This is a genomic window from Lactobacillus gallinarum DSM 10532 = JCM 2011 (assembly GCF_001434975.1).
GTDB classification, from domain to species: Bacteria; Bacillota; Bacilli; order Lactobacillales; family Lactobacillaceae; genus Lactobacillus; species Lactobacillus gallinarum.
Genome location: NZ_AZEL01000047.1, coordinates 1 through 82,104, shown reverse-complemented (window position 1 = coordinate 82,104; position 82,104 = coordinate 1). Strand labels below are relative to the sequence as shown.

The window sequence follows — 82,104 nt, the reverse complement described above, 5'->3', positions numbered from 1 at the left end:
AGTCCGTTAGCAACTCGCGGACTCAAAAGGCTTTGGTAATTAGACGACCTCTATCGCTAATAGTTGCGAGATTATTAGTGACAAGTCAAATCCGTATCTAAGCAAGTTGGTGTTCTGGTTAGCACAAGCTAGCGAGCCACTAAGCCCTAGACTTCAGTCTAGGGTAGTTGACTATTAGTTAAAAGTAAATCTTCTATTTATCCTTTTTTACCGAAATGCCTTAAACTATAATTTAGCAATCAAGGTTCTCGCTGAACCTAATTCACAAAATACATGGGAGAGAGATTTTTAATGAAGAAATTAATCTTTTGGGGTGCGATTTTTGCTATGTTTTTGATTGGCGGAGGTGGCGCTGGCGCCTATGTTAGTCACAATAATGCCGTTCAACGCAACAGTCAGAGCAATTCTAATATGAAGTCCAATACTAAGGAGAAAAATAGTAATTCTGCTGATGTAGACGAGAATTCTAATTCAAGTTCAGATACTTCCGGCTCTAGCAGTTCCGACAAGGACAAGAATAAGGATCATCAAGATAAGGACAAACAATCTAGTTCTGCTTCATCTTCATCTAGCGACAAGGATGCCGATGCTCAATCTAGTTCTTCAAGTAGTACCAAACAATCAAGCAGCCAATCTAATCAATCTTCTAGCAGCGCGCAATCATCAAGCACCCAGAGTTCAGATGATTCAGATAATAAGTAATTGCTGCGGGTCTATGAACTTGCTATAATATGTAATGAAAAAGAGGTCGGCAAATAAGCCAACCTCTTAATGTAGAATCGCGTAAGCGGTGCTATCAAATATTGTTACTTATTCAATAACTGCCGGCTCTGCACAGCCAAAGCAGTTATTTTTTTCGTTGATCAAAAAACTTAATCAACTCAACAACTAATGCAATTAGAGTAACGACAAATGTGCCGAATTCTAACATTAGTTGCAACGCATCTGCAACAGACACGAAGGCTTCTCCTTTCTATTAGGAGATGCAAGTATGAGTTAAAATTTACTCATAAGCACCATCCCCTTCCGGGATAGCCACCACTTCAGCTTTTCTACGGCTAAAATTATACTAAATCCAAATATACGTTCACAAGCAAACATTGTTAAAGAAATTTCCTAAAAGCAGTTAAATTTGCTTTTATTTGCAGAAGTCGGTAGAATTATTATTGATTTTGCATCTATTTATTTTCTAAATAAAGGGGTAACAACTTTGACTGAAGAAGAAAAGAACGCTCAAGCACAAGCATATAAAGAAACAGAAGAAGAAAACGACGATCTTAAAGTCGTAATGCCAGAAGCTAATAAGACTACTATGCCTAAGGAAGAATTCAAGGAACAACCTGATTACTTGAAGGTCTTCGCTAACTTCTACATTGCTCAATTTGATGAAGATGACCTTGAAATCATCAACCTTTACGATGAAAATCACAACATGGTTGATATTAACAGTTATCTCTTGAACAACATCCACTTCCCACGTAAGAAGTTGGTTGAACACGTTTTGCAATACCATGATTACAACTTTAAGAACTTACTTGATGTAATGGTTGAAAAGACCGGTGTTAAGCCAGAAGACATGCTTACTTACGAAGCATGGGACAAGTGGTATGAAGAACAACGTGCTAAGATTTCTTCATCACTTTCATAATTTATATTGAAAAAGGCTCTCGATTTGGGAGTCTTTTTTTGTGTTCAAATATATTCAATTGAGAAGGGTGTTCAGTATAACTGACAAAAAGCGCAAATTTTGTCAGTTATATTGAACACTCTGCTTTTTTAAACCCAAAATTAAAACATAATTATTTTACTTGCAATGTGAACTAAAATAGACGAAAATGAATGTATTAAAAGGAAAATGTCATCGTGGCATTTTCTTTTTTTATTAATAGCTACAATTTATTTGTGGGAGATATATAAATGAATACTAAGTCAAAACGTATGAGCGCGGCTGGCTTGCTGATCGCCATTGGTATTGTCTATGGCGATATCGGTACTAGTCCACTTTATGTTATGAAGTCTATTGTCGAAGGCAATGGCGGTATCGGAAATGTTAACCGCGATTTCATCATCGGTTCCATTTCTTTGGTTCTTTGGACCGTGACACTACTAACTACCTTACAAACGGTTTTGATTGCGCTAAAAGCAACCAACCATGGTGAAGGTGGTATTTTTGCTCTGTATACTTTGGTTAGAAAGAGAGCCAAATGGCTGGTATTGCCTGCTTTGATCGGTGGGGCTGCCATCTTAGCCGATGGTACGTTAACTCCAGCCGTAACTGTCACCACCGCGATTGAAGGGTTAAAAGGTCTTCAATTTGGTGGCGATGTTCCTGTTTCTACCCAGGAAATGGTAATCATGATTACCGTAATTATCCTGCTGGTGCTCTTCTCTATTCAAAAGATGGGAACCAGTATCATCGGTAAAGCATTCGGCCCTATCATGTTTATCTGGTTCACCTTCTTAGGCGTCATGGGTGTTATCAACATGGCTGGCGATTGGTCAATCATTCAAGCGATTAACCCAGTTTATGCCATTAAGTTACTCTTCAGCCCTTATAATAAAGCCGGAATCTTTATCTTAGGATCAATCTTCCTGGCTACTACTGGTGCTGAAGCTCTTTACTCTGATGTAGGACACGTTGGTAAAAAGAACATCATCGGTTCATGGCCATTTGTATTTGTTTGCTTGTCACTCAACTACTTTGGTCAAGGTGTTTGGATTTTGAACAATCCAACTTTCCGTCCTGCTGACGGCGGCGTGCTTAATCCATTCTATGAAATGATTCCAATCAACATCAGATTGTTCGCTATCATCTTGGCTACTGTTGCCGCTGTTATTGCTTCACAGGCTTTGATCACCGGATCATTCACTTTGGTCGCTGAAGCCAGTGGACTTAAGTTCTTGCCAAGAATGAATATCGATTATCCATCAACAGAAAAAGGTCAGATCTATATTCCTTCCATCAATAAAGGAATCTGTGTTGCTACTATCGCAATCGTTTTGTACTTCCAAACTTCTGCTCACATGGAAGCAGCCTATGGTCTTTCCATCACGATTTCAATGCTTGCAACTACCATCTTGCTTTATGAATGGTTAGTATTGAAGAAAATTAACCCACTTTGGAACTGGATCTTCTTGATCTTCTTCGGTGTTCTTGACATTATGTTCATGATCTCAAGTTTAACCAAGTTCACCCACGGTGGTTACGTATCACTCTTCATCGCTGGTGTAATCGGCTTCATCATGTATGTTTGGTACTACGGTAACAAGGTTCGTGATAAACGTGAATCTAGAAATGCTTATGTTCGCTTAGACGAATATACCGATATGCTTACCAACTTGAGTCACGATGAGGATTACCCAACTTACGCTACTAACTTGGTTTACATGGCTAACGTTAAGTACAATAAGTTTATTAAACGTGAAATCTTGTACTCTATTTTGGATAAACGTCCAAAGCGTGCTAAGGCTTACTGGTTCGTTACCGTTAATGTAACCAACGAACCATTTACCGCTGAATATGCCGTTAATACCTACGGTACTAAGAACGTAATTAACATTCAGCTATACTTAGGTTTCAAGAAGCAAACTAGTGTGAATGTCTACATTCGTCAAATCGTTCACGATTTAATCGCTGACGGCACAATCGAACCACAACCACAGGAATACACTACTACTCCTGGACGTGATGTCGGTGACTTCTCATTCGTTATCGTTAACGATGTCATCAGTCCTCAAACTCAATTAGTTGGTTATGAAAAATGGTTAGTCGAAGCTCGTGTTCGTTTGCAAAACTTGTCTTCTAACCCTGCTTCATGGTTCGGTTTGGAATACGCAGATACCGTCATTGAACGTGTACCATTAATCTTAGGTAAACCAAATCCATCTTACATTAAGCGGATTAAACCTAAGGATTATTCCACTGCGAAAACAAAATAACTAATAACAACTAAAAAAGCTCCCTGATGGGAGCCTTTTTTAGTGCATAAAATTTATATGGGTATAAGTTATAAAGGCCGCAGTGTAGTAGCAAGCACTGTAGTCATCTTTATTATAGAATTCAATATAAAAAAGGCTACTCTTTAGCCTTGAAAAATAACAAATTAGTAAAAATGACAAAAAAATAACCTTGCTCAGCAAGGTTATTTTATGTTTTATTACCAAATTACAACGCGTTTTTCAGGATCGAGCCACATGCCATCATGCTCAGTTACATCAAATGCCTTGTAGAATTCTTCCTGACATTGTGATTGAACATTGGCACGTTCTGGACCTGGAGCGTGAACATCAACTGATACTTGAGTCTTGATACTCTCTGGTAATTGCTTAGTAGCCCAAACGCGAGCAAAGTTTTCAAACAATTCCTTCATGTTGCCGTTTTCGTCCTTGTTAGCTTCAACAGCAGCGGTCAAACCACCTTGGTCAGCAATATTTTCTGACACAATTTGCTTACCGTTAAGAGTTACTGGACCATACTTAATGCCGTCAAACAAATCAATTTCAGCCTGAGTACGCTTCTTAAATTCAGCGAAGTCCTTTTCAGTCCACCAATTCTTCATATTACCAAATTCATCGAATTGAGCGCCGTTGTTGTCGAAAGCGTGAGAAATTTCATGGGCAATTACGACACCGATACCACCATAGTTCAAACTACGTGATTGCTCCAAGTCGTAGAATGGCTTTTGTAAAATTGCAGCTGGGAAAGTCAAATCGTTTCTTTGTGGATCGTAACATGCGTTAACGAGGTTACCTGGCATAAGCCATACGCTGCGATCAACATCTTGACCTAGTTTTTCCAAATTGTACTTAATTTGTTCTCTACCAAATTGAGCTTCATTAGCATAAAGACTAGCCTCTGGATCAACAGTCAAGCGATCGTAGATTTCTTCGATCTTATCTGGGTAACCAATCTTCAAGATCAAAGCACGCAACTTAACAATTGCCTTATCCTTAGTTGCTTGCGAAAGCCATGAATTTTCGCGGATTCTCTTTTCATAAACGTTAAGCATCTTGTGAATCATGTCAGTGACATCGGCCTTAGCTTCTGCACCGAAGTATGTTTGACCATAGTAAACACCAACTACTTCGCTAAAGTCACTGTTAGCGATGCGGTATGCTTGCTTAACACCGCTTGGAAGTTCAGGTTGACCAGACAAAGCTTGGCTAAATGGGAAGACTGCTTTACGAAATTCTTGTGACAATGAACTAGCTACACCATTAACGAACTTAACTAACATCCAGCCCTTAATTTCTGCGAAGTTATCTTCATTCAAAAGTTCTTCAGCGTGGTCTAAGTAACGAGGCTCAGTATTAATTATACGTTCTGGCTTCTTAGCAAAGAGTTCACCTAAGAAGTAATCCATCTTGAATGACTTGAACTTATCAGCAAAATCAGCGCGAGAAATTGGGTTATAAGCAGCTGGATAATCAGCCCATTCTTCGGCAGACTTAACTACCTTGGCAATTTTAGCATCATATGCCAAAGCCTTTTCTGCATAATCTTCCGCTTCAGACTTGCTAATACCGCTCATTGTTAATAAGTTGATTGATTGCTTCTTCAATACGGCTAACAACTTTTCTGCAGCTGGAGTCTTATAAGTAGTAGTATCTGGCAAAAATGTGCTTGGGCCACCAAATTGCAGTGAATGAATCTTAGTATTCTTCATATCTGCTTCTACTGAGAAATCAAATGGCATAGGAAAACCATTTCTAAAGAAGTCCGCAGCTTTCAAAGTAAAGTCAGCGAAGTTGCGCAAATCTAGGATTTCATGCAGATCTGCTTGAATTGGATCTGCACCATCCGCATTTCTTCTGTCAAAATTCTTAGCAATCTTGTAAAGTGCTACAGCCTTTTCAAAATTAGGCACATTTGGTAAATCTTTTTTACCATCTGCAAAATCCGCAAAATCTTGCATCAATTCTTTTTCAATATTCAAATCAATACCGTCAAAACTACTAGTTCTTGAACGATCTGATGGAATCTTAGCATTCTTTAACCATTCTGAGTTAACGGCTAAGTATAAATTATCTTGTGGACGAGCTGATAAATCTGCTTCGGTAATATCGCCAGCACCGCCGCGTACAGTCATTTTATTATTCAAAGAGAAATCCCCCTTTATTATCAAATTAATATTAAATCACTTTAATTATATCATTTTTATTTAATGCAGTCTGCAGTCTACTTATATAAAGTAAGTTTTTTGGCTAATTTTGCATAAATTGGTATCATCATGACAATCATTAAAGCGATGACGATTGCTGCAACCCAGAAGAAAGGAATATAACCAGCCTGGTCAATAACTAAACCACCAAATAGTGGACCAAAGGCTCGCCCAATACCACTGGCAACCATTGTTGCTCCCTGATATTTGCCCTTACTTGTTTTAGGTGATAAGTCATTCACATAGGCTGGAATAGCTGGGAAGGCAGTTGATTCACCCAATGTCAAAATAAACATTGATAGTGCAAAATGAGCAAAATCTTTTGCAAAGACTAATGTAATAAATGATAGTGAAAACATGCAGATACCAAAAATGATCTGATGGAAAAGATTTTTAAAAATATTAGGAAATCTAGCTAAAATTCCCTGCATAATTACAATCACACTAGCATTTAAAGTCCAAAGCAAACTGTACAAATGGAACGGGATGCCTAGTGAAACCATATAAACGGACAAGTTAGATTCCCAGTTCATGTACATTAACCAAGTAATACCTAAAGTAGTGAAGAAAGCCATCGTCATAATAAAGTTGCGCTTAGGCATAGGAACCGCCTTTTGTGTATCTCCGCTTTGTCCTTTAGCAACTCTTTCCTTATGAAAGGCAATGATTGGTCGATAATTAAATAAAGCATTGATGAAAGCAACAACGAAGAGCAGCGCAGCAATCACAAACAACAATGTAACTGAGTAATCATACAAGTATCCCACGATCAAAGTACCGGTTACCACACCCAGATTTTGGGAGAAATACAGCACATTGAATACGTATCTACCCGGATGATGTCGTAAACTCGTGGCAATCGAATTAATTAGAGTACCGTTCCAGCCGCCTAAAAAGCCAGTGATCGTTAGCCAAATCCAATATTCAGGCCAGCCGTGGAAGATTGCCATCAAGAATAAAACAGCCGCATCAAGGCCTACGCCCCATAAGATCAACGGATACGGGTTGTATTTATCATAAAGGCGTCCGGAGATGATTGACCCCAGAATATTTCCCGCACAGTTACAAAATAAAACGACCCCAACCATAGAAAGGCTGATGTGCAACTGTTTATTTAAATAAACTGAAGTCAGTGGCCAAATAAAACTTGCTCCAATCCAGGTAGCTAGTTCACCTAAAATCAGCCAACGTAATTTGATTTCATCGCTTTGTATTTTTCCATGCGCAAGTTTCATTTAATCATTTCCTTTCTTACTTCATTATTCATTCTTAACCTTAAGTGTAACAAAAAAAGAGTGATCTTGGACAAGACCACTCTTGAAATATGATGGATTAATTATCATTGCTAACTCACCACGGTAATTCCTTACCCTTTGGTTCTCCCCAATCTATCTCATGATCACGAATTCCATCATCTTTCCACCCTGCAAATAATTCGTGATTATCTTTAGGCTTATATTTAAAAAAACGCATTTCTTCTACCAATTTATTTAGCTCTTTCTTGATCATATTATGAAAAAGTATATTCTAATTTAACCTTCTACAACTTTTTCTTTTCGCCTTTTAAATTTTGAATCTTAGTAATATCTTCCGCAACTTCCAAGCATCCCAAATACTTTCCATTTTCATCGCGCACAGCATAATAGCGCAAATACAATGTTCTCCCCATCTTTTTAGGAGTAAACCAATATTCGATTTCATCACGCTTGCCTTCATGAAAAGCTTTAAAAATCTTCTCAATCAACGGCCGACTCTTAGCCGTATGACAGGAGAAAACTGAATTGCCAATCGCATTTTTAGAATGCGGATAAATTGCGGCACCACCGCCAAAATAGGCTACCTTGTCATTTTCATCAATAAAAGTTAAAGCAAATGGCAATAGATCCAAGATTGCATTCAATTGCTCTAAATTAAGCGCACCTTCCTTGAAGTTGATAAAGAATGAACTCAAATTTTTAACATCAACTGGACCTGCACTATTTTTAGGAAGCTGAGGCTGCCAATTCATCGGCTCACGAATCAAAGTATAGCCAATCTGCTTTTCCTCATTTTTGACATTGTACCAATCTTCTTGATTTGCGACTTCATCAATCATCGGAATCATGATCTCTTCTTCCTTAAAGATCATTTCTAAGACTTCGTGGCTGGCTTTTTTGATTACTTGGTCTAACTCATCTATCTTCACCTGATCTTGGTTAGCGACCTTCTGTGCATTCCTAATCAATGCGCGAATATCATCATCCACACCCCACATTACTTCCGGTGGAGCCGTAATGCCATACTTATTCATAAGTGGAAAAAGTGAAGTCTCTTTTCTGCGATAATGCTTATCGATCGCCGCCAGATCCTTCAATTCTTGCCTAATTTTCTTCAAAGTGTCTTTTCCCTGCCCATATTTAGCTAAATCTGGCAAAAGCGCATCCTTAATTAAAGACTTAAGCACCATATTTTCCAACTTGATCGTGTGAACGGGATGTCCAGGAATCGCAAAATCAGGATTTTCTTCATTTTGCTTAATATTGCCCTTGAACACATCCGCATGGACATTACACAAATACTGAATATCTGCTGGATTCAACCCTTGCTTGATCAATTCCCGTTCAGCTGCCGTAATCTCAGCCACGTCCACTTGATCAAACTCTTTTTGAAACATTTCCTTGGCCGTTTTAAAATCACCGTCATTTTGAATATAATGCAAAATCTTTAAAATCGCATCTTGTCTTTTTTTATCAGTCATTGATTACCTTATACCCTTTTTCTTCAAACGCTTTTTTCACCTTCGCCAAATCAATTTTCATGGCTTGAGCTCCAAGCGGAATCGTCATTACTCTACCTACCGTATTAAGCAAACCTGGAATCTTAATTCGAGTAAAACCACAATCATACATAATCTGAACAAAATCCGGATATTTATCCGCCATCTTTTTAATTGGTAAATTAAAGTCGATTATCTTAGCTTCATTTTGAGACTCAGCCTTCTTTTTCTCCTGCATCCCCAGCTGCTCTTTTGCCGCCTCTGACATGCGTTCAGGTGACCACACAGGATACCAAACTAGCCGAATATCACATTTACTAATGCCATCAACCTGCAAAACTGCATTTTGAATGCTATTTTGCAAATAATCAGACAGTGGACAACCCATAATAGTCAAAGTCATCTTGATAGTGGCTTTTTCTTTTTCAATATCAATACTGTAAATCAGGCCCAAATTAACTACATCAACCTGTAATTCTGGATCAATTACCTTAGTCAATGCCGTCATAATTTGATCTACTTGTTTTATATTTTCTTCTTTCATCTTTTTCCTATCTAGCAAAAAAGTCTGGAAATCTTCCAGACTTTATTCTACTTTATCGCTGTAATTTATCCCAGATTACTACCTTGCCTGCCTTCATCGATTTAGGCACATCAATGATGCGCTGATTACTAGAACCTCTGAACTGCAAGGTTAAATCCTTTAAATCATTCATAAAACGACCGTCGACTAAAATATCGATCTTCGAAAGCATTTCTTTTTTATCAGGCGTCTCTTTTTGCAATTCGTCCCAAGTATAACCTGACCAAGACCAAATATCTTTTTTATGACCAAATTCTTTTCTAATACGATTAATAATTCTTAGACAAACATCAGTATTCAGGAAAGGTTCGCCGCCCAACAAGGTTAAGCCTTGCACGTAGGACTGAGACAAATCATTGATAATTCTGTCTTCCAATTCTTGAGTATATGGGAAACCATAATTAAAGTTTTGTGCTGCTAGATTGTAACAACCAGGGCAATCAAACAAACAACCTGAAACATATAGACTACAGCGGACGCCTTCACCATCGACAAAGTTAAAGGGCTTATAATCAGCTACTTTATGCTTAGAATAATCCTTTGATACCCATTCACCCGGCTTAGGGTTCTTAGGCTTACGATGCAATCTTTTTAGCTTTTTTTGATGCTCAATCTGCGGTTTATATTGGTCTGGATCAACAAACATGGTATCGCCACCCATATTAACCTTGATTAAGTTGCTGCGAATGTCAGGCCCTTCTTGTGGATTTTTATCTTTTTCAGGCATTAGTATTCACCATTCTTAACTTCTTCTTCAGTAGCCAAGCTATCTTCCATGCCAAAATCCATATGTTTTACACGGTGAATAATTTCTTCGTGACGGCCGTGAACCATCGGTCTCTTCAATGGGTTACCCAAGTAGCCACAGGTTCTCTTAACACAATCACAAGTTGCAGGATCATGGTTACCGCACTTAGGACATTGGAAGCCTTTAGCCGTAGATTCAAATTCACCGGCAAAACCACACTTGTAGCATTTATCAATTGGTGTGTTGGTTCCGAGATATCCTACCTTGTCGTAAGCCCAATCCCAAACAGCTTCTAGCGCTGCCGGATTTTGCTTCAAGTTAGGATATTCGCAATAATGGATAAAGCCACCAGCTGCATAATATGGATATGGTGCTTCGAAGGTTAACTTTTCAAAAGGTGTTGGGTGTTTTCTGACATCATAGTGGAATGAATTAGTGTAGTATTCCTTGTCTGTAATATCTTTGATTTTGCCAAATTTTTCCGTATCAAGACGGCAGAAACGATCAGTTAAACTTTCACTAGGAGTTGAATATAAACTGTAGTGCCAGTGGTACGGATCTTCTTTTTCCCATTTAGCACACAAGTCGTGCATGCGTTTAACAATTTCAATAGTAAAATCATGCGCTTCTTCATTGTGTTCCCAATCAGGACCGTAGAAGACAGTCCCCACCTCGTACAAACCAATGTAGCCTAATGAAATAGTAGCACGACCATTCTTGAAGAGTTGGTTGACATCATCACCGGGCTTAAGTCGTTTACCAAATACACCATATTGATACATGATTGGAGCATTTTCTGGCTTAGCTTGAATAGCGCGACGACCCTTAAAAGCGAGTGCTTGATGACAGGTCCGCATACGTGTATCAAAGATCTTCCAGAAAAGTTCTTTATCGCCATGACTTTCCATCGCAATTCTAGGCAAGTTCACGGTTACTACACCGAGGTTCATTCTACCTGAGTTTACCTCATGACCGTTTTCATCTTTCCAGCCTTGCAAGAATGAACGACAACCCATCGGTGCCTTGAATGAACCGGTGATTTTTTTAATCGTGTCGTACATCAAGACATCTGGGTACATTCTCTTAGTAGAACATTGAATAGCCAATTCTTTGACATCATAATTAGGATCGCCAGGATGAAGATTCAAACCCTTTTTGATAGTGAACACTAGCTTAGGGAAGATAGCCGTTCTTCTTTCTCTACCTAAACCTTTAATTCGAATTCTCAAAATATCTTTTTGAATTTCTTTTTCAATCCAAGAAGTACCAAGACCAAAGCCTAAAGTTGTAAATGGAGTTTGTCCTTGACTAGAGAACATGGTATTGATTTCATATTCAAGACCTTGCATCGCATCATAGATGTCCTTCTTGGTTTGCTTTCTGGCATATTGCTCTACCTTTTCAGGATCGTCAATAAATTCAGCCGCATCCTTTAAGTGCTTGCGATAATTCTTTTCCGCAAATGGTGCAAGAACTTCATCAGCACGATCAAATGAACAACCACCATACTGACTAGAAGCCACGTTGGTAATAATTTGGGTAACTTGGTGTGTTGCTACGTTGATTGAATTAGGGCTAGTCATATAGGCATTACCGATCTTAAAACCGTTAGTCAACATGTCCTTAAAATCGATTAAGCAGCAGTTAGTCATTGGTGAAAGAGGCGTGTAATCTAAGTCATGCCAGTGAATATCACCGCGCAAGTGAGCTTTAGCAATGTGCTGCGGCATCATAGTCAAACCAACGGTCTTTCCCACCGTACCCGCAGTTAAATCACGCTGAGTGCTGAAAACTTCACTATCTTTGTTGGCATTTTCGTTAACGATCGTAGGATCGCCATGCACCATGCGCTCTAATCTAGCACGAGTATCAGTCTGCTTGAGCCAATTCTTCTCGTCTTGCTTACGATAATCTACGTAAGCTTTTGCCTCATCCAGATAGCCTAATTCATGCAGGCTCTCTTTAAAAGCATGAGCTACATCTTCGGCCTTCACAGTAGCGGTAGTTAATTTAGCTGCAATCTTTTCAATCACAGCATCTGCTTCATCATCCAAGCCGAGACTGTGCAAGACCATTTTTAATTTAAAAATTTCAAATGGATATTTCGCCCCATCACGCTTAATGAAGGTCGTTGGCAAGTTTAATTCAGTTTCTTTTTGATAGTCAAATTCTCTTTTAAGCATAATTATCACTCCAAAATCTCGTATCTAAATCATACCATAGGTACAACATCTTGTATTCTGTTCAAATATAGATGAGTATATCTTGTATTAGACAAAATAGCGTGTTAAAGGGAATAATTCATGCAAAAATAATTTCAAAAAAAGATGAAGCAAATCAAATTGCTTCATCCCTCAAATAATATTAATCTTTATTTATTTTTTAGCTTGAGCTTTTTCAATCAATATTCTGATGATATTCAAGACAAACATCCAAGCAATGTTGTAAATCCAAACCTCACAGATCATCCAAAGCGAAATTCTTGGAACTAACCAGCCAAAGTAGCAAGAACATAATTGTTTGCAGTTGTGCTGGATCACTAACGGCAAACCAGTTTTAGGATCAACTTTCAATTTAGTTAATACTTGCTTCAAATCAGTTTTTTCTAAATCTGATTTTGGAGCTGTTTTATTTGATTTTTCATCCATCAGAATCCCCCTTTTCAAAATACTCTGTTCTGTTCACGTTCATTGTAAGGCCATGACAGACAAAAAAGCCACCGAAACAACTTCGATGGCCTTAATTATCATTATTTATCTAATTTTTCATTTTCTTCTTTAAAGATTTTGCCCTTATTAACTTCGTAATAAGTCTTGTAGCGCTTGTAATAGTTATGGAACATGTACTTCATCAATAGCCAACGCTTAAAGCTCTTGTCCTTATCATAGAAAACAGTAGTGCCATAACGACCTTCACGAATTAATTCATCGGCCTTTTCTTTATATTCATTTTCAAAGGCATATTCATTGAAGATCTTCTTTGGTACACCCAACCATAACTTGTACTTAGATTCAAGTTTGTTACCGTAAACAGTTTCCTTATCCTTCAAGGCATCTTCTACATAATCATCAATGTACCATTTAGCTAAATTGTAGCCATTCAAGGTTACGTAGAAGCTAGAACGACCCTGACGTAAGTTAATTTCAAAGAATTTGAATTCGCCGTCTCTTGGATCGTACTTGATATCAAAGTTAGCCATACCAGTATAGTTCAACTTTTCAAGGAATTGTTGAACCTGTTCATACAACTTTTCATTGTATTCTGGCAAGATAGCCATGTAGTTGCCAATTGACTGTGGCGTTGGATCTTCCAAAAGTGGGTGACCTAAACACATCATCTTCACTTGATGATTCTTATCTACATAAGCATTCAAGGTACGCATGTTAGAGTCATCACCCGGGATAAAGTCTTGCAAAATAAGATCAGCTTTGTATCCGTGAGTATAAATCTTAGTAACGATATCCTTGAATTCATCCTTATCTTGAATGGCAAAAGTCTTCTTACGACCTTCAAATTGACATTTAAGCCATGAAACAGGATCCTCTGGCTTAAGTTCTACAGGGAAATCGAATGGTACGTCTAAATACTTTTCAGACTTATAGTCATCCATGGTAATGATCTTAGTCTTAGGATATGGCAAGCCATATTCTTCAGCAGTCTTGTAGAAGCCTTCCTTTGAAATTAAAACTTCAAGCAAGTCATAATCAATATAAGGAACGATGAAGACTTTACTCAATTCTTCCTTGTGCTTAGCCAAAAGTTCCGCATAACCGTCACCACAAGCGATCAAAATAACTGGTTCTTCGTGACTCTTGTATTCTTCCATCTTCTTGTGCATTACATCCATGAAAGTTGGATCACTACTAAAACCATGATGCAATTCAACATCGACAATGCTGGAGTAGCGCGTTGCGGCAAGTTGAACATCAGCCAAAGCTTTAACCTTGATACCATAGGCTTCATTAAACGAACGAGCCATACCATAAACATTAATGTCACTACCAAGTAAAATTGGTGTAAATTTTTTAGTCATTATCCTAAATTAAACCCCTAAATTATAGTAATTTGCCTTGTGAAATTAATTTTGCAACTTCAGGTTGAACATGTTGGTATTTCTTAACAGTATTTTCGTAATCAACAAAGAACAACTTGTACCAAACAAGGAAGGTGTAGATAGCCCAGATTTGACGTCTGTGTGAGCCGTCCCCTTCGTAGTTGTCATCGAGCAATTTAATGATCTTCTTTTGATCAAAAATATCGTTAACAAATTCTTCTTCAAACAGAGCACGAACTTGCTTGTAAAAACGTGGTTCCTTAAGCCATTGTTTGATTGGCGTTGGGAAACCAAGCTTTGGACGTTTTGCCCATTCATCTGGCAAAACTTTTTCTGAAGCCTTACGCAAAGCATACTTAGTATCGTGACGGTTAACTAAGTACTTAGTTGGAATAGAGTTGGCAAGCTCTGCAATCTTCTTATCAAGATATGGTACACGAACTTCAAGTGAGTGGGCCATTGAGATCTTGTCAGCTTTTTGTTCAATATCATTAAGCATAAAGTGGTGCAAATCAATGTATTGCATTTGCTTAACGTTATCAATATCCTTAACCCTCTTGAAGTCCTTTTGATAAATGCCATTAACGGTCAACTTATTGCGGTAAGTTGGCTGCAAAATACTATTAGCATCCTTAGAAGTAAAGATAGTTGGGTAATCCATATCATAGATGACTGATTGACCTACGTAAAATTCACTTGGCTCAGCTAAATTAGTATACATGTGAACCTTACCTGGGAAGTTAGGCATCTTCTTAATTTTATGAGCTAACTTAACTTGCTTCTTCTTAGGCAATTTCTTTAATTCGCTAGTAAAGACCTTAATGATGTCATTATGAGTATGCATTCCGTAGTTGACATAACCAGCAAACAATTCGTCAGCACCTTCACCAGAAAGAGCAACAGTAACATGCTTACGCGCTAATTTACACAAGTACCAAAGCGGAATGATTGATGGGTTAGCATCAGGTTCATCCATGTGGTATTGCATTTCTGGGAAGTCGCGCATAGCTTCATCAGCGTCTACCTTGTCACTAAAGAAAGTCCAGTGATTGATATCTGCCAAAGCCTTAGCCTTTGAAGCTTCATCGTAAGTTGAATCATCAAAGCTGACTGAGAAAACATCATCTGGGTTAAGCAAAGTAGTTAAGTATGAAGAGTCAACACCTTCAGATAAGAACGCACCAACTTTAACATCAGCGTTTCTGTATAAATCAACAGTTTCTTTCAAGTCATCGTTGATTCTCTTTAAAGTTTCTTCAAAGCTTAAGCTATTTTCCTTATATTCAGCATCCCAGTATTGATGAGTCTTCATTTCACCATCTTTATATTCGAACCAGTGACCAGCTGGGAAGCGGTAAACACCTTTAAAGAAAGTTTCTTCAAGGTCATTATATTGGTTCATTAAATATGGCTTAACGGCTTCAACGTTTAATTCGCGCTTAAACTTTGGAAATTCCAAGAAGCTCTTCAGTTCTGAACCAACAAGCAAGTGACCGTTTTGGTTGCTGTAATACATTGGCTTAATACCAAAGAAATCACGAGCACCATAAAGAGTCTTGTTGTTGTCATCCCAGATAAGGAAAGCAAACATTCCGCGTACACGCTTAAGCAGGCCATCCATGCCCCATTCTTCATATCCATGAAGAAGAACTTCAGTATCTGCCTTAGTTGAAAAAACGTGTCCAGCTTTAATTAATTCTTCTCTAAGTGGCTTAAAGTTGTAAATTTCACCATTAAAAATAATGGCTCTAGTTTTATCTTCATTATAAATTGGTTGACTTCCGCCTCGAAGATCGATAATTGACAATCTTCTAAAGCCAAGTGCAACTTCATCATTAGTGTAATAACCGTCGGAACTAGGTCCACGGTGCTTGATCGTCGCCATCATCTTACCAATGACAGCTTGTTTTTCATTTATTTTTGGATCATAAAATGCGACAATTCCGCACATAGTCAAATTCCCCTAAGTTAATCTCTCTAAAATTATATCTAGTTATTTTTTCACGTTAACTTTCTTATTATAAGCTAAAGACTTGTAATAGCCAAATGGCTTTACCATTCTTTAATCAAATAAAGTAAACGCGTCTTCTTGAAGCTGCACCATAACCAAACGACTGAATCCGATGACGCTTCAAATCAACATTTACAATATAGCCCGCAAATTCATTGTTATGATCAATTTTACGGTTCAAATTCTTATTATATTTAGTCGTTAACGAATGATTTGGTCCCATTAAGGCTGAGCAATTGAATAAAATATATTGAATACCATTAATGCGATATTGATCTTCACGGTGACGATGTCCGCAGAAATAAGCTACAATACGAGCATTTTTCACTTTAGTAAAATCAAAGTGGTTAGATAAACGAAATTCAGCGGGTTCACCATCACTGGCATGCATCCGTCCCTTTTCGCGTTGGTTAAAGGCAACTAATAATTCATGCAAAGAACGTCCATTATATTTCAATGCGTTTGAGCCCTTTCGATTAATTGGATTAGCATGACTCATGAAGATGATCTTCTTATTGGAAGACTTAGTAAGAATTTCAATAATTTCTTCGATCTGATCTTCCCGCACTGCCAGAGTAATTTTAGTATCGTAACGTTTGTGACCTTTATTATCTAAAATATAAGGAAGGTCAGAAGTATTAACAGACACTACCCGAACATCATCAATATCAAAATAAGCTACGCCATGCTGACGAGAAACATAATGGATGCCCTTTTGACGATACATGTCGGGCCACATAATATTTTCAAATTCATTTTCAGGGAACGATGCTTTAAGATCATGATGCTCATCAAATTTATCATTTTCATCGTGATTTCCCTTAATATTTAGATATGGTACTTTATCTGACTTAAATGAATCCTTTAATTTAATAAGTTCACTTTCACCGATTAAACCGGCATCAGAGCCATCAATCCAATCGCCGAGGTGTGCCTTTAAATCAAGCAAGCCAAACTTTTCTAAATAAGCAAACTCTTGCACATGTTGCAAGCCGTTCCAACCGTAGAAATCCACACTATCTTTATCTTTAAAATGAGTATCGGTGATTACTCCGATATTGACTGAATTCTTACCTTCACGAATATGCTTTTTTACTTCGCTTACATAATTATCAAGATAGTCTTCTACCAAGTAGCGACGGCCCGTTTTTTTACTATGAAATGCTCTAAAACGCCCTAATTCATTACTATACTTACGAATATATTCAGGCGCTAGTTCAGTTGTACTTTCGGAGCTAAGTGCCTGACGCAGTATTCCATCCTTATCTTGATAAACGGTTAGCACAAATTTCTTACCATCTGGTGTACCATCTTCTGCATCAACATGATATTCACCAATAGTGGTATATTTTTGCATAGGATCTAGTAACTCGCCATCTTTATCCATGGCTGAACGCTTTCTTGCTCCTACGATCTTATCTACGATCTTATCAACTATTCCTTTAGTATGTTTCAATAGCTTCATTTTTTCGCCCCAAAGACAAAAAAAGCCGGCTCTCGCGACCCGACTCAAATAATTTATGCGTTGTGTGCTAAAGCATAAGCAGCAAGTCCTACTGACAAAACAGCATCTTTAGACAATACTTCTTGTAAATCCTTGGCAGCGATTGCTTGAACTGCGCCAATAACCTTTAAACTGTAAACGATAACTCGATAATCAGTGGCTGGATCATACAAATCATCTTCATATGGATTTTCGTGGTTGTAAGTTAAATTAATTTCATCCTTATCAACATAACCATCAACGTGGTTAGTTAAGATACGGTCATGTAAATCAGTTAACTTATCAGCCATTTTGATCAAAGTTAATTTATGATCGCTTTCTGCTTCGTAGTATTCTTCTTCGGTCATATAAAAGTAATCTTTAATAGGATTATTCAAAACGCCCAAGTTATCAATTACTTTATAGACAGCTTCAGCGTCAAAGTCTTGTTCACCATTCAAAATCTTGTCTTGTGATAAGGCTAAATCATCAGCCAACATCATGGTATCTAATTTTTCCATATGATCCTCCTCAAAATTCACCCCTAATTATAGCAAAAAAAGGGATTAAAGCCTGCATTTCAAACTTAAAAATAAAATTTCTTAGAAAAAAATCCACTTTTTTTGCGTAATAAATATTAGAGAGTAAAAATATTATTTTAAAGGAGAAAATTTCATGAATGAAACTAGAATATTACGCTGCCCTTGGGGCGATGTAAAAGACGAAACAGTGAGAAACTACCATGATCATGAATGGGGCAAATTAAATTTAGATGATCAATATTTATATGAAATGCTGGTACTTGAACTTTTTCAATCAGGGCTCAGTTGGTCCACAATTTTGCACAAACGCGAGAACTTCAGAAAAGCTTTTAAGGAATTCGATGTAGAAAAAGTTGCTCAAATGACCGATTATGACGTAGGCCTGCTGATGCAGGACAAAGGCATCATCCGTAATCACATCAAAATCAATGCCGCAATCAAAAATGCTAAGGCGATCCTAGTAGTTAAGCAAGAATATGGCAGTTTCGCCAAATATTTGCAAAGTTTTATCCCTTCACCAATTGTGCATCATCCCGATACCATTGCCGAAGTTCCTACCACTAACGACATTGCAAAGCAGATTGCCAAGCAAATGAAAAAAGATGGTTTCTTTTTCGTAGGTCCTGTAATTATCTATTCTTACCTCCAAGGAATTGGCTTAATTAATGACCATCTTGAAGATTGTTACTTCAAAAATAATGGATGAAAAAAAGAGAAGACATTTGTCTTCTCTTTTTCATAGGAATTAAAAATTAAACTAACTTCTTTCTGATCCAACCAGAAATCCAGTCAATAATTACAACCATAATGATAATTCCCAGCAAAATGATACCTACACGATCCCATTGACGGTATTGCAAAGCAATGATCAATGGATAACCGATACCACCGGCACCTACCAAACCAAGGATAGATGCGGAACGAATTGAAACATCAAAACGATACAAGGTGTTAGAAATTAAAGCTGGCATCAAGTTAGGCATAGTTGAAAACATGATTACGTGGAACTTAGAACCTCCGGCTGCAATAACAGCTTCGTTTGGCCCTTCTTCCAAGTTTTCAATAGCTTCTGAGAACAACTTGGCAAGCATACCAACTGAGTGGAAACCTAATGCCAAAACACCGGCTGCAGAACCAGGACCCACGGCCTTGATGAACATCAAAGCAAGAACAATTTCAGGGAATGAACGGATAATTGCCAAAACAATTTTACCGATTCTTGAAGTGTACCAATGCTTGTGCTTGGTGTGGGCTGCCCAGAAGGCAAATGGCAATGAAATAATTGCGGAAATGAATGTACCTAAGAAAGCGATACAAATGGTTTGCCACAATTGTGAGATCAAGTCTTCACCTGAGCCATTGTAAACATAGCTCCAGTCAGGATGGAAAATACCTGAGAAGATTGCACCGGCAATTTGACCAGCAGTGGCTTTAATACCACCGAAGTTAATACCAGTACATGACCAAACAATAATTACGATAGTGGCAATTGCAATTAGCCAATGTGCAACTTGTTTCTTACGGTCAACGGGTTTAGCGGGTAATTTTTTCATTGTAGTATCCATTATTTCATTAACGCCTCCCGTGACTTAGATGAAACGTAGTCGATCAAGACAACAACCACGATAATAACGATGATGATCGTACCAGTTTGAGCGTAATTGAAGACCTGCAAAGTTTGTTGCAAGTTCAAACCAATACCACCGGCACCGATATAACCAAGGACTGTTGATGCTCTGACGTTGATTTCAAATGCATATAGAACATATGAAATGAAGTAAGTGATAATTTGTGGCATAACTGCGTAATGGATAATTTGCAATTTGTTTGCACCTACGGCAGTCAAAGCTTCAATTGGACCTGGATCAATTGTTTCGATTGCTTCGTAGAACAACTTAACAACCACACCAAAGGTGAAGACTGCCAAAGCCAAGATACCAGCAACTGGACCGATACCTACGATAGCTACGAAGATCGCACCAAGAAGCAAGTCAGGAATAGTTCTGACGATATTCATAATGACACGAAGTACGCCAGTTACAGCCTTATTCTTAACAATATTACGGGCAATCAATAATGAGTAGATAAATGCGACAACAGATCCAATTACCGTACCCAAGACAGCCATCTTGATGGTTTCAATCAACTTAGGCCAAACAACGTTCAAGTAGCTCCAATCTGGATGAGACATTTGAATAAAGATGTCAGCAAATTGGTTCCAGTTTTCAAACAAGACACTAATGTGCGTGTTAGTAACATTGATTGAAATAAATAGTCCTGCAATCATGATGATTGTCCAAACCAAGTTCATTACTTTGAACTTACGCTTAGGCAATTGATTTACTTGTTCAGGCATTATTCATCCTCCTCGCTGCCGTTACCACCGTTGTAAATATTAGTGAAGACAGACTTAGGAGTATCTTTCATCTTGCCATCGTAAACTACTTGACCAGCACGGATACCGATTACTCTTTCACCAAATTGTTGTGCAAGTTCGATACTGTGCAAGTTAGCAACTACGGTCATGCCGTATTTTTCATTAAGCATCTTCAAGTCATTCATGACTCTCACTGAAGTCTGTGGATCAAGTGATGCAGTTGGTTCATCAGCCAAGATGATCTTTGGATTTTGCATAAGCACACGTGCAATAGCTACACGTTGTTGTTGACCACCTGATAACTCGTCAGCACGTGCATAAACTTTATCGGCCAAATCAACTTGTTGTAAAGCTTCATAAGCCTTTTGTTTATCTTCTTTATCGAATAAGTTAAAAGTAGTCTTCCAAGTTGGGTAGTAAGCTACGCGGCCTACCAAAACATTGCGCAAAACACTAGAACGCTTAACCAAGTTAAAGTTCTGGAAAATCATTCCGATATCGCGACGTAATTTACGCAAATTCTTGCCTTTAGCACTTGTAATTGATTTGCCGTCAATCAAAATATCGCCTGAAGTAATATCATGCAAACGATTGATTGAACGTAGCAAAGTTGACTTACCAGCGCCAGACAAACCAACAACTACTACGAATTCACCTTTATTAATAGTTAAGTTGATGTCCTTTAAACCTACAGTACCATTGTCGTAGATCTTGGAAACATCTTTTAATTGGATCATTGGCTTATCTGCCATTTAATCGTCAAACTCCCTTAATTAAATTTATTATTTCTTAGTTGATTCAACGATCTTGTCGTATTTACGGATAACGTTGAAGTCACTATCTTTTGCGTATGCGTAACCTTCGTGGCTATATACGCTTTCGATAACTTTCTTACCTTCCTTTGACTTACCTACAGCGATGAATGCCTTAGCAAGCTTCTTACGGAATGACTTAGACATACTTGGAATTACTGAGATAGTGTCGTTAGGAATTGGCTTAGTAAAGTAAATTGGAACAACTTGACTCATGATCTTTGGGTTGTCCTTCTTAACGATGTTACGTGCATCTTCAAAGACGAAGGCTGCATCAGTATCGCCGTTTAATACGTTCAAAACAGCTTGGTCGTGACCAGTAACAGTAACTAACTTACAACTCTTAGTTACGTCCAAACCCTTTTGCTTAAGTTCAGCAACTGGGAATACGTATCCAGCTGATGAAGTTGGGTTTTGTACTGAAATTGACTTACCCTTTAAGTCTTTCCAGTTCTTGATCTTTGAACCCTTCTTAACAAGGATTTCTGCACGATAGCTCTTTACTAATTGGTTAGTTGCTTTACCACCTGGTTGCTTAACACCGTAACGTTCAGCTTGCAAAAGCAAATCAGCTGCGCCTTGCTTGTGAGCTAAAACATAACCATCTGGTGGAAGGAAACCTACATCAACTTTCTTTGATTTCATAGCTTCCACAACGGTGTTGTAGTCAGTTGACATAGAAACGTGAACTGGGATACCCAATCTCTTTGAAAGCATCTTTTCAAGAGGCTTTGCACGGGCTTGCAACTTAGTTGCAGCTTGACTTGGTACAAATTGAATAGTTAATGACTTTGGAGTGTAGTTTTCTTTGTTAGATGAACTACTACTCTTGCTTGAACATGCAGTTGCAACTACCGCAACAAGTAATGCAACTACTGCTACCAAGATTCTTCTAAATCTTTTCATATTGTCCTCCATGAACAAAATAGTGATAAAACAAACAACGCCATAAAAAAAGACTTAATTACGGGCGACAAAAACGATCAATAATTAAGCCTGATTAATAGCACAGATATTAGTAAAACGAACAGAAAAAACGTCTCCAAAAGCGGAAGACTTGCCGATAACAATAAATTTATTTACATCCTTAAGCAAAACTCATCCACTCCCTTCAGCAGCTCTACGTTCATTTGTTAAAATAATACCAAAAATATTCGGGTTCTATCAAGCCTTTTTAGGAAACTTTTCATTAAAAAATAGCTAGATGAATTTATGTTCATCTAGCTATTAACACTATTTAATTAGTTCTTCTTCATTGTTGGTTTAACTGGGTTGTTAGCCATATCAGTCTTAACAATCAATACATCAGCTAAAGCATGTTGGTTAACGTATTCAGTAACTGAACCCATCAACATTCTTTCAACTGCATTAAGACCTGTTGCACCCATAACGATTAAGTCATTATGGTGGTCTTTGATGAAGTCGTAAGAAATAATACGCTTAGGACTACCATAACGAATATGGTAATCTACATCATCAAAGTTAAAGTTATCATGAGCCCATTTCTTCAAACTCTTCAAATATTCTTCAGAGTCTTGAGTCATTTGGTAAATAGTATCGCCAGAAATCAAAGTGTCTTGCATTTCACCCATAAATTGACGAGTATCGATAACGTTCAATACATCAACGTGAGCACCATCACGTAAACCAACTCGAACAGCCTTATCAAAAGCTCTTTCTGCTGATTCCGAACCATCAACTGGAACTAAAATACTTTCTTTATCTGTTGCCACTTTTCTTCATCTCCTATCCGATTGCTTTATTCTTAATGTTTATTTTAACATAATTTTGTAAGCTATTACTTTTCTAAATAATTGTTTAGGCTCATATTTGTTGCTAAAATAATATGCATGACAACATTTAATTACAGAAAGGAGCATTTTTTTGACCCAAAAATTAATTAATCAATTAATCGGTGTAACCAGTGGCCGCAACTTCCGTGAACTTGGAGGTTATGAAACTTTATCTGGCAAAAAAATCAAGATGCATAAACTTCTTAGAACTGGTAATTTGGCTGATCTATCACCATTTGACAAGCAGTTCTTAACTGATTACGGCGTAAAATATGACGTTGACTTTAGAAGTAAAGAAGAAGTGGATAATCAACCTGATCGCGTTCCAGACGGTGTTGAATACATTTATGATCCCGTCTTTAGCGAAGACTTAACCAATTCATCTAAGAGTCTAAACGATTTGAATAAGCAAGCCGCTAACGATGCTGACTTCGGTTTTGATCACATGCACTATGCTTATGAAGACATGATCGAAAGTGAATCTGCTCAAAATGCATATCGTAAACTTTTTGAAGTCTTGCTCAAAAATGATGGCGAAAACGAAAGCGTCATCTTCCACTGTACTGCTGGTAAAGACAGAACCGGCTTTGGTGCAATGCTAATTTTAAGTGCTTTGGGTGTACCGTTTAGCACTATCAAAAAAGATTACCTTTTAACTAACATTACTACCAAGGACTTCGTTGACAGCATGGTTGAACATGCACGTCAAAACGGTCGTAACGAAAACGTTCTTCAATCAATTCGAGACATTCAAAGTGTCCGTCCTGAATATCTTGATCATGCCATTAAGGTATTGAATGACAAATACGGCAGTATCAATAACTATTTACGTGATGTTATGAAGCTCTCTAGCGCAGACATTATGAAATTACGTGAAATTTACCTTGAAGACTAAAAAAGAAGGCTAGAAAATTTTAGTCTTCTTTTTTCATAAATTTTTGCTTTAAAAATGCATAAATCGCTTGCGGATCGGTAAAATTAAATACTTCCCGCAATTCATTAGCCGGAGTATCAGCCAAGAAATCCATTACGCTAGCTAACAACTTAGCCTGTCCATCAGGATCATTGTCCAAAAGCATAAACAAGAATTTTACTTCTAATGTTTCTTCAGGCTTAATCATATTATGAAAAAGAACCGGTTGTTTAAGTGCTACTGGCACAATCAAACGCGTATTTACAAACTCACCTTCCGTGTGCGGCACTGCAATATTAGGAATATTTTGACCTAACGTTTTAGTATCTAAACCGGTAGGAAAATTGTGTTCACGCTCAACAATATGTGATAAGAAGTTACCTTTCACATAGCCTCGCTCAAGCAATTTATCATAAACTTCTTTTAAAACTAAGTCCTGCTTTAATTGATCAGACACAAAAACTGCATCTGAAGCAAAAAGATTTTCAGTATTGGTCATTGAATTTTACCCTCTATTATGGAATTACTATTTTTAGCGTAAGTTAACAAGACGTTTTTTTCAATTGAAAAGATGTTAAAGTTAATTCATCAGCAATTTTTATGAGGGTGAAAATTATGGAAAAGAAAAAGACTTTATACTTTGGTGCCGGTTGGTTCAACGAAAAGCAAAACAAGGCTTACCAAGAAGCTATGGCAGCTTTAAAAGAAAATCCAACAGTTGATTTAGAAAATAGCTACATACCTCTTGATAATCAATACAAGGGTATTCGCGTTGATGAACACCCAGAATACTTACACGATATTGAATGGGCTTCTGCAACCTACAACAACGACCTAGTAGGAATTAAGACTTCTGATATCATGCTTGGCGTATATTTGCCAGAAGAAGAAGACGTTGGCTTAGGTATGGAACTTGGCTACGCTTTATCTCAAGGTAAATACATTTTATTAGTTATTCCTGACGAAGATTACGGCAAGCCAATTAACTTAATGAGCTGGGGCGTCTGCGACAACGCTATTAAGATTAGCGAATTGAAAGACTTCGACTTTAACAAGCCTCGTTACAACTTCTACGATGGTGCTGTATATTAGCAAACTAAATGACCTATCGCTTAAAAACTGCGATAGGTCATTTTTTAATATTATTCGTCATGTATAAATTATCTTTCCTAAATAAATATATTCCAAGCGATTTTCCAAAAAATTATTATTCTATACCCACTTCATATGGAAGTCCGAGTCACTCATGTAAATCATATATCACTTGGCTATATCATTTTATTACTAAGTTGTTGTTTAGCCTTCAATGCCCATTGGTATCACAAGTCTTTCTTTATATCTGACTAACTACACTAACTATGTCATTGGACTCACCTTTTCTTTTTTCTTTTATTTCTTAATTTCTTTACACTCATAATATAGCACATTTTTCTCAAAAGTAAAAGCGCTTACATTAAAATTAGAAATTAAATTTTGATTGACTATTGGCCTTTTAGCATAATTGCACAAAAAGTTAAGATTTTTTCGCTATAATATATGGTAACAAGTTTTATTAGGAAGAAAGCAATATGACACAAAATCAAATAGAAAGACATCAATTAGGTCAACTCATCGGTGCAAATAAACGTGATCATTATTATGAACTTCATTATTCCACTGGAGAAGTTGCTCGTCTTTATATTTTAGCTGACGGAATATTCCGCTATTTCCTTGATCCAGCTAAGGAATTCGACGAAAATCATTCTTCTTTCGTTGACCTGTCTCAATTTAATAATATTTACTTTGAAAAATCTAAAGCCAAGGCCACAAGTGATTCTTTAATCATTCAAACTGGCAATTACCAATTGATTTTTCAACAAAAACCTGCGGTGATGACTATTTTTGACGAGACTTTACACCGTAGTCGTTTATCTCAACTTAGTCCACTTGAACTAAGCAGCAACCAAACAACAGAAATTCTAAAACAACACAAAAATGAATTTTACTTTGGTGGTGGGATGCAGAACGGCTACTTTAGTCATAAAGGTCAAGTCATTCAAATCGAACGCGACCACATTACGGGTAAAGGCGGAGTTTTAACCCAAGTACCATTTTTCTGGGCTAACTCCGGTTTTGGTGAATTAAGAAATACTGAAACTACTGGTAGCTATGATTTTGGTAAAACCAATCATGATGCCGCAATCTTAACTCACAATAGTAAGTTATTTGATACATTTTATTTATTAGGCAACTCACCTAAAGATATTTTGGCTAAGTATTACCTTTTGACGGGTAAACCATTAATGCCACCTAAATATGCTTTGGGTCTGGGGCACGTAGGAAACTTTTTGACTACAATGTGGCAGCCGGGGGAAGCTAAAGAACGTAATGCTACCATGTTCGAAGATGGCAACTATTACACTAGAACTTCCAATCCTGAAGGCGCTAACGGTAAGGCCTCATTGAATGGAGAAGAAGAATATCAATTCTCCGCTCGTGCAATGGTTGATCGTTACCAAAAAGAGCATTTCAAACTAAGCTGGATTGTTCCTAACTATCAAGTACAAGATATCAATGCGGAAGCAATGACTAGCTTCAGTGATTATGCTGCAAGTCGAGATGTTAATGCTGGCCTTTGGAGTGAAAATCAAACGCCGAAGGCAACTCCAGATACTACGTTTATTCAAACTAACACCAGCGATCCAAAAATTTTGAAAAATGATGCTTTAATTTTACGTGATAATCTTAAGCGTAAAAGACCTCTCATTTTTTCAAATACAGGAATTGCCGGTAGTCAAAATAGAACGATGCTCGCCTTTGGTGATATTGGAGGCAACTGGGAAAATATTCCAACTCAAGTTGCTGGCTTCCTATGTGCTAGTCTATCTGGCCAACCTTTAATTGGTAGTGCCGTAGATGGAACCGCTGGCGGTGGTAATGCTCAAATTAGTATTCGTGATTTTGAATGGAAGACTTTTACACCACTACTCTTCAGTCTTGATGACCAAGGCAAATTCAGTAAAACGCCATTTGCATATAACAATAAGATGACGCAAATCAATCGTGCTTACTTGCAATTGCGTGAACAATTGCAAACTTACATGTACACATTGATCTATCGTGCTCAAGTTGGTGAACCAATCATGCGGCCTTTATTCTTGGAATTCCCACATGAACAAGTCAATTACACCCCACAAGTTAGCCATGAATTTATGCTTGGGCCTAACTTGCTCATTTCACCAATTGTTAATGGCCGAGAAGACGGTAATGGTAATTCTAGAAAAGATAATCTTTATTTACCAAACCACCGTACGATGTGGATTGACCTGTTTGACGGCAAGAAGTATTTAGGTGGTCGAGTTTATAATAAACTTTCATATCCATCTTGGCATTTACCAGTCTTTGTTCGTGGCGGCTCTATCTTTGATTTGGGCGAACGCAACTACGTTCTTTACCCACAAGGTCGCAGCAAGATGGTTACCTATGACGATAATGGTTACAACGATTATTCAAGAAACCATGTTGCTACACAAATTACTAGTGAACTTGAAGCAAGCAAACTCAAGATTACGATTGATCCAACTCAAGGTGACTTCAATACCTTCCAAACAGAAAATACCACTAATTTGAACATCATGTGCGATGGTTATCCTGATGGCTTAACCGTTAAAATTAATGATCAAGTCATCGACATGCAAGAATATGGCACAGTCGATACATTCGCTCATGCTAAGGAAGGATTCTTTTTTAATACAAATTACAGCTGGTTGCCTGAATTTGATCAATATCAAGAAAAGAAGCAAACCGCTTTGCAAATCAAGTTAGCTAAGCGCGACATTACTGATTCCAAGATTGAAATTATTATTCGTAACTTCAAGTATGGTAATGAGACTTTAGTACACGCAATCACTGATTCATTATTGCGTTCACCTAAGCAGCCAGCAGTTGATCCAGAAAAGATCAGCTCACATTCACTAACAGTAGTTTGGCCACAATTGACTGATCAAGTTCAAATTGAAGTTAATGGCATTTTGCATGATGGTATCGATGGTAGCTCATTTACCTTCCATGGATTGGCTCCTAATACTCGTTACAGTATGCGTTTGCGTTATGTTGCTAAAAACAAAGTTTCTGAATGGTCAGATCCATTTGGTGCAATCACTAAACCAGATCCAATGAATTTTGCCATCAGAGATATTCAAACTACTAGTAACATGACTAGTCAAAAAGATCATCCTTTGAAGTATTTGACTGATCTTAAACTCGCTAGTGAATGGGAAACTGTTAATGGCGTCAGTGAAGATCAACCGCTTGAATTAACCTTCAAGTTTAATCAATTGGAACACTTAAGCAGAATGGTTTGGGTTCCAAGAAAGATTGATCATCAAGGTGATCCTATTGAAGTCAGCGTAGAAACTTCTGTTGATGGTACTAACTTTAAACCATATGGCGAACAACTTACTTGGAAATCTGACAGCAAGAATAAGGTTGTTGGTTTAAGAGACGTCGAAGCTAAGGCAATGAGAATCAGAGTTTACAAATCATCTGGTCCGATTGTTGCAGCTGAAGAGGTTATCTTCTTTAAAGAAAAAAAGAATAACGATTAAGCAAAAAGAGCTCTCGATATGAGAACTCTTTTTTATTGCTTCATTTTATGCTTTTTAACCAATGATGATATCCAACCACTAAAGTAAAACAACGTAATTAACACAAATTGCGCATCAATTGAATAAGCAAATAACTTAAAATTCAAGATCAAAGTAATGATCAGCCATACGCAATACAGCGCTTCAAATGGCATGATCAAGCGATCGATTTTACGATTCTTCAAAATAACGTGATAAATATCATGCATAGTTTCACCAGCTTTAATTTCATTTGTTAAGTACCAATTTTACCACAAAGCCGATGACTTAATACTTTTCTACTCGCCCCATTCGCTTCTCAGCCACTCCATCGCTAAGTTAAACCAATGAGCCGCATGTGGATTTTCCTGCCATTCACGGCCCTTAGTTTGGACGTTATGACGTGCTAAAGAAAAGCCATGATAGCCATGATTGAATAAGTGTGCTTCAGTTTTGACATTATTCTCATTCAAAGCATCAATGTATTCAATGGAATTGCCAATCAAAACAACTGGATCATCCCAAGCTTGGAAAATAAATGTATCTGGTGTTTCACGTGTAACACCTAATGCACTATCTAATAATTCCGGTTCTACTGGCATCTTATCTTTTTGATCATCTGGGATTGGAAAACCAATTTTCTTAATATCGATCAATGGATAACCTAGAATCGTCTTATTAGGCAATACATCATCTTTGTTAAAACCATATTTACTTTGATAATCACTGCTTAAAGCCATGTTATTAGCTGAACTGACCACATGACCACCCGCAGAAAATCCAATCGTTAAAATACGTTTGGGATCCAAATGATACTCATTTGCGTGCTCTCTAAAATATTTAACCGTAGTAAGTACATCAAGACCAGCATCTGGATAAATTTTACCTGGATCTTGTACTAAGTTATATTCCATAACCACGCTATTAAAGCCTTGATTATTAAAAGCGAGTGCTACTGGTTCGCCTTCTCTTTTAGATAAATGATTAAAACTCCCACCTGGAACCACAATTGCTAAAGGGCGCTTTTGTTCCACTAATTCTGGATTTTGATCCAGCACATAAGTATGGATCTTAAATTCACGCTTATTAAAATTAGTTATGGTCAGATTTTCTACTTTCATTTTTTAGTCCCTTCTTACTCATCCCTCTAGACAACATAAATGATGACAGAGGCACTGTTAAAATAACCCCTATTAAAGAATACATGATAATTAAGGCTTCATTAACAAAAAGTTTTTCATTAAGGACTTCACCAATCGTATAGTGCAAACGGAAATACCATAAAAACAGAGCTAAAAAGCTACCGAACATCCCAAATAAAATTGTGTTCATTGCAGTACCTAGCACGTCAGTACCAATGGCTGTACCGCTACTCATTAATTCTTCTTCGCTGATATTTGGATTATGCTTTTTAATTTCAAGTAAACCTGAACTCATCGCTACTGCTGCTTCCGCAATTGCACCCAAAGTTGAGAAAACTGCAACTGTAACAGCAATCATTGGATAATCTAATCCTGGCATTTGTGATAAACCAACTAATAATTCCCCTGCTTCTGGGCCAAGACCCGCAGCTTGAGCAAAATATTGGCATCCCCAAATAAATAGACTAATAACCAAACACACAATAAAAGCAGAATAAAATGAGTTTTTGGCAACTGTATAATCATGCGTACCTAAGAAAATGATCGTAACAAGTTTTAACGGAATAAAAATCAAAGTTAAAATTGCAATATTAATTCCCCAAGAAATCAGCATTGCTACCAAAATCAGCAATATGGTATTGATTAAAACACTAAAGAAACTCCGGATTCCCGTTTCTCCGCCAACAATTGTCATCAAAATAGCTAAAACAACAATTAATGCCATTAACGTACTCATTTATTCTCACCTTCTTTTTTAAACAAACTCTTCCAATCTCGATCCTTCAAGAAGAATAAACTGCATCCCGTCGCAAAGATAACCGTCAGCACGATCCCGATCGCAGAAATAACACTCTGTGTGGCTCCTAGTGACAGCGTAAAGCCAAAAGTAGAAGCTAAGGTATTGTTATCCCTTAAGTACAAAATCGTCTCAGGCAAAGCGCCAGCGATGAAGATCAAAACCAAGACATTGATCAATGGCCCCATGATTTCCTGTCCCATGGTTCGACCACTGTGTACTAATTGCCGAATAGTGATATCTTTTTTAGTTTGGATCAATTCATACAAACTAGAAATAATGTCGGTTGCCTCATCCATGACGGCACCTAAAATTCCGATCAAAGTCTGAGCTAAGAACAACCCACGAGGATCTTGCGTTGCATAATCTCCCGTTTCATATTTCATTTCTGATTCCCCAGTCACATGCATAATTACATAGCATAGAGCAAAAGAAACAAAAATTCCTAAAATAGTTGCTAGCCAAGTTGCTAGCATTTTTTTATTAAATCCTTGAACAATCAATAAACTAAAGAATGACAAAACAATATCAGCTAAACCAAATAGCAAGATAATGTGTGTCCCATTTAGATGAACATCCCAAATAATGACTAAATAGAACAGTGCCCAGCTAATTGCCATAGAAATTACTAATGCAATTGAGTGCATCCCTGATACAGCGATCATTAATGCCACTGTAATTGTAACTACCATCACTAATACCCAATCTCGCTTTGGATTAACAATGGCAGGGTCTCCCTTTTTAATATTGACAAAAATACGCTGACCAGCACGATACTGCTGTGTCGTTAATTGAGAAGGATAATATACATTTTTAGTGGTATATTTTTCTCCTTTATGCTTACCAGATAATACTTTTAAATGTAGAATCTGTTGTCTAGTTTGATCCTGATTCTTATAAACATCCTCATTTTTTTCAATCAAAGTATCTTTAATCTGACTATCTGTAATAACCGCAACCTCATCCTTTTGATAAATATCAGTTGCAAAATAAGTTAATACTGTCAGAATAGCGCCAACAATTGCAGCAATCACTGCAGCTGTATAACGCTTTTTCCATTTAAAATTCAAAGTAACAACTCCCTATTTCTTTTTCATAGTTATTACTGTAAAACAAAAGGCAGCCCGATGTTAGGCTACCTTTAAATTCTTTACTTTTTTGTTTAATTCTTTTTTAAAACTTAAAGATTTTTTGCCACCAATGTTCCTTAGTTTCTGGAAGTTGCATATCTTCTAAGGTACGATGAACATTTGCAGTTGCACGTTTTTTAGCATTTTCCTTTGCTTTAGAAATAATTTCGTCATGCATTTCTTCTTGACTCTTCTGCATGTCTTCCTTTACTTCTTCGCGTTTTTCTGCAGCATCTTTTGGTTTTTCATCGTCATCATCAACAACACCAGAAATATCAGGTAAAGCGGCAATTTTATCGCTATTATCTTTTGGTGCAGCAAGTTGCTTTTGCGCTTCAATTAAATCTTCATTTTGTTTTTGAATGACATTTAATTGCTTTTGCAAAGAACTAATCGCCTCATTTTGATTTGAAATAGTCTTTTGCAAAGTATTCAAAAGCTTAACTACCTGCTGTGTGTCCATCACATCGTTAGAAGTATAGCAAACAGGTTCTTTGACTTTAGGCTCTTCACCTTTTTCACTAACAGCATAAATTTGACGAGCCGCCTCTTGCAAAGTCAAGCCACTATTCTTGGACAAGCGATGGAAAGCCTTCAGATCGTCAATATCCTTTTGATGATATAGACGTGCTTTCTGCTTGGTCCGAGCAAAATAGTTTGAATTGCCCGTTACTTTTTCCACAATTAAAGAATATTTTCTCAGTGTGGCTACACTTATTCCTAATTCTTTTGCAGCTGCCTTAGGTGCAGCGAGTTCTTCAAAATCATGCTTATTAGTCGTCATTAAAATCTACCTCTATAAAATTCGGTATTAATCGTGCTTGTGAAGCAAAGTCTTCTTATGGTCAAAGCGTTCCATTCCTACTTCAATTAAACGCGTAATTAATTCAGTGTAAGGAACTCCTGCTTCTTCAAACAACTTAGGATACATACTGATATTAGTAAAACCTGGAAGGGCATTAACTTCAGTCAATACTACTTTACCACCTGGAGTAAGCATAGAGTCAATTCTAGCCATACCACTACATTCAGTAACTTCATAAACCTTACGAGCATTTCTTCTTACAGTGTCAATAATTTCTTGTGGCAAATCTGCAGGGATTTGTAACTTAGAAGTTGAATTGTCATCGTATTTGTTCTTATAGCTGTAGAATGAGCCTTTTGCATTGGTGATTTGTCCTACACCTGCTACAATTGGCTTGTCGTTACCGAGAACGGCAGTTTCTACTTCAGTACCAGGAACAGTTTCTTCAACTAATACCTTATCATCGTACTTAAATGCTTCTTTTAATGCTGCTGCATATTCATCAGCGTTAGTTACATGGCTAACACCAACTGATGAACCTTGGTTAGATGGCTTAACAAACATGTCACGACCAAGTTTTTCAGCAACCTTTTCATAATCAAGTTTATCATTATTTTTGTCATCGTATTCAAAGCGTTTAATTGCGATCCAGTCAGCAACAGGAACGCCAACCCTTTGAGCTAAAATTTTGGTAAATTCCTTGTCCATAGTTACAGCAGCAGCTAAGACATCATCACCAACAAATGGCTTATTCATCAAACGGAATAAACCTTGTAAAACACCGTCTTCGCCTAAGTTACCGTGAACAATAGGGAAAAAGACATCGATTTCTGGTAAGTTTTCTAATTCAATTAAATTAGAAATATTATGAACCTTGTGTGGGTTCTTTACTTGATATGAAGGATCTTCCAAAACTTTGAAACTTTCTTCTTCGTTTGCAAAGTAGCCTTCATTAGTAATCCAAATTGGGTGTACATCAAATTTTTCTTTATCGATTGCTTTATAAATGTTACGACCTGAAACAATTGATACTTCATATTCTGATGAGTTACCACCAAAAATTAATCCAACTTGTGTTTTTTTAGTCATTGTTTTATACCTCTTTTAAATGTTACCAAACCTTTATTATACGCAAAGAATACCAGAAAAACTTAAAATTATAGAATATTTTTCACTAAAGCCTTTTCACAATAGTTTATAATTAGTTAAATAGACTACAAGATCCTAGAAGGGAGTTAAAAATATGCTTCTACGGAAAATCTCGATCACTACAATTGCAGTGATTTTATGTGTGCCATTTATTGGACAGACTGCAAAAGGTGCAACTTTTACTACTCAAGAGATTAATGAAGTGCACAATTTTCAAAAAGAATACGGCAATCTCAATAAAACTCGCTATAATATTAAAAATATTTACGCTAAAAAGCCACATTTAAAGAAGAAATTTAATGCAGGAGCTTTAAATCCAAAATATATTCAAACACAAGTCGATTACATTAATTATTATCGTTCCCTATTTGGCTTACCAAATGTAACTGCAACCACTACTTTTAACAATAATGCTCAAAAAACTGCGGCAGTAATGGCTGCTATCAATGCTAATCCTTTTGTTAATCAACATGGTCTCCCTAGTGAGAAAAGACCTAGCTATATTTTAAAGGGAATGTGGAAATTAGCTAAAGATACTTCTGAAACATCAAATCTGAATTTCAACGTTTCACATCAATCTGCCGGTGACGTTATCACAGATTTAGTGACTGACCACTATAACTTAACTGGATCAGATACAGGCCACCGTGCTTGGCTTCTTTCAACCCGGTTAACCACTACTGGAATCGGAGCAGCATACGGCAAAAACGGCTATCGTTATTCGGTCCAAAAGGTGCTCAACACTAACGATATGTTTCGAGCTGCTAGTCAGCCTGTAGTTGCCTACCCTAGCATGCGATTATTTCCAGTAGAACTGGCTAAAGGGAATAAAACTGTTTGGTCAATTTATTTATCTGACAAGACTGTGAACTCCAAACCAGAAATATCTATTAAAGATTTAGATACTGGTATCACAACTATCGCTACTCACGTTAAAAATTATAGTTCTAGCGGCTATGGCAACTTTAAAACAATCATCACCTATTCACCAGCAAGTACACAAATTATAGCTGGACATGAATATGAGGTTGATATTAAGGGCGTTTATAAATATACCTTCAAGCTATTCAAGCAAGATGGTACTAACGATACTACTAATTACGCCATGGCTCCTGTAGCTCACCAATCCACCACTTCTTTAAGTAATAAAACGGAAGTGCAGTCACCTTTACTAAAGCAAAATAAAATTCTGCGTGCTGTTATTATGCCTAAGGCTGCAATTCTGCCAAATCAATCCAACAATTTACTTAATACTTTAGCTATAGACGGATGGCATCAAAATTTTTTTATAAGACAGTACGCATTCAAAAATCTCATCATCACAGAATGAAATAAAAAAATCCAAGCGTTTGCTTGGATTTTTTAGTTTATAAAACTTTGGATAAGAAATCTTTAGCACGATCACTAGTAGGATGACCGAAGACCTCTTCAGGGGTTCCTTTTTCTTGCAAGTAACCATCCGCCATAAACCAGATTTCATCAGCCACTTCACGAGCAAAGCCCATTTCATGGGTCACAATTACCATTGTCATCCCTGAATTAGCTAAATCTTGCATTGTCTTTAAAACTTCCCCAACCATTTCAGGATCAAGTGCACTAGTAGGTTCATCAAATAGCATCACTTCAGGATCCATCGCTAAAGCTCTAGCGATCGCTACACGTTGCTGTTGACCACCAGATAAACTAGCAGGAAATTGCTGCGCACGGTCAGCCAATCCTACTTTTTCTAAAAGCTCTAAGCCTTTTTGTTCAGCTTTTTTTCACTGATACCTTTAACTTTCATTGGCGCAAGCTTTACATTTTCAATTACATTCATATTAGGGAAAAGATTGAAGTTTTGGAAAACCATGCCCATTTTTTCTCGTAATTGATCTAATTCTTTGCCATCTTTTAAACTAGCTAAATCCGTACCATCAAAAACAATCTTCCCAGCTGTAGGATGTTCCAATACATTTAAACAGCGTAAAAAAGTACTTTTACCAGAACCAGATGGGCCGATAATACAAATTACCTGCCCTTTATTTACGGTTGCTGAAATATCTTTTAATACTTCATTTTCACCAAAGGTCTTTTTTAAATGTTGAATATCAATCATTTTAGTCATTGTGTTTCATCCGTCTTTCGAAATAGTTAAGCAGTCTAGTCAAAGTAAAGGTCATGATGAAGTAAATAATCATCGCAATGAATAATGGCAACACACCACGGTAAGTTGAGGTTTGAATAAGTTCAGTTTGGTACATTAATTCTGTTACCCCAATTACGGAAACTAATGAACTGTCCTTAAGTAAAGTGATAAATTCATTACCTAAAGCTGGCCAAATATTTTTCAATGCTTGCGGGATAATTACATAACGGTATGCCTTGGCTTGACTTAAACCAAGAGATCTAGCTGCCTCAGTTTGACCCTTAGCAACTGAAGCAATACCTGATCTAATATCTTCAGCAACATAGGCTCCTGAGTTAAGTCCAATCGCAATAATACCAGCAACTAAGGCAGATAAGTTTGAAATAAGAGCACCAACACCAAAGTAAACGAACAGAATCTGAACCATCTGCGGCGTACCACGAATAAATTCAATGTAGCAAACCGCAATCCAGTGCAAAAGCTTGTTTTGTGATAAACGCATTAGGGCTAAAAGAATCCCCAATACGATACCAATTAAAACGGAGAAGACAGTGATAATAATGGTGTATTCGATCCCCTTAACAAAGTATGGAGCATATTTTGCCATTGTATTAGTCTTTTGTGCCGTCTTCATGTATTTTGCAGCTTCAGGCAAATAATTTTTGTTGATCAAATCATCTTTTTCAACGCGCTTAATTGTCTTATTAACTGCCTTCACTAAGCCGGATTGTCCCTTAGCAATAGCTACCGCGTTCCCAGCTTGTTCTTCACGTAAATCGCTTCTAACAGCCATCAAGCTATTGTCATTTTTAGCATATGCTTTAGCAGTTAATTCTTCCATTACCACGCCTGACATTTTGCCAGACTTCAAGGCCAAAACTAAGTTATTGATCTTGCCTAAACCCTTGGCTTTAGACTTCTTCATTTGAGACTGAATCAATTGATATTGAATACTCCCAGTTTGAGCACCAACAGTTTGACCAGCAAAGTCTTTAATCTTCTTATACTTAGCTTGATCGCGCTTATTAATTAAAAAATACTCACCACTTGGCTTGTAATAAATCTGTGAGAAGTCTACACTCTTTTTTCTTTCAGGATTTGGCGTCATAGCAGAAATAACCATGTCAACCTTGCCTGTTTCAAGCGCTACTAATAGAGAATCAAAGCTCATATTTTTAATTACAAGCTTAGCGTGCAGATCCTTGGCAATATCCTTAGCTAGTTCAATATCTACCCCTACATACTTGGTATTGCCATTTACACTAGTAGTAAATTCAAGTGGCGGGTAATCCGCAGAGGTGCCCACTACTAATTCTTTCGACTGCTTAATCTTTTTCATTACAGAGTCGCTTGCTACCTTTTTATCCGCGGCAGCAACTGGTTGATTAAACAAAAAAAGAGTCGAAATTATTGTAATGAAAGCAAAAAACAAATTAATAATCTTTGCCTTTTTCATAAAATTCGCCTATTCCTTCGTTAAATATACCTAAAATTTGTTAATTATTTTTTAATTATATACAGATACTTCGTTATTATGCAAGAAAAACCGTAATCATAGTTACATGTTTACGGTTTCTAAACTTATTTAGTTGAAGTAGCTTGCCAAGGAATGGCACAAATAACATAAATAATTGCACCGACAATGACATATTCCAAGAAAACACTACTGCCAATTTCAAGAATTGAACCAAATTCAATGTTATCTACATCAAAAATTACAGGAACTAGCGCTAGTAACCCTGATATCAGAATTAGCCAAAATCCGGCCCACATTCCCGCAGCAGTTGCATTATGAATCAGCACTCGCGTTGAAGCTTTAGATTTCATGTCATTAATTAATGAAATCAGAGTAATAATAGTCACAATCACAATGATTACATTAACGATTAATAATAAACTAGCAATATTGGCACCAAGTGTCACAATATTTAAGTTAAATGCCTTAACAATTGCATAAGGAGCATTAGCACCTTGTTTTTTTAGTTTATTATTGATCACTTGTGCTCCACTTGAAGAGCCTTTATCAATTCCTTGATTAATATCCGTTAAAATCTGTTGAGCAAGACTTAAATTATTAACCTTAAACCAGTGAATGCCTAACGTATAATCAATTATATGGTCGGCAATTGGCTGGGTTTGTGCCTGTGCAAGTAGATTTGCATCATCTTCGTCGCGAGCATTAATTACATCTGCCAAAACATCAAAATTTTTATTAACTTGGCGTACAATAACGGCTTGATTGTAACTAGTCCTGATTTGTTTTTTCATAAAAATAGGATTCAGAAAAGTTGCCGTTATCAATGTTAAAGCCGCAGCCAAAAAGATCACAAAAGCCATCATGCGTTTATACTGGCCAGCTTGTTCTTGCCCCATTCGTCGCAAATTGGCTCTTCTGCCTTCAACCATCACGATTCCCCTTTAGCTGAAAATTTCTTTACCTTCATCAAACATCGTATCAATTGCACGGTGAACAACTTCCATATCAGCTGATTCGATGATTTCATGTCCCTCTTTTAGAGCTTGATCAATTTCACGAGAAGAACAATGCAAGAAACTAAACATTAATGCACTCGTAGCATAGTCTGCAAGAGCCTCTGCTGATAAGTGGTGCTTCTTACGATCATGGTAAAGCCGTCCGATACCACTAGTTACAAATGCAATCCCCGTTTCAAGCTCGTCTTCATCAACATCAACGTCGTCAAATAAATGATTGATATTGATCCAATCATTAAGCATTACGCCCCAGTTATCCAGGGTTGCATTGCTGACAAAGGCTTCTGAAATAATTCGATCAAGACCTTCATCATGCATCCCTAAAATTGCAATAGTATAAATAAAAGCCTTAGTTCTTGCATATGGTGCATTACTATTAGCCATATCGTAATTATTTACTTGTTGTCCTAAAGTATTAAAAAGATTACGAATAATGTCATTAGTTAACTTGGCTTTATGAGGATAATATGACTGCAGCAGGGACTTTGAAATGCCTGATTTTTCTGCAATCATTTGCAAAGAAACATTATCCATTCCATTTTCTCTGATTAAATGAAAAGTATTGCCAAGAATAACTCTCCGTCTTTTCATATTTTTCCGTCGTGCCATGGTTATTCCCCTATCTTTCTCTTTCTATCTATACAACACAAATCAATTATACCAATCATTGCTATTTGTAAATAGTTTTATGACTTAAATTTAAATAAAAAATAATCCTCATTCAGGTGAGGATTATTATATATCAATTATTTAATTTTTTTACTTTAAACGATTTTGTTCATCAAAAATTTGGTGAATTGAACGATCGTTATAAACGTAATCAATACCACGAGCAAGAAGTTGATCTACAGAAATACGAACCATTCTGTCTGGGTAACGATTATGCTTAATAGTATCAGTTACAACGATTTGTTCAATTGGCAATTCGTTAAGTACTTCAGTTGCATTCTTAGAAAGAAGTGCGTGAGTTGCAGCAACATAAACCTTCTTGGCACCTGCTGCCATAACTGACTTAGTTGATGATGAAATACGAGAACCAGTATCAATTAAATCATCAACGATGATACACTTCTTGTCTTTAACATCCCCAATAATATCGTGCACTTCAGTATCATAACGAGCACCACGTTGATCAACAATAGCGATTGGAGCGTTGAAATATTGACCAAAGTTACGTGCAAGCTTGGCACCTGAGTGATCAGGTGAAACAACTACGATATCATCATCTTCCTTAGTAGCAATACCATTATCTAAGAAGTATTGACCAAGAAGTGGAATAGCGTGCAGGTGATCTACTGGAACACTGTAGAAACCTTGAATTTGTGAAGCATGCAAATCAACTGTAATTAAACGATCCATACCAGTTAATTGAAGCAAGTTAGCAACAAGCTTAGCTGTGATTGGTTCACGTGAACGAGTCTTAGTATCTGAACGTGAATATGCTAAGTATGGAACTACCACGTTAATGGTATGAGCTGATGCACGGTGCAATGCGTCCAAGATAATTTCAAGTTCCATGAAGTTTTCGTTAACTGGATCTTGAATTGATTGAATTACAAAGACGTCACAACCTCTGACACTTTCACCAATATTAACTTGGATTTCACCATCGCTGAAGTGATGAACTGCAGTTTCAATTAATGGTTGACGCAAAATTGCAGCAATTTTTTCGTTTAATGCTGGGTTACCACCTAACCCGATCACCTTCATTGGGTGCAATAATTTATGGAGTTCTTCCTTGTTCATAGCTACCTCTTCTGAATAAAAATCATATACAGACCCATTATATACGAAAAACCTTCTCTGATAAATAAAAGAGGAGGTTCTTTATTGAAGATTTCTATTTTGATTTTGAATTTACGTAAATCTAATTCATTTGTCTTCTAGAAACAATGAACAAAACCAGCCCGACAATCGCTGCCAATTCCGGCACTACTAAGTTCATGAAACTTAAACTTGAATTATGCGTTAAATAAAGCAAGCAAACTGCAGCAACATCCCGTAAACTGACGGTTCTTGCTGCTTTTGTTACAAAGCCAACAATTAAACTAATGATACCTAGAACAATTAAAATTCCACCAATAAACTGCAATACTGATGATTCATCGAAATTATTCATCACAGGAACTGATCCTAGGATTAAGACCAGTCCAATGCTATGAAAACCGCACCTGCAGTAAATAGGTTAAAATCTTCTTGTCTTTCTCTAAGGCTAAAATAGGCGATTGCCATTGCAACTAGTGCATTAATTATTAAAATAATCCACCTTTTTAATACCAGCTAGGCTTATCTCCTTCAGTACCTGGCTTACCTAAGCCAATTGATTCGCCAACGTCTTCTTTAGGATTCTTGATCAAATGATAAACATATGCGGCAACTGACTTACGTGATACTTCAGTATCCTTGATTGGTTCACCCTTCTTAGACTTTTCATAATCTACTTCATCTTTATTGTCCATCCAAGTTGGACGAATAATGGTGTAGTCTAAGCCAGATTCTTCAATTCTCTTAGCAGCCTTGGCATATTCAGTAATGTAGTCACCTAAAGTTTCCTTGTTCCATTCACCAAACTTGCCTGGAACTTCATCATAAATGCCCAAAGTAGAAATCCAAATCAATCTCTTAACGCGGGCATTCTTCATTGCTTCAATAACGGCTTCTGCTTCAAGATCAATATCATCTTTGCCGCCTAAGTTAGCGTAAACAATGTCTTGGCCCTTCATAGCTTTTTCAAGTTGTGCGGTATCAGTTGCGCTGCCTTCAAAGATTGTAGCTTTATTCTTTTTATCTTCCATACGCTTAGCATTACGTAAAAATAATGAAGGTTGAACTTCTTTATCTGCAAACAAAAATCTTTCAGCAATTTGGGCTACTTGTCCGTGAGCACCAAGTACTACAACTTTAACCATAATTTTTCTCCTTTTTAATTATTTACAAAATTCTTTAATCAAATCTAATAGCTTAAGGCTGCGCACTGCATAGCTATCGTGTGTTTGACGTGGCATAATAACTAATCTCGCATTGGGCATAAATTGACTATACCAGCGAACGTGTTCCACCTTAACCCAATCTCTTTCTCCAACTACACAAAGTGTTGGTATCGTGATTTTCTTCAAATCATCAACAGAGATAAAGGACTCGGTTAATTCGACACGACTATCACGATCAAGCTTCAAAAAGCGGTGAAACCCTTCAGTTAAGTAGTGGTATGGACGAATGCCGGCACCATTAACAAATACCCCAGCAACAATCATTTTCTTAAAAATTGTTGGATATTTTCTAGCTAGCATCATCGCAACTAATCCACCTGCATCAAAACCGAAGCAGTAACATCCTTCGATGCCTACTTGCTTAATAAAGGCATAAACGTCTTCCACTTCAGTATGATAGTGTTCCGCAATATCACCTTCACTTAATCCATGACCACGCATATCGAGTACATAAACCGTGTAATAAAGAGAAAGTGGGGCAACGATTTTATCAAACATGCCCCCATCTAGATGGTGACCATGTAAAAGAAGCAAAGGTGCCCCTTTACCTAGTTTATGATAATAAAATTCGATGCCATTAACTTTTTCTTTCATAAAAACCTCTCTTATTGAGCGTCACTATCACGCAAGGCTGAACGATCTAGCTTTTTACGCATCTTTTCTTCTTCACGATCTTTCATGATAGTTTTAATGATCTTGTGCCATACACGATAATTACCGCGAAAATTATCCGCTACCTTCTTAAAGTTAGGTTGGTGAATAATACTGCCTTTTCTTTGCCAATAATGGTAATACGGCTTTTGAGTATAGTACACACCTCTAGCTACTGAAGTATATTTAACGTTAAAAATCTGATCCTCTAATAAAGAGATATCACGATCAAATCTTAAGTGATATTTATTGATAATCGCTGTTTTATAAGCTTTATTCCAGCTATATCCCTTCATTGGTGAACCAAATACATTAGTTAATTTAAGGTAAGTTTCACCACGTGTTAAAAATCCACCTTCTGGGTGGCCAACAACACGTTCTTTTTTATCAGGGTAATTAATCCAATAACCGCATGATACAAGATTTACATTTGGATGTTCTTCAAAGGCACTAATAAAGAATGCAGTATAGCCTGGATCTACCCAATCATCGCCATCATGAAAGGTGACATATGGCGTGTCAATATACTTTATACCAACATTACGTGCGTCAGAAGGCCCTCCATTTTCCTTTTGAATTAATTTGAAATATGGAAAACGGGAGGCATAGCTTTGCGCTACCTCAACCGAATTGTCAGTTGAGCCATCATCAACCACAATTAGCTTAAATGCTTTATTAACTTGCTTAAGCAAAGCATCGAAAGCACGTGGCAAGTATTGTGCCGTATTATAAACCGGCATAATAATAGTTAACTTTGGCACTTGTAACATAATGTCCCCCTTTATTGCTACTTATTATATCATCTTTAAGAATCAGTTCGAAATTAAGAAAGTTTTAGAATATGCTCCTATTAAATTTTTAAAAATTTCTAGTATAATGAGGCGTATTAAACAGAATATATTTTCGATGAAGAGAAAGAAGATTAATCATGAAAAAATCACTTACATTAATTACGGCAATTTTGCTTAGCGTTGTCGCGATACTTTCTTTTGGCAAAAAACAGACAGTACTCGCTGACGACGACACCCCAGTGGTCACTCTGGGAACATCTTTAACCGAATCACAAAAACAAGGTACTCTGAAAACTTTAACTGCTCCATTAAATGGCGGCAATTATCAAACCATTACAGTTACTGGTTCAGACCTAGTTAAATATTTAAACCCATCTGGCGATAATTTCACCACTTCATCTGGTGTTTGGTCCAGTGCAATGATTCAAAAAACAAATAGTGGCTCTGGAATCAACGTTAAAATTTTAGACTATAACGGTAAAAACAATATCACAACTATTACCGCTAACCAATACAAAAATGCAGCTTTAACCGCAGGAATTACTGATGCTAATATTTATGTAACCAGTGCTATTCCGATTGATGGTTCTGGTGCTTTAGCCGGTGTTTATGCCGCATATGCTAAAAACGGTAATGCTTTAAATCAAAAACAAGTTAATGCAGCTCAAGATGAAATGAATACTTTGAGTGGCATTACCCAAGACAACAAGGGCAAAAAAGGTTATTCTGATGCTCAATTGAACAATGCGGTTGCTGGCGCCAAATCGGAAATGGCTAAACAAGGACAAAATATTTCTGACAGCCAAATTCGTGATATTGTGAATAATCAAATTAATATTAATCACTTAGGCAACACCATTAACAACAATCAAAAGAATCAAATTATTAATTTGTTAATTGAAATTCGTGATTCTGGTGCTTTAAAGAATGGAGATTTTAAAGGCCAAGCTGCTAAGCTTTCTAACCAAATTGAAAATGGTGCTAAGAACATCTTCAATAAATTCAACACTCCTGAAAACCGCAATCTTTTCCAACAAATTTGGGATAGCATTGTCAATTTCTTCAGTGGTTTGTTTAAGTAAACAAAAATACCTGATTTTTTGAAATCAGGTATTTTTTTATGCTTTTTACATTTTATTGTCCATATAGCGATTTAATTCATGATCCACAAATTCATTGCCTCGATTATTGGCGTGGCCTTTAGTCCATTCAAATGTACTATCTGGGAAATGCTTAAGCAAACGATCAAGTTCTTGCCATTCTGCCACATTTTTTAAAGGTCCGCCAGAACGCTTCCAACCGCGTTTCTTCCAACCGGCTAACCAGTGCTGATTAATTGCATTTAAAACATACTTAGAATCTAGCACAAACAATAAATGCTTTTCATTAAAGCCAAGCTCAATTAGTTTTTTCAAAGCATTAATCAAAGCAGTCTGTTCCATCTTATTGTTAGTTGCACCATATTCACCGCCTGAACCATGAACTTCTTGATCATCCCATTCAATCAAATAAGCCCACGCTGCTTTATCAGTCTTCTTAACATGGCCGCCCTTATATACGCCTGTATTACGAGTACCGCCATCAGTATAAGTCACTGCAAAAAATTCTGCGGTTGAATGCGCCGTTACTTTTTTAGCTTGTGGCTTATTTTTTACTCTATTACTTTCTTGTTTAATCTTGGCAATGGCATTTTGCAAGGTATCTTCACCCTTTTGCAAAATATCTCCCTGAGTCCCATTGTTTAAACCTAGATAGTCAGTCGCATCAGTAATATTTTCAAATGACTTATACTCTGCTCCGGAAAAACCATCTACCTGCTTTTTTGCATCATCCCACGTGCGGTAGACGCCTGGTACACGACCATTTTTTACAGCATAAAACTTCATGATTCACCTCAAAAACAAAAAATTTCTACCCAATGTTAAAATATAATTATTATTCATTATAGGGAATTATGTAAGAAGGTGGCAAAAATGTTCTTTAACTCCAAAAAATATGCCGAAGAAGCTGAAAAGAACCATAAATATGATCTAAAACAAGAACCCAGCATGTTTAACATGATCTCATTAGGTCTGCTTGCTTCCTTTGCCCCTACACGTATCTTTCTCAAGTTACGCAAACGACACATCGAAAACAAGGCAGTAATTCAAGAAAGTTCAGTAAAGCAAGTTCCTATTATTTACTTCCATGGCTTTCGCGGTGGAGATTACACTACTAATGTAATGGTTCATCAAGCAATGCATGATAAGGGAACCGATAAATTTTTAAAGGTTACGGTTGATTTATTAGGCAACTTCAAATTAGAAGGTACTTGGTCCGGCGATGAGCATCCTATTGTACAGGTTGCCTTTCGTCAAAGAATTGTGGGAATTTACGGCATTGATTATTATCTTAGCTTTGTTTTACCCTTTCTTTCTAAAAAATATCACTTCAAAAATTATATTGCTGTAGCTCACTCCTTAGCCTGTCCTTGCATCATTAGAACGGAAATGAAGCATGCCTCTAGTAAAACTTTCCCTCATTTAATTAAGTGTGCGTTAATTGCCGGCCCCTTTGACGGTGTTACTTATCTAGGCGATATTCCTAACGTAAATATTCTTAATGAAAATGGCCGTCCTAGTGTCATGAATCCTCATTATTTATATTTGCTTTTTAATCGCCGAAAATTCAATTCAAATATTTCAGTGCTAAATATCTACGGCAATGTTCTTGATAACACTAACACTGATAAATTTATTTCTGTAGTTTCAGCTAAAAGCATCCGCTACATTTTGGCTCCTAAAGCACATTTCTACCAAGAAGTAGAAGTTCGCGGCAAAAATGATGCAGAACATAGTTGGATGCATGATAATCCATTCGTTATTGATATTGTTGATAAATTTCTCAATTTAAAAAAATAGACTGTATTTGGGAGGAAGAACATGGTCTGGTGGCATGATTTTATCAGAATTATCTTTATTACTAACACACTCCTTGCTTTTTACATCGTTTTCCACCGAAGGCGATCAGTTTCTACAACTTGGGCCTGGTTAATTATTTTGCTTATTTTTCCAGTAGTTGGTCTTACTCTTTATGCATTTTTCGGCCGGGGTATTTCCCAGGAAAATATTTTTTCAATTAATAAGCAACACCACATTGGCTTACGCAACGTTCAAAAATCAATTGCCAAAGCACCCAAAGAAGTCAGCCCCTCTGACACTTCTAAATTAGGCGAAATCGCGATTCATTTTTTTAACCGCAATAATGAATCGCCTCTCACCAAAAACAACAACGTGGAACTCTATACTGAGGGTGAAACCTTCTTTCATGATTTGCTCAAAGACATAGTTCGAGCAAAGGAAACTATCAATGTAGAGTTTTATACTTTTTATAGCGACAATATTGGTAACCGCGTTTTACAACTTTTAATCCAAAAGGCTAAACAAGGTGTAAAAGTACGAGTTATCTATGATGCCTGGGGATCAATGGGTGCAACCAAGGCCTGGTTTGATCAATTACGCAAAGCCGGCGGAGAGGTTTTGCCTTTTATTACTTCCAGAAATATGATCACTAGATATCGAATTAACTATCATTTGCACCGCAAGATTGTTGTAATCGATGGGCGTATTTCCTGGACTGGTGGCTTCAATATCGGTGATCAATACTTAGGAAGGAAAAAGAAATTTGGTCATTGGCGTGATAGTCAGGTGCGCATCGTCGGCTCTGCTTCTTTGTTATTGCAAGAGCGATTCGTGATGGACTGGAACGCTTCAATCAAACGTCCTGAACAAATTATTCGCTTTAACGATACGCTTTTCCCTGATCTTGATGAAAAAAAGATCCATCGCGGAGATGTTGCTACACAGATCATTTCTGATGGCCCTGACCGTTATATTCCCTATATGCGTAACGGTATGATGCGCTTAATGCAGCTAGCGAGAAAAAGATTATGGGTTCAAACACCTTACTTAATTCCTGACGATGCCGTCTTTGCCACATGGCAAACTATCGCTATGTCTGGTGTCGATGTGAGAATCATGATCCCGTGCAAGCCCGATCACCCTTTTATTTACCGGGCTTCTCAATGGTATGCCAATGAGCTTACACGCTGCGGCGTAAAAATTTATATTTATGAAGACGGCTTCTTACATGCCAAGACTACTATCATCGATGATTATTTTTCTACCGTTGGTTCGATGAATCAAGATTATCGTTCATATGATCTTAACTTTGAAGACAATGCCATTTTCTATGATAAAAAATTTACTAAAAAAATGATCGAAGTTTTTGAAGCAGATATGAAAAAATCCCACTTGCTTACTCACGAGGAAATAAAAAAGCAAGGTCGTATATTACGAACCTTGCAAAGTTTTTCACGGATGCTTTCCCCAATCTTATGATTGGATTTCAACGGGAATATTTTTACCTATATATTTTTGCAATGCGGCAATAACTTCGTTAACTTGAATCCGAAACCGCATCATATATGCCTTATTATTGTTAGTTCTAAAAATGGCCATTACTAATGGCTTTTTAGGATTAGGGACATTAATTAATGTGACACTAGAGATTTCATCGTACTTAACCGTTCGCTTAAAGTAACCTGAAACCACCATTTTTTTAGGACTAAAACCTGAAAAACCATCAACTATGCTAATTAACAAGAATAAGGCTAAAAATACATTTAAACCTGGATCACCTTTTTCAATGTAGTTCCAGGTAAAACCTAACCAAATAAAAATAATTGCCCAAACGATTGAGGAGATACGATAGTGTCCACGAAATTCTACTTTAGCTTGCCAATACCAACTGTAGCAAGCATAAGCTAGCATCAATATATTAACTACAATGTAAAAATAAGACATATAGGCCATAAAAATCCCCTCAAAAAATTTATTTCTTTTAATTATAACAAAGACAGGATTCATAATTAAACAAACAGATTATAGAACAGAGGCATAAACTATGAAAAAATCTGATTTAATAGAACTGCAACAAGAAATTGATAAAGCAAACCACATCATTTTCTTAACCGGCGCAGGTGTCTCAACTCATTCAGGCATTCCTGATTATCGTTCAAAAAATGGGATTTATAACGGCGTGCAAGAAAGTCCGGAAAATATTCTTAGTGAAAGCACTCTTTACAACCGTCCAGAATTTTTCTACCAATTTGTAATGAATAATATGTATTTCCCAGACGCTAAACCCAACCTAATACACCAAAAAATCGCTCAAATTTGCAATCAAAAAGGTGATCTTATTACCCAAAATATTGATTGTTTGGATACGAAAGCCGGAAATAAACACGTGACAGAGTTTCATGGAAATCTATATAATATATATTGTACTAAATGTCACCATTCAATTTCTTACGAAAAATATTCTCAAAATTACATCCATCAAAATTGCGGTGGCATTATTCGACCAGACATAGTACTATATGGTGAATCAATTAAGCCTGAAACTTTAACTAAATCCGTTGAAATTATGCAAAAATCTGATTTAGTTATTATTTGTGGGACAAGTTTTGTAGTTTATCCATTTGCTCAACTTTTGGCCTATCGCAATGAGAAAGCAAAGATTTTTTCCATTAACAAAACTAAGATTCCTGCATCAGGAATTAAACAAATTATTGGTGACGCTCTTGATGTATTTAAAATATTGAATTAATATAACATTTAATATTTTCAAAGTGAAAATTTATGTAGGTGGTGAAAACATGGCAGAGGTTTTTTATTATGATTATGTGACGATCAAACCATGGACTTACTTTTTAACAGCTTCCATATTTGGTTTGACTTACGTAGGGCTCAAAGGTGACAAAAGCGTTTCTCCCATTTTTAGCTTTTATCCTCACCGAATGCTTGTACATGATCCTAAAAAATTAGCTCCATATATTGAACAATTAAAAGAATATTTCGCTGGAACAAGAAAAAAGTTTGATGTTCCGATTGATATTTCTGAATTTGGCACTGAATTCCAAAGAAAAACATTACAAGTTGTGCAAAATCTTCCATATGGTTTTACAGCCAGTTACGGTGATATTGCAACATCATTACCTAACGCTACTTCTGCACGCGCAGTAGCACATGCGGTAGCGTTAAATCCTGTTTTGATTTTTATTCCAGACCACAGAGTTATTCTCTCCAATAATCAAGTGGGAACTTATCGTCTAGGACAAAAAGAAAAAGTTAGGTTAATTGATTTAGAAAAGAGTCATATGCATGGCAATCTTTAAAATGTATGCCCCATTTTTTGACCTAGGCAACTGGGCTCATGTTTTAACCAGTGGTAAAGATTGGATGATTATCCTAACCCTGATTTTAATGGAATGTTTGCTTTCCGTTGACAATGCCGTAGTTTTAGCAGCACAAACACAAGTGTTGCCTACAAAAGCAGAAAAGGAAAAATCATTATTATATGGTTTATGGGGTGCCTACCTTTTCCGCTTTATTGTTATCGGAATTGGAACATATTTAATTCATTTTTGGGAAATTAAATTAGCTGGTAGTATTTATTTATTCTACCTAGCTTTTAAGTTTTTCTATGATCAGCGTCACCCTAAACAAGCCGCTGAACGTGAAAAAGAAAAGGAAGAGCGTGAGGCCGCTCACCATAAAGGAAAGAAAAAGAAGAAACACGTTTTGTCTTTATTCTGGCGAACGGTTATCTCAATTGAATCCATGGATATCGTATTTTCTATCGACTCAGTTCTGGCGGCATTAGCTGTCTCAAGTAATCCTGTCGTAGTTTTAATCGGTGGAATGATCGGTATTCTCTGCATGAGAGGGGTTGCCGAAATAATTATTAAATTAATGGATATCATCCCTGAATTACAGCCGATGGCTTATCTATTAATTGGGATTATCGCCTTAAAATTACTTTTAGCACTTCCACCTCTTCGTTTTGAATTACCAAACATGGTTTTCGCCATCATTGTTTTTACTATTTTAACTTTGACTATTCTTTTCCACTTCTGGCGTGTTAAACGTCATGGACATAAGCATATTTAAAATAAAAAAGCTTATCTGTTATGATAAGCTTCTTTATTTACTTCAATTTCTTTTCTACATATTTCTTCAAAACAACCGCTTGATTATGTTCCCTATTTTTAGCCCCATAAAGAAAGAGTACATCACCTATTTTCAATTTCTCTTGTACAGTTTTGATAAACTCAGGCATAAAATCATTGGCATCTAATTCTGCAATATACTTTTGTTCAAATTCCGGGAACTTCTCATCCTCATGATTAAACCATTTTCTTAAATCATTTGTCGGTCCAATCTGCTTATCCCATTCATCCAGGGCCGCTTTAACTTTGCTTATTCCTCGTGGCCACATACGATCAACTAATATTCTATAGCCAGCAGGTTGCTCATGATCATAAATTCTTACTAATTTTATTTCACTCATTTGAAAGAATCCTCTCTTTTAGATTAGTCTATAACTAAGATTAAAAAATTTAAACCAGAAAGGCGTTAAATGAACTACACAAATTACTTTACTAATCGTCCAACTGATGAAATTACACGCGATTTAATTGGACGACCTCTTATTTATAATGAGGGAAAAGAAAAATTAGGCGGCTATATTGTCGAGGCTGAAGCGTACATGGGCAAAGATGATCGTGCAGCCCACTCTTATGGCGGTCATCGTAGTCCCGCTAACGAAGGACTTTACCGCCGCGGCGGCACCATTTATATCTACGCACAAAGACAATATTTCTTTTTTGATGTTGCCTGTCAAGAAGAAAATGAACCACAAGGGATTCTTATCAGAGCAATTGAACCTGTTTGGGGAATTGATACTATGATTAAAAACAGAAATGGCAAAAGCGGCGTTTTGCTTACTAATGGCCCAGCCAAAATGATGCAGGCTTTTGGAATACACGACAAGAATTGGAATTTGCATTTTCTTTCTGATTCTCCATTTATAATTGATCTTGAAGACAAACACAGAAAACCTGCCCAAGAGATTATTGCAGATAAACGCGTGGGTATTAATCAATCTGATCCTATTTGGACTAATAAAAAACTACGTTATTACGTAGCTGGAAATCCTTACGTTTCAGATATGAAAAAGAGAAATTATGCTAAAAATAATGGATGGACTTGACATATTTTAATTTTTCTTTTATTATCTTTCCATAGTTAAATAATATTCCAATGCAATAGAGGTTGCGACAATCACAAGATAATTCAGAGTCCGCGAAGACAATGAAGGTTATCTTAGGGCTGCCGCCGAAATGGATTTAACATTCGCGTGTTGATCTGTTGGGCTATAGAACAATATTCTATAGACTGTCCTGGTTAGTCCCCAGGGAGCGCTATAAGATTTGGTTTTAATACTGATGATTATGACCTCGTTGCTGATGAAGCACCGAGGTTTTTATTTACGCTTTATTGTATTGGCTTTATGTTGAAAACATTGGAGGGTTTTTCATTGAAGTCAAGATTTAGATGGATTGCAGCATTACTAACAATCCTGATTGGTTTATTTATTGGATTCAGCTTTAACAGCCGCGAGACTCAAGCTGCTAAAAAAGATTCCAGCGTATTAAAAATAGGTATGGAAGCTAACTATCCACCATACAATTGGACTCAACCTAAGAAGACAAACGGTGCTGTGCCAATTGATGGCTCAAATTCTTATGCAAATGGTTATGACGTTCAAATCGCCAAAATTATTGGTAAGAGACTTCACAAAAAAGTTGTGGTTGAAAAGACTCAATGGGATGGTTTATTACCTGCTTTAACTTCCGGCAAAATTGATTTAATCATCGCTGGTATGAGTCCTACTGCTGAAAGACGTAAGGCTATCAACTTTTCAGAACCATACAGAAAGAGTACTTTCGTTGTTATTACCAATAAAGCAAGTAAATACTCAAATGCTAAGAAATTATCTGATTTTAAGGGTGCTAAGTTAACTGCTCAACAAGGTACTTTGCACTACGATTTAATCAAGCAATTAAAGGGTGCTAAGCGTGAACCAGCTATGCGTGACTTCTCAGCCATGCGTCAAAGTTTAGCTTCTGGTACCATCGATGGTTATGTTGCAGAAGACATCGAATTCGAAAGTTACCACAGCGTTAACCCTAACATCATTGCCGTTAACTTGAACAAGATGGCTGGTTTCCACGTTGATCATGATGATTCCGTAACTAGTATTGGTGTTAAAAAGGGCAACACTAAATTACTTAACGAAGTTAACGCTACTTTGAGAACTATTTCTAACAAAAAGCGTGATCAATTAATGTCACAAGCCGTTAAGGAACAACCTAAGGCTGGTAACGAAACTAAGAAGGAAGACTGGTTAGTAACTACTTGGAAGCAATACGGCGGCATGATCATGTCCGGTATTGGTATGACTTTACTTTTAGCCTTAGTTGGTACTATTGTTGGTTTCTTTATCGGTTTGCTTGTAGGTATCGTTCGTACCATCCCTACCCCAACTACTCGCGGTAAGCGTTGGGCTTTAAACTTCGTAAAATGGTTATTATCAGTTTACGTTGAAATTTTCCGTGGTACTCCAATGATGGTTCAGGCCGCTGTAATTTACTACGGTATTGCTCAATTCTGGCACTTAAACTTAAACAGAACTATTGCCGCTTTAATCATTGTTTCAATCAATACTGGTGCCTACCTTGCCGAAGTTATCCGTGGTGGTATTATTTCTACTCCAGAAGGACAATTTGAAGCAGCTAGTGCACTTGGTATGACTCACAACCAAAGAATGTGGCACATCATCTTGCCTCAAGCTATTAGAAACTGTTTACCATCAATTACCAACGAATTTATCGTTAACATCAAGGATACTTCAGTATTGAGTATCATCTCAGTTTCTGAATTGTTCTTCGTTGGTACTACTATTGCCAGTCAATCATTCAAGTTCTTCCCAACTTACTTAATGATTTCGGCAATCTACTTGATTTTGACCTTTACTATTACTAGAATCTTCAACTTCATTGAAAAGAGACTCGAAGGTAAAAAGAACTACAACTTGATGGCTAACCAAGTTCAAGTTGGTACTCCAAAAGATGCGGAGGCAAACAATTAATGACTGAATCAAACGAAGTAATTTTAAGTTTAAAGCATATGCAAAAGTCCTATGGGGCTCACAAGGTATTGAAGGACATTTCTTTCGATATCAACAAAGGCGAGATCGTGACCATCATTGGTCCTTCCGGTGGTGGTAAGTCTACTACCCTTCGCTGCATCAACTTGCTCGAAGAACCTACTGATGGCGAGATCGATTTCCACGGTGAAAACATTTTGGCACCTGGTTACAACCGTAATACCTTTAGATCCAAGGTCGGCATGGTATTCCAGCAATTCGACCTATTCGAAAACAAGAATGTTTTGGAAAACTGCATGATCGGCCAAGAATTGGTCCTCAAGCGTTCAAAAGACGAAGCACGTAAGATTGCTATGGAGAACCTTAAAAAGGTTGGTATGGATCCATTTATCAAGGCTAAACCACAACAATTATCTGGTGGTCAACAACAGCGTGTTGCTATTGCCCGTGCGATTTCAATGAATCCAGAAGTTTTATTGTTCGACGAACCAACTAGTGCCCTTGACCCAGAAATGGTTGGCGAAGTACTAGACGTTATGCAAAAGCTTGCTACAACCGGTTTGACGATGGTGATCGTTACCCACGAAATGGGCTTTGCCAAGAGCATTTCAGACCGTGTATTGTTCATCAGTGACGGTATCATTACTGAACAAGGTTCACCTGATCAAATCTTTGATCATCCAAAGAACGAAAAGACACAAAAGTTCCTGAGTAACTTCAGAAAAATGGACTTTTAAAATTTTAAAAGCAGAGAAGTTTGATTACTTCTCTGCTTTTTTAGTTTATAATTAATAAAAAATTAATTGGAGGAATATTTATGAATGAAAGAGTGTATTACTTCGTCAAATCGTATGATGAAGATTTACCAAAACCACCCGCAGAAAGTTTTGGTCAAATTTTAAACGAAACCTACTTGCATCCCTTCGATTGGAGCGCAAGAACCACTCGTAAGTCCTACTGGTGGAGCGTCTTAACCAACTTCATTATTGCCATTTTAGCTATTGTAGTTGGCTTCTATGCTTTCAATGAAGGACTTAATCCAGGTATCAGAGTAATCGACACTGTGGTTGCGATTGCTATCTATGTCTGGGTATTTCTAGCTGGCCTTGGTCAAATGATCCGTCGTTTGCATGACGTTGGCTACAGCGGCTACTGGTACTGGGCTACCTTCACTGGTTATGGCACAATGTTTATGTTTTACTTAGCACTTCAGCCATCTGTCCAACACAAGGTTAAATGGGGCAAGTACTTGTTCAGCGATCAAGATTATCCTGAGGACGGCGCAAAAAGTAATGTTCCTATACCAACTATTGGTCAAATCTTGAAGGAACACTTCTTTGACTGCTTCAAGTGGGATGCTAGATCTACTAGAACCTCATTCTGGGTAGGTACTGCAATTAGCCAAGTTATCCAAGTTATCATGACAATCGGCGTACTTGCTTGTTACCTACTTACTTTCATGCTTTTAGCTCCTTTCAGCGTTACTGAATTTGATTCTGGCGATGGCGATGCCAAGGTAATCGGTGTAATCTTCATCATTTTTATTATTTTCTTTATTGCAGCAGCTATTTGGGCCTTTTTAGCACAATTAGGTCACACTGTTCGTCGTCTGCACGACGCAGGCTTTAACGGTGGTTGGTGGTGGCTGGGCGTAATTCCTTACGTTGGTCAACTGTTGCTAGCATTCTTGCTCTTCCACCCTACTGTCCAAAATGAAGTTAAATGGGACAAATATTTATTTGATCCAGAAGATCGAATTAGATAGATCAAAATTAAAAAGATCATTCCTATATGGGGATGATCTTTTTAAAACTCATTTTCTATTTTAAATTGAGTTTACAAAAAATAGCGCTTTTTTACGTTTTAAATAATATCCTTATTTTCCTTAATGCGAGCTAATTTCCAGCCCGTATCAAAATACATCTTGCGCGTTTGACGCAAATCATCATAATCACTTTGTAAACTATCAATGGCATCCTGTAAGCCCTTATTTTGCTTTCTAATCGCATTTAGCTCAGGATCATTGATCACGCCCTTAAGGTGTACTTGAGCCGCTAAATAGCGCCGACGATGCTCAAATTCTTCTCTCAAAGTACCCAGCGCATCTTCATACTTAACTAGCTTTTTATTGATCTCAGAAATTTGATCATTCAGTTGAATAAACAACTTATAAGGCATATCCGACTTAATTCGGTTGCATTCCGCACAAGCTAAAGTTAAATTATCTAAGCTGTTGTTGTGACTAAGAGAAACAGGATCCTTATGATCTACGCTGCGGCCACGTCTGCCGCAATATTGGCAGCGGTATTTATACTTGGCCCGAATGCGTTCACGATCAATAAAATCAACTTCGTTTAACTGGAAATTGATCTCCAAATCCATTCCCTTTAAATTTTGCTCAAAAGTTACGCCTTGGTTAGGCACATAATTAAGCTTGCCATCTTCGCTTTTAATTACCGCCAAATTCAAATCAGACCTTTTAATCTGTTGGCGGGCGATTTCATTGCCATCATAATCTTGTAAAAAGGCCTCGTATTTTTTACGGTCCTTTTTATTTTTCACAATAAAACCTGATTGATCTTGTTTCTTTGCACCGACAAACGTGTAAAGCAAGCTTTGAGCAAAAGCTGCGACCGCATCATTTGCGTAATCTTCCGGATTCAGGTTGCGCGTGATACAAATGTCGCAAATACTGGTCAACTTAGGATTCATTAACCCCTCTTGCTTAAAATGCAAAGAGTCCATGCGTAGCCCGCATGAACTACATTGAAATTTCACCTAATCATCCCCTAACAATAGAATGCTAAAAGCTATTCGTTGCATCTTATCCTTTCCCGCGAAATCACCTTTAAAAAGATCTGGCAAAATTTTCTTAATAAAGTATTGTACGCAAACTAAATCGTCGAACTTCTTGATCGTTTCAAGACTTTCCTTGAACATTTGCATATAAACCGGGTTCGGATTACCTAATTCGATTTCTCCATAAGCTTCATATAACAAATCTAATTTATCACAGATTGATAAAATTTTACCCTCTAAAGTATCATCTTTGCCTTCTGAGAGACGTTTAGTATAAATTTCTTGAAATTCTTCTGGAATCTCATCCTTAATGAACTTGGTGGTCATTGTTTCTTCAACGTCACCAATCATCTTTCTAAGTTGAGGAGTAGCGTATTTAACCGGTGTCTTAATATCACCGATGAAACGTTCAGTATAATCGTGATTCAAACTCTTTTCGTAAAGGGCCTTCCAATTGATCTTCTTATTGCCGTGAACTTCTTCGATATCACCCATCATTTGTGCGAGTTCAGCTGTTCTGAAGCAGTGATCAGCTACTGAGTGGTGGTGGTACTTGAAGTAACCTGGTGCACGATCGATTGACTCTAAACTGTTAAAACCTTGAATGTATGCATTTAATCCCATTTTTTGTCCTCCTCTTAAAAATTTATTGCTAAAAATGTTTAAAAATTTTTACTATGTTATCAAAAATCAAAATAAGATGCAAATATAGCTGGATTGTGGCAGTATTGTTTGTGTTTTACATAAAGTATTTCTCTTGACTAGATAATAATTAATAACTTATCTTTTAGATGACTAATAAATTATTTAGTTTCATCAATATTTGTTCATGTTTTGTGGAGAGAATCAATGATAAAAACTAGAAATAGGTACGCTATCGCCTCAACCGGGATCACACTGCATTTAATGATCGGCGGCGTCTATGCCTGGAGCGTTTTTACCGGTCCGATTGTTAAACAAACCGATTGGGCAGAAACCTCCGTTTCTTTTGCCTTTAGTTTAGCTATTTTCTTTTTAGGGATGTCAGCAGGCTTTATGGGACGTTTAGTTGAAAAGTTCGGACCCACAAATTTCTAGTGTTTGTTACGGTTTGGGTGTCTTTTTAACTGGGATTGCAATTAGCAACCAACAACTATGGCTACTTTACTTAGCTTATGGTGTAATCGGCGGATTAGGCCTTGGAGCAGGTTACGTAAATCCTGTTTCTACAATTATCCGCTGGTTTCCGGACAAGCGTGGCCTAGCTACCGGTTTAGCCATCATGGGCTTTGGCTTTGCGGCTTTATTGACGGGGCCGATTGCTCAAACTCTAATGGCAAGTTTTGGTGTTTCCAGCACCTTTTATATTTTGGGTATCTTTTATTTTCTAGTCATGATTATAGCTGCCCAATTTATTAAAAAGCCGCGTCAAAATGAATTGCCAAAAGCAGTGATCAAAAAAGCAAGTCATTTCAGCCTAACTGGTCAAAACATGACAGCAAATACCGCTGCCATAATGGTCGGTATCCTAGCTTTGCAATGAGCATTTGCCGGGATGCAAGAACAAGTGAATAAATAAAAACAAAAATAAAAAAAGTCCCACTTTTGTGGGATTTTTTTATAGCTTATCAGCATCTAAAGCAGCCATTGTCGTCAATGCGGCATCATAATAATTATTTCGCGGTAAATGACGCGCAAAAATATACTGCTGAGACATGAACAAATCGTCATAGCCTGCATTTCGATTGAACGATACGGCATCGAAAATCGGTGCACTGAAGCTGGCAGACTGGTACTTGTTTAATGGTTTGCCTTTTAGAGTATAGCCTGCTGTTATGGTGTTTTGCTTACTAAAGAATTTAAGCATCCTCTTTAAAGTGTTCTGTGCTGAGCGATCATTGCATCCCGCCAACATCATCAGAACACGACAAGCATTAGCAGAATAGTAGCCATCATTTTCCGTTGAAATAGTCTTAGGCTTAACCGGTTTGGCGTCATTTTTGCTTACCCAAGCAAAATCAGGCACTAAGCCAGTTTTATTTTGATGACTGAGCTGGTTAAGTCGCTTAAGCATCGTATTTTTGATCACGAGCCAGCGCTTATCATCTGTTTCTTGATAAAAGTTGTCGAAGAATTCCGGCATCACATCAGAAGTCCGCATTAAATTGTAGTACCTGGACTTCGAATCAGCCCAGTCTCCGACAGTCAGCGTTTCAGTATCAGGATTGTACTCATAGCGCAAAATATCTTGCAAAATGGCATGCGCTTCTTTTTGATACTTATCATCATGCCACTGCTTGCTGGCTAGTAATAATGCCTGGGCAATAAATAAGTCACCGTCTGTGGCACTATTTTTATTAATCGTCCAGTGACCATTATTTTCAACGGCACGCCAAGACATTAATGCTGTCTTGTCTTTATTAATCGTTTCGCGGTGCTTGAGATAAAAATTATTCAGTTGATCAAAATATTCTTTCTTGCTCCACTTTCTTTTAGCAGACAAAACAGCAATATACATGCCGTAGCCTTGCCCTTCAGATAGCGCGGTTCTGGTTTTTGTTTTTGGCGTCGTATCAATAAAACTCTCTTGTTTATTAACTTTAACAACGTAATCTTCGTGCCATTGTCTATAAAAATTGTGGCGCAATTGGCTACCGTTTTGCAATCGTACATATGCCATAATCCCTGAAAAAATAGCGATAATAACTATAAAATACAGGGATAAATGATGATTATGATTTAGTCTCTTCATTTTTCTTCCTTAATCGGCAAATCTCTTCGTCTTAACCCACTTAGTACTATCACGGTGGAACAATCTATCGGCCGTAACTGAACATACTGCATGAACGGAAACTACGATAAACAATTGCGAATATGAGAAATATGAGGCCAAGGCTAGCCAAATTTGCCCAGTAGTTGCCTGACCAAACTGCGTACACATGGCCGCATAAATTTGCAAAATATAAAGCAAAATCATCAGTAGCCAATTAAGCAACAAAATCTGTGCCAGCAAGATGTTGCTTGAAGTAATTGTGAATGGCAATTGCACTCCTGGCTGCCAAATGTGGACGATCATTGCAATCACATTGGCTAAGAAAATAATGTCAGACAAAATAATTGCGGCATTAAACCAGAAGAAAGTACATGAGTAATAAAACGTTTCTAGTTTTACGCGCCAATTGCTTCGATCAAACAAGTGCTTGAAGTTGTTGATGACCACTTCGTAGTTGCCTTTAGCCCAGCGCAAACGCTGGAAGTAATAGTCCTTCAATCTTTCTGGTTCTTGCTGGAAAGCTTCAGAGTTATAAGCCAGTGCAATCAATTTGCCTGAGCCCATAATCTTAAAGGAAATATCGGTATCTTCGGTCAAGGCACCATTACGCCAGCCACCGATTGATTCTACATATTCTTTATTAATAATGAAATTAGTACCTGGAATTCGGCCAATTTTGAATAATTGCCAAATACCGCAGTGTTGAATTCGCTGCGTTACAACGATCTCTTGGTTGATACATCTAGTTAAAAAGTTCTGCTTAGCGTTACGCGTTTTATTTCTACCAAAAGCTGCCATATAACGCTTAGGATTTTCCAACACTTTTCGAACTAAAAAGTACAGTGCATTGCTTTCAGGCATGGCATCCGCATCATAAACGCCTAGGTATTCACCGTGAGCAATTTTCAAGGCATCGTTTAAAACCCCGGCCTTACCACCGGTACCAGTTCGTCTAATTACTTTAGCGTTACGATTTTTAAACCTTTCTTCTGCTAAAACACCGTCTAGAACATCGGCAGTATGGTCCTCACAGTTATCCGCGTAAAATAAGACTTCTAATTTATCCTTAGGATAATTAAGATTCAAAATTGCTGTCGCCGTATTTTCAATTACCAATTCTTCGTTATGGGCTGGGACAACGATCGTCACTTTAGGATAACGAGGAAGCGGTGTGATTTTAACTAAAACCTTGCTGTTCTTTAGCCAAAATGCAATTGCCCCACTTAGAGTAACCATCGACATGAGCAGCGATAGCCAAATCGAAATCAACGTAATTATCTGCATTACATCACTCATTGTCATTCTTCCTCTTCGATTTAACCAAAGTCTGTTCCACATTACTTAAAATTTTTAATGTACAAAAGAAAATGATGAAAAAACAGATGCTAAAAATCAACGTAATGCCAACTGCCAAAAAGTAAAACCAATTAGTCATTTTGATCAGCCTTCAAATATTCCACAATGATATCTGTTTCTAGGCCTCGTTCCAAATGCTTAAGGAGCTTGTCCAGATCAGAAAACTTTTCACAGTTTTGCAAGCCTACTCTCTGAGTTGCTACCTTAAGCGTCAACGGAATTCCGGTATCCAATTTTTGCAAAGCAATGTAAGCTTGCTCATCTAATTCCTTATACATCTCATCTGTAACTCTAGGTGAAAGGATCAAGAATTTACCATCGCCAGTGTAATAGATACACTCGCATCTTAGGCGTGTCTCCTTTAAAATCTTGGCAATCTCACGTAATAACTTGGCATGATATCGTGGATGGTGCTCTTCGACTTGTTGGTGATGTTCCCAACTGATCAATTCTGCATTAACCCAAATATTCATGTCAGGGTAACGTTTCATCTTTCTCAGATAATCTTCATAAAATTTACTTGCATTGTAATAAGTCTGCAGCTTCACGTTTAAATCATAGTGGCCTATCAAGCGCTTAGCATAGCTTTCACGACCAGAGACAATACTCCAGTCCAAAATATGGTGTCGCACTACACTTAATAAAATTGCTTCAACCGGAAAGGCAATAATCAAGAATGTCTTTTCAGTACTTGCCATTACCACATACCCCAACAGCAAAAAAGCAACTGCAACTGTAGTCAAAATAATAATCAGCCAACTAACTAAGTAACTAGCTGAAAATAGGCCAACGAAGATTGCTAATACAAAAATCATTAACAAACCGTTAATCACGTTAATTTGGAAAGAATCCGCTAGCCAAAATGTAATAATTGGAAAAAGCAGTGCTGCCAGCAGTGCAAAATATACTAATCTAATATATTTTTTATTCATAACCTAACCTTCTCAAAACTCCCATTGCATGAAAAAAGGCTACTAAAAAAGCTAACGCTCTCTTAGTAGCCATTCTCTATTTCTTAATTTTAAAAAACGAAATTACTTGTTTTCGTCTTTTACGGCCTTGTTAAGAAATGCAACAACTGCTGCTACGTGAGCAACACGCTTCTTTGCGTTTTTCTTGTTCTTAGGTCTTTGGTTTGGTTCACAACCAGTGTTGTAATTTTCACCTTTACGCATATGCTATACTTCCTTTCAGATTTTCGAAAATCTAGTATAGTTTACCATGTCCAGCCCTTCAGATCAAGTCTTCATGCAGATTCAAAATTTTTCGACAGATGCAGGACAACAATATAATTTAAGATTCGCGTAGCATAACTAGCATCCTTTTGGAAACTTTTAATTGCCTTTTTAGCTAAATCAACTCGATCAGTAATTAAGCCATCAACTTGTTGATACATCATCTTCTTCATTAATTTTTCGTCATTAACTGTCCAGGCATAAACAGGACGATCCTGCAAATGGGCTTGCCAAATAAAGTCTGAATTCAAGGTAGAATATTCCATTGAATATCCACTAGCAACACTTTGCGGATAAGTAAAATTATAAGGTTGAATGTAAAAGACAACCAAACGTGGATTAATTAAGTGCAGTCCTTCAACCACGCGATAGTCGAGTGATTGTACTTGATACGTATTTTTGAGAATCGTTTTGCCATATTTTTGATTAAAGCGCTGCAGCATTTTCTTCGAATCTTTAGCCGTCGTTTTAATTTCAATTAGCAATTTTTGATGCAGTCTTTTGGCTTCCTCAAGATATTGATCAAAGCTAACTAACTTAGCATGATAGCCGTCTTCTTTGGCAGTTAACTTTTCTAATTGCTGTAAAGTTAAATCATTCGGGGCTTTATTAACTCCCGTTAGCTTCAATAAATTCTCATCATGAATTACGATAAATTTTTTATCCTTAGTTTCATGAACATCAATTTCAACGTAGTCTGGCTTTTCTTTAGCCGTTTTTCTTAATGACTGTAACGTGTTTTGTACGCCATTTTTATCATCAACACCGCGATGAGAAATAATTACTGGCGCTTTAGCATTTACACTAGTCAAATATAAATAATTGGTGGATATTGCATTAATCATTACTAGTACAAACACAACTAATGTACTTAGAATTATCTTTTTAGTTTTACCTGTTTGACTTATCTTTTCTTGCCTTAAAGCTTTCAAAATAATAGATAAGTCCAGTACACTAACATAGACTAACGCTACTTCACTAATAATTTGAACAAGCGAAAGATTGATAATGGCTACAATTAACGGACATTTCCCAGGTAATAAATCAACTAATAGCTGCAGGCAATACATTGCTAAATAGAAAATTATCATGACTGCTGCAGATAAAACGGCTAAAACAATAATCCTCCAGCAAATCGTCCGCCAACGGTAGTGCGCCGTTAATCGCCAACTTCTTTTTACTGCTTGCGCTGACTTTAAGTGGTCAAAAACGATGATGGGTAAAGCAAATACTAGCCTTGCACCAAGGATCAAAGCGGCTAAATAAAACGCAATCAAAACGGCTAACAAGATTGGCGTTCTCGTCAGATAATCCAAGATAAATTCTGAAATCTGCACTTTGCTTAAAAGTGGTGTTCTAAAGATGACATCGGCTAACGGTACTACCAATAAAAAATAGAGCATCAAAATAAAAAGCGTGCCCAAACGAATTTTTTTGATATTTTGCCAAGTTTGAATAAAACTATTTTTCCACGTAAAAACTTGATGCTTAATATCCCAAACGCCATGAAGTAAATAAGCTAATTGCGCATACAAGATTACTAATAAAAGCAGCAACTCAATTATCAAAATTAAAAAGGCAACCGTATGCGTCGTAATGATCGTCACTACATTTTGATAAGATACGAACGGAATAGCACTAGCCTGCAAAACAAAGGTTGTAATATAGCGAAAAAATGGAATAACAATAAATTGATTAAATAAACTTAATCCCATAAAAAGTAGCAGATACCGCAGCCAATTTTGGCAAAATTCACGACTACCTGCTTTTATTTCTTTGACAAAAGTCATTGTTCTTCCCCCCTTACATTGAAATCACTTTCTTAATTCTATACTAAAAAAGGACGAGGTCATTCCCTCGTCCCTATGATTAATTTTATTTTTAACATTGACCGCCATTTTTTAGATCATCAGCAGTAATTGCTTCAGGTTCATATTGGGTAACGGTCATCCCACCATCAATAATGCCGCTGTCTGAAGATAAACTCAAAGTTGAGTTGCGCGCATTTACCACTAGACCTGGTTCAAAGAAAGTTGTTTCCGGCTGAGCAGTATACAAGTCAAGACCAGCATTATTTTCGATTGAAATATTATACTTAGGATCTTTTTCAGCAAGGATTACAAACTGGAAGCTGTCGCCAATAGTACAAGTGCCGCCTTTTTTAGAATACTTGGTTGAACCATCATCTAAAGCCAAGATGACAATTTGGTGATCTGCATCCATCTTGCTTTTAATCATTTCTGCAGCATCTGGTTTAATATTGATTGAAATTGCATTCTCTGTCATTTTGTTTCCTCTTTTCAATCTAAATTTGATTAATTTACTTATTTAAATATAGCACGACTAGTTCCAACTAACTAAAAATATGCTCGAAAATGCCGCTAATCTTGATATTTTTAAAATTTATCATTGCATGCAACCACAAAAAGGCTCAAAATGGTACATAGGGTTTTTAGACGATTGTAATACGTAAGGGGGACCTTTTATGACCGTCTTAAAGAATATTGCTAAAGATAGAATTTTACAGATTACAGTTTTAATTACAGTAGTAAGTCTTTTTTTCGCTAAGCCGCGGTTAGCAGATATTAACTTTCACACTTTATGGTCTGTTGCCGCAATGCTGACGCTGATCCAGATCTATGCTTATTTGCACGTTCTGGATGTTTTAGCGTACAAACTTACGAGTATCGCAGATAATACGCGTAAGTTGAACATGCTGTTCACGGTTTTGGCCGTTATCGCCGGTATGTTCTTAGGTAATGACATTACTGTATTAACTTTAATTCCACTTTATTTAAATATCGCTAAGCGCTACAAGCTACCACAAATTTTGCCAGTTACCTTAATTGGTATGGGGGCAAATATTGGTGCTGCATTTACACCATGGGGGAATCCGCACAATATTTTCTTAGTAAGTCGCTACAACGTAAGTCCAATTAAGTTTTTTGAATGGTCTGTACCTTATTTGGTAGTTTCATTGATCATCATGTGGCTGGTCTTTTTGTTTATTCCTAAAAAAGATATTCCTACTCAAAAAACAGAACCTATCAGAATTAGTTGGCGTCCTACTATTATTACAACTGTAGTATTTATTTTCTTCTTCTTTGGCGTCTTCAGAGCAATTGATATCATTTGGCCATTAATTGTCGCCATAGTTTTAGCACTTGCCATCAATCCGCGCATAATGCTTAAGATTGACTATGCCCTACTTCTTACCTTTACAGGCTTCTTCATCTTTATTAGTGATATCCAACAAATTCCCGCAATTGTTAACTTAATTCATGGTATGGTTTACTCCGAAATTTCAACTTATTTCGCTTCAATTCTTTCAAGTCAGGTTATGAGTAACGTACCATCGACTATCTTAGTTGGTAAGTTTACTAACTATGTACAAGCATTATTCTTGGGTTCAAACATCGGTGGTTTTGGTTCAGCTATTGGTTCAATGGCCAATATGTTGGTATTAAAGACTTTCAACCAACACGGTAGTGTAAGTAAGAAGAAATTCTTTATTCAATGGACAATCATGCAATTTGCCGGTTTGATTATTTTAACCATAGTTGGATTAGGATTATTAATTTTCAGAATTTAATATTTTTCATTAAGAATGTCGCTTAGACATTCTTCTTTTATTGCCTCCAATATCAGAAATGGATAAAATTAAATAAACGTATAGAAAGGGGAATATTATGTCACCATTAGTATGGATAATTTTAATTATCATTGTCTTATTAGTCGGTATTTATATTGTAATTTACAACGGATTGCAAAAATCTCGCGTTTTCGTTGATGAATCATGGAGTCAAATTGATGTTCAACTTAAGCGCCGTAATGACTTAATTCCTAATTTAGTTGAAACTACTAAAGGCTATGCCAAACATGAAAAATCAACTTTAGAAGATGTAGTTAAGTTACGTGATCAATTAGTTAACGTTCCTCAGGGAGATCACGAAGAAGCAATGAAGTTGTCCAATCAAATTACTGATTCTTTAAAATCAATTTTTGCATTGGCCGAAGCATATCCTGACTTAAAAGCAAATCAAAATTTCTTAAAACTTCAAGAAGAATTAACCAACACAGAAAACAAGATTGCTTACTCTCGTCAGCTTTACAACTCAAGTGTTGCATCATACGATCAAAAATTGCTTACTTTCCCTTCCAACTTGATCGCCAAAATTCATGGCTTTACCAAGATCGATTACTTGGAAACCCCAACTGAAGAAAAGGCTGTTCCTAAAGTTAAGTTTTAGTTAGAAGGAAAATTATGTTATACCAACAAATTGCCCGTAACAAGCGTAAAACTGCGTTAATTATGGTTCTCTTTGTGGTAATTTTAGCCCTCGTTGGTGCTGGACTAGGCTATCTTTTTAGCAATAGTCCATGGATGGGAATCATCATTGCCTTAGCAGGTAGTTTAATTTACTTATTAATTATGTGGCAAAATCCGGCCAATATGATTATGAGTCTTAACCATGCTCAAGAAATTCAGGAAGCAGATAATCCTGAATTGTGGCATATCGTTGAAGATATGGCTATGGTAGCAAGGGTACCAATGCCCCGCGTCTATATTATTCCTGATCCAAGTCCCAACGCCTTTGCGACAGGACGAGATCCTAACCACAGTGCGGTAGCTGTAACAGAAGGCATTCTTCAACTGATGGATCGTGAGGAACTAGAAGGCGTACTAGGACATGAATTATCACATGTACGCAATTACGACATTCTGCTTTCCACCATTGCTGTTGTGCTGGTCGGAGTAATTTCCTTTATTTCCGGCATGGCATCTCGTTACATCTGGTTTGCTGGTGGCGGCCGCGATCGTGACGATGATCGTGATTCAAATGCCTTTGAGATAATCTTTAAAGTGGTAGCCATTGTCTTTGTTTTAATCTTAGGACCATTATCGGCTTCCCTTGCTCAAATGGCTCTTTCACGCAATAGAGAATATTTAGCAGATGCTTCCTCTGTAGAATTAACGCGTAATCCGCAAGGATTAATTTCTGCTTTGAGAAAAATCGAAAATAGTCAGCCAATGAAGCAGGCTGATCGTAGTAGTGCTGGGCTATATATCGAAAATCCATTCCATAATCATGGCCTATCGCATCTTTTCGATACTCACCCACCTACAGAAGATAGAATTAACAGACTTGAACACATGTAAAAAAAGAATCTGGAAAATTTCCAGATTCTTTTTACTTTAAATTGATATTAGCTTGTCTAAATAGCTCTTCTCGCATAGCAGCTGGCGTCATGTGATAGTATTGGTTGAATTTCTTATAGAAGAAAGACTTGCTTGAATAACCTACACGCCCGATAATTTCTTTCAATGATAAATCTGGTTGGGCAAGCAATTCACGTGCTTCTTGCATTCTTCTCTCATCTACATGATCAACAAAGCTCTTACCAGTCTTAGCTTTAACCATATTTGAGAAATAGTTAGGATTAAAGCCAAAGTACTTAGCTGCTTCTGCTAGAGATGCATCCGCAAAGTGCATATCAATATAATTATTCAATGATTTCTTTTCAAATTTAGTTTTATCCAAATTAGTTGGCGTTGCCATTCTTTGGGTTCTAATTGAAATAATAAGCATCACCGTTAACTCGGCCTGAATTAATGCCTTGATGAAGATATCATTATTCAAATATCCTCCAATAATATGTTGCATTACTTGAGAGGCACGAGTGATTTGATTATTTTTTAACCATAAAGCATGCTCGTTTTCAAGGCTATCAACTATTTGCTTAATAACCTTCATTTCCCTGCTGCCTTTACAACTAAAATCATTAAAGTATTTACGATATCTAAAACCGGGCTTAAATTTTAGTTTAGCAAGTACTGTATCTGATGTTTGTTTGGTAATCTCATAAATGCTATTTTCCGTAAGTAAAAGAACATTACCGGATTTCATTGGGATAATCTTTTCACCACTCTTAATCGTCACAGTACCTTTGGCGACATATAAGATTGTCGAGACATCCATGCGATAGCGATGAATGCCAGTATTATGATTTTCAAGGTAGATTGTAAACAGATCAAAATCGGGATTGCCAGCCTCGAGTTTTACCTCGTTCTTATCTGTTATGTTTGATTTTAATACGCTAGCCAGATATTGATCCAGAGCAACAGCTGCCATATGTCCACCTTCCTTAATTAAACAAATAATAATAGTACTATAAGTACATTATAAAACAAAAAGATATTTAGCATTGTGTATAATTGCTTTATTGTATCGAAATGACTCTTTTACGGCAGTAGACAGGCAAAAAATCATTTTGTACAATCAGAATTATGATGATAGAAATTAGTGATGTAACCTTTTCTTACGAAAAAGAACCCCTTATCCACCAGCTTAATATGAATATCGCACCTGGTTTTAATCTTTTAATTGGACCAACAGGTTGCGGCAAATCCACGCTACTAAAAATTATTGCGGGACTCTATCCAAAATATGCTGGAAAATTAACAGGAGGAATTGATCTTCATGGTCAAAAAGCGGCCATGATGTTTCAAAATGCTGCGGAACAATTTACGATGACAACGCCACGTGAAGAAATCGTCTTTGCGTTAGAAAATTTGCAAATAAAAGCTAAGGATTATGACCTCCACATAAAAAAGGCAGTGGAATTCACCAAAATTGCAGATTTGCTTGACCAAAAAATTAGTACATTATCAGGTGGTCAACAGCAGCGTGTAGCCCTAGCCGTCTTAATCGCAATGGATGTCGATGTTTTTTTGCTAGATGAACCTTTTGCTAGTTGTGATCCTAACACACGTCATTTTTTGATAAAAAAATTAGCAAGCTTAGCTGAAACTGGAAGAACGATCCTATTAAGCGACCACGTATTGGATGATTATGAGCAAATTTGTGATCAACTATATCAATTTGAAGGTAAAACCGTTAAAGAATTATCTGCTAATGAAAAAAATAAATTGTTTACGCAAAATAAACAATTCCATGCACGATCTTATTCTTTTGTGTTGCCAACCGGCACACCCGTTTTCGAGCTAAACAAGACACAGATCAGACAAAATCGTCTTTTGCTTAAACAAAACAAACTAAAAATCTACGGCAAAACAACTCTAATTACTGGTTCAAATGGTGTCGGCAAAACATCACTATTTAAAGCAATGACTAAAATGATTCCGTACAAAGGTAATTTTACCTATTTAGATAATGAAATTGCAAAGATAAAATACCATAAATATTTATCTCAGGTAGCACAAATTTTTCAAAAGGCAAGCGATCAGTTCTTAACAGTCACCGTCAAGGATGAGATTGAGTTAAGCAAAAAAGACCGCAATCACTTTTTTACTGATGAAAAAATTGATGAATGGCTAGACAAATTACAGCTAAAACAGCATCTTGATCAAGTAGTTTATTCTTTATCTGGTGGTCAGCAAAAGAAGCTGCAAATTTTGTTAATGCTGATGACTAAGCATAATGTGTTGCTAATTGATGAGCCTCTGAGCGGACTGGATCATGACTCGATTGAGTTAGTTCTGCAACTGATGCAAGAATGCCAAGAGAAGCTCCACCAGACGTTTTTAATCATTAGCCATCAGATAGACGAATTAGCTCAATTTTGCGATTACAGGCTTGTTTTTGCGGACCAGCAGCTAAAATATGTGGAGGAGTAGCCATGAATCCTAGTTTAAAGTTTATTTTGGCTTTTATTATTTCCCTGGAAATATCTTTGAAGGCTAGCTTAACTACCAATTTGATTGTCATTGTTTTTGCGTTGATTTATCTATTAATTACTAGAATCAGGATCAAGGAATTGATTTTGTTAATCGCCGTGCCATTTATCGCAGCGTTCACGATATTTGCGACGCTGTTTTGGTTCTCACCGACGCCTGATGCATATTACGCTTGGAATCTGTCGACCCGTGTGTACGTTTATACTTTGACCATTGCTTGTGTCACGAGAAACACTACGGCGACAGATTTCGCTCGTTCGCTTGAACAAAATCTGCATCTACCTAGTAAATTTGCGTATGGCGTTTTGGCGGCAATCAATATTATTCCGCGAATGAAAATTGCAGTTAAACAAATTAGAGCTGCGGCCATGATGCGCGGGATGTATCTGAGTTTTTGGTCACCGGTACTCTACTTTAAGTCAATCTTGGTAGCACTCAACTCCGCCGACAATTTAGCGCAAGGAATGGAATCCCACGGCTATGTCGAAGGACAGAAGAGATCAACTATCGTGGCAATTCCATTAACAAAAAAATATTGGCTGATCTTCTTTACTTTATTGATTTTGGTTAATATTTCGTTGTTTATTTTTAAGTAGGCAAAAAGATGGAAATTATTGAAGGAAAGATGCCCTTCATGGGCTACGAAACTTATTATCGAATTGTTGGTAAAAGAAGCAAAAAGCCGCCGCTAGTGCTGCTTCATGGCGGACCTGGCTCAAGCCACAATTATTTTGAGGTGCTGGATGAATTAGCACAAAAAGACGGGCGCCGCATCATTATGTATGACCAATTAGGTTGCGGTGAAAGCAGCATCCCTGATGATCATCCTGAACTTTACACTAAGGAAACTTGGGTGAAGGAATTAGTAGCGTTACGTGAACATTTGGCATTACGCAAGATGCATTTGCTTGGACAAAGCTGGGGCGGGATGCTCGCCATTATTTACATGTGTGACTATCATCCAAAAGGCATTCAGAGCTTGATTCTGTCTTCTACCCTGTCATCGGCATCCCTTTGGAGTAAAGAACTCCACCGCATGATTAAGTATTTGCCAATTGAGGAGCAAGCAGCGATTCATAGAGCTGAGTTGACCAGCAATTTTAACGATCCTGACTATTTGAAGGCTAACGAGCATTTCATGAATCAACATGCCATCGATATGACGAAGACCTGGCCGGAGTGCGTGATGCGCAAAAAGCGTGGCGGCACCGTTGCGTATGAAACAGCATGGGGACCGAATGAATATACTCCGGAAGGCAATCTGCATGACTATGAGTACACGAATAAATTAGGCAAAATAAAAGTTCCAACTCTGATTACGAGTGGAACCGATGATTTATGTACGCCATATGTGGCTAAAACAATGCAAGACGAGATTGTCGGCAGTAAGTGGCGGTTGTTTGAAGGATGCGGCCACATGTCATTTGTTGAACAAACTGATGAATATGTTGCACTGCTGCAGAAGTGGCTGGATCAATATGATGAATAATAATAGACTGACCTTGATTGGTCAGTCTTTTTTGATGTAAAAATGTTAAATACGTTTACTTTTTTAAGAATAAAACAAAAACGAAGGAGCAATTTCTGCTTCTTCGTCTTTCTTCATTCTTTCACTGCGTTTGTGAGCCTATTTGAAATTCACTACTTTAACGTAGCGTTTGTTGGTTGCGGTTGCGCCGGCTACCTGGTAGTAGCGCTTGCCGTTCCTGAACTTGTATGAGCCACCATATGTGGTGATGATTCGACCCTTTCTAAGTACAGTGTAATCGGCACGGCGCTTGCTGGTTGCGTAAACGTAGGCGTTACGTTTTAAAGTACGCTTATATTTGAAGCCTTGATGTAAGCCTCGTTGTAGTCGTCTCCTAAAGCTAATTTATAATATTCGCTACCATTAATATCTACTGTATTTGGTAAAACAGAAACTTTACGATAAGAGTAATACTTTTTGCCTAATGACTTACCTTTATCGTTATAAAGAATAGCAGTATGCATCAAAGTCTTATTAACTGGTTCCGCAGAAGTAGTGAGCTTAGTATCACTAGACGTACTGCCGCTACCTTCAATATCAGAGGTATGAATGTATATATCCGAATTGGCACTATTAAGTCTAGTATATGAAACATTGTTAACTGTTACTGTACCACAGTTACCGTAGTTGGATATTTACCAGCTACCTCCCAGTTAAAACTATCCATGTTAACTTTAACTGTTACAGGAGTTTTATCATTGCTAGAAACTGTAGCTGTAAAAGCTTTTTGAATTGCTGCAAGTGTATCACTCATAGAATTCACTTTTCTTACAGGGATGTAATTAAATGAAGCATTATCCGTTACATCATTAATTGATTGATCCTGATCATAACTTTTACCAGCAAATGTAATTACAGGATTAGTGCTAGTTTTATTAGCAGTAGTAGTAACAGCATTTGTCGTAGTATCAGCTTGTACAGTTGAAGTAATTGTAGGTGCTACCGTTAACAAGGCAGCTACAGCCAAGCTGATTAATTTAGTTCTCTTGTTCATGATTTTGTCCTTCCTAAATATCTAAAATCACTTAACTTAAACTAATGGCATAGTATATTTCTATCGTGAAATGAGTATACATTATTTTGAAAATGCGCAAATTAAAAAATCCCTTATTAGGGATTTTTGCTCTACTTATGATACGGACTACCCGAATTAATCATGAACGCACGATAGATCTGCTCAATCAATACCACCCGCATCAACTGGTGCGGCATCGTCAACTTACCAAAACTAATCAGGTCATCCCCGCGCTTATTAACAGCATCGCTGGTTCCCAGGCTGCCGCCAATCACAAACGTGATATCCGAATGACCATACGTAGCCAGATCCTGAATCTCCTTCGCAAATTCCTCACTACTGCGCTGCTTACCCTTAATCGCAGTCACGTAGACATACTCCTTATCCTTAATCTTGCTCAGAATCCGCTCGCCTTCGATCTGCTTGACGCGTTCATCTTCAGCCGCACTGAATTTCTCCGGTGCTTTTTCATCAGGCACCTGTACAATCGACACTTTCGCAAAGCGGCTTAGCCGCTTTTTATATTCCGCAATCGCATCTTTAAAATACTTTTCTTTTAATTTTCCAACACAAACAATCTTAATATTCATACTTACTAGTTTATCATCAAAATTAACAGAAATTCCACTGTAGTTTTCCACATCCTGTTCAAAACACAATCTACATTTTGTGGTATTATTAACTGCATCTTCAATACTTTGTGGTCAAAATTTTATTGAATTTTTTTCAAAAAACTTTCCCACATTTTACCTATGGATAAGCATTTTTCACAAACTTTACGTTAAAAAGCCTAACATACCAGCATGAACGCACGTTTTAACAAAATTTATTCACTTATTTTTAAAAATATTATCCACACTAATCAAGCACAAAATCAGCCGAGTTATCCACAATCCACAGAGTTATCCACATTTGTCAACAAGCACTCTTTCATTAGCAGTTTCTTGACAAATGAAGAAAACGAACTTTTTCTTGTTACACATTATTATAGTTAATAAAAAAAGCTATATCTGCATTTAATCCGCATGATATAGCTCTTTTTCTTTGCTTAAATATTTTTATTTATTAATTAGTTGCCTTCAAGTTTTACCTTCATGTCAACGTATTTACCATTTCTGTTCACGGTTACATTTACGGTATCACCGACTTTGTGACTGTAAAGGATACTGTGTAACGATGCAACATCGTCAACTTTCTTGCCGTCAACCTTAGTAATGACATCGCCACTCTTAATGCCTGCATTTGCAGCAGAACCACTCTTATTGACAGATGCAATGTAAATACCACTCTTAAGGTTAGACTTAATCTTCAAACGGCTTCTGTAACCTTCTGGAATACCTTGAAGTGCGATTACTCTCACGCCAAGTTGTGGACGCGTAATCTTACCCTTCTTAACCAGTTCATTAACAATAGTTACTACTTCATTTGAAGGAATTGCGAAGCCCATCCCCTCTACAGAAGTACCATCGCTTGATTGTGCCAACTTCATTGAGTTAATACCAATAACTTGACCAGCTGAGTTAACTAATGCACCACCAGAGTTACCTGGGTTAATTGCGGCATCAGTTTGGATAACTGTTTGTTGATTGCCTGATGAAGTAGAGATTGTTCTTGCAGGTGCTGAAATAATCCCTTGCGTTACCGTAGAAGCATATTCACTACCAAGTGGTGAACCAACCGCAATTACGGTTTGACCGGCTTCTAGGTGCTTAGAATCGCCGAATTGAGCCGTTTGAGTTACATACTTAGCATCAATTGATAAAACGGCTAAGTCAGTTGTACTATCTTTACCCACAACCTTAGCATTTACAGTTTTACCATTAGCAAGCAAAACTTGTACTGCGTCACTACCGGAAATAACGTGGTTGTTAGTTACAATGTAGCCTTTACCATTAGATTTCATGTAAACGACACCAGAACCTTCACTATAAGTTTCAAGCTTGCCGCTCTTACTTGAAGAACTGTCGCTATCATCGCCAAACAAGCTACTATAAAGTGAATCTGCACCGCTTGAAGCTGATTGTCGCTTCAAATTAATGACAGAAACAACCGCACCTTTCACATCATTATAAGCAGCAGTCATCGTACCACCATTTTTGGCACTCTTTTCAGAAACCTTGCTGCTGCTTGAAGAAATACTGGTTTGTGCAGTGTTATTAGCTTGACCATTATTCATTTGGTCCATTGCGTAATAAGACACGCCACCGCCGACAAGTCCGCCAACTACGCCAACGATTGCTGCAGTAGCGATAATTTTGTTACCGCTCTTTCTTCTAGGTTGATTTTGATTATCATTTTGATTTTCTACCATACCGTTACTCTCCCCTCATATCATTGTTAATACTATACCAAGCAAATTTGAAAAATATATGAATAATCTATACAAAAACTGCTAAATTTCTATCAACTTTGTTGGACTAGCGGGTTCTGTATCAATAATTTGCACATCATCACTCAAATTTGCATCCCCTTCAATCAGCATTTCTTTCGCCGTCTCATGTGCTAAGTATTCCGTATTATTATGCTGACTACGGTGTGCCAAAAAGATATGCTTCGTCTTGGGCGTTACCACATCAACTAAAGCCTGGGCTGCTTCATCGTTTGACAAATGCCCAACATCTGACAGAATTCGCTGCTTAAGCGACCAAGAATACGGTCCATCTCTTAGCATCATAGTATCATAATTGAATTCCATCATATAGGCATCCGCATCCTCAATCGTCCCCTCAACTTCTTCAGAGACATAGCCTGTATCTGTTAAAAACGCAATTCGTTTTCCACCACTTGTAAAAACATAATACTGTGGCTCGGCCGCATCATGACTAGTTGCAAATGCCGTGACATCGAGATCGCCAAAAGTCTTAGTCTGTCCCGGTTCAATCGTATTCATCTGCTCTGCCGGTAACTTGCCAATCTTTTGCGTATCTAATAGATACTGCCATGTGCCGCTATTAGCAAAAGCATCGATCTTGGGATAACGGCGCATCAAAACGCCTAAACCACCGCTATGGTCCGTATGGTCATGACTCAAAAACGCCATATCAATATCATTAATATCTACGCCAACATCGGCCAATAATTGCTTAGTTTTTTTGCCAGAAAGGCCAGCATCCATAAGGATTTTATGCTGGCCTGTTTCGATTAAACTAGTATTACCGGTTGACCCGCTCGCTAAAACGGAAACCTTCATCTTTGTCTTTACCTCTCTACTTTTCAACGTTATACGTAGTCGACTGGAGCATTTGCGCCGTATATGCGTTAACTCGCTTTAACGTAATATTCTTAGTGGTCTTGTTTTCTATCCAGACTAACCAAGTCGGTAACAAAATCGTACTGCCACGAACTTCAGTCAACTTAGAATAGCCCAACTTAATTTGCGTTACCTTCGAATTGTTAGTCAACTCTCGATTAGTATACATCGCACGCACTGCACGCACTGCACTGATCGTTGACTGTAATTCTCTTACTGGACTAGCTGGACCCATGTAAGATTCCGCATAATTGATAATCTGATGATCCTTGACCGCGATGCTCAATTGAGCTGAACCAGCATAAATCTCGCCATAGTCAGTTGTTTGTACAAAAACATAATTGTCTTCGCTGGACATATCTGGCTCATACTTGAATTCTTTTCCATAAGGGACATTCTTAGGATCATTCTTGAATTTATTTACTTGTTCCAGTGCCTTTTTAGGATTTTTATCCAAGAGCGTTGTCATCTTAGGTGCAGCGTAAAGAACATTTTCGTCTTTAGAATAGCGTACGTTAACATTGGTCAAAGCATCTATTTTATTGGAAAGATAATTACGGTTTTTGGTTGCTAAATAATAGCCTGAGGCAGGTGCATTAGAAAGTTTATCTGGCAAATCAATATTATCTGACTTCATTTCTGAACGAATGCTGGCCACGCTGCGAGTGGTTGTATCTGCTCCGCTCAAATTGACGGGTGAACGTAGAATCTCAATCCCCAAATAGATATCGATCAATAAGAAAACAATGAAAAACAGCCATTCTATTCGTTTATGGTCCATTTTTATTTCACCTCATTAGTTTTAACTGTCTCCCCAGGTTTACGGTAAGGAGCTACATTCTTCTTTTCCCACTCGTCAACACTCTTCCACTCATCGTAAGCCTTTACGTAATAAGTTGGAATTAAGTTAATCAAGCTATGGTGACTAGAATCCTTTTCTATCTTGAAACCTACAATAATTCGTTGAATATCAGATTGCTTAAGACCATGCGCACCTAGTTCACTCACTACCTCAGCAGTCGGCTTTAACTCTTGAGTTTGACCATCAAAAGGAATCGGAATTTGGAAATTGACACTGTTGAAGGCAACGTTAATTGAATCATATGAAAAAGTAGTTTTAACCTGCAAATCATGCTGGTTCAAGAAAACAGGAATCCCTTCAATATAGTTGACATAGCCCACATTAGAGCCATCCGCGTCAAAGAATCGCAGATCTTGTTCGGTTAATCCCAATTGGTGCACGTAGTACACGCTATCAAGCAGACGGTTAGTTGCATTCGGAATCTTATTCTTTTCAAAATGAGTATACAAGTAATTATGCTCACCTGATTCAGGATCTGGCACCTTTAATCTGGTGTAATAGTTGAGAGAATAGATGGTTTGTCCACTCTTATTAGTCTTGCTAGTTACTCCAGAAGTTCCCAATAAGCGAGAAACGAAGTAAGAATAAGACTGGTTATTAGTCAAATAGCTGTAAACCTGGCTATTGGTTGTTCGACTATAGAATGGTGAATAACCTTCCTGCAATTTAACCAAGTGTACTGGACTCTTAGTTTTGGCATTACGAGCAAATTTACGCAACTTATCAAAGTTAGCGCCCTTGATCTTAATGCGGTAAATCGCACTAGTTTGATCATTGCCTAAATAAATAATGTTATTGGAATGCGAAACAAAGAAACGGTTAAATTCTCGATTATCATTATTAGAATTATTCAAATGATTGAACAAAGAAAAAGTGATTTCATCAGGATAAACTAATTGCAAATAAGCATCATCATTTAAATATTCTTCGTACTTAGCGCGAGACTTAACAATTTTCTTTACATCGCTAACTGCCTTGGCTTTTTGAATTTCCTTGGTAAATTCCAAAGTTAAATTATTTTTTGAATCATACAACTGGCATAATCTGCCGTCTACAAAACCGTATGAAGTAGTTGGAATGTACAGATCATACAGTGATTTTGCACTATGGCTACGAGCCTGCTCTTTTGTAGTATTATTCTGATTTTGACCAATATTGCTAAAACGCTGGTCACTCGTCATGATAAAAATCCATAAAACAATGGAAAGAACAATGGCGAGCAGGGTAGCTAAACCTAAGAAAAATTCACCGAATTTGAATTTAAACTTCATCCCAGTCATCCTCCTCTGTCATTGGTTCATAAGGCAAGGAAATATAGAAGGTAGAGCCCTTGCCCTCGCTACTATCAGCCCAAATTCGACCATGATGAGCTTCCACAATTTCTTTAGCAATGGCTAAACCTAACCCGGTTCCGCCTTGAGCACGTGAACGAGCCTTATCTACACGATAGAATCTATCGAAGATCTTACCTAAGTCCTTTCTAGGAATACCTAATCCTTGATCAGAAATACTCAAGATAACGTGACCTTGACTATGAGTTAAGCGAACGGTGATCACACCACCATCAGGTGAATATTTAATCGCATTATTCATAATGTTGTCGATCACCTGCATCATCTTGTCAGTGTCAATCTCTACCCAAAGGGCCTGATTGCCTAACTCACGTTTGATAGTGTATTTCTTTTTGTGGCCCTTATTTTTATCGGTTTTCACAATCATATCAAACCGGTTCAAAATATGGTTTACAAAGTCATTCAAGTTAACGAATTCCAGATCCATCTTTGAAACGCCACGGTCCATTCTGGACAGGCTAAGTAAGTCGTTAATCATTCTGATCATTCGACTTGTTTCTTGCTGAGTGACTTCCAAGAATTTAGGCGCAATTTCAGGATCTTTCCATGCACCTTCATTTAAAGCTTCAATGTAGGCTTGCAAACTTGTTAAAGGTGTTCTTAACTCGTGAGAGACGTTGGAAACAAATTGTCTTTGTGAATTTTCATTCTTTTGTTGTTCCGTGACATCATGAAGAACGCAAACACTACCTGATACGAAGCCTGTTACACGCTTAATTAATGAAAAACTAGCATGCAAAATAATTTCATCACGCGTACCCGGATCAAGAGTAACAACGATTTCCTTTTGGCTAGAAATCAAATCTTGTGACGATGTATCTTTCAAACCTAAAACTTCTGCTATTGGCTTATTAATGATCTCATCTTCGTTCGCATTCAAATAGCTAAGTGCCATGTGGTTAACGACGCTGACGTTGCCGTGACGGTCGGTAGCAAGCACCCCATCACTCATGTGCGACAGCACGCTATCTAGCCTACGTCTTTCACTATCTGATTCTTCTTGCGATTGTTCAATTCGAACGGACAAAGTATTAAAGGCTTTGGCCAATTGTCCCAACTCATCGTTTGAGTAGATTTTTACCTGACTAGAATAATCACCGTTGGCAATATGCAGGGCCTGTTTTTGCATTTCCTCAATCGGCTGAGTAATTGCGCGGGAAATAACTAGTGCTAAAAATGCTCCAAGTAGTGCCGCAATTAATGAAGCAATCAAGAATGTTAAGGAAATCTGCCGCAGATTATCGAAGACATCCTGCATGCTGGCCTTAACATAAATTGCACCAACATTGTTGTTCGAACCGTTGCCACTAGTTAAAGGCGAGATCTGAATCATGTAATTGCCATGATCATCAACCACCTTATTAATCTGGTGCCCGGTTGAAATTACTTGCTTAACATCAGTATTGTTAATTCGCTGACCAATCTTGCTTTTATCGTTCAAATTAGAGACCGCACGAATCGTATCTTTATTATCAACAACGATAATTTCACTAATCGAGTCATTGTTATAATCATTGACGATTTGATTCAAGCGATCATTGGCATTTTTGCTATCGCTGGCTAGTTGATTGGCCAACTGATTGCTTACGATCGTCTGAATCTGAATCGATGATTGAAAGTTTTCAATACTATTTTGTTCTAATTGCCTGGTAAAATAAGCTCCAATTACTTCAATTGTTGCTAGCAGCATCAACATAAACACAATCGCTAGCTTAGTATTAATTGAATTAAATGTAGCGTTTAATTTCTCTCCGAGTTTTTTCATCATTCATTCAACATTTTTAACATAAAAAAGAAAGTCACTTACCTTTTCAGTTTTGTGACTTTCTTCATTAACCTTCACTTGGCTGTTTTACGTAATATCCTACACCACGACGAGTAACCAAAACCTGAGGTTGAATTGGATTGTCTTCAATCTTTTCTCTCAAGCGGTGAACAGTTACGTCGACTGTACGCACATCGCCAAAGTAGTCATAGCCCCACACAGTTTGTAAAAGGTGTTCACGAGTCATAACTTGCCCCATATGTTGAGCTAAGTAGTAAAGAAGCTCAAATTCACGGTGAGTAAGTTCGATCTTTTGACCATCTTTTTCAACAATATAAGCATCTGGCATGATAACCAAGTTACCGATCTTAATATTCTTATCTGTATCATCTTGGCTGGCTGCTTCTGCCTTCTTAACGATGTCACGACGGCGCAAGTTAGCTTTAACGCGGGCAACTAATTCTCTATTAGAGAAAGGCTTAGTGACATAGTCATCAGCACCCATTTCTAGACCAAGTACTTTATCAATTTCAGTATCTTTAGCTGTTACCATGATAATTGGCATATCGTGCGTTTGACGAACTTCACGAGCAACCTCGAGTCCATCTTTCTTTGGTAACATTAAATCCAGGATCATTAAGTCTGGATCGTATTCGTCAACTTTCTTAACAGCTTCTTCGCCATCATAGGCGGTGTCGACATCAAAGCCTTCCTTAGTTAAATTAAATTTAATGATATCAGAAATCGGCTTTTCATCGTCGACGACGAGAATCTTTTTTGGCATCGGGAATGCCTCCTTTGCCCTTACATTATACTGGATTTTGCGGTTTTAGCCAAAAAAATCGAAAAAATTTAAAAAAAGTCTTGCATTTTTTGCCAGTTAATTGCATAATAATATCTGTTGATTGATTCAGCACATGGGTGGCTAGCTCAGCTGGCAGAGCAACGGACTCTTAATCCGTGGGTCCAGGGTTCGATCCCCTGGCCACCCATAATATATTAGTTAGAGATAGGATTTTAATCCTATCTCTTTTTTTGATCTTCTAATTGGATTTAAGGTTGCCGATCTTGGTAAAATATAGATAAGATATTTTGACTAAGGGGGCTTTACTATGAACGAAGCTGTATTTTTCAATCCGGGGGATGCGATTGCATCTTCCCATGACTTCAAGGAAGCACGCAGAAGTGCACAAATTATTAAGGCAGAACGTCCAACGGGCCGCCAGATTGTAATTGCTAAAAATGATAAGAGTGGTATCTATGCTGTCTACTATGCAGACAAGATGCAGGAAGATCAGACTGGCACTGCATATCACATTGAAGATAAGCTTTAAGATTGATCGGTCAAATGGCCGATTTTTTGTTTTTTTATGTTTTTGAGCAATTATTTTGACTTTTTTTAAAAAAGTACTTGTCAAAAGCAAAATCTACTGGTAATATATTTAACTGTCAGCGAGAGAGCTGATAAAAAATATGGGTGGCTAGCTCAGCTGGCAGAGCAACGGACTCTTAATCCGTGGGTCCAGGGTTCGATCCCCTGGCCACCCATAATATGGAAATGGCACTGCAAGAAGGCGGTGCTTTTTTTGTGCTTAAAATTAGATATGTGAAAAAGGCGGCTTGATGGCCGTCTTTTTGGGATCAGTGTGAATTATTGTACCCCCACAATTTATGTGCTTTAATATGGTTAACATTCGAATATTGATGAGGTGTTAACACATGAAAAAGAATAGAACAATATTTACCATTCTCATTACCGTCTTTTTGGGCATCGTTTCACTAAGCATGAATTCCCGCCCAGTTAAGGCAGCCAATAATGTGAAGCTGTATTTAAACAGTAACTCCTATGTATACAACAACAAAGGCCAACGTTTACGTGGTAAAAACAATTACATCAAGAAGAATAAGGCTGTTACTGCTCCAGGAAAATTGCTAAAAACAAATTCTGTGAAGAGATATTACGTGCAAGTACGACAAGATTTACAATCAAGTCCTGATTTTAAAGTTGATTTATATTATCTTCCATATAAAGTTATTAAATCTCAACCATACTACAAGTTGAACAATAATAAATATATCAAATGTTGTAATATCAAAAGAATAAACCAAAAAACTGTTTTTACTAATCAAGCAACTGTAATAGTTGGAAAGCCATTACCACCAGATAAAAATGTATATGCTATGAACCCATCTGGTAAATTTGCCAAGAAGATCTTAAAAAGAGGACAAAAATTAGTAGTCGATGAAGCCAATATTTTAAATGGCTCACTTTATTCTTCTTATCATATTAAAAACACGCAATACTGGATTTACTCTGGAAATGTAGTTAAAAAGCCAAAAATGCCATTTTCAGCTCATCCAACAAAATCATTTATCAACATGCAAAGAACGCAATATTAAAAAAAGACCAATATGTTTAAGCATTGAACATATTGGTCTTTTTTTATTAACTACCAATTAATCTTAAAAATTTTGTTCTTTCGAGTTGTATAATCTGAACTATCATGGTAGGCAACAGTCAGATAAAGATCATTTTCACTATTAACTTGAATACCTTCAAATTCTGTAGCAAATCCCGATTCATTTAATTTAAAACTATTATCTAAACGAATTATATCCCATTCAGAAGCTTCAGTAGCTTCCCATGGAATTTTGACTATTTTTCTAGGTTTAGAATAAATATCTGTTTGATCTGGATGTGCCTCACTTGAAATATAAATATTCAGGTTATCATCAATATCATATCCTTGTAATGATGTAATTTCTTTTACTAGACCTTTAATTTTAAATGCTTTCAAGCACTGATCAGCTAATGCGTCTGTCTTCAAATTTACATCACCTGTACCAACTCTATCTAAAGCATTGTTAACATCTTCCAAATTATAAAGTGAAAAATATCCTGTGTCACTTTTATCTACAGTAACAATTAAAAAATAACTATAATTTGGAGATGGAGATACGGCTGCTTCAGATCTAACCAAGTCATTACCACTATATGCTAATCCAAATTTCCTACCAGCTTGATTTAAATTGGAAATGCGAGGTAATTGCGTGTTGAATTTATATTCAGCTTTACTGAACTTTACTCTAGCAATTTGAGTATCCCAATAAATTGAAGGATGATCAGGATCTTTTTTAGGCTTAGTACCGATAAACCATTCACTTGCTCCACTATAAGAATCTGTCCGATTAGCATATTCCCAAGTTTGAGTATGACCACCAGCTGCTTGCAAAGTTTTATTAGCAGGAACAGAATGAATCCCATCTAAATACAATCGCTCAACATTACTATTCTTGCATTTTCCTTTCACAAAATCTCTCCCATGACGAGCACGATATACTACCGCATCTGTACCCTGTTTTAGTAATTGAAGAGCATAATTGTAGGTCTTTCCAACATTACCCTTTTGAACTACAACCTCATGTAAGCCATTCAACCCATACATTTTCTCTATATTCGCATTTGTAATATCAACCATAATAAACATTCTAAGCTAAATAGTGAATTAGTTATCCGACGGGATAATTGA

At 37.2% G+C, this 82,104-nt stretch carries 82 protein-coding genes, 2 tRNA genes, 2 pseudogenes and 1 riboswitch; of the genes and pseudogenes, 29 read left to right on the top strand and 57 right to left on the bottom strand.

The window, feature by feature from the left end; translation table 11 throughout:
- Positions 1–291: 291 nt before the first annotated feature.
- Complete coding sequence (locus tag FC37_RS06195) at positions 292–702, top strand: hypothetical protein (RefSeq protein ID WP_025005567.1); 411 nt, start codon at positions 292–294, stop codon at positions 700–702.
- A gap of 145 nt (positions 703–847) precedes the next feature.
- Here the strand turns inward: FC37_RS06195 and FC37_RS06190 are convergent, their stop codons facing one another.
- Positions 848–958: a putative holin-like toxin gene (locus FC37_RS06190; RefSeq protein WP_025005568.1), complete on the bottom strand. Its 111-nt coding sequence runs from the start codon at positions 956–958 to the stop codon at positions 848–850.
- A gap of 252 nt (positions 959–1,210) precedes the next feature.
- Here FC37_RS06190 and FC37_RS06185 point away from each other — a divergent pair, with 252 nt between their 5' ends.
- Together FC37_RS06185 and FC37_RS06180 are read left to right on the top strand one after the other, a co-directional pair.
- Positions 1,211–1,648 carry a hypothetical protein gene (locus FC37_RS06185; protein WP_025005569.1) on the top strand — a complete coding sequence of 146 codons (438 nt, stop codon included), beginning with the start codon at positions 1,211–1,213 and terminating at the stop codon, positions 1,646–1,648.
- Between the two features lie 269 nt (positions 1,649–1,917).
- Positions 1,918–3,939 (top strand): KUP/HAK/KT family potassium transporter, encoded by a 2,022-nt coding sequence (locus tag FC37_RS06180; RefSeq protein ID WP_025005570.1) that lies wholly within the window; start codon positions 1,918–1,920, stop codon positions 3,937–3,939.
- Positions 3,940–4,157: 218 nt separating this feature from the next.
- Here FC37_RS06180 and FC37_RS06175 read toward each other — a convergent pair whose 3' ends face one another.
- The 12 genes from FC37_RS06175 to FC37_RS06125 form a co-directional block, all read right to left on the bottom strand.
- Complete coding sequence (locus tag FC37_RS06175; RefSeq protein WP_155830891.1) at positions 4,158–6,089, bottom strand: M13 family metallopeptidase; 1,932 nt, start codon at positions 6,087–6,089, stop codon at positions 4,158–4,160.
- Between the two features lie 89 nt (positions 6,090–6,178).
- A complete protein-coding gene (locus FC37_RS06170) occupies positions 6,179–7,396 on the bottom strand; it encodes an MDR family MFS transporter (RefSeq protein WP_056945548.1) in 1,218 nt (405 codons plus the stop codon).
- 115 nt (positions 7,397–7,511) lie between these two features.
- Positions 7,512–7,646 carry a hypothetical protein gene (locus tag FC37_RS10930; protein WP_269082139.1) on the bottom strand — a complete coding sequence of 45 codons (135 nt, stop codon included), beginning with the start codon at positions 7,644–7,646 and terminating at the stop codon, positions 7,512–7,514.
- A gap of 55 nt (positions 7,647–7,701) precedes the next feature.
- The gene (locus tag FC37_RS06165; protein ID WP_025005572.1) at positions 7,702–8,898 is read right to left on the bottom strand and encodes a DUF438 domain-containing protein; all 1,197 of its coding nucleotides are present in this window, start codon (positions 8,896–8,898) and stop codon (positions 7,702–7,704) included.
- A complete protein-coding gene (locus FC37_RS06160; protein WP_025005573.1) occupies positions 8,891–9,460 on the bottom strand; it encodes an iron-sulfur cluster assembly protein in 570 nt (189 codons plus the stop codon). Before FC37_RS06160 ends, FC37_RS06165 begins: the two co-directional genes overlap by 8 nt.
- A 52-nt stretch (positions 9,461–9,512) precedes the next feature.
- Positions 9,513–10,226: an anaerobic ribonucleoside-triphosphate reductase activating protein gene (nrdG, locus tag FC37_RS06155; protein ID WP_025005574.1), complete on the bottom strand. Its 714-nt coding sequence runs from the start codon at positions 10,224–10,226 to the stop codon at positions 9,513–9,515.
- Positions 10,226–12,430 carry an anaerobic ribonucleoside-triphosphate reductase gene (gene nrdD / locus FC37_RS06150; RefSeq protein WP_056945547.1) on the bottom strand — a complete coding sequence of 735 codons (2,205 nt, stop codon included), beginning with the start codon at positions 12,428–12,430 and terminating at the stop codon, positions 10,226–10,228. The genes nrdG and nrdD overlap by 1 nt, the downstream gene beginning before the upstream one ends.
- Positions 12,431–12,622: 192 nt before the next feature.
- Complete coding sequence (locus FC37_RS06145; protein ID WP_025005575.1) at positions 12,623–12,895, bottom strand: hypothetical protein; 273 nt, start codon at positions 12,893–12,895, stop codon at positions 12,623–12,625.
- Positions 12,896–12,996: 101 nt separating this feature from the next.
- A complete protein-coding gene (locus FC37_RS06140; RefSeq protein WP_025005576.1) occupies positions 12,997–14,280 on the bottom strand; it encodes a carboxylate--amine ligase in 1,284 nt (427 codons plus the stop codon).
- 22 nt (positions 14,281–14,302) lie between these two features.
- Positions 14,303–16,252, bottom strand: a complete 1,950-nt coding sequence (gene asnB, locus FC37_RS06135; protein ID WP_056945546.1) for an asparagine synthase (glutamine-hydrolyzing) — start codon at positions 16,250–16,252, stop codon at positions 14,303–14,305.
- Positions 16,253–16,367: 115 nt separating this feature from the next.
- Entirely contained in the window at positions 16,368–17,777 is a 1,410-nt protein-coding gene (locus tag FC37_RS06130; protein WP_025005577.1) for a metallophosphoesterase family protein, read from the bottom strand.
- Positions 17,778–17,830: 53 nt separating this feature from the next.
- Entirely contained in the window at positions 17,831–18,316 is a 486-nt protein-coding gene (locus FC37_RS06125) for a hypothetical protein (RefSeq protein ID WP_025005578.1), read from the bottom strand.
- Between the two features lie 154 nt (positions 18,317–18,470).
- Between FC37_RS06125 and FC37_RS06120 the strand changes: the two genes are divergently transcribed.
- Complete coding sequence (locus tag FC37_RS06120; protein ID WP_025005579.1) at positions 18,471–19,043, top strand: DNA-3-methyladenine glycosylase I; 573 nt, start codon at positions 18,471–18,473, stop codon at positions 19,041–19,043.
- Between the two features lie 46 nt (positions 19,044–19,089).
- On the opposite strand, the gene phnE (FC37_RS06115) is transcribed toward FC37_RS06120, so the two are convergent.
- From phnE (FC37_RS06115) to FC37_RS06095, 5 genes are all read right to left on the bottom strand, one after another.
- Positions 19,090–19,902, bottom strand: a complete 813-nt coding sequence (phnE, locus tag FC37_RS06115; protein ID WP_025005580.1) for a phosphonate ABC transporter, permease protein PhnE — start codon at positions 19,900–19,902, stop codon at positions 19,090–19,092.
- Positions 19,902–20,693, bottom strand: a complete 792-nt coding sequence (gene phnE / locus FC37_RS06110) for a phosphonate ABC transporter, permease protein PhnE (RefSeq protein ID WP_025005581.1) — start codon at positions 20,691–20,693, stop codon at positions 19,902–19,904. The genes phnE (FC37_RS06115) and phnE (FC37_RS06110) overlap by 1 nt, the downstream gene beginning before the upstream one ends.
- Positions 20,693–21,466 carry a phosphonate ABC transporter ATP-binding protein gene (gene phnC / locus FC37_RS06105; RefSeq protein ID WP_025005582.1) on the bottom strand — a complete coding sequence of 258 codons (774 nt, stop codon included), beginning with the start codon at positions 21,464–21,466 and terminating at the stop codon, positions 20,693–20,695. The genes phnE (FC37_RS06110) and phnC overlap by 1 nt, the downstream gene beginning before the upstream one ends.
- 30 nt (positions 21,467–21,496) lie before the next feature.
- A complete protein-coding gene (locus FC37_RS06100; protein WP_025005583.1) occupies positions 21,497–22,432 on the bottom strand; it encodes a phosphate/phosphite/phosphonate ABC transporter substrate-binding protein in 936 nt (311 codons plus the stop codon).
- A 335-nt stretch (positions 22,433–22,767) separates the two neighbouring features.
- Positions 22,768–23,259 (bottom strand): universal stress protein, encoded by a 492-nt coding sequence (locus FC37_RS06095; RefSeq protein WP_025005584.1) that lies wholly within the window; start codon positions 23,257–23,259, stop codon positions 22,768–22,770.
- 151 nt (positions 23,260–23,410) lie between these two features.
- Here FC37_RS06095 and FC37_RS06090 point away from each other — a divergent pair, with 151 nt between their 5' ends.
- Positions 23,411–24,214, top strand: coding sequence for a tyrosine-protein phosphatase (locus tag FC37_RS06090; RefSeq protein WP_025005585.1), 804 nt, complete (start codon positions 23,411–23,413; stop codon positions 24,212–24,214).
- A gap of 19 nt (positions 24,215–24,233) precedes the next feature.
- Here FC37_RS06090 and FC37_RS06085 read toward each other — a convergent pair whose 3' ends face one another.
- A complete protein-coding gene (locus FC37_RS06085; protein WP_025005586.1) occupies positions 24,234–24,731 on the bottom strand; it encodes a PTS sugar transporter subunit IIA in 498 nt (165 codons plus the stop codon).
- Positions 24,732–24,847: 116 nt separating this feature from the next.
- Between FC37_RS06085 and FC37_RS06080 the strand changes: the two genes are divergently transcribed.
- Positions 24,848–25,324, top strand: coding sequence for a nucleoside 2-deoxyribosyltransferase (locus tag FC37_RS06080; protein ID WP_025005587.1), 477 nt, complete (start codon positions 24,848–24,850; stop codon positions 25,322–25,324).
- Between the two features lie 476 nt (positions 25,325–25,800).
- On the top strand, positions 25,801–28,818 hold the full coding sequence (locus tag FC37_RS06075) for a TIM-barrel domain-containing protein (RefSeq protein WP_025005588.1): 3,018 nt from the start codon (positions 25,801–25,803) through the stop codon (positions 28,816–28,818).
- 32 nt (positions 28,819–28,850) lie between these two features.
- Here the strand turns inward: FC37_RS06075 and FC37_RS06070 are convergent, their stop codons facing one another.
- The 6 genes from FC37_RS06070 to FC37_RS06045 form a co-directional block, all read right to left on the bottom strand.
- Positions 28,851–29,066, bottom strand: a complete 216-nt coding sequence (locus FC37_RS06070) for a hypothetical protein (RefSeq protein ID WP_014918111.1) — start codon at positions 29,064–29,066, stop codon at positions 28,851–28,853.
- Positions 29,067–29,135: 69 nt separating this feature from the next.
- Positions 29,136–29,957, bottom strand: coding sequence for an alpha/beta hydrolase (locus FC37_RS06065; protein ID WP_025005589.1), 822 nt, complete (start codon positions 29,955–29,957; stop codon positions 29,136–29,138).
- The gene (locus tag FC37_RS06060; protein WP_025005590.1) at positions 29,929–30,714 is read right to left on the bottom strand and encodes a YibE/F family protein; all 786 of its coding nucleotides are present in this window, start codon (positions 30,712–30,714) and stop codon (positions 29,929–29,931) included. Before FC37_RS06060 ends, FC37_RS06065 begins: the two co-directional genes overlap by 29 nt.
- Positions 30,711–31,844: a YibE/F family protein gene (locus FC37_RS06055; RefSeq protein ID WP_025005591.1), complete on the bottom strand. Its 1,134-nt coding sequence runs from the start codon at positions 31,842–31,844 to the stop codon at positions 30,711–30,713. Before FC37_RS06055 ends, FC37_RS06060 begins: the two co-directional genes overlap by 4 nt.
- 103 nt (positions 31,845–31,947) lie before the next feature.
- Positions 31,948–32,688, bottom strand: a complete 741-nt coding sequence (locus FC37_RS06050) for a MerR family transcriptional regulator (protein ID WP_025005592.1) — start codon at positions 32,686–32,688, stop codon at positions 31,948–31,950.
- 27 nt (positions 32,689–32,715) lie between these two features.
- Positions 32,716–33,798: a D-alanine--D-alanine ligase family protein gene (locus tag FC37_RS06045; protein ID WP_025005593.1), complete on the bottom strand. Its 1,083-nt coding sequence runs from the start codon at positions 33,796–33,798 to the stop codon at positions 32,716–32,718.
- 154 nt (positions 33,799–33,952) lie between these two features.
- Here FC37_RS06045 and FC37_RS06040 point away from each other — a divergent pair, with 154 nt between their 5' ends.
- On the top strand, positions 33,953–35,188 hold the full coding sequence (locus FC37_RS06040; RefSeq protein ID WP_025005594.1) for a CAP domain-containing protein: 1,236 nt from the start codon (positions 33,953–33,955) through the stop codon (positions 35,186–35,188).
- A gap of 37 nt (positions 35,189–35,225) precedes the next feature.
- On the opposite strand, the pseudogene FC37_RS06035 reads toward FC37_RS06040, so the two are convergent.
- The 9 genes and pseudogenes from FC37_RS06035 to FC37_RS05995 form a co-directional block, all read right to left on the bottom strand.
- Positions 35,226–35,962, bottom strand: a pseudogene (locus tag FC37_RS06035) (amino acid ABC transporter ATP-binding protein).
- Positions 35,955–37,439: an ABC transporter substrate-binding protein/permease gene (locus tag FC37_RS06030; protein WP_025005595.1), complete on the bottom strand. Its 1,485-nt coding sequence runs from the start codon at positions 37,437–37,439 to the stop codon at positions 35,955–35,957. Before FC37_RS06030 ends, FC37_RS06035 begins: the two are co-directional and overlap by 8 nt.
- A 125-nt stretch (positions 37,440–37,564) precedes the next feature.
- On the bottom strand, positions 37,565–38,389 hold the full coding sequence (locus FC37_RS06025) for a hypothetical protein (RefSeq protein WP_025005596.1): 825 nt from the start codon (positions 38,387–38,389) through the stop codon (positions 37,565–37,567).
- Between the two features lie 12 nt (positions 38,390–38,401).
- Complete coding sequence (locus tag FC37_RS06020) at positions 38,402–39,085, bottom strand: TetR/AcrR family transcriptional regulator (protein WP_025005597.1); 684 nt, start codon at positions 39,083–39,085, stop codon at positions 38,402–38,404.
- A 150-nt stretch (positions 39,086–39,235) separates the two neighbouring features.
- On the bottom strand, positions 39,236–40,222 hold the full coding sequence (locus FC37_RS06015; RefSeq protein WP_056945545.1) for a ribose-phosphate diphosphokinase: 987 nt from the start codon (positions 40,220–40,222) through the stop codon (positions 39,236–39,238).
- Between the two features lie 121 nt (positions 40,223–40,343).
- Positions 40,344–40,595 carry a hypothetical protein gene (locus FC37_RS06010; RefSeq protein ID WP_420889356.1) on the bottom strand — a complete coding sequence of 84 codons (252 nt, stop codon included), beginning with the start codon at positions 40,593–40,595 and terminating at the stop codon, positions 40,344–40,346.
- A gap of 151 nt (positions 40,596–40,746) precedes the next feature.
- Positions 40,747–41,385 (bottom strand): NAD(P)H-binding protein, encoded by a 639-nt coding sequence (locus FC37_RS06005; protein WP_025005598.1) that lies wholly within the window; start codon positions 41,383–41,385, stop codon positions 40,747–40,749.
- A gap of 18 nt (positions 41,386–41,403) precedes the next feature.
- A complete protein-coding gene (locus FC37_RS06000) occupies positions 41,404–42,060 on the bottom strand; it encodes an alpha/beta fold hydrolase (protein ID WP_025005599.1) in 657 nt (218 codons plus the stop codon).
- 11 nt (positions 42,061–42,071) lie between these two features.
- Entirely contained in the window at positions 42,072–42,887 is an 816-nt protein-coding gene (locus tag FC37_RS05995) for a glycosyltransferase family 2 protein (protein ID WP_025005600.1), read from the bottom strand.
- Positions 42,888–43,045: 158 nt separating this feature from the next.
- Here FC37_RS05995 and FC37_RS05990 point away from each other — a divergent pair, with 158 nt between their 5' ends.
- Entirely contained in the window at positions 43,046–43,990 is a 945-nt protein-coding gene (locus tag FC37_RS05990) for a DUF1002 domain-containing protein (protein WP_025005601.1), read from the top strand.
- A 45-nt stretch (positions 43,991–44,035) separates the two neighbouring features.
- Here FC37_RS05990 and FC37_RS05985 read toward each other — a convergent pair whose 3' ends face one another.
- Positions 44,036–44,794, bottom strand: a complete 759-nt coding sequence (locus FC37_RS05985) for a ribonuclease H family protein (RefSeq protein WP_025005602.1) — start codon at positions 44,792–44,794, stop codon at positions 44,036–44,038.
- An 87-nt stretch (positions 44,795–44,881) separates the two neighbouring features.
- On the opposite strand from FC37_RS05985, the gene FC37_RS05980 reads away from it, so the two are divergent.
- Positions 44,882–45,808, top strand: a complete 927-nt coding sequence (locus FC37_RS05980) for an alpha/beta hydrolase (RefSeq protein ID WP_025005603.1) — start codon at positions 44,882–44,884, stop codon at positions 45,806–45,808.
- 21 nt (positions 45,809–45,829) lie between these two features.
- A complete protein-coding gene (gene cls / locus FC37_RS05975; protein ID WP_025005604.1) occupies positions 45,830–47,287 on the top strand; it encodes a cardiolipin synthase in 1,458 nt (485 codons plus the stop codon).
- Here the strand turns inward: cls and FC37_RS05970 are convergent.
- Positions 47,282–47,761 carry a hypothetical protein gene (locus FC37_RS05970; RefSeq protein WP_025005605.1) on the bottom strand — a complete coding sequence of 160 codons (480 nt, stop codon included), beginning with the start codon at positions 47,759–47,761 and terminating at the stop codon, positions 47,282–47,284. The genes cls and FC37_RS05970 overlap by 6 nt on opposite strands.
- A gap of 91 nt (positions 47,762–47,852) precedes the next feature.
- Between FC37_RS05970 and FC37_RS05965 the strand changes: the two genes are divergently transcribed.
- From FC37_RS05965 to FC37_RS05955, 3 genes are read left to right on the top strand one after another with little or no spacing between them, the layout of a single operon-like run.
- Positions 47,853–48,557 (top strand): NAD-dependent protein deacylase, encoded by a 705-nt coding sequence (locus FC37_RS05965; protein WP_025005606.1) that lies wholly within the window; start codon positions 47,853–47,855, stop codon positions 48,555–48,557.
- Positions 48,558–48,606: 49 nt separating this feature from the next.
- Positions 48,607–49,125 carry a methylated-DNA--[protein]-cysteine S-methyltransferase gene (locus FC37_RS05960; RefSeq protein ID WP_025005607.1) on the top strand — a complete coding sequence of 173 codons (519 nt, stop codon included), beginning with the start codon at positions 48,607–48,609 and terminating at the stop codon, positions 49,123–49,125.
- Positions 49,112–49,900 carry a TerC family protein gene (locus FC37_RS05955; RefSeq protein WP_025005608.1) on the top strand — a complete coding sequence of 263 codons (789 nt, stop codon included), beginning with the start codon at positions 49,112–49,114 and terminating at the stop codon, positions 49,898–49,900. Before FC37_RS05960 ends, FC37_RS05955 begins: the two co-directional genes overlap by 14 nt.
- 37 nt (positions 49,901–49,937) lie before the next feature.
- Here FC37_RS05955 and FC37_RS05950 read toward each other — a convergent pair whose 3' ends face one another.
- Positions 49,938–50,300, bottom strand: coding sequence for a DUF488 domain-containing protein (locus FC37_RS05950; protein ID WP_025005609.1), 363 nt, complete (start codon positions 50,298–50,300; stop codon positions 49,938–49,940).
- Between the two features lie 69 nt (positions 50,301–50,369).
- Here FC37_RS05950 and FC37_RS05945 point away from each other — a divergent pair, with 69 nt between their 5' ends.
- The 4 genes from FC37_RS05945 to FC37_RS05930 all read left to right on the top strand — a co-directional run bounded on the left by FC37_RS05945 (position 50,370) and on the right by FC37_RS05930 (position 54,726).
- Entirely contained in the window at positions 50,370–51,002 is a 633-nt protein-coding gene (locus tag FC37_RS05945) for a DNA-3-methyladenine glycosylase (protein WP_025005610.1), read from the top strand.
- Between the two features lie 48 nt (positions 51,003–51,050).
- Positions 51,051–51,224, top strand: a riboswitch (Lysine riboswitch).
- A 105-nt stretch (positions 51,225–51,329) separates the two neighbouring features.
- The gene (locus tag FC37_RS05940) at positions 51,330–52,943 is read left to right on the top strand and encodes an ABC transporter substrate-binding protein/permease (protein WP_025005611.1); all 1,614 of its coding nucleotides are present in this window, start codon (positions 51,330–51,332) and stop codon (positions 52,941–52,943) included.
- Positions 52,943–53,698 (top strand): amino acid ABC transporter ATP-binding protein, encoded by a 756-nt coding sequence (locus FC37_RS05935; protein ID WP_025005612.1) that lies wholly within the window; start codon positions 52,943–52,945, stop codon positions 53,696–53,698. Before FC37_RS05940 ends, FC37_RS05935 begins: the two co-directional genes overlap by 1 nt.
- Before the next feature lie 80 nt (positions 53,699–53,778).
- Entirely contained in the window at positions 53,779–54,726 is a 948-nt protein-coding gene (locus FC37_RS05930; protein ID WP_025005613.1) for a DUF805 domain-containing protein, read from the top strand.
- A gap of 98 nt (positions 54,727–54,824) precedes the next feature.
- On the opposite strand, the gene FC37_RS05925 is transcribed toward FC37_RS05930, so the two are convergent.
- Together FC37_RS05925 and FC37_RS05920 are read right to left on the bottom strand one after the other, a co-directional pair.
- The gene (locus tag FC37_RS05925) at positions 54,825–55,739 is read right to left on the bottom strand and encodes an HNH endonuclease (protein ID WP_025005614.1); all 915 of its coding nucleotides are present in this window, start codon (positions 55,737–55,739) and stop codon (positions 54,825–54,827) included.
- On the bottom strand, positions 55,740–56,384 hold the full coding sequence (locus FC37_RS05920; RefSeq protein ID WP_013436958.1) for a YfbR-like 5'-deoxynucleotidase: 645 nt from the start codon (positions 56,382–56,384) through the stop codon (positions 55,740–55,742).
- 225 nt (positions 56,385–56,609) lie between these two features.
- Here FC37_RS05920 and FC37_RS05915 point away from each other — a divergent pair.
- Positions 56,610–57,249 (top strand): annotated as a pseudogene (locus FC37_RS05915) (MFS transporter); the annotation flags it as partial.
- Between the two features lie 108 nt (positions 57,250–57,357).
- Here the strand turns inward: FC37_RS05915 and FC37_RS05910 are convergent.
- The 6 genes from FC37_RS05910 to FC37_RS05890 all read right to left on the bottom strand — a co-directional run bounded on the left by FC37_RS05910 (position 57,358) and on the right by FC37_RS05890 (position 63,389).
- Positions 57,358–58,491, bottom strand: coding sequence for a family 8 glycosyl hydrolase (locus FC37_RS05910; RefSeq protein ID WP_025005617.1), 1,134 nt, complete (start codon positions 58,489–58,491; stop codon positions 57,358–57,360).
- Between the two features lie 9 nt (positions 58,492–58,500).
- Complete coding sequence (locus tag FC37_RS05905) at positions 58,501–59,808, bottom strand: glycosyltransferase family 2 protein (protein WP_025005618.1); 1,308 nt, start codon at positions 59,806–59,808, stop codon at positions 58,501–58,503.
- Positions 59,809–59,939: 131 nt separating this feature from the next.
- On the bottom strand, positions 59,940–60,800 hold the full coding sequence (locus FC37_RS05900) for a hypothetical protein (protein ID WP_025005619.1): 861 nt from the start codon (positions 60,798–60,800) through the stop codon (positions 59,940–59,942).
- Positions 60,801–60,902: 102 nt separating this feature from the next.
- Positions 60,903–61,043 carry a hypothetical protein gene (locus tag FC37_RS10495; RefSeq protein ID WP_155830889.1) on the bottom strand — a complete coding sequence of 47 codons (141 nt, stop codon included), beginning with the start codon at positions 61,041–61,043 and terminating at the stop codon, positions 60,903–60,905.
- Positions 61,044–61,114: 71 nt separating this feature from the next.
- Positions 61,115–62,893 carry a glycerophosphoryl diester phosphodiesterase membrane domain-containing protein gene (locus FC37_RS05895; protein ID WP_025005620.1) on the bottom strand — a complete coding sequence of 593 codons (1,779 nt, stop codon included), beginning with the start codon at positions 62,891–62,893 and terminating at the stop codon, positions 61,115–61,117.
- A 91-nt stretch (positions 62,894–62,984) separates the two neighbouring features.
- Positions 62,985–63,389 carry an iron-sulfur cluster biosynthesis family protein gene (locus tag FC37_RS05890; protein ID WP_005727488.1) on the bottom strand — a complete coding sequence of 135 codons (405 nt, stop codon included), beginning with the start codon at positions 63,387–63,389 and terminating at the stop codon, positions 62,985–62,987.
- Positions 63,390–63,588: 199 nt separating this feature from the next.
- Between FC37_RS05890 and FC37_RS05885 the strand changes: the two genes are divergently transcribed.
- The 3 genes from FC37_RS05885 (at position 63,589) to htpX (ending at position 66,264) form a co-directional block, all read left to right on the top strand.
- A complete protein-coding gene (locus FC37_RS05885) occupies positions 63,589–64,695 on the top strand; it encodes an SLC13 family permease (RefSeq protein WP_056945544.1) in 1,107 nt (368 codons plus the stop codon).
- A gap of 97 nt (positions 64,696–64,792) precedes the next feature.
- On the top strand, positions 64,793–65,353 hold the full coding sequence (locus tag FC37_RS05880) for a LemA family protein (RefSeq protein ID WP_025005621.1): 561 nt from the start codon (positions 64,793–64,795) through the stop codon (positions 65,351–65,353).
- A gap of 14 nt (positions 65,354–65,367) precedes the next feature.
- Positions 65,368–66,264 (top strand): zinc metalloprotease HtpX, encoded by an 897-nt coding sequence (htpX, locus tag FC37_RS05875; RefSeq protein WP_025005622.1) that lies wholly within the window; start codon positions 65,368–65,370, stop codon positions 66,262–66,264.
- Positions 66,265–66,295: 31 nt separating this feature from the next.
- On the opposite strand, the gene FC37_RS05870 is transcribed toward htpX, so the two are convergent.
- The gene (locus FC37_RS05870) at positions 66,296–67,237 is read right to left on the bottom strand and encodes a helix-turn-helix domain-containing protein (protein ID WP_056945543.1); all 942 of its coding nucleotides are present in this window, start codon (positions 67,235–67,237) and stop codon (positions 66,296–66,298) included.
- Between the two features lie 155 nt (positions 67,238–67,392).
- Between FC37_RS05870 and FC37_RS05865 the strand changes: the two genes are divergently transcribed.
- Genes FC37_RS05865 through pepI form a run of 3 tightly spaced genes read left to right on the top strand, consistent with a single transcriptional unit; the run spans position 67,393 to position 70,291 of the window.
- Positions 67,393–68,742 (top strand): ATP-binding cassette domain-containing protein, encoded by a 1,350-nt coding sequence (locus tag FC37_RS05865; RefSeq protein WP_025005623.1) that lies wholly within the window; start codon positions 67,393–67,395, stop codon positions 68,740–68,742.
- 2 nt (positions 68,743–68,744) lie between these two features.
- Entirely contained in the window at positions 68,745–69,398 is a 654-nt protein-coding gene (locus FC37_RS05860; RefSeq protein WP_025005624.1) for an energy-coupling factor transporter transmembrane component T family protein, read from the top strand.
- Positions 69,399–69,406: 8 nt separating this feature from the next.
- Positions 69,407–70,291 (top strand): proline iminopeptidase, encoded by an 885-nt coding sequence (pepI, locus tag FC37_RS05855; RefSeq protein ID WP_025005625.1) that lies wholly within the window; start codon positions 69,407–69,409, stop codon positions 70,289–70,291.
- A 138-nt stretch (positions 70,292–70,429) separates the two neighbouring features.
- Here pepI and FC37_RS05850 read toward each other — a convergent pair whose 3' ends face one another.
- From FC37_RS05850 to yycF, 10 genes are all read right to left on the bottom strand, one after another.
- Complete coding sequence (locus FC37_RS05850; protein WP_236697294.1) at positions 70,430–70,675, bottom strand: SLAP domain-containing protein; 246 nt, start codon at positions 70,673–70,675, stop codon at positions 70,430–70,432.
- Positions 70,612–70,794, bottom strand: coding sequence for an SLAP domain-containing protein (locus FC37_RS10805; protein WP_236697290.1), 183 nt, complete (start codon positions 70,792–70,794; stop codon positions 70,612–70,614). Before FC37_RS10805 ends, FC37_RS05850 begins: the two co-directional genes overlap by 64 nt.
- Before the next feature lie 140 nt (positions 70,795–70,934).
- On the bottom strand, positions 70,935–71,324 hold the full coding sequence (locus FC37_RS05845; RefSeq protein WP_025005626.1) for a hypothetical protein: 390 nt from the start codon (positions 71,322–71,324) through the stop codon (positions 70,935–70,937).
- Between the two features lie 131 nt (positions 71,325–71,455).
- Positions 71,456–71,935 (bottom strand): 23S rRNA (pseudouridine(1915)-N(3))-methyltransferase RlmH, encoded by a 480-nt coding sequence (rlmH, locus tag FC37_RS05840; RefSeq protein ID WP_014918062.1) that lies wholly within the window; start codon positions 71,933–71,935, stop codon positions 71,456–71,458.
- A 479-nt stretch (positions 71,936–72,414) separates the two neighbouring features.
- Positions 72,415–73,656 (bottom strand): S1C family serine protease, encoded by a 1,242-nt coding sequence (locus tag FC37_RS05835; protein WP_025005627.1) that lies wholly within the window; start codon positions 73,654–73,656, stop codon positions 72,415–72,417.
- Positions 73,657–73,737: 81 nt separating this feature from the next.
- Positions 73,738–74,535, bottom strand: coding sequence for an MBL fold metallo-hydrolase (locus tag FC37_RS05830; protein ID WP_056945542.1), 798 nt, complete (start codon positions 74,533–74,535; stop codon positions 73,738–73,740).
- 16 nt (positions 74,536–74,551) lie between these two features.
- Positions 74,552–75,376, bottom strand: a complete 825-nt coding sequence (locus FC37_RS05825; RefSeq protein ID WP_025005628.1) for a two-component system regulatory protein YycI — start codon at positions 75,374–75,376, stop codon at positions 74,552–74,554.
- A gap of 2 nt (positions 75,377–75,378) precedes the next feature.
- Complete coding sequence (locus FC37_RS05820; protein ID WP_025005629.1) at positions 75,379–76,728, bottom strand: YycH family regulatory protein; 1,350 nt, start codon at positions 76,726–76,728, stop codon at positions 75,379–75,381.
- Positions 76,718–78,574 carry a cell wall metabolism sensor histidine kinase WalK gene (gene walK / locus FC37_RS05815; RefSeq protein WP_025005630.1) on the bottom strand — a complete coding sequence of 619 codons (1,857 nt, stop codon included), beginning with the start codon at positions 78,572–78,574 and terminating at the stop codon, positions 76,718–76,720. The genes FC37_RS05820 and walK overlap by 11 nt, the downstream gene beginning before the upstream one ends.
- Before the next feature lie 67 nt (positions 78,575–78,641).
- Complete coding sequence (gene yycF / locus FC37_RS05810) at positions 78,642–79,358, bottom strand: response regulator YycF (protein WP_056945541.1); 717 nt, start codon at positions 79,356–79,358, stop codon at positions 78,642–78,644.
- 135 nt (positions 79,359–79,493) lie between these two features.
- Here yycF and FC37_RS05805 point away from each other — a divergent pair.
- The 4 genes from FC37_RS05805 (at position 79,494) to FC37_RS05790 (ending at position 80,974) form a co-directional block, all read left to right on the top strand.
- Positions 79,494–79,566 (top strand) — tRNA-Lys (locus tag FC37_RS05805).
- Between the two features lie 120 nt (positions 79,567–79,686).
- Positions 79,687–79,908 (top strand): hypothetical protein, encoded by a 222-nt coding sequence (locus FC37_RS05800; RefSeq protein WP_025005631.1) that lies wholly within the window; start codon positions 79,687–79,689, stop codon positions 79,906–79,908.
- 141 nt (positions 79,909–80,049) lie between these two features.
- Positions 80,050–80,122, top strand: a tRNA-Lys gene (locus tag FC37_RS05795).
- A 171-nt stretch (positions 80,123–80,293) separates the two neighbouring features.
- Positions 80,294–80,974, top strand: coding sequence for an SLAP domain-containing protein (locus FC37_RS05790; protein ID WP_025005632.1), 681 nt, complete (start codon positions 80,294–80,296; stop codon positions 80,972–80,974).
- A gap of 50 nt (positions 80,975–81,024) precedes the next feature.
- Here FC37_RS05790 and FC37_RS05785 read toward each other — a convergent pair whose 3' ends face one another.
- Positions 81,025–82,053 (bottom strand): helveticin J family class III bacteriocin, encoded by a 1,029-nt coding sequence (locus tag FC37_RS05785; protein ID WP_025005633.1) that lies wholly within the window; start codon positions 82,051–82,053, stop codon positions 81,025–81,027.
- Between the last annotated feature and the right edge of the window lie 51 nt (positions 82,054–82,104).

What these genes read in the sequence shown, in the direction of transcription:
- FC37_RS06195 (WP_025005567.1), top strand. Translation starts at nt 292, where the DNA reads ATGAAGAAATTAATCTTTTGGGGTGCGATTTTTGCTATGTTTTTGATT.
- FC37_RS06180 (WP_025005570.1), top strand. Translation starts at nt 1,918, where the DNA reads ATGAATACTAAGTCAAAACGTATGAGCGCGGCTGGCTTGCTGATCGCC.
- FC37_RS06175 (WP_155830891.1), bottom strand. Translation starts at nt 6,089, where the DNA reads ATGACTGTACGCGGCGGTGCTGGCGATATTACCGAAGCAGATTTATCA.
- FC37_RS06170 (WP_056945548.1), bottom strand. Translation starts at nt 7,396, where the DNA reads ATGAAACTTGCGCATGGAAAAATACAAAGCGATGAAATCAAATTACGT.
- FC37_RS06165 (WP_025005572.1), bottom strand. Translation starts at nt 8,898, where the DNA reads ATGACTGATAAAAAAAGACAAGATGCGATTTTAAAGATTTTGCATTAT.
- FC37_RS06160 (WP_025005573.1), bottom strand. Translation starts at nt 9,460, where the DNA reads ATGAAAGAAGAAAATATAAAACAAGTAGATCAAATTATGACGGCATTG.
- nrdG (WP_025005574.1), bottom strand. Translation starts at nt 10,226, where the DNA reads ATGCCTGAAAAAGATAAAAATCCACAAGAAGGGCCTGACATTCGCAGC.
- nrdD (WP_056945547.1), bottom strand. Translation starts at nt 12,430, where the DNA reads ATGCTTAAAAGAGAATTTGACTATCAAAAAGAAACTGAATTAAACTTG.
- FC37_RS06145 (WP_025005575.1), bottom strand. Translation starts at nt 12,895, where the DNA reads ATGGATGAAAAATCAAATAAAACAGCTCCAAAATCAGATTTAGAAAAA.
- FC37_RS06140 (WP_025005576.1), bottom strand. Translation starts at nt 14,280, where the DNA reads ATGACTAAAAAATTTACACCAATTTTACTTGGTAGTGACATTAATGTT.
- asnB (WP_056945546.1), bottom strand. Translation starts at nt 16,252, where the DNA reads ATGTGCGGAATTGTCGCATTTTATGATCCAAAAATAAATGAAAAACAA.
- FC37_RS06130 (WP_025005577.1), bottom strand. Translation starts at nt 17,777, where the DNA reads ATGAAGCTATTGAAACATACTAAAGGAATAGTTGATAAGATCGTAGAT.
- FC37_RS06125 (WP_025005578.1), bottom strand. Translation starts at nt 18,316, where the DNA reads ATGGAAAAATTAGATACCATGATGTTGGCTGATGATTTAGCCTTATCA.
- FC37_RS06120 (WP_025005579.1), top strand. Translation starts at nt 18,471, where the DNA reads ATGAATGAAACTAGAATATTACGCTGCCCTTGGGGCGATGTAAAAGAC.
- phnE (WP_025005580.1), bottom strand. Translation starts at nt 19,902, where the DNA reads ATGGATACTACAATGAAAAAATTACCCGCTAAACCCGTTGACCGTAAG.
- phnE (WP_025005581.1), bottom strand. Translation starts at nt 20,693, where the DNA reads ATGCCTGAACAAGTAAATCAATTGCCTAAGCGTAAGTTCAAAGTAATG.
- phnC (WP_025005582.1), bottom strand. Translation starts at nt 21,466, where the DNA reads ATGGCAGATAAGCCAATGATCCAATTAAAAGATGTTTCCAAGATCTAC.
- FC37_RS06100 (WP_025005583.1), bottom strand. Translation starts at nt 22,432, where the DNA reads ATGAAAAGATTTAGAAGAATCTTGGTAGCAGTAGTTGCATTACTTGTT.
- FC37_RS06085 (WP_025005586.1), bottom strand. Translation starts at nt 24,731, where the DNA reads ATGACCAATACTGAAAATCTTTTTGCTTCAGATGCAGTTTTTGTGTCT.
- FC37_RS06080 (WP_025005587.1), top strand. Translation starts at nt 24,848, where the DNA reads ATGGAAAAGAAAAAGACTTTATACTTTGGTGCCGGTTGGTTCAACGAA.
- FC37_RS06075 (WP_025005588.1), top strand. Translation starts at nt 25,801, where the DNA reads ATGACACAAAATCAAATAGAAAGACATCAATTAGGTCAACTCATCGGT.
- FC37_RS06070 (WP_014918111.1), bottom strand. Translation starts at nt 29,066, where the DNA reads ATGCATGATATTTATCACGTTATTTTGAAGAATCGTAAAATCGATCGC.
- FC37_RS06065 (WP_025005589.1), bottom strand. Translation starts at nt 29,957, where the DNA reads ATGAAAGTAGAAAATCTGACCATAACTAATTTTAATAAGCGTGAATTT.
- FC37_RS06060 (WP_025005590.1), bottom strand. Translation starts at nt 30,714, where the DNA reads ATGAGTACGTTAATGGCATTAATTGTTGTTTTAGCTATTTTGATGACA.
- FC37_RS06050 (WP_025005592.1), bottom strand. Translation starts at nt 32,688, where the DNA reads ATGACGACTAATAAGCATGATTTTGAAGAACTCGCTGCACCTAAGGCA.
- FC37_RS06045 (WP_025005593.1), bottom strand. Translation starts at nt 33,798, where the DNA reads ATGACTAAAAAAACACAAGTTGGATTAATTTTTGGTGGTAACTCATCA.
- FC37_RS06040 (WP_025005594.1), top strand. Translation starts at nt 33,953, where the DNA reads ATGCTTCTACGGAAAATCTCGATCACTACAATTGCAGTGATTTTATGT.
- FC37_RS06030 (WP_025005595.1), bottom strand. Translation starts at nt 37,439, where the DNA reads ATGAAAAAGGCAAAGATTATTAATTTGTTTTTTGCTTTCATTACAATA.
- FC37_RS06025 (WP_025005596.1), bottom strand. Translation starts at nt 38,389, where the DNA reads ATGGTTGAAGGCAGAAGAGCCAATTTGCGACGAATGGGGCAAGAACAA.
- FC37_RS06020 (WP_025005597.1), bottom strand. Translation starts at nt 39,085, where the DNA reads ATGGCACGACGGAAAAATATGAAAAGACGGAGAGTTATTCTTGGCAAT.
- FC37_RS06015 (WP_056945545.1), bottom strand. Translation starts at nt 40,222, where the DNA reads ATGAACAAGGAAGAACTCCATAAATTATTGCACCCAATGAAGGTGATC.
- FC37_RS06010 (WP_420889356.1), bottom strand. Translation starts at nt 40,595, where the DNA reads ATGAATAATTTCGATGAATCATCAGTATTGCAGTTTATTGGTGGAATT.
- FC37_RS06005 (WP_025005598.1), bottom strand. Translation starts at nt 41,385, where the DNA reads ATGGTTAAAGTTGTAGTACTTGGTGCTCACGGACAAGTAGCCCAAATT.
- FC37_RS06000 (WP_025005599.1), bottom strand. Translation starts at nt 42,060, where the DNA reads ATGAAAGAAAAAGTTAATGGCATCGAATTTTATTATCATAAACTAGGT.
- FC37_RS05995 (WP_025005600.1), bottom strand. Translation starts at nt 42,887, where the DNA reads ATGTTACAAGTGCCAAAGTTAACTATTATTATGCCGGTTTATAATACG.
- FC37_RS05990 (WP_025005601.1), top strand. Translation starts at nt 43,046, where the DNA reads ATGAAAAAATCACTTACATTAATTACGGCAATTTTGCTTAGCGTTGTC.
- FC37_RS05985 (WP_025005602.1), bottom strand. Translation starts at nt 44,794, where the DNA reads ATGAAGTTTTATGCTGTAAAAAATGGTCGTGTACCAGGCGTCTACCGC.
- FC37_RS05980 (WP_025005603.1), top strand. Translation starts at nt 44,882, where the DNA reads ATGTTCTTTAACTCCAAAAAATATGCCGAAGAAGCTGAAAAGAACCAT.
- cls (WP_025005604.1), top strand. Translation starts at nt 45,830, where the DNA reads ATGGTCTGGTGGCATGATTTTATCAGAATTATCTTTATTACTAACACA.
- FC37_RS05970 (WP_025005605.1), bottom strand. Translation starts at nt 47,761, where the DNA reads ATGGCCTATATGTCTTATTTTTACATTGTAGTTAATATATTGATGCTA.
- FC37_RS05965 (WP_025005606.1), top strand. Translation starts at nt 47,853, where the DNA reads ATGAAAAAATCTGATTTAATAGAACTGCAACAAGAAATTGATAAAGCA.
- FC37_RS05960 (WP_025005607.1), top strand. Translation starts at nt 48,607, where the DNA reads ATGGCAGAGGTTTTTTATTATGATTATGTGACGATCAAACCATGGACT.
- FC37_RS05955 (WP_025005608.1), top strand. Translation starts at nt 49,112, where the DNA reads ATGGCAATCTTTAAAATGTATGCCCCATTTTTTGACCTAGGCAACTGG.
- FC37_RS05950 (WP_025005609.1), bottom strand. Translation starts at nt 50,300, where the DNA reads ATGAGTGAAATAAAATTAGTAAGAATTTATGATCATGAGCAACCTGCT.
- FC37_RS05945 (WP_025005610.1), top strand. Translation starts at nt 50,370, where the DNA reads ATGAACTACACAAATTACTTTACTAATCGTCCAACTGATGAAATTACA.
- FC37_RS05935 (WP_025005612.1), top strand. Translation starts at nt 52,943, where the DNA reads ATGACTGAATCAAACGAAGTAATTTTAAGTTTAAAGCATATGCAAAAG.
- FC37_RS05930 (WP_025005613.1), top strand. Translation starts at nt 53,779, where the DNA reads ATGAATGAAAGAGTGTATTACTTCGTCAAATCGTATGATGAAGATTTA.
- FC37_RS05920 (WP_013436958.1), bottom strand. Translation starts at nt 56,384, where the DNA reads ATGGGATTAAATGCATACATTCAAGGTTTTAACAGTTTAGAGTCAATC.
- FC37_RS05910 (WP_025005617.1), bottom strand. Translation starts at nt 58,491, where the DNA reads ATGAAGAGACTAAATCATAATCATCATTTATCCCTGTATTTTATAGTT.
- FC37_RS05905 (WP_025005618.1), bottom strand. Translation starts at nt 59,808, where the DNA reads ATGAGTGATGTAATGCAGATAATTACGTTGATTTCGATTTGGCTATCG.
- FC37_RS05900 (WP_025005619.1), bottom strand. Translation starts at nt 60,800, where the DNA reads ATGAATAAAAAATATATTAGATTAGTATATTTTGCACTGCTGGCAGCA.
- FC37_RS10495 (WP_155830889.1), bottom strand. Translation starts at nt 61,043, where the DNA reads ATGCGTAAAGGTGAAAATTACAACACTGGTTGTGAACCAAACCAAAGA.
- FC37_RS05895 (WP_025005620.1), bottom strand. Translation starts at nt 62,893, where the DNA reads ATGACTTTTGTCAAAGAAATAAAAGCAGGTAGTCGTGAATTTTGCCAA.
- FC37_RS05890 (WP_005727488.1), bottom strand. Translation starts at nt 63,389, where the DNA reads ATGACAGAGAATGCAATTTCAATCAATATTAAACCAGATGCTGCAGAA.
- FC37_RS05885 (WP_056945544.1), top strand. Translation starts at nt 63,589, where the DNA reads ATGACCGTCTTAAAGAATATTGCTAAAGATAGAATTTTACAGATTACA.
- FC37_RS05880 (WP_025005621.1), top strand. Translation starts at nt 64,793, where the DNA reads ATGTCACCATTAGTATGGATAATTTTAATTATCATTGTCTTATTAGTC.
- htpX (WP_025005622.1), top strand. Translation starts at nt 65,368, where the DNA reads ATGTTATACCAACAAATTGCCCGTAACAAGCGTAAAACTGCGTTAATT.
- FC37_RS05870 (WP_056945543.1), bottom strand. Translation starts at nt 67,237, where the DNA reads ATGGCAGCTGTTGCTCTGGATCAATATCTGGCTAGCGTATTAAAATCA.
- FC37_RS05865 (WP_025005623.1), top strand. Translation starts at nt 67,393, where the DNA reads ATGATGATAGAAATTAGTGATGTAACCTTTTCTTACGAAAAAGAACCC.
- FC37_RS05860 (WP_025005624.1), top strand. Translation starts at nt 68,745, where the DNA reads ATGAATCCTAGTTTAAAGTTTATTTTGGCTTTTATTATTTCCCTGGAA.
- pepI (WP_025005625.1), top strand. Translation starts at nt 69,407, where the DNA reads ATGGAAATTATTGAAGGAAAGATGCCCTTCATGGGCTACGAAACTTAT.
- FC37_RS10805 (WP_236697290.1), bottom strand. Translation starts at nt 70,794, where the DNA reads ATGCATACTGCTATTCTTTATAACGATAAAGGTAAGTCATTAGGCAAA.
- FC37_RS05845 (WP_025005626.1), bottom strand. Translation starts at nt 71,324, where the DNA reads ATGAACAAGAGAACTAAATTAATCAGCTTGGCTGTAGCTGCCTTGTTA.
- rlmH (WP_014918062.1), bottom strand. Translation starts at nt 71,935, where the DNA reads ATGAATATTAAGATTGTTTGTGTTGGAAAATTAAAAGAAAAGTATTTT.
- FC37_RS05835 (WP_025005627.1), bottom strand. Translation starts at nt 73,656, where the DNA reads ATGGTAGAAAATCAAAATGATAATCAAAATCAACCTAGAAGAAAGAGC.
- FC37_RS05830 (WP_056945542.1), bottom strand. Translation starts at nt 74,535, where the DNA reads ATGAAGGTTTCCGTTTTAGCGAGCGGGTCAACCGGTAATACTAGTTTA.
- FC37_RS05825 (WP_025005628.1), bottom strand. Translation starts at nt 75,376, where the DNA reads ATGGACCATAAACGAATAGAATGGCTGTTTTTCATTGTTTTCTTATTG.
- FC37_RS05820 (WP_025005629.1), bottom strand. Translation starts at nt 76,728, where the DNA reads ATGAAGTTTAAATTCAAATTCGGTGAATTTTTCTTAGGTTTAGCTACC.
- walK (WP_025005630.1), bottom strand. Translation starts at nt 78,574, where the DNA reads ATGAAAAAACTCGGAGAGAAATTAAACGCTACATTTAATTCAATTAAT.
- yycF (WP_056945541.1), bottom strand. Translation starts at nt 79,358, where the DNA reads ATGCCAAAAAAGATTCTCGTCGTCGACGATGAAAAGCCGATTTCTGAT.
- FC37_RS05800 (WP_025005631.1), top strand. Translation starts at nt 79,687, where the DNA reads ATGAACGAAGCTGTATTTTTCAATCCGGGGGATGCGATTGCATCTTCC.
- FC37_RS05790 (WP_025005632.1), top strand. Translation starts at nt 80,294, where the DNA reads ATGAAAAAGAATAGAACAATATTTACCATTCTCATTACCGTCTTTTTG.
- FC37_RS05785 (WP_025005633.1), bottom strand. Translation starts at nt 82,053, where the DNA reads ATGGTTGATATTACAAATGCGAATATAGAGAAAATGTATGGGTTGAAT.